General features: G+C 59.4%; 82 protein-coding genes and 1 tRNA gene. 41 read left to right on the top strand and 42 right to left on the bottom strand.

What is annotated here, in order from left to right; all coding sequences use genetic code 11:
• Positions 1–72: 72 nt before the first annotated feature.
• Positions 73–837: a TOBE domain-containing protein gene (locus ACCC96_RS20820; RefSeq protein ID WP_413696772.1), complete on the bottom strand. Its 765-nt coding sequence runs from the start codon at positions 835–837 to the stop codon at positions 73–75.
• Between the two features lie 63 nt (positions 838–900).
• Positions 901–1641: a ComF family protein gene (locus ACCC96_RS20815; protein WP_413696771.1), complete on the bottom strand. Its 741-nt coding sequence runs from the start codon at positions 1639–1641 to the stop codon at positions 901–903.
• Between the two features lie 90 nt (positions 1642–1731).
• Between ACCC96_RS20815 and bioB the strand changes: the two genes are divergently transcribed.
• The 10 genes from bioB (at position 1732) to ACCC96_RS20765 (ending at position 14182) form a co-directional block, all read left to right on the top strand.
• Positions 1732–2787: a biotin synthase BioB gene (gene bioB / locus ACCC96_RS20810; RefSeq protein ID WP_008008198.1), complete on the top strand. Its 1056-nt coding sequence runs from the start codon at positions 1732–1734 to the stop codon at positions 2785–2787.
• A gap of 140 nt (positions 2788–2927) precedes the next feature.
• Positions 2928–4106: an 8-amino-7-oxononanoate synthase gene (bioF, locus tag ACCC96_RS20805; RefSeq protein WP_413696770.1), complete on the top strand. Its 1179-nt coding sequence runs from the start codon at positions 2928–2930 to the stop codon at positions 4104–4106.
• Positions 4099–4830 carry an alpha/beta fold hydrolase gene (locus ACCC96_RS20800; RefSeq protein WP_258671353.1) on the top strand — a complete coding sequence of 244 codons (732 nt, stop codon included), beginning with the start codon at positions 4099–4101 and terminating at the stop codon, positions 4828–4830. Before bioF ends, ACCC96_RS20800 begins: the two co-directional genes overlap by 8 nt.
• Positions 4823–5635, top strand: a complete 813-nt coding sequence (bioC, locus tag ACCC96_RS20795; RefSeq protein WP_413696769.1) for a malonyl-ACP O-methyltransferase BioC — start codon at positions 4823–4825, stop codon at positions 5633–5635. Before ACCC96_RS20800 ends, bioC begins: the two co-directional genes overlap by 8 nt.
• The gene (bioD, locus tag ACCC96_RS20790) at positions 5632–6312 is read left to right on the top strand and encodes a dethiobiotin synthase (protein WP_413696768.1); all 681 of its coding nucleotides are present in this window, start codon (positions 5632–5634) and stop codon (positions 6310–6312) included. The genes bioC and bioD overlap by 4 nt, the downstream gene beginning before the upstream one ends.
• A 120-nt stretch (positions 6313–6432) precedes the next feature.
• Positions 6433–6729 (top strand): hypothetical protein, encoded by a 297-nt coding sequence (locus ACCC96_RS20785; protein WP_007936482.1) that lies wholly within the window; start codon positions 6433–6435, stop codon positions 6727–6729.
• Positions 6730–7006: 277 nt separating this feature from the next.
• Positions 7007–8812 carry a phenylacyl-CoA dehydrogenase gene (locus tag ACCC96_RS20780; RefSeq protein WP_007936490.1) on the top strand — a complete coding sequence of 602 codons (1806 nt, stop codon included), beginning with the start codon at positions 7007–7009 and terminating at the stop codon, positions 8810–8812.
• Positions 8813–9038: 226 nt separating this feature from the next.
• Positions 9039–10328, top strand: a complete 1290-nt coding sequence (locus tag ACCC96_RS20775; protein WP_018928822.1) for a GGDEF domain-containing protein — start codon at positions 9039–9041, stop codon at positions 10326–10328.
• 90 nt (positions 10329–10418) lie between these two features.
• A complete protein-coding gene (locus tag ACCC96_RS20770; RefSeq protein WP_413696767.1) occupies positions 10419–12215 on the top strand; it encodes an acyl-CoA dehydrogenase C-terminal domain-containing protein in 1797 nt (598 codons plus the stop codon).
• Between the two features lie 188 nt (positions 12216–12403).
• Positions 12404–14182, top strand: a complete 1779-nt coding sequence (locus ACCC96_RS20765) for an acyl-CoA dehydrogenase C-terminal domain-containing protein (RefSeq protein ID WP_413696766.1) — start codon at positions 12404–12406, stop codon at positions 14180–14182.
• A gap of 225 nt (positions 14183–14407) precedes the next feature.
• Here the strand turns inward: ACCC96_RS20765 and ACCC96_RS20760 are convergent, their stop codons facing one another.
• On the bottom strand, positions 14408–15328 hold the full coding sequence (locus ACCC96_RS20760; protein ID WP_028940266.1) for a LysR family transcriptional regulator: 921 nt from the start codon (positions 15326–15328) through the stop codon (positions 14408–14410).
• 169 nt (positions 15329–15497) lie between these two features.
• Between ACCC96_RS20760 and ACCC96_RS20755 the strand changes: the two genes are divergently transcribed.
• The 3 genes from ACCC96_RS20755 to ACCC96_RS20745 all read left to right on the top strand — a co-directional run bounded on the left by ACCC96_RS20755 (position 15498) and on the right by ACCC96_RS20745 (position 17704).
• Positions 15498–16781, top strand: a complete 1284-nt coding sequence (locus ACCC96_RS20755) for an aspartate aminotransferase family protein (protein ID WP_413696765.1) — start codon at positions 15498–15500, stop codon at positions 16779–16781.
• 253 nt (positions 16782–17034) lie between these two features.
• Positions 17035–17391: a type II toxin-antitoxin system RelE/ParE family toxin gene (locus tag ACCC96_RS20750; protein WP_258674223.1), complete on the top strand. Its 357-nt coding sequence runs from the start codon at positions 17035–17037 to the stop codon at positions 17389–17391.
• Positions 17384–17704 (top strand): helix-turn-helix domain-containing protein, encoded by a 321-nt coding sequence (locus ACCC96_RS20745; protein WP_019650317.1) that lies wholly within the window; start codon positions 17384–17386, stop codon positions 17702–17704. The genes ACCC96_RS20750 and ACCC96_RS20745 overlap by 8 nt, the downstream gene beginning before the upstream one ends.
• A gap of 66 nt (positions 17705–17770) precedes the next feature.
• Here ACCC96_RS20745 and ACCC96_RS20740 read toward each other — a convergent pair whose 3' ends face one another.
• From ACCC96_RS20740 to ACCC96_RS20695, 10 genes are all read right to left on the bottom strand, one after another.
• Positions 17771–19594: a S9 family peptidase gene (locus ACCC96_RS20740; RefSeq protein ID WP_413696764.1), complete on the bottom strand. Its 1824-nt coding sequence runs from the start codon at positions 19592–19594 to the stop codon at positions 17771–17773.
• On the bottom strand, positions 19560–20702 hold the full coding sequence (pqqE, locus tag ACCC96_RS20735; RefSeq protein ID WP_413696773.1) for a pyrroloquinoline quinone biosynthesis protein PqqE: 1143 nt from the start codon (positions 20700–20702) through the stop codon (positions 19560–19562). The genes ACCC96_RS20740 and pqqE overlap by 35 nt, the downstream gene beginning before the upstream one ends.
• A gap of 4 nt (positions 20703–20706) precedes the next feature.
• Positions 20707–20982, bottom strand: a complete 276-nt coding sequence (gene pqqD, locus ACCC96_RS20730; protein WP_019580716.1) for a pyrroloquinoline quinone biosynthesis peptide chaperone PqqD — start codon at positions 20980–20982, stop codon at positions 20707–20709.
• Positions 20979–21731 (bottom strand): pyrroloquinoline-quinone synthase PqqC, encoded by a 753-nt coding sequence (gene pqqC, locus ACCC96_RS20725; RefSeq protein ID WP_007936521.1) that lies wholly within the window; start codon positions 21729–21731, stop codon positions 20979–20981. The genes pqqD and pqqC overlap by 4 nt, the downstream gene beginning before the upstream one ends.
• A 132-nt stretch (positions 21732–21863) precedes the next feature.
• Positions 21864–22775, bottom strand: coding sequence for a pyrroloquinoline quinone biosynthesis protein PqqB (gene pqqB, locus ACCC96_RS20720; RefSeq protein WP_018928830.1), 912 nt, complete (start codon positions 22773–22775; stop codon positions 21864–21866).
• A gap of 84 nt (positions 22776–22859) precedes the next feature.
• Entirely contained in the window at positions 22860–22934 is a 75-nt protein-coding gene (gene pqqA / locus ACCC96_RS20715) for a pyrroloquinoline quinone precursor peptide PqqA (RefSeq protein WP_009045898.1), read from the bottom strand.
• A gap of 156 nt (positions 22935–23090) precedes the next feature.
• On the bottom strand, positions 23091–25529 hold the full coding sequence (pqqF, locus tag ACCC96_RS20710; protein WP_413696763.1) for a pyrroloquinoline quinone biosynthesis protein PqqF: 2439 nt from the start codon (positions 25527–25529) through the stop codon (positions 23091–23093).
• Between the two features lie 107 nt (positions 25530–25636).
• Positions 25637–26431, bottom strand: coding sequence for a carbon-nitrogen hydrolase family protein (locus ACCC96_RS20705; RefSeq protein WP_413696762.1), 795 nt, complete (start codon positions 26429–26431; stop codon positions 25637–25639).
• 12 nt (positions 26432–26443) lie between these two features.
• On the bottom strand, positions 26444–28126 hold the full coding sequence (locus tag ACCC96_RS20700; protein ID WP_018928833.1) for a flavin monoamine oxidase family protein: 1683 nt from the start codon (positions 28124–28126) through the stop codon (positions 26444–26446).
• A gap of 217 nt (positions 28127–28343) precedes the next feature.
• Positions 28344–28805 (bottom strand): Lrp/AsnC family transcriptional regulator, encoded by a 462-nt coding sequence (locus tag ACCC96_RS20695; RefSeq protein WP_007980298.1) that lies wholly within the window; start codon positions 28803–28805, stop codon positions 28344–28346.
• 137 nt (positions 28806–28942) lie between these two features.
• On the opposite strand from ACCC96_RS20695, the gene ACCC96_RS20690 reads away from it, so the two are divergent.
• Positions 28943–29587, top strand: a complete 645-nt coding sequence (locus tag ACCC96_RS20690; RefSeq protein ID WP_413696761.1) for a peptidase M41 — start codon at positions 28943–28945, stop codon at positions 29585–29587.
• 70 nt (positions 29588–29657) lie between these two features.
• On the opposite strand, the gene ACCC96_RS20685 is transcribed toward ACCC96_RS20690, so the two are convergent.
• Complete coding sequence (locus tag ACCC96_RS20685) at positions 29658–29966, bottom strand: DUF3077 domain-containing protein (protein WP_019580722.1); 309 nt, start codon at positions 29964–29966, stop codon at positions 29658–29660.
• Positions 29967–30415: 449 nt separating this feature from the next.
• Between ACCC96_RS20685 and ACCC96_RS20680 the strand changes: the two genes are divergently transcribed.
• Entirely contained in the window at positions 30416–30610 is a 195-nt protein-coding gene (locus ACCC96_RS20680; protein ID WP_018928835.1) for a hypothetical protein, read from the top strand.
• A gap of 125 nt (positions 30611–30735) precedes the next feature.
• Positions 30736–30921 (top strand): hypothetical protein, encoded by a 186-nt coding sequence (locus ACCC96_RS20675; RefSeq protein WP_007936539.1) that lies wholly within the window; start codon positions 30736–30738, stop codon positions 30919–30921.
• 65 nt (positions 30922–30986) lie between these two features.
• Here the strand turns inward: ACCC96_RS20675 and ACCC96_RS20670 are convergent.
• The 5 genes from ACCC96_RS20670 to rpsU form a co-directional block, all read right to left on the bottom strand.
• Positions 30987–31063 (bottom strand) — tRNA-Ile (locus ACCC96_RS20670).
• Between the two features lie 15 nt (positions 31064–31078).
• Positions 31079–34825, bottom strand: a complete 3747-nt coding sequence (locus tag ACCC96_RS20665) for a bifunctional diguanylate cyclase/phosphodiesterase (RefSeq protein ID WP_413696760.1) — start codon at positions 34823–34825, stop codon at positions 31079–31081.
• A 123-nt stretch (positions 34826–34948) separates the two neighbouring features.
• Entirely contained in the window at positions 34949–36796 is a 1848-nt protein-coding gene (rpoD, locus tag ACCC96_RS20660) for an RNA polymerase sigma factor RpoD (RefSeq protein ID WP_019580727.1), read from the bottom strand.
• A 67-nt stretch (positions 36797–36863) separates the two neighbouring features.
• Positions 36864–38831 (bottom strand): DNA primase, encoded by a 1968-nt coding sequence (gene dnaG, locus ACCC96_RS20655; RefSeq protein WP_019650328.1) that lies wholly within the window; start codon positions 38829–38831, stop codon positions 36864–36866.
• Positions 38832–39313: 482 nt separating this feature from the next.
• Positions 39314–39529, bottom strand: a complete 216-nt coding sequence (rpsU, locus tag ACCC96_RS20650) for a 30S ribosomal protein S21 (RefSeq protein WP_002551877.1) — start codon at positions 39527–39529, stop codon at positions 39314–39316.
• A gap of 199 nt (positions 39530–39728) precedes the next feature.
• Here rpsU and tsaD point away from each other — a divergent pair, with 199 nt between their 5' ends.
• A complete protein-coding gene (gene tsaD, locus ACCC96_RS20645; RefSeq protein ID WP_019650330.1) occupies positions 39729–40754 on the top strand; it encodes a tRNA (adenosine(37)-N6)-threonylcarbamoyltransferase complex transferase subunit TsaD in 1026 nt (341 codons plus the stop codon).
• A gap of 23 nt (positions 40755–40777) precedes the next feature.
• On the opposite strand, the gene plsY is transcribed toward tsaD, so the two are convergent.
• Positions 40778–41347 carry a glycerol-3-phosphate 1-O-acyltransferase PlsY gene (plsY, locus tag ACCC96_RS20640; protein WP_413696759.1) on the bottom strand — a complete coding sequence of 190 codons (570 nt, stop codon included), beginning with the start codon at positions 41345–41347 and terminating at the stop codon, positions 40778–40780.
• A gap of 74 nt (positions 41348–41421) precedes the next feature.
• Here plsY and folB point away from each other — a divergent pair, with 74 nt between their 5' ends.
• Both folB and folK read left to right on the top strand, forming a co-directional pair.
• Positions 41422–41775 (top strand): dihydroneopterin aldolase, encoded by a 354-nt coding sequence (gene folB / locus ACCC96_RS20635; protein ID WP_019650332.1) that lies wholly within the window; start codon positions 41422–41424, stop codon positions 41773–41775.
• Entirely contained in the window at positions 41766–42284 is a 519-nt protein-coding gene (gene folK / locus ACCC96_RS20630; RefSeq protein ID WP_018928844.1) for a 2-amino-4-hydroxy-6-hydroxymethyldihydropteridine diphosphokinase, read from the top strand. The genes folB and folK overlap by 10 nt, the downstream gene beginning before the upstream one ends.
• Positions 42285–42399: 115 nt before the next feature.
• Here folK and ACCC96_RS20625 read toward each other — a convergent pair whose 3' ends face one another.
• The 11 genes from ACCC96_RS20625 to ACCC96_RS20575 all read right to left on the bottom strand — a co-directional run bounded on the left by ACCC96_RS20625 (position 42400) and on the right by ACCC96_RS20575 (position 56591).
• Positions 42400–43623 (bottom strand): multifunctional CCA addition/repair protein, encoded by a 1224-nt coding sequence (locus tag ACCC96_RS20625; RefSeq protein ID WP_413696758.1) that lies wholly within the window; start codon positions 43621–43623, stop codon positions 42400–42402.
• A 63-nt stretch (positions 43624–43686) separates the two neighbouring features.
• On the bottom strand, positions 43687–45249 hold the full coding sequence (locus ACCC96_RS20620) for a SpoVR family protein (protein ID WP_018928846.1): 1563 nt from the start codon (positions 45247–45249) through the stop codon (positions 43687–43689).
• Positions 45246–46517, bottom strand: a complete 1272-nt coding sequence (locus ACCC96_RS20615; protein WP_018928847.1) for a YeaH/YhbH family protein — start codon at positions 46515–46517, stop codon at positions 45246–45248. Before ACCC96_RS20615 ends, ACCC96_RS20620 begins: the two co-directional genes overlap by 4 nt.
• 203 nt (positions 46518–46720) lie before the next feature.
• On the bottom strand, positions 46721–48643 hold the full coding sequence (locus ACCC96_RS20610; RefSeq protein WP_007904259.1) for a PrkA family serine protein kinase: 1923 nt from the start codon (positions 48641–48643) through the stop codon (positions 46721–46723).
• A gap of 296 nt (positions 48644–48939) precedes the next feature.
• Positions 48940–49269: a thiosulfate sulfurtransferase GlpE gene (gene glpE / locus ACCC96_RS20605; RefSeq protein ID WP_258671327.1), complete on the bottom strand. Its 330-nt coding sequence runs from the start codon at positions 49267–49269 to the stop codon at positions 48940–48942.
• Positions 49270–49302: 33 nt separating this feature from the next.
• The gene (locus ACCC96_RS20600; RefSeq protein ID WP_413696757.1) at positions 49303–50184 is read right to left on the bottom strand and encodes a symmetrical bis(5'-nucleosyl)-tetraphosphatase; all 882 of its coding nucleotides are present in this window, start codon (positions 50182–50184) and stop codon (positions 49303–49305) included.
• Positions 50184–50564: a Co2+/Mg2+ efflux protein ApaG gene (apaG, locus tag ACCC96_RS20595; protein ID WP_258671324.1), complete on the bottom strand. Its 381-nt coding sequence runs from the start codon at positions 50562–50564 to the stop codon at positions 50184–50186. The genes ACCC96_RS20600 and apaG overlap by 1 nt, the downstream gene beginning before the upstream one ends.
• Positions 50565–50679: 115 nt before the next feature.
• A complete protein-coding gene (gene rsmA / locus ACCC96_RS20590; protein WP_019650336.1) occupies positions 50680–51498 on the bottom strand; it encodes a 16S rRNA (adenine(1518)-N(6)/adenine(1519)-N(6))-dimethyltransferase RsmA in 819 nt (272 codons plus the stop codon).
• Positions 51495–52484, bottom strand: coding sequence for a 4-hydroxythreonine-4-phosphate dehydrogenase PdxA (pdxA, locus tag ACCC96_RS20585; RefSeq protein ID WP_258671321.1), 990 nt, complete (start codon positions 52482–52484; stop codon positions 51495–51497). The genes rsmA and pdxA overlap by 4 nt, the downstream gene beginning before the upstream one ends.
• Positions 52481–53797 (bottom strand): peptidylprolyl isomerase SurA, encoded by a 1317-nt coding sequence (gene surA, locus ACCC96_RS20580; RefSeq protein WP_019650338.1) that lies wholly within the window; start codon positions 53795–53797, stop codon positions 52481–52483. Before surA ends, pdxA begins: the two co-directional genes overlap by 4 nt.
• On the bottom strand, positions 53778–56591 hold the full coding sequence (locus ACCC96_RS20575) for an LPS-assembly protein LptD (protein ID WP_413696756.1): 2814 nt from the start codon (positions 56589–56591) through the stop codon (positions 53778–53780). The genes surA and ACCC96_RS20575 overlap by 20 nt, the downstream gene beginning before the upstream one ends.
• Before the next feature lie 130 nt (positions 56592–56721).
• Here ACCC96_RS20575 and ACCC96_RS20570 point away from each other — a divergent pair, with 130 nt between their 5' ends.
• The 3 genes from ACCC96_RS20570 to ACCC96_RS20560 are packed head-to-tail and all read left to right on the top strand — an operon-like array spanning position 56722 to position 59175.
• Positions 56722–57741: an aminoglycoside phosphotransferase family protein gene (locus tag ACCC96_RS20570; RefSeq protein WP_413696755.1), complete on the top strand. Its 1020-nt coding sequence runs from the start codon at positions 56722–56724 to the stop codon at positions 57739–57741.
• Positions 57738–58409: an N-acetylmuramate alpha-1-phosphate uridylyltransferase MurU gene (gene murU, locus ACCC96_RS20565; protein ID WP_258671311.1), complete on the top strand. Its 672-nt coding sequence runs from the start codon at positions 57738–57740 to the stop codon at positions 58407–58409. The genes ACCC96_RS20570 and murU overlap by 4 nt, the downstream gene beginning before the upstream one ends.
• 1 nt (position 58410) lies before the next feature.
• The gene (locus ACCC96_RS20560) at positions 58411–59175 is read left to right on the top strand and encodes a TerB family tellurite resistance protein (RefSeq protein ID WP_413696754.1); all 765 of its coding nucleotides are present in this window, start codon (positions 58411–58413) and stop codon (positions 59173–59175) included.
• 43 nt (positions 59176–59218) lie between these two features.
• Here ACCC96_RS20560 and ACCC96_RS20555 read toward each other — a convergent pair whose 3' ends face one another.
• Positions 59219–60211, bottom strand: a complete 993-nt coding sequence (locus ACCC96_RS20555; RefSeq protein ID WP_413696753.1) for an alpha/beta hydrolase family protein — start codon at positions 60209–60211, stop codon at positions 59219–59221.
• Between the two features lie 73 nt (positions 60212–60284).
• Here ACCC96_RS20555 and ACCC96_RS20550 point away from each other — a divergent pair, with 73 nt between their 5' ends.
• The 10 genes from ACCC96_RS20550 to trpE all read left to right on the top strand — a co-directional run bounded on the left by ACCC96_RS20550 (position 60285) and on the right by trpE (position 72701).
• Complete coding sequence (locus ACCC96_RS20550) at positions 60285–62681, top strand: PAS domain S-box protein (protein WP_413696752.1); 2397 nt, start codon at positions 60285–60287, stop codon at positions 62679–62681.
• A gap of 72 nt (positions 62682–62753) precedes the next feature.
• Positions 62754–63395, top strand: coding sequence for a response regulator transcription factor (locus ACCC96_RS20545; protein WP_258671307.1), 642 nt, complete (start codon positions 62754–62756; stop codon positions 63393–63395).
• A 354-nt stretch (positions 63396–63749) separates the two neighbouring features.
• A complete protein-coding gene (locus ACCC96_RS20540; RefSeq protein WP_018928861.1) occupies positions 63750–64874 on the top strand; it encodes an ABC transporter ATP-binding protein in 1125 nt (374 codons plus the stop codon).
• 49 nt (positions 64875–64923) lie between these two features.
• Positions 64924–65967 (top strand): ABC transporter substrate-binding protein, encoded by a 1044-nt coding sequence (locus ACCC96_RS20535; RefSeq protein WP_019650345.1) that lies wholly within the window; start codon positions 64924–64926, stop codon positions 65965–65967.
• 212 nt (positions 65968–66179) lie between these two features.
• Entirely contained in the window at positions 66180–67427 is a 1248-nt protein-coding gene (locus ACCC96_RS20530; protein WP_413696751.1) for an ABC transporter permease, read from the top strand.
• Between the two features lie 12 nt (positions 67428–67439).
• Positions 67440–68264: an ABC transporter permease gene (locus ACCC96_RS20525; RefSeq protein WP_018928864.1), complete on the top strand. Its 825-nt coding sequence runs from the start codon at positions 67440–67442 to the stop codon at positions 68262–68264.
• A 155-nt stretch (positions 68265–68419) separates the two neighbouring features.
• Positions 68420–69568, top strand: coding sequence for an iron-containing alcohol dehydrogenase (locus ACCC96_RS20520; RefSeq protein ID WP_258671304.1), 1149 nt, complete (start codon positions 68420–68422; stop codon positions 69566–69568).
• Positions 69569–69659: 91 nt separating this feature from the next.
• Positions 69660–70334, top strand: coding sequence for a ribulose-phosphate 3-epimerase (gene rpe, locus ACCC96_RS20515; protein ID WP_007941649.1), 675 nt, complete (start codon positions 69660–69662; stop codon positions 70332–70334).
• Positions 70331–71149 carry a phosphoglycolate phosphatase gene (locus tag ACCC96_RS20510; RefSeq protein WP_413696750.1) on the top strand — a complete coding sequence of 273 codons (819 nt, stop codon included), beginning with the start codon at positions 70331–70333 and terminating at the stop codon, positions 71147–71149. Before rpe ends, ACCC96_RS20510 begins: the two co-directional genes overlap by 4 nt.
• A 70-nt stretch (positions 71150–71219) precedes the next feature.
• On the top strand, positions 71220–72701 hold the full coding sequence (gene trpE, locus ACCC96_RS20505; RefSeq protein ID WP_413696749.1) for an anthranilate synthase component I: 1482 nt from the start codon (positions 71220–71222) through the stop codon (positions 72699–72701).
• 80 nt (positions 72702–72781) lie between these two features.
• On the opposite strand, the gene estP is transcribed toward trpE, so the two are convergent.
• Positions 72782–74692: an esterase EstP gene (gene estP / locus ACCC96_RS20500; protein ID WP_413696748.1), complete on the bottom strand. Its 1911-nt coding sequence runs from the start codon at positions 74690–74692 to the stop codon at positions 72782–72784.
• 414 nt (positions 74693–75106) lie between these two features.
• Between estP and ACCC96_RS20495 the strand changes: the two genes are divergently transcribed.
• The 4 genes from ACCC96_RS20495 (at position 75107) to ACCC96_RS20480 (ending at position 78392) form a co-directional block, all read left to right on the top strand.
• Entirely contained in the window at positions 75107–75700 is a 594-nt protein-coding gene (locus tag ACCC96_RS20495; RefSeq protein ID WP_019650349.1) for an aminodeoxychorismate/anthranilate synthase component II, read from the top strand.
• A 9-nt stretch (positions 75701–75709) separates the two neighbouring features.
• Positions 75710–76759 carry an anthranilate phosphoribosyltransferase gene (trpD, locus tag ACCC96_RS20490; protein ID WP_018928870.1) on the top strand — a complete coding sequence of 350 codons (1050 nt, stop codon included), beginning with the start codon at positions 75710–75712 and terminating at the stop codon, positions 76757–76759.
• Positions 76756–77592: an indole-3-glycerol phosphate synthase TrpC gene (gene trpC / locus ACCC96_RS20485; protein WP_019650350.1), complete on the top strand. Its 837-nt coding sequence runs from the start codon at positions 76756–76758 to the stop codon at positions 77590–77592. Before trpD ends, trpC begins: the two co-directional genes overlap by 4 nt.
• Positions 77593–77690: 98 nt before the next feature.
• Entirely contained in the window at positions 77691–78392 is a 702-nt protein-coding gene (locus ACCC96_RS20480) for a biotin/lipoate A/B protein ligase family protein (RefSeq protein ID WP_007941655.1), read from the top strand.
• A 26-nt stretch (positions 78393–78418) separates the two neighbouring features.
• Here the strand turns inward: ACCC96_RS20480 and crp are convergent, their stop codons facing one another.
• The gene (gene crp / locus ACCC96_RS20475; protein WP_018928873.1) at positions 78419–79063 is read right to left on the bottom strand and encodes a cAMP-activated global transcriptional regulator CRP; all 645 of its coding nucleotides are present in this window, start codon (positions 79061–79063) and stop codon (positions 78419–78421) included.
• A gap of 248 nt (positions 79064–79311) precedes the next feature.
• On the opposite strand from crp, the gene ACCC96_RS20470 reads away from it, so the two are divergent.
• Entirely contained in the window at positions 79312–79734 is a 423-nt protein-coding gene (locus ACCC96_RS20470) for an OsmC family protein (protein WP_007941657.1), read from the top strand.
• A gap of 238 nt (positions 79735–79972) precedes the next feature.
• Entirely contained in the window at positions 79973–80767 is a 795-nt protein-coding gene (gene speD, locus ACCC96_RS20465; RefSeq protein ID WP_018928874.1) for an adenosylmethionine decarboxylase, read from the top strand.
• A gap of 93 nt (positions 80768–80860) precedes the next feature.
• Here the strand turns inward: speD and coq7 are convergent, their stop codons facing one another.
• The 6 genes from coq7 to hemJ all read right to left on the bottom strand — a co-directional run bounded on the left by coq7 (position 80861) and on the right by hemJ (position 85487).
• The gene (coq7, locus tag ACCC96_RS20460) at positions 80861–81508 is read right to left on the bottom strand and encodes a 2-polyprenyl-3-methyl-6-methoxy-1,4-benzoquinone monooxygenase (RefSeq protein WP_019580750.1); all 648 of its coding nucleotides are present in this window, start codon (positions 81506–81508) and stop codon (positions 80861–80863) included.
• Between the two features lie 224 nt (positions 81509–81732).
• Positions 81733–82071 (bottom strand): histidine triad nucleotide-binding protein, encoded by a 339-nt coding sequence (locus ACCC96_RS20455; RefSeq protein ID WP_007906873.1) that lies wholly within the window; start codon positions 82069–82071, stop codon positions 81733–81735.
• Positions 82072–82151: 80 nt separating this feature from the next.
• Complete coding sequence (locus ACCC96_RS20450; RefSeq protein ID WP_018928876.1) at positions 82152–82940, bottom strand: SDR family NAD(P)-dependent oxidoreductase; 789 nt, start codon at positions 82938–82940, stop codon at positions 82152–82154.
• Between the two features lie 62 nt (positions 82941–83002).
• The gene (locus tag ACCC96_RS20445; RefSeq protein ID WP_019650352.1) at positions 83003–83962 is read right to left on the bottom strand and encodes a DUF805 domain-containing protein; all 960 of its coding nucleotides are present in this window, start codon (positions 83960–83962) and stop codon (positions 83003–83005) included.
• A 91-nt stretch (positions 83963–84053) separates the two neighbouring features.
• On the bottom strand, positions 84054–85022 hold the full coding sequence (locus ACCC96_RS20440) for an NAD(P)H-dependent flavin oxidoreductase (protein ID WP_019650353.1): 969 nt from the start codon (positions 85020–85022) through the stop codon (positions 84054–84056).
• A 33-nt stretch (positions 85023–85055) separates the two neighbouring features.
• Complete coding sequence (hemJ, locus tag ACCC96_RS20435; RefSeq protein WP_019650354.1) at positions 85056–85487, bottom strand: protoporphyrinogen oxidase HemJ; 432 nt, start codon at positions 85485–85487, stop codon at positions 85056–85058.
• Between the two features lie 135 nt (positions 85488–85622).
• On the opposite strand from hemJ, the gene argC reads away from it, so the two are divergent.
• Both argC and erpA read left to right on the top strand, forming a co-directional pair.
• Positions 85623–86657, top strand: a complete 1035-nt coding sequence (argC, locus tag ACCC96_RS20430) for an N-acetyl-gamma-glutamyl-phosphate reductase (protein ID WP_019580754.1) — start codon at positions 85623–85625, stop codon at positions 86655–86657.
• A gap of 167 nt (positions 86658–86824) precedes the next feature.
• On the top strand, positions 86825–87175 hold the full coding sequence (gene erpA, locus ACCC96_RS20425; protein ID WP_007906865.1) for an iron-sulfur cluster insertion protein ErpA: 351 nt from the start codon (positions 86825–86827) through the stop codon (positions 87173–87175).
• Positions 87176–87248: 73 nt separating this feature from the next.
• Here the strand turns inward: erpA and ACCC96_RS20420 are convergent, their stop codons facing one another.
• Together ACCC96_RS20420 and ACCC96_RS20415 are read right to left on the bottom strand one after the other, a co-directional pair.
• Positions 87249–88340 (bottom strand): anhydro-N-acetylmuramic acid kinase, encoded by a 1092-nt coding sequence (locus ACCC96_RS20420; protein WP_413696747.1) that lies wholly within the window; start codon positions 88338–88340, stop codon positions 87249–87251.
• Between the two features lie 3 nt (positions 88341–88343).
• Positions 88344–89762, bottom strand: a complete 1419-nt coding sequence (locus ACCC96_RS20415) for a peptidoglycan DD-metalloendopeptidase family protein (RefSeq protein ID WP_019650356.1) — start codon at positions 89760–89762, stop codon at positions 88344–88346.
• Between the two features lie 210 nt (positions 89763–89972).
• On the opposite strand from ACCC96_RS20415, the gene tyrS reads away from it, so the two are divergent.
• Positions 89973–91172 (top strand): tyrosine--tRNA ligase, encoded by a 1200-nt coding sequence (gene tyrS, locus ACCC96_RS20410; protein ID WP_007941670.1) that lies wholly within the window; start codon positions 89973–89975, stop codon positions 91170–91172.
• The last annotated feature ends 266 nt before the right edge of the window (positions 91173–91438 follow it).

Genomic DNA, 91438 nt, shown 5'->3' with positions numbered 1-91438 from the left:
TGCGCTCTCACGCTGGTGTTTTTTTTTTATCAGAATATAATAAATATTATGTCCTGCCCCTGCCGCCAGCTCCTACAGCGGTGTACCCAGCAGGATGTTCGATGGCGCGAACTGCACCTGCACCGGTTTACCGGCGGCAAGCCCGAGGTTTTTCAGGTGCAGCGGCTCGGCCAGGGCGCAAAGTGTCTGGCCATTGGGCAGGCCGATGCGCACTTCGCTGGGGTTGTCTTCGGCGTCGAGGATTTCTTCGATCGTGCCCTTCAGGCAATTGTTGCCATGTGTTGCAGCTTGATCGATGCCAAGCAGTTCCAGCCAACCGGCCTTGATCAGTGCGACCACTTCGGTACCCGTTTCCAGCTCCAGGCGCAGGGTGCTGTCGTGAGTGATCTGCGCGTCAATGAGCAAGCCTTCGGCCAGTTCAAGGCGGATCCGGTCGTTGCGCCCCTGTGCATCGATCGCCACGACCTTGCCGTGCAGTTGATTGCGCGCGCTGGTTCTGAGCATCAGCCGACCTAGCAAGTCCAGGTCGCTGGCCTCTTCGGCGGCTTCCAGAACCTGAGCCTGCAACGCTTGCAGCTTTTGATACAGGCGCAACACGCGCTCGCCTTCGCTGGACAATTTGGCGCCACCGCCGCCCTTGCCACCAACGCTGCGCTCCACCAGTGGTTTTTGCGCGAGGTTGTTCAGCTCGTCGATGGCGTCCCACGCGGCCTTGTAACTCAGGCCGGCGCTTTTTGCGGCGCGGGTGATCGAACCCTGTTCGGCGATGTGTTGCAGCAACGCGATGCGCTGCGGACGACGGACAATGTGCTGGGACAACAACGTAGGCAAGGACATGGCAAGGCGCTTTGGGCTGTGGCGATGGATGGGACGTTGGCGGCTTGGCGTGCGGGAGTCAAGTCAGGCCCCATCGCCAGGTTTTGGGGTACGGGCCAGGCAGTAGACGTCGACCCGCGTCGCACCCGCTGCCATCAACAGCCGGGCCAGGGCCTGTACGGTGGCGCCGGTGGTCAGCACATCGTCCACCAGTGCGAAGTGGCGACCTTTGACCGAAGCCTCGGGCGCCAGGGCGAAGGCGTGGCGCAGGTTCTTTTTACGTGCGTCGGCATTAAGGTCTTGTTGCGCGCTGGTGTCCTGAATCCTCACCAACAGCGTTTCATCACAAGGAATGTCGAGGCCGGCGCTGAGCCAGCGGGCGAGCATCGCCGCCTGGTTGAAACCCCGCTGGCGCAGCCGCTTGGGGGCCAGCGGTACCGGTATCAGCGCGTCGGGCCGATCCAGATCTTCATCGAAGCGATGTTGCAGGAACTGAGCAAGAAGTTCGGCGAGCAGGCGGCCAAACGGCCATTTTGCGCTGTGCTTGAAGCGGGTGATCAAACTGTCGACGGGAAAGCTGTAAGTCCAGGGAGCGGCGACTCGCTCGAAGGCTGGCGGTTGTTTCAGGCATTGGCCGCACGTCAGACCGGTGGCGGGCAAGGGCAGGGCGCAGGTATGGCATTGGTCGCCCAGCCAGGGCAGCTCGGTTTCGCAGGCCATGCAGATCGGTAGGGTGTCGTCCGCGATCTCTGAGCAGAGCAAACAGGATTGTTTGTTTTTTAACCAGATGTAAACCGGTCCTTCGTATCGTGGTTGACAGTGCATGAGTCTTCCTTAAATATGCCGAACATCCGTGTCGCGTCTGTGGGTATTCCATTCCCCAGTCGCTTGCCAAGCATAACCAAGGAATCGCCCATGAGCGCCAGCACCACTGCCACCCTGCGTCACGACTGGTCTTTGGCTGAAGTCAAAGCACTCTTCGTTCAGCCATTCAATGACCTGTTGTTCCAGGCGCAGACGGTGCACCGCGCGCATTTCGACGCCAATCGCGTCCAGGTTTCCACCCTGCTGTCGATCAAGACCGGCGCGTGCCCTGAAGATTGCAAATATTGTCCGCAGTCGGGTCACTACAACACTGGCCTGGAAAAAGAAAAACTGATGGAAGTGCAGAAGGTCCTCGAAGAGGCTGCTCGCGCCAAGGCTATCGGTTCGACCCGTTTCTGCATGGGCGCGGCGTGGAAACACCCGTCGGCCAAAGACATGCCTTACGTGCTGGAGATGGTCAAAGGCGTGAAAGCCATGGGCCTGGAAACCTGCATGACCCTTGGTCGTCTCGATCAGGACCAGACCGTCGCCCTGGCCGAAGCCGGCCTGGACTACTACAACCACAACCTCGACACCTCGCCTGAGTTCTACGGCAGCATCATCACCACCCGCACTTACAGCGAGCGCCTGCAAACCCTGGCCTACGTGCGTGATTCGGGGATGAAGATCTGCTCCGGCGGCATTCTCGGCATGGGCGAGTCCCTCGACGACCGCGCCAACCTGCTGATCCAGCTGGCCAACCTGCCGGAGCATCCAGAGTCGGTGCCGATCAACATGCTGGTGAAAGTCGCCGGCACGCCGCTGGAAAATGCCGACGACGTCGACCCGTTCGATTTCATCCGCATGCTCGCCGTTGCACGCATCCTGATGCCGAAATCCCACGTACGCCTGTCCGCCGGTCGCGAAGCGATGAACGAGCAGATGCAGGCCCTGGCGTTCTTTGCCGGCGCCAACTCGATTTTCTACGGCGAAAAACTGCTGACCACCGCCAACCCGCAGGCGGACAAGGACATGCAACTGTTCTCGCGTCTGGGCATCCTGCCGGAAGCTCGCGAGGAGCACGCCGACGAAGTGCATCAGGCCGCCATCGAACAGGCACTGGTGGAGCAGAAGAGCAGCGAGCAGTTCTATAACGCTGCTGTTTAACCACGTTCAGGCTTTTCTGTAGGAGCTGCCGAAAGCTGCGATCTTTTCTGGATCGAAGCTGATACGGGCAAGATCAAAAGATCGCAGCCTTCGGCAGCTCCTACAGATGTTCGTGCCTCTCTTCTACTCGCGAGGTCTGCATGTCTTTCGATCTCAGCGCGCGCCTTGCTGCCCGTCGTGCCGAAAACCTTTATCGCCAGCGCCCGCTGCTTGAAAGCCCTCAAGGCCCGGAAGTGGTGGTCGATGGTCAGCCATTGCTGGCGTTCTGTAACAACGATTACCTGGGCCTGGCCAATCACCCGCAAGTGATCGAAGCCTGGCGCGCCGGCGCGTCGCGTTGGGGCGTGGGCGGTGGTGCTTCGCATCTGGTGATTGGCCACAGCGGCCCGCATCACGCGCTGGAAGAAGCCCTTGCCGAATTCACCGGCCGCCCGCGCGCACTGCTGTTCACCACCGGCTACATGGCCAACCTCGGCGCGGTCACCGCATTGGTCGGGCAGGGCGATACGGTGCTGGAAGACCGGCTCAATCACGCGTCGTTGCTGGATGCCGGTTTGCTGTCCGGTGCGCGTTTCAATCGCTATCTGCATAACGACGCGGCCAGTCTGGCCAAACGCCTTGAGAAGGCCACCGGCAATACGCTGGTGGTCACCGACGGCGTGTTCAGCATGGACGGCGACATCGCCGATCTGCCGGCGCTGGCGCGGGAAGCCAAGGCCAAGGGTGCCTGGTTGATGGTCGATGACGCTCACGGCTTTGGTCCGCTGGGCGCCAATGGCGGTGGGGTCGTCGAGCATTTTGGCCTGAGTCAGGACGATGTGCCGGTACTGGTCGGCACTCTCGGCAAGGCGTTCGGTACGGCCGGTGCTTTTGTGGCTGGCAGTGAAGAATTGATCGAGAGCCTGATCCAGTTCGCTCGCCCTTACATCTACACCACTAGCCAACCGCCGGCGCTGGCCTGCGCGACGCTGAAAAGCCTTGAGCTGCTGCGCAGCGAACACTGGCGACGTGAGCATTTGCAGGCGCTGATTCGCCAGTTCCGCCAAGGCGCCGAGCAGATTGGCCTGGAATTGATGGACAGCTTCACGCCGATCCAGCCGATCATGATTGGCGACGCCGGGCGTGCGGTCCGGCTGTCGCAGATGCTGCGTGAGCGTGGCCTGATGGTGACCGCGATCCGTCCACCGACCGTGCCCGCCGGCAGCGCCCGCTTGCGCGTAACCCTGACCGCCGCCCACAGCGAGGCGCAGGTGCAGCTATTGTTAAATGGACTGGCCGATTGTTTTCAACAACTGGGACCGGAGCCAAGCCATGCGTGATCGTCTGATTCTGCTGCCGGGCTGGGGTCTCGGGATTTCTCCGCTGGAACCCTTGGCGGCTGCCTTGCAAGGCCTGGATGAGCATCTGCGCGTCGAAATCGAACCACTGCCGGAACTGGAATCGAGCGACCTTGAAGAATGGCTCGATGAACTGGATTCGACGCTGCCCCAGGATGCCTGGCTCGGTGGCTGGTCATTGGGCGGCATGCTGGCGTCCGAATTGGCGGCGAAGCGTGGTGACCGTTGCTGCGGTTTGGTGACCCTGGCGAGTAATCCTTCTTTTGTCGCCCATGAGCAGTGGTCGAGCGGGATGCCCGGCGAGACCTTCGACGCGTTTCTGGCCGGTTGCAAAGCCGACCCAGGCATGACTTTGAAACGTTTCTCGCTGCTGTGCACCCAAGGTGCCGCAGACCCGCGCGGGCTATCGCGGCTGTTGCTCGCTGGCGCACCGCTTTCGTCTCCATCGGTGCTGATGAGCGGCCTGGAGTTGCTTGCACAGCTGGATACCCGGCAAGCGTTGCAGGCGTTTCGCGGTCCGCAATTGCACTTGTTCGGTGGTCTCGACGGATTGGTCCCGGCCGAAGCGGCGGGGGATTTGCTGGCGCTGCTGCCGGATGTCGAAATCGGTCTGATTGAACAGGCCAGCCACGCGTTTCTTCTGGAGGACCCCCACGGTGTGGCGGGGGCGATTCAGGCCTTTTTGCATGAGTCCGGTGATGACTGATTTGTCCCTTCCCAACATGCCCGGCGGCTTGCCCGATAAACGCCAGGTCGCGGCGTCCTTTTCCCGAGCGGCGGCGAGCTACGACAGCGTGGCCGAATTGCAGCGCGACGTTGGCAATGAATTGTTGCGTCGCTTGCCGGAGGATTTTGTCCCGGGTCGATGGCTGGACATGGGTTGTGGCACCGGGTATTTCAGCCGTGCGCTCGGTGAGCGTTTTCCTGCCGGCAACGGGCTGGCCCTTGATATCGCAGAGGGGATGCTCAGTCACGCCCGTCCCTTGGGCGGCGCCAACCATTTCATCGCCGGTGATGCCGAACGCTTGCCGTTGCAGGATTCGACCTGCGACCTGGTCTTCTCCAGCCTGGCGGTGCAATGGTGCGCGGATTTCGCCTCGGTGCTCAACGAAGCGCATCGGGTGCTGAAACCGGGCGGTATTTTCGCGTTTGCTAGTCTGTGTGTAGGGACTCTGTACGAATTGCGCGACAGCTGGCGTCAGGTGGATGGCATGGTGCACGTCAACCGCTTCCGCGAGTTCGGTATTTACCAACAGCTTTGCGCGGGCAGTGGCTTGAAGGTCATCAGCCTTGAAACACATCCGCATGTGTTGCATTACCCCGATGTCCGCAGCCTGACCCATGAGCTCAAGGCACTGGGGGCGCATAACCTGAACCCCGGTCGGCCGGGCGGTTTGACCGGCAGGGCGCGAATCCTCGGCTTGATCGAGGCTTACGAGCAGTTTCGTCAGGCACAGGGACTGCCGGCGACTTATCAAGTGGTTTACGCCGTTCTGGAGAAACCCTTATGAGCGCAGCCTATTTCATCACCGGTACTGACACCGATGTCGGCAAGACCACCGTCGCCGCAGGTTTGCTGCATGCCGCGCGATTGGCGGGCTTGAGCACGGCGGCGGGTAAGCCGGTAGCCTCCGGGTGTGAGCTGACGCCCAAGGGATTACGCAACGCCGACGCACTGGCACTGCTGGCCGAATGCTCGATACCGTTGACCTACGATCAGGTCAATCCGGTCGCGTTCGAGCCGGCAATCGCACCGCATCTGGCGGCGCGGGAGGCTGGCGTGGCGTTGACTGTGCAATCGTTGTTGACGCCGATGCGGCAGATTCTCGATCTGCAGGCGGACTTCACTTTGATCGAAGGCGCTGGCGGCTGGCGAGTGCCGTTGGCGGATCAGGACAATCTGTCAGACCTGGCCATGGCGCTGGATCTGCCGGTGATCCTGGTGGTCGGCGTGCGTCTGGGCTGCATCAACCATGCGCTGCTGACGGCTGAGGCAATTGCTCGGGATGGTTTGCAGTTGGCGGGGTGGGTGGCGAACATCATCGATCCGAAGACCTCGCGGCTGGAAGAGAACCTGGCGACACTGGCCGAGCGCATTCCCGCGCCGTGCCTGGGGCGGGTGCCGAAACTCAAGTCGGTGACGGCCGAAGCAGTGGCCGAACATCTACAGCTGGATCTGCTGGACTGACGTTTCTGGCGTGGGTTTTACCTATGATAAGGCACTGTGCCATTAGTGTTTTTGTCGGGCCTTTTAGCGGCGTGTCTGGTTCAATGGCCGCTGTTGATCCTTTGTAGGACGAGTTCTCCCATGGAAATCTCAGGAAACACCGCTTTTTATGCCGGTCTGAGCACTATTCAGACAGGGCAGAACCGTGTCGATCAGGCTTCGGGGCAGATCGCCAACAACACCATCGAGCGTTCGGTCACCAGTCAGTCCTCCGAGGTTCAGGTCGATCGTCTGCGCTCGGTAGACCGCAGCCAGCAATCGGATCTGGCCAGCAATGTGGTCGAGATGTCTCAAGGCAAGTTCCAGGTGGAACTTGGCGTCAAAGTCGCCAAGGCCTCCGATGAAATGCTCGGCACGTTGATCGATACCTTCGCCTGATTCCTCACTGAATTCACTATCCCAGCGCCGCGCCTGTCCGCGGCGTTTTTCTGCGTAAGTCCTTCTCCCTCAACTAATCTCTCCTACATGACGTGTTGCTCAATCAACGACGTTGCGCCACTGCGCGCCCAAGATTTTCATAGATCGAAGACGAACGGCAAAAGATCGGCGCTTGACAAGATTTGGGCGTAAACGTATGTTTCAAACAACTGTTTGACCGTCACAACAAATCACCACGGTCGTTCATTCCCGGTTACATCAGCAGAGGTTTATCGCTATGCCTGACTACAAGGCCCCCTTGCGTGATATTCGCTTCGTTCGTGACGAACTGCTCGGCTACGAAGCGCACTATCAGAGCCTTCCGGCTTGCCAGGACGCAACTCCGGACATGGTTGACGCCATTCTCGAAGAAGGCGCCAAGTTTTGTGAGCAGGTGCTGGCGCCGCTGAACCGCGTGGGTGACACCGAAGGCTGCACCTGGAGCGAGTCCGGCGTTAAAACCCCGACCGGCTTCAAAGAAGCCTACAAGCAATTCGTTGAAGGCGGCTGGCCAAGTCTGGCCCACGACGTAGAGCACGGCGGCCAGGGCTTGCCGGAGTCTCTGGGCCTGGCTGTCAGCGAAATGGTGGGTGAAGCCAACTGGTCGTGGGGCATGTACCCAGGCCTGTCCCATGGCGCGATGAACACCATTTCCGAACACGGCACGCCTGAGCAGCAAGAGGCTTACCTGACCAAACTGGTTTCCGGCGAATGGACCGGCACCATGTGCCTGACCGAACCGCACTGCGGCACTGACTTGGGCATGTTGCGCACCAAGGCCGAACCTCAGGCCGACGGCTCCTACAAAGTGTCCGGCACCAAGATCTTCATCTCGGCCGGTGAGCACGACATGGCCGACAACATCGTCCACATCGTTCTGGCACGTCTGCCGGACGCACCTGCCGGCACCAAAGGCATCTCGCTGTTCATCGTGCCGAAATTCCTGCCGAACGCAGATGGCTCGATCGGCGCGCGCAACGCTGTGAGCTGTGGTTCCCTGGAACACAAGATGGGCATCCACGGCAACGCCACCTGCGTGATGAACTTCGACGCGGCCACCGGTTACCTGATCGGCCCGGCGAACAAAGGCCTGAACTGCATGTTCACCTTCATGAACACCGCACGTCTGGGTACCGCGCTGCAAGGTCTGGCACACGCCGAGATCGGCTTCCAGGGCGGCCTGAAATACGCTCGCGATCGTCTGCAAATGCGCTCCCTGACTGGCCCGAAAGCGCCGGACAAAGCCGCTGACCCGATCATCGTTCACCCTGATGTACGTCGCATGCTGTTGACCATGAAGGCGTTCGCCGAAGGCAACCGTGCGATGGTTTACTTCACCGCCAAGCAAGTCGACATCGTCAAATACGGCGTCGATGAAGAAGAGAAGAAGAAAGCCGACGCATTGCTGGCCTTCATGACGCCGATCGCCAAAGCCTTCATGACTGAAGTCGGTTTCGAATCCGCCAACCACGGCGTGCAGATCTACGGTGGCCACGGCTTCATCGCCGAGTGGGGCATGGAGCAGAACGTTCGCGACAGCCGTATTTCGATGCTGTACGAAGGCACCACCGGCATTCAGGCACTCGACCTGCTGGGCCGTAAAGTGCTGATGACTCAAGGCGAAGCGCTCAAGGGCTTCACCAAGATCGTCCACAAGTTCTGCCAGAGCAACGAAGGCAATGACGCGGTCAAAGAGTTCGTCGAGCCATTGGCTGCGCTGAACAAAGAATGGGGCGAGCTGACCATGAAGGTCGGTATGGCGGCCATGAAAGATCGCGAAGAAGTCGGCGCAGCATCCGTGGACTACCTGATGTACTCCGGTTACGCCTGCCTGGCCTACTTCTGGGCTGACATGGCGCGTCTGGCGGCCGAGAAACTGGCTGCCGGCACCACCGAAGAGGCGTTCTACACCGCCAAGCTGCAGACTGCGCGCTTCTACTTCCAGCGCATCCTGCCGCGTACCCGCACTCACGTTGCAACCATGCTGTCGGGCGCCAACAACCTGATGGACATGAAAGAAGAAGACTTCGCATTGGGTTACTAAGCCCTACGCAGTCTCTTCACAAAGCCGCTGCTTCTTCGGAAGCAGCGGCTTTTTTATGCCTGACGCAAACGATCACGTCTTTAAATATTCCTGACTAAAACGCTAAGAAGAACGACTTTGCTGCCGTTAAAGAGGCTGCGATGTGACACGTGTCACATTGCACGTGCTTAGCTGCTCCAAATGCAGGCACAATGCCATCTTTGTTTGCCGGGTCGGAGCTTTACCCTTGCCGCGTTCTTCCGCTGTACGTTTCAGCCATTTTTTGCCATCGCTGCTGTTGTTGCTCGCGGGGCTTGCGGCTGCCTACGTCAAGGATCTCAACGTCTTCTTCACTTCGCTGTTCAACGTGCTGCCCACTCTGGTGCTGTTGCTCGGCGGTGCGTATTGCGCGGTTTACCGACGTCAGCGTGAACTGTTTCTGATGGTCACGGTGTACATTGCCTACTTCCTGCTCGACACCCAGACCGACTATTACCGCGACAACGGCAAGGTTCGTGAAGACGCCGCCGTGGTGTTCCATCTGTGCTGTCTGTTGTTGCCATTGCTGTTTGGCTTGTTCGCCGCCTGGCAAGAGCGCACTCACCTGTTCCAGGACATGGTGGCGCGCTTCGCTGTGTTGCTGGCGTTCGGCAGTGTGGCGCTGGGGCTGGAGCAAAGTTACCCACAGGCGCTGCTGATGTGGCTGTCGGAGATCCGCTGGCCAGCATTGCATGGTGCGTGGATGAGCTTGATCCAATTGTCTTATCCCGTGTTCATCGCCTCGTTCCTGTTATTGGCCTGGCAATACTGGCGCAACCCAAGACCCTTGCACGCTGCGCAATTGGTGGGGCTGTTGGGATTGTTCTGGATGTTGCCGAAAACCTTCATCCTGCCCTTCACCCTGAACATCATGTGCAGCCAGGTGATGTTGATGATTGCCGCCGCGGTTGCGCATGAGGCCTATCAAATGGCCTTCCGCGACGAACTCACCGGCCTGCCGGGGCGCCGCGCCCTGAACGAACGCATGCAACGGCTGGGGCGCAATTACGTGCTGGCGATGAGCGACGTCGACCACTTCAAGAAATTCAACGACACCCACGGCCACGATGTCGGCGACCAAGTGTTGCGACTGGTGGCCAGCAAGCTGTCGAAAATCAGTGGTGGCGGTAGGGCATATCGCTACGGCGGTGAGGAATTTGCCTTGGTGTTCGCAGGCAAGACCCTCGAAGAGTGCATGCCGCACCTGGAAGTCATCCGCGAATCCATCGCCACTTACAATATCCAGCTGCGCAATCAGGACAGCCGTCCCCAGGATGACCAGCAGGGACGCCAGCGTCGCGCGGGTTCGGGCGCCTCGAGTGTTTCGGTCACCGTCAGCATCGGCGTCGCCGAACGGCTGGAACAACGCACCCCCGAAGAAGTGCTCAAATCCGCCGACCAGGCGCTCTACAGCGCCAAGGGCGCGGGGCGAAACTGTGTGATGGCCTTCGGTCAGAACCGCCGTGGCGCGGTGCGCATGGACGCTGCTGCGGGTTGAGTGATGATGGCGCATTCAGCGTCTGGACTGTGATTGTGAGGTCTGATGCACGGCAGTAGGTTTGAGCCATCTGCTGCCGGAGAAATGACCATGCCCGAGTACAAAGCTCCCCTGCGCGACATGCGCTTTCTGATCGATCACGTCTTCGATTTTCACAGCAACTACGCCGCGCTGGGGGCCACCGATGCCAGCCCGGACATGGTCAATGCGATCCTCGAAGAAGGCGCGAAATTCTGCGAGAACGTTCTCGCACCGCTGAACCGCAGCGGCGACGAAGAAGGCTGTCATTTCGACAACGGTGTAGTCACAACGCCTACAGGATTCAAGCAAGCATTCGCACAATACGTGGAAGGCGGCTGGCATGGTCTGGCGGCGGATCCGGCTTACGGCGGTCAGGGCTTGCCAAGTTCCTTGGGGCTGGTCATCAGCGAAATGGTCGGCTCCAGCAACACGTCCTGGGGCATGTACCCCGGCCTGACCCACGGTGCGATGTCGGCCATCCATGCGCATGGCACTGAAGAACAGAAACAGACCTATCTGAGCAAGCTCACCGCAGGCCAATGGACCGGCACCATGTGCCTGACCGAAGCCCATTGCGGCACCGATCTGGGCATCATCAAGACCCGCGCCGTACCGCAGGCCGACGGCAGTTACGCGATCTCCGGCAGCAAGATATTCATCTCCGCCGGCGAACACGACATGAGTGACAACATCATTCATCTGGTGCTGGCCAAACTGCCGGACGCGCCAGCGGGGACCAAAGGCATTTCGCTGTTTATCGTGCCCAAATTCCTACCCAATGCCGAGGGCGAGGCGGGCGAGCGCAATGGCGTTTCCTGTGGCTCGATCGAACACAAAATGGGCATCAAGGCCTCGGCCACCTGCGTGCTGAATTTCGATGACGCCAAGGGTTTCTTGATCGGTGAGCCGAACAAGGGCCTGAACTGCATGTTCACCATGATGAACCACGCGCGGCTCGGCACCGGCATGCAAGGTTTGTGTCTGGGGGAGGCGAGCTTCCAGGGCGCAATCAAATACGCCAACGACCGTCTGCAAATGCGCTCGCTGACCGGCCCGAAAGCGCCGGAAAAACCCGCCGACCCGATCATCGTTCATCCCGATGTGCGCAGGATGTTACTGACGATGAAGGCCTTCAACGAGGGCAACCGGGCACTGACTTACTTCACCGCACAGTTGTTGGACGCTGCGCATCTGAGCCCGGATGAAGCGGCGCGTCAGGACGCTGAGGATTTGCTGGCGTTCCTCACACCGATCTGCAAAGCCTTCATGACCGACACCGGGCTGGAGGTGACCAACCTTGGCATGCAGGTGTTTGGCGGCCACGGTTTCATTCGTGAGTGGGGCATGGAGCAGTTGGTTCGCGACTGCCGGATCGCGCCGATCTACGAAGGCACCAACGGCATTCAGGCGCTGGATCTGCTTGGGCGCAAAGTCCTTGGCAGTCAGGGAAAACTGCTGCGCGGCTTCACTAAAATCGTCCACAAGTTCTGTGCGGCAAACGCTGAGCATCCGCAACTCGGCAGTTATTTTGCGCAACTCAACGGACTGAACCAGCAGTGGGGCGAGTTGACTTCCAGGATCGGCATGGCCGCGATGAAAAATCCGGATGAAGTCGGCGCCGCCTCGGTGGATTACCTGATGTATAGCGGCTACATCATCCTCGGCTACCTGTGGCTACGCATGGCGCTGGTGGCTCAGGCGCAGTTGGAGTCGGGCAGCGGTGATGCCGATTACTGCCGAGGAAAACTGGCGACCAGCGAGTTTTACTTCAAGCGTTTACTGCCGCGTACGGCTGCTCATCGGGCGGCCATCGAGGCGGGTAGCGATTGTCTGATGAAGCTGCCGGCGGAGTTGTTTGCGCTTTAATCATTCGAATCAGCCATAAAGAAGCCCGCCTCGCTGCGGGCTTCTTTATGGGGGAGCAAGCAAGTGACTAAAAATAACAAAATGGTCATAGGCTGACCCTATGTGTCGTAAAAGTTGTTGAGGTACACTCGGACACAGCGAAATCACTATTCCTACGAACCACCTGTTTAGATCTTGCGAGGTTTGCCATGGCTGACTACAAAGCGCCCCTGCGCGATATGCGCTTCGTCCTCAATGAAGTTTTCGAGGTCGCCAAACTCTGGGCCGAACTGCCTGCGCTCGCCGAGACCGTCGATGCTGAAACTGTCGAAGCCATTCTGGAAGAAGCCGGCAAGGTCACCAGCAAAAGCATCGCGCCCCTGAGCCGTGCGGCTGACGAAGAAGGTTGCCACTGGGCCGACGGTGCCGTCAGCACCCCGGCTGGTTTCCCACAGGCGTATCAGACCTACGCTGAAGGCGGTTGGGTCGGTGTCGGTGGCGATCCGACCTACGGTGGCATGGGCATGCCCAAGGCTGTTTCGGCGCAGGTCGAAGAAATGGTCAACTCCGCCAGCCTGTCGTTCGGTCTGTACCCGATGCTGACCGCCGGCGCCTGCCTGTCGATCAACGCCCACGCCAGCGAAGAGCTGAAAGCCGCGTACCTGCCGAACATGTACGCCGGTGTCTGGGCCGGTTCCATGTGCTTGACCGAGCCGCACGCCGGTACTGATCTGGGGATTATCCGCACCAAGGCCGAACCTCAGGCTGACGGTTCCTACAAGGTCAGCGGCACCAAGATCTTCATCACCGGCGGTGAACACGACCTGACCGAGAACATCATCCACCTGGTACTGGCCAAGCTGCCGGACGCGCCAGCAGGGCCGAAAGGTATTTCGCTGTTCCTGGTGCCGAAGTTCATGGTCAATGCCGACGGCAGCCTCGGTGCGCGCAACCCGGCGACCTGTGGTTCGATCGAACACAAGATGGGTATCCAGGCATCCGCAACCTGTGTGATGAACTTCGACGAAGCCGTGGGTTACCTGGTCGGCGAGCCGAACAAAGGCCTGGCGGCGATGTTCACCATGATGAACTACGAGCGTCTGGGTGTCGGCATCCAGGGCCTGGCCTCGGGTGAACGTTCCTACCAGAACGCCATTGAATACGCTCGCGACCGCCTGCAGAGCCGTTCGCCGACCGGCGCGCAGAACAAGGACAAAGTGGCTGACCCGATCATCGTCCACCCTGACGTGCGTCGCATGCTGCTGACCATGAAAGCCTCGAACGAAGGCGGCCGTGCATTTTCCACTTACGTGGCTATGCAACTGGACACCGCCAAGTTCAGCGAAGACGCCACCACTCGCAAACGTGCAGAAGACCTGGTCGCACTGTTGACGCCTGTGGCCAAGGCATTCCTGACTGACCTGGGGCTGGAAACCACGGTTCACGGCCAGCAGATTTTTGGCGGCCACGGCTACATCCGTGAGTGGGGCCAGGAGCAGTTGGTTCGCGACGTGCGCATCACGCAGATCTACGAAGGCACCAACGGTATTCAGGCGCTGGACCTTGTCGGGCGCAAGATCGTCGGCAGCGGCGGGGCGTTCTACAAACTGTTCGCTGACGAGATTCGTCATTTCACCGCGACGGCCAGTGCTGATCTGGCGGAGTTCACCAAACCGCTGAACGATGCAGTGGACACCCTTGACGATCTGACCGCATGGCTGCTGGACCGGGCGAAAAACAACCCGAACGAAATCGGCGCTGCGTCGGTCGAGTATCTACAAGCTTTCGGTTACACAGCCTACGCCTACATGTGGGCACTGATGGCCAAGGCAGCCTTCGGTAAAGAAGCGCAGGACGATTTCTACGCGAGCAAACTCGGTACAGCGCGGTTCTATTTCGCCCGTTTGCTGCCGCGTATTCACTCGTTGAGTGCGTCGGTGAAGGCGGGGAGCGAATCGCTGTTCCTGTTGGATGCAGGACAATTCTGACCCTGTAGCGTTATGTAAGCATTCTCTTACGTGACGTGCTGCTGTTTTCCCATATGCGCAGATTGGATCCAGAGCTAATCTACTTCACATGGACGTCGCGCAGGAAGCGCAAAGCAACAACACGGACACGTAGGATTCTGCCAGGACGGCGGAGTGAAATGGATGTCAGGGAAACAGTCTGCAAAGCCCCGCTTCGGCGGGGTTTTCTTTTGGGCGCAAAAAAGTTCAGCTCAACCCATCCAGGGCCGTCGGGCTACGCAAGTGCTCATCCATCACCTCTTCCAGCAGCGTTCGCAACAACGCCAGCGAAGCCTGTTGCCGCTGCACATCCCGACACACCAACCCCACTTTCAGCGGCACCCGCGGCTCACTCAGTGGTTTCCACAGCAGCTCTTGGTCACCATGGGTCTTTTGTGAGCGCCCTGGCAGAACGGTCGCCAGCCGCGTGTGCGGCAGGCTGTCGAGAATCCCTGCCATATTGTTCAGCTCGGCCTGCACCTGCGGCCGGCGCCCAAGACTGGCCAATTGTGCCTGCCAGATCTGCCGCACCTGGAACTCTTCACCCAACAGCAACATGGGCAGCTCGGCGGCCTGACTCATGGAGACCTTCTTGAATTCGCGCAACGGATGGTCCGCCGGGATGACAAGGGTCAGCTCATCTTCGTACAACGGCACGCCGTGCAAACCCGGCTGACGGGGCGGCAGGTAACTGATGCCGATGTCCAGCGAACCATTGAGTAGTCGACGCTCGATTTCCAGGCCGGTCAGTTCATAGATCTGCACCACCAGATGCGGCTGTGCCTTGCGCACGCGCTCGAGCATTTGCGGCACCAGACTGGAGTGGACGGTCTGCAGCACGCCAATGGCCAAGGTTCGCAGCGCCTTGCCCTTGAAATTGCCCAAGGCTTCGCGCGCGCGTTGCAGGCCATCGAGCAAGGGCAGGGCATGGTTGTACAACGTGTGGGCCGCCAGGGTTGGCAGCAGACGTTTGCTGCTGCGTTCGAACAGGCTCACATCGAGGTTCTGTTCGAGTTGGCGGATCTGCTGGGACAACGCTGGCTGGGAGATAGAAAGCCGCTCGGCGGCCCGACCGACGTGGCCCTCTTCGTAGACCGCGACGAAATAACGCAGTTGTTTGAAATCCATAAGTAATACTTATCGAAAATGCTGAGAAATCGAAATGGCTCAGTGCCTTGCCTACGCCTAGTCTAACTGCATTCACAAGGCTTACAGGGCCATAAAGCACGATGAATACCGTTTACAGCGATGGTGTTTACATAGGCAAGGCAAAAAACCTCGGACGAGGTTTTATCCGATGAATCTGTTCAACCTGCGACGTAAGCCACCGAGCCTTGATGACCTGGCGATGGACACTTCCCTGCCGGCCAGAAGCGACAACTTTTCCAGCGAGTGCCTGATGCCCAGTGTCGAACGGCCGAAACAGATTTTCGTGCGTGGCCAAGGCTCCTGGCTGTGGGACAGCGATGACCGCGCTTACCTGGATTTCTCACAGGGTGGTGGCGCCAATAGCCTGGGACACAGCCCTTCAGCACTGGTCAAAGCGATTTCGGAACAGGCTCAGTCGCTGATCAATCCGGGTTTTGGATTGCACAACCGCGGCATGCTCAACCTTGCCGAACGGCTCTGCGCCAGTACCGGCAGTGACCAGGCGTACCTGCTCAACAGTGGCAGCGAAGCCTGTGAAGCGGCGATCAAACTGGCGCGCAAATGGGGCCAGCAATATCGTGGTGGCGCTTCGCGGATCATCGTGGCCAGTAAAGGCTGTCATGGCCGTAGTCTCGGGACGATTTCGGCGTCGGACAGTTCGAATCTGATCAACCGATTCGAGCCACAGCTGCCGGGCTTCAGTCCTGTTCCGTTCAATGACCTGCCAGCCTTGCATGCGGCCGTGGATGCCCAGACAGTCGCGATCATGCTCGAACCGATCCAGAGCGAGGCCGGTGTGATTCCCGCCACCGAGCACTACCTCAAGGGTGTCGAGCGCCTGTGTCGAGAGCTTGGCATTCTGCTGATACTCGACGAAGTGCAAACCGGCGTCGGTCGCTGCGGCGCCTTGCTCGTCGAACAGTCTTACGGCGTGCGGGCAGATATCGTGGTGCTCGGCAAAGGGCTCGGCGGTGGCGTGCCATTGGCGGCATTGTTGGCGCGAGGCAAGGCCTGTTGTTTCGAAGTCGGCGAAATGAGCGGCACTCATCATGGCAATGCGTTGATGAGTGCCGCCGGGCTTGTCGTGCTCGACAGCGTGCAGGACAAGGGCTTTCTCGACCATATGCGGGAAACCGCTCAGCATCTGGGCGAAGGCCTGAGTCGTCTGGCCCATCGCTATAGTCACGGCGAATTGCGCGGGCAAGGGCTGCTCTGGGGGCTCGATCTGTCCGACGATTCCGCCGACGCCGTAGTCAAGGCCGCGTTGTATGAAGGCTTGCTGCTCAACGCCCCGCAACCCGATTGCCTGCGCTTTACCCCGGCCCTCACCGTCAGCAAGGCCAACATCGACGAAATGCTCCTGCGCCTGGCCCGCGCCTTCTCCCGCGTACGCACCGCGCAACTGCAGTGCCGCAAAGGTATTGCGGTCTGATCAGACCCGCCCTACACGAATTTCCGAACCGTCTCGCGGTATAACGCATCGCCCCACGTTTGATTCTTTTCGCGTGGGGCGTTTTTTTGTCTCTGCGTTTTGCCGAAGGCATTTCAGTGCTTGAGCGATAGCGGGATCAATGGCTTTTTAGAGGGAGTCGGCAAGGAGTGCCGGTGCCAGCGAAACAACATGGTTGTGGCGATGGCTTTGAATTCTATACCACTGGGTGGTATGTTTTGTGGAAGGGATGCCGATGTCACCGAGGTTATTCAAGACAAAGCGTTTTGCGATGCAGGCCGGTAAGGCTTGGGTCGGCGATGAAGAACTTCGGGAGGCATTCACCGAAATGCTCGATGGTCAGGCGGACAATCTCGGCGGCGGGGTCTGGAAAAAACGTTTGAATGCCAACCGTCACCGCTCAATTGTTCTGGCAAAGGGTGGGCATTATTGGATCTATCAATTGCTGTTCGCCAAGAAGGATCGAAGCAATATCAGCCTTGCGGAGCTGACTCAACTGCGGGGATTAGCCAAGGTTTATGGCACATTGACCGAGATGCAGGTCCAGCACTTGCTGGACATTGAGGAGTTTGTGGAGATATCCCATGAGTAAGAAATTCAAAAGTGACGTGTTTGAGTCGGTACACGAGTCAGCCAGTGCTTTGTATGCCATCGGTGCCATCAGTAAGGCAACCATGCGCGAATTCGACGAGTCATGCCTTGCAACGGTTCCGGACGCGATCCCGGCTGAGCAGATCAAAGCGCTACGTGAACGCAACAACGTCAGCCAGCCAGTGTTTGCGCGTTATTTGAACACCAGCGCTTCGACAGTCAAGCAATGGGAGGCGGGAGCCAAACACCCCAGCGGTATGGCTCTGAAGTTGCTGAGTATCGTTCAGAAACACGGCCTGGAGATACTGGCCTGAAGCATCGCACTGAACCCTGACGAACACCGCAGGTTGATTAAATGAGGCGCTACGATTTCAGCCCACCTACTCCATCACCCGCCGATAAAACAACCATTCCTGCTCCAGCGCGTGGGCCTGATTGCCGGCCTTGCGAAAGCCATGGCGTTCGTCGGCGTAGTAATGCGCTTCGACCAGAATGCCATTGTCCTGTAGCGCCTTGACCATGTCGCGGGTCTGTTGCGGCACCACCACGGCGTCCAGCTCACCCTGAAAGAAGATCATCGGAACGCTGATGTTGTTCGCGTGCAGCAGCGGCGTGCGCGCGGCGTAGCGTTCAGCGTCCTCTACCGGGTCGCCGATCAACCAGTCCAGATAATCGCCTTCGAACTTGTGGGTGACACGACCCAGCGCAACAGGATCGCTGACGCCATACAGGCTGGCGCCCGCACGAAACACCTTGTGGAAGGCCAGTGCGCACAACGCGGTGTACCCACCGGCGCTGCCTCCGCGGATGAACGCGTTGTTACCATCGATCAGTCCGCGCTCGGCCAGGTAGCCGACCACTGCGCAGGCATCTTCCACGTCCACGTCGCCCCAGCTCAAATGCAGCGCCTGGCGATAAGCGCGGCCGTAACCACTGCTACCCCGGTAATTGAGGTCGGCCACGGCGAAGCCCCGTTGTGCCCAATACTGGATTCGCGGGTCGAACATCGGGTAGCAGGCTGACGTCGGTCCGCCATGAATGAACACCACCAAGGGCGGTTGCGTGTCGCCGGTCATCGCCGGGTAGAAGAACCCGTGGGCCTCGCCCGAACCGCTCGGATAACGCAGGGTTTGCGGGCGGCTGATTTGTTCGGCGGGCAGTGGTGCAACGCCACCGGCGAGGGTCTTCACCTGCCGGGTTTCGCGGTCAATGGCAATCACTGCCGCTGAACTGACCGGCGAAGCGGCGATGCAGTAGATGAACTGGTCATCCTGTGCGAGATGGCGGAAGCGGCTGTAGTCGCCCGTGAAATCCTCACGGGAGCCATCGCCATGACAAAGCCCAAGTCGCCCAAACCCACCTTCGGTCCAACTCGCCAGATAAGTGTCTTCGCTCAACGGTAACCAGGTGCAACCACCCAATTGCCAGGGCGCCGGTCCATGGTCGGCAGCAGCGCTCGGGAGTGGGCTCAGACCTTCTGTCGACTCCACCCACGGCTGCCAGAAACCGCCGCGATCGGTCAGACAATACAGACGGCCGCGGTCATCGAATCTCGGTTGTTGCAGTGACTCCTGAGCACCGTCACCGGCCACACAACGCGGCTGCGCAAAGGTGTGATCGCGCTGGCGTTCGGCAACCATCAGGCGAGTCGCGGTCCAGGGCTGATCCGGGCGATTCCACTCGATCCAGGCCAGACGTCGACCGTCAGGACTCAAGGTCGGTGCCGCGTAGAAATCAGCGCCTTCGGCCAGCAGATGGCGTTGGCCGTCAGCCAGATCGATCGCCACCATGCGATGCTGATCGCGGTTCTCTTCCACCGCCAGCACTTGCCCGTTGGCGAACTGCAGATCGCCGTACCGGCATTCACTTGAAGTCAGTACCTCAGGCGTCTCATCGCTCAGCGATTGCCGATACAGCTGCTGATCGGCCTCGTTGACGAACACCAGCCCGTCATCGGTCAGACAAAACGCGCCACCGCCATATTCGTACACCCGGCTGCGCGCACTGAAGGTGGGCGGCGTCAGACAATGCGCCTGACCGTCGCGCCACTGCCAGATCCGGCAGGCAGCATCTTCGGGGCGGTACTCGTTCCAGAACAGGCCATGTGGCCCGACCTGCAACTCGGCGAAGTCGATGCCGGCCGCGACGGCCCTGGCGGCGCTCAAGGGTTCAGCTTTTGGCGATGAGGCGTGAGTTTCGTTCATTGCGAAAGGCCAGTTGTTCGATGGTCTGGGTCGCGTGCTCGGCTTCTTCGCGGGCCTTGAGGATCACGCTGTGATGTTCCGACTTGCTGCACACCGGGTCGGCATTGCTCGCGTCACCCGTGAGCATGAACGCCTGGCAACGGCAGCCGCCGAAGTCCTTTTCTTTTTCGTCGCAGGAGCGGCACGGCTCGGGCATCCAGTCATAACCGCGAAAGCGGTTGAAGCCGAACGAGTCGTACCAGATGTGCTGCATGCTGTGGTCGCGCACGTTGGGAAACTGCACCGGCATCTGTCGGGCGCCGTGACAGGGCAGTGCGGTTCCGTCTGGTGTGACCGTCAGAAAAATACTGCCCCAGCCGTTCATGCAGGCTTTCGGACGTTCTTCGTAATAGTCCGGCGTCACGAAAATCAGCTTGCACGGATGCCCTTCGGCTTCCAGTTTGGCGCGGTATTCGTTGGTGATGCGTTCGGCGCGAACCAGTTGCTCTTTGGTCGGCAACAGGCCGACCCGATTGAGCTGCGCCCAGCCGTAGAACTGGCACGTCGCGAGTTCGACGAAGTCTGCCTCAAGGGCAATGCACAGCTCGATGATCCGGTCGATCTTGTCGATGTTGTGCCGATGGGTGACGAAGTTCAGCACCATCGGGTAGCCGTGAGCCTTCACCGCTCGGGCCATTTCGAGTTTTTGCGCGAAGGCTTTTTTCGAGCCGGCCAACAGGTTGTTCACCTGCTCGTCGCTGGCCTGAAAACTGATCTGGATATGGTCCAGACCGGCCTTCTTGAAGTCGCTGATTTTCTGCTCGGTGAGGCCGATGCCGGAAGTGATCAGGTTGGTGTAGAAGCCCAGTTTGCGCGCCTCAGCGATCAACTCGGCGAGGTCCTGGCGCACCAGCGGCTCACCACCGGAAAAGCCCAACTGCGCCGCGCCCATCTCCCGTGCTTCGCGAAAGACTTTGATCCACTGCTCGGTGGTCAATTCTTTGCCTTGCTCGGCGAAATCCAGTGGATTGGAGCAATACGGGCATTGCAGCGGGCAGCGGTAGGTCAATTCGGCCAGCAGCCACAGCGGCAGGCCGATGTCGGGCTTGGGCGGTAACTTGCCTGACACGGAATCAGGCAAGTTCGATCCAGTGCTGAGCACGGGCGACCTCCATGAATTGCTCGATGTCGTCACCGAGCTCGGGCACGCCGGGGAACTGTTTGTCGAGCTCGGCGATGATGGCCGCGACATCTCGCTGGCCATCGATCAAACCGCCGATCAGCGCGGCGCTATCGTTGAGTTTGATCATGCCTTCGGGGTAGAGCAACACATGGCCTTTTTGCGCCGGTTCGTACTGGAAACGGTAGCCGGGACGCCAGGTCGGGGTTTTGCTGCGATCAAAACTCATAAGGTGATTCCTTTATGCCAGACCCGCTGTTCGGTCACGCTGTGGTACGGCGGGCGGTTCAGTTCGTAGGCCATGCTCATGGCGTCGAGCATGCTCCAAAGAATGTCCAGTTTGAACTGGAGAATTTCCAGCATGCGCTCCTGGCCTTCCCGCGTGGTGTAGTGCTGCAACGTGATTGCCAGACCGTGCTCCACATCTCGGCGAGCCTGGCCCAGGCGCGTACGGAAATATTCGTAACCGGCCGGGTCGATCCACGGGTAATGCTGCGGCCAACTGTCGAGGCGCGATTGGTGGATCTGCGGCGCGAACAACTCGGTCAATGAGCTGCTGGCGGCTTCCTGCCAACGGGCCCGGCGGGCGAAGTTGACGTAGGCATCCACGGCGAAACGCACGCCGGGCAGCACCAGTTCCTGGGAGCGCAACTGATCCGGGTCGAGGCCGACCGCTTGCCCAAGACGCAACCAGGCTTCGATACCGCCGTCTTCACCGGGGGCGCCGTCATGGTCCAGCAGGCGCTGAATCCACTCGCGACGGATTTCGCGGTCCGGGCAGTTGGCCAGGATCGCGGCGTCCTTGAGCGGGATGTTCACCTGATAGTAAAAGCGGTTGGCGACCCAGCCCTGGATCTGCTCGCGAGTCGCCCGGCCTTCATACATCGCCACGTGATACGGGTGATAGATGTGGTAATAGGCGCCCTTGGCGCGCAGGGCCGCTTCGAATTCGGCGGGGGACATTGGGGTGTCAGTCATTGCGGTTCTCCGGGAACAACCGGTGGATTCTTTGGTGTCTGGTCGGACGCCTTCGCGGGTATACAGGGATAGCGCTATCCCTGTAGGAGCGAGCGGTGCGGCGATCCGACTTGCCCGCGAAGAGGCCATCCACTACAGCACAATACTCATGCCGTCATAAGCCACTTCAACTTCACGACGGGCCAGCTCCGCACGCTCTGGCGAATCCTCATCGAGAATCGGGTTGGTGTTGTTGATGTGGATAAGCACTTTGCGCTGCTTGGGCAGTTGTTCCAGCACTTCGAGCATGCCGCCGGGGCCGTTCTGCGCCAGGTGGCCCATTTCCCGGCCAGTGCGCGTGCCGACACCACGGCGCTGCATTTCGTCGTCGTCCCACATCGTACCGTCCACCAACAGGCAATCGCTGCTGGCCATGATTTTCAACAGCGGAGCATCGACCTTGCCCAAGCCCGGTGCATAGAACAGTTTACCGCCGGTGCTCAGGTCTTCGACGATCAGGCCGATGTTGTCGCCCGGGTGCGGGTCGAAGCGGTGCGGCGAGTAGGGTGGGGCGGCGCTACGCAGGGGCAGTGGGGTGAAACGCAGGTTCGGGCAGGCCGGGACGGTGAAGCTCTGATCGAGTTCGATACGGTTCCAGTTCAACCCGCCGTTCCAGTGGGTCAGCATGGTGAACAACGGGAACCCGGTACTCAGGTCTTCATGGACCATGTCAGTGCACCAGACCTGATGCGGGCAACCTTCGCGCAGGCTGAGCAGGCCGGTGGTGTGGTCGATCTGGCTGTCCATCAGGATGATTGCGCTGATGCCGGTATCACGCAGCGCGCGTCCCGGCTGCATCGGCGCGAAACTCTGGAGCTGGGCGCGGATGTCCGGCGAAGCATTGCACAGCACCCAGTTCACGCCATCATCGGAAATTGCGATGGACGACTGGGTACGCGCTTCGGCCCGCAGGCTGCCGTCGCGAAAACCTGCGCAGTTCGCGCAGTTGCAGTTCCACTGGGGGAAACCGCCGCCGGCGGCGGAACCTAGAATCTGGACAAACATGGCCGCTCCATCATTGAAAACTGAAAATAAAAACGCCCCGGCAAGCCGAGGCGTAGCACTGCATTCTCTACCAAACGGCAGAGCTTAGCGGCTTGCGAAGTACATGGTGACTTCGAAGCCGATACGCAGGTCGGTGTAAGCAGGTTTGGACCAGGACATAGGAGCGCTCCTTCAGGTGGATGGGACAGTTGAGGCCTATACATATAGTCCACCTCCAGTCGGAGATGTTCAGATAGTTAGGTGGCTATGTTACTCAAAATTACGGAGCGATTGGCTGCGAATCTTTGAGAAAGCTAATTGCAGCGCCGGTAATGATCATTTTGCCACTTGCCAACGCGTAGTCGGGCAAGGTCCGCTGGCCAGACAGCGCCAGCCACCTTCGGCCCTATTCAGTCGCTGTGCCGCGGCCAGCAAGGCTTTGCGGTCGATCATCAGAATCGCTTGAGGTAGAAGGCCCAGATAATCCGACGAGTGGCCGGCCAGTTTCCCTTGCCAGAGCAGTTCGGCGGCCTGGGCGTTGGGCAGGGTGGTGCTGTCGAATTGATCGGCCAGGGCTTGGCGTTGGGCGATGAAGGTCAGCTCATCGATGCTTTCGATCATCCCTTCCAGTTCGCCGAGGAATTGTTCGATGTGCTGCAACAAGTCCAGAGGTGCGACGCTTGGCGATTGCACGCCGAACAACAGCCCGGTCTGACCGTTGATCTGGCGCAGCCCGCTGAATACCGCGTAACCGAGTTGCAGCTCTACCCGCAAGCGTTGATAGAACGGTGTCTGGCACAGGTGTGCGAGCAAGCGCCAGGCAGCTTCGTCGGCGATGTCGTGGGTTGCCGTCGGACAAAAGAGTAACAGCGCGTGTTCGCTGGAGCCGGTATCGACGGCGTTCCAGAGATGCTGTGAGCCGATCGACAAAGGCAACGTCGATTGATGGTCAGGCGTTCCCGGCACACGACTCAACGCCAACCCCATCGCCGCTTGCGTCTGGGCCGACAGTCCGGTCGCCAGACCATCCCAACGCGCGCTCGACCAGAGTTGCTGCAAGTCATCCGAGGCTGCGGTGTGTTCAGTGCATAGATCGGGCAGCGCCTTGAGCAGCTGTCGAATCGGCATCAATGGGGTGGCCGTCGGTGCTTCCTGTAAGGAACGAGCATCAGGTTTTGTCAGCGCTTTCAGCACATGTTCAAGGACTGTTGGCATCGGTTCCTGCAGCCCCGTCAGTCTCAGCAGCCATTCATTGCCCGATGCGCTGAAGGAAACGTCGACACCGGCCTGACGTGCCTCTTCGCGCAACGGCAGCAGGTTGTTTTCCAGATGCGACTGTAGGCCGTTGTGAGGCGCGGACTCCAGGCGCCAGCGCAGATAAACCGCGCCTTCATCCGTGTTATCCGGCAACGCCTGACTGAACTGCATCGGCGAACGTTCGCGGCGACTGCGCGAGCGATCCTGGGCAAAGGTCCGCAGGCCACGGTGGGCGCTGGTCTGGCCGCGAATCAAGCCGGCATTCTGGGCTGGAGTCTCGGTACGCAAAAACGGGTTGGGGGTCGGTAGTTGCCACTGGCCGGTGAAGTTATCCACAGCGCCGATTTGTTGCAGGATTGCCTTGAGGGCGACAACGCCCTGTTCGGACAACCCCGGTTCAAGTTGCTCGCTGTCCCGTTGGGCCAGTTGCAAGGCGCTGCTGACATGCTGTTGGCGCTTCTGCAGGGCGGCATATTCTTCGCGTAATGGGGCCCAATCCTGACGGGAGGAAAAAAAGCCCAGCCAATCCAGAAGCCCTTCACGGATCACGCTGCCCGATTGCGTGGCGTTCGCGGGCAGCGTGAATTCGATGTGCAACAAGGCTTGCCCGGCGTAGCGGTAGAGCGGCGCGGCTTTCAGGTTGTCCGCCAGCCCGCTGTCTCGCAGCTGCGCTAACAGGCCGCCGGGTTTTGCGGCGGTCAGCCAATGGCACAGGAACGCCAGCGCTTCGGGCGATGAGTCGGGCAGCGCTTCGAAGGAGAACAGCAGGTCCAGTCGACGTTCTCCAGCCTGTTGATAACTATTGGCCGAAGAGTCCATCAACAGGGTGGGCTTTGCCTGAGGGACTTTTTCACCGGCGGGAATGGCAATGGCAAACGCCTGCGCCATCCCTTTCAATTCTTCGAGACTCTGCGGGCCGGCCAGGCTCAACGTCATTTGCCCGGTCTGATAAAACTGCTGATGGAAGTCCTTCAACGCTTGCTGAAACTCGGGCTGCGGAATCGGCAGGCTGTAACGGTTGCCAGCATGAAACGCCCGTAACGGGTGAGCCGCCGAGAGCCCGTCGAACAGCGCGAATTGCTGTTGGGCTGTGGCATCCCGCGACCAGGCGACAAATTCGGCGTGCAGCACTTCCCGTTCCCGCCGCTGATCGTCCGGATTCATACGCGGATGGGCGAGCATGTCTGACAGATGCTCCAGCCCAGCGCTGAACGCCTGGGGCGGCAGTTCGAAAAAGAAGTCCGTCGTCCGTTCGCTGGTGCGCGCATTCACCTGCCCGCCATGACCTTGCACATAGGCCATCAGCCCTTGTCCTGCGGGAAAGCGCTCTGTACCCAGGAACAGCAAATGCTCGAGAAAGTGCGCCAGCCCCGGCCAGGCCGATGGCACGTCGTGACTGCCGGCAGCGACCCGCAACGCAGCGGCGCCGCGCTTCAAACCGGGAGCATGACGCAGCGTCACCCGCAGACCGTTGGCCAGGGTTTCAGTGTGAAGGTGGGGGTGATTCAGCGCAGGCATGAGCACTTCCAGAACAGAGAAGCGCTAATGCTAGCGGATTAGGGGGCGTTCTCAATCAGTTTCCACACTGCGCCGGGGAAACTGATTGAGAACGCCCCCTAAGTGGATCAGCGCTTGTTCAGCGCGCCGTAAAGCTCGGGACGGCGATCGAGGAAGTAGCGGTTGGCGGCGCGGGAATCGATCATCAGTTGGCGATCCAGCTCACCGACAATCAGCGATTCATCAAGGCCGGCCTGGGCGATACGGCTGCCATCCGGCGCGGCGATGCTGCTCTGGCCGCAATACTGGATCTCGCCCTCGCTCCCACAGTAGTTGGCGTAAGCCACATAACACTGGTTTTCGAAGGCCCGGGCGCGGACGGTGACGTCGGCGATGAAATCGTAGGGAATCATGTTCGCCGTCGGCACCAGGATCAGCTCGGCACCGGCCAACGCCAGACGCCGGGCGTTCTCCGGGAACTCCAGGTCGTAGCAGATCAAAAAGCCAAGCTTCCAGCCATTGAGTTCAACCAACGGAAACTCATCCGGCCCGGGGCTGAACATCGAGTGATCGAGGTCACCGAACAGATGAGTCTTGCGGTAGTTGCAGAGCCGCTCGCCATTGGCGTCGATCAACTGCACGGCGTTGTAGATCTGCCCGTCCTCGGTACGCTCCGGGTAGCCATACAGAATGGCGATCCCGGCTGCCTTGGCGATGCGCGCGATTTGCTGCGCCGATTCACCGTTGTGCACCTCCGCCAGCACGCTGACGGCGTCTATGCCGATGTTGTAGCCGGTCAGGAACATCTCCGGCAGCACCAGCAAGTCCGCGCCCTTGGCCTCCAGCGCCAGTTGATGCAGGCGTTGCAGGTTGCCTGCGACATCCAGGGGCCGCGGTGGACATTGGTAAAGGGCTACGCGCATTTCGGATTCCTCTTACTCGGGCAGGGCGATCGGACCGATCTCGTTGAACACATCTCCTGGACCCGGGTTTTCGGCGTGAGTTTCACCGCCAAAGTGTTTCATGATGCCCCACACCGCGTTGAGCGACGTCTGCACCGCGCCTTCAACCCACGCCGGCGTCCACGAAACGTCATCGCCGGCGATGAAAATCCCGCGTTGCTCGGGCGGCATGTCGTCCTGCATGAAGTGCGCATACATGCGCTGGTTGTAGCGGTAGTGACCGGGCAGCGCGCCTTTGAAGGCCCCGAGGAAATGTGGGTCGGCTTCCCACGACACGGTGATCGGATCGCCGATGATCCGCGCGGCGATGTCGACTTTCGGGTAGATCTTCTTCAGCGCATCCAGCGCCAGCTTCACGCGCTTTTCCACTGGCTGTGGAAGCATTTTCAGGGCGTCGCTCATCCACGAGTACGACAGGCAAATCACCCCAGGCTTGTCGTCGCCGTTATCGAACAAGTACGTGCCACGGGTCAGGCGATCAGTGAGGGTCATGCTCATCAGGTCGCGGCCGGTTTCCGGGTCTTTGTCCTTCCAGAACGGACGGTCGACCATCACGAAAGTTTTCGACGACTGCATGTAGCGGGTGCGGTCCAGAGCCATCCACATTTTTTGCGAGAACAGGCTCTCGTCGCATTCGATCTGGGTGGTCAGCAGCCAGCTCTGGCAAGTGGTCAACACCGCTGCGTATTCGCGGGTGTCGCCCCAGTTGTCGGTGACCGCAAAACGGCCGCCTGCCGCGTGGGCAATTTTCTTCACGCCGGTACGTGGCGCGCCGTTGTGCAGCGAGCTGAGGCTGGTGCCTTCCGGCCAGTGCACGCAACGCTCCGGCACATGGCGCCAAATGCCCTGCGGTACTTGTTCCACGCCGCCGACCACCAGGTGCTGGTGATCGTCGCAGTTGGTCATCACCACGCGGAAAATTTCCAGCATCGAGTTGGGGAAGTCCGAGTCCCATCCGCCGGTGCCGAAACCAACCTGGCCGAACACTTCACGGTGATGGAAGGAGAGCTTGGCGAAGGCTTTGGAGGTGGCGACGAAATCGTAGAACGTGCGGTCGTCCCACAGCGGCACGAGGGTGTTCCACAACTCCTTGAGGCGTGGCACGTCGCGATCGCGGATCGCCTGCTGGATCTCGCCGAAGCGCGAACCGTCTTCCAGGGCATCGGCCCAGGCGTCAGCGACTTCCTGGAACAGTGCAGGAAGATCCGCCAGTTTCTGTGCGTAATGGGTTTTGCCTTCCAGATCGATCACCGTGCTGCCAGACGCGGGGGTCAGCGGGTTCGGGAAGGGCTTGGTCTCGAGGCCGAGCTTGTCGACGTAGTGATAAAACGCAGTGGACGACACCGGGAAACGCATGCCGCCGAGCTCGGCGATGATGCCTTCGGCACCGTTGAACGCCTGGGAGCGCAGACGACCGCCCATTTTCGAGGCTTCGTAGACGACCGGCTTGAGGCCCAGTTTCATCAGTTCATAGGCGGCCACCAGACCGGCAATGCCAGCCCCGACAATCGCCACCTCGGCGCCGTGATTGTGCGCCGGAATGCTCCCCAGGCCGGCCGGGTGCTCGATCCAGTCGTCGAAGGCGAAAGGAAAGTCCGGGCCGAAAATAGTGACTGGTTTTTTACCGTCTGCAGGATGGCGATTGTTCTTGTTCATGGATGACCTTGCTGGCGACCCGACGCAGGATGCGCGTCTGAGTATAGGAAAAGATGGCAGCCATTCTAGAGAGCGTAGAACACGTTAATAAGACGCAATGTGTCGTCGTTTTGCTAATTGTTTTATCAATATGACGATGTATCACTACATATTGTAGGTGTGAGCAGTGCGGCGATCCGACTTGCCCGCGAAGAGTTCCGACCAGACACCGAAGGCCTCAAACCGGCTGCCCCCGATCAATCTTGCTGCTCAGGATGATCGAAGTCGTCGTCTTCTCCACCCCATCTACACTGCCGATCTGATCCAGCAACTGATCCAGCTGCTCCGGCGAATCGGTGCGCAACCACGCCACATAGTCAAACTCGCCACTCACCGCACACAGCTGCTGCACCTGAGCCATGGCGCTAAGTCGTCGCAGCACTTCCTTGCCAGACCTCGGTTGCACCGTAATCCCGACGTAAGCCTGCAATCCGCCATCCACCACACGCTGACCCAGTCGCACGCCGTAACCGGTGATCACCTTGGCCTTTTCCAACCGGGCCAGGCGCGAAGTGACGGTGGTGCGGGCGATGCCCAGCTGCCGGGCGAGCATGGCCACACTTTCACGGGCATTGATCTGCAGGGCGGCGATCAATTGGCGGTCGATTTCGTCGAGAACAGGCGGGCGAGTGTCAGGCAAAGGGGTATCTCCAGCGGTACAGAGCAATGGGCAGGCATATTACAGGCAGTCCATGCCCTCAACGGGTTAATTGGATGGACACAAATTGTCACTCGTAGTCGAATGCGTAACCAGGAGCTGCGAAGCGAGGGGATGAAATGAAGGGTATGCCTGCGGCTCTGCGCGACTATGCATTGCAGATTGCCAATCACGAAATGGGGCATTACGTCGTAGCCCGAGCCCTGGGTTTTGAAACGGGTGATGTGACCCTGAAAGTGACCATGGGCCTGACGCACCATGGCGGGGCCTCCATTACCTTGACGCGGTCCATTTCGTCGCTCGAAGCCATGAAGGAACATTTGGAAGCCCGGATAATGGTCCTCTTCGCCGGCGCCATGGCGCAGACATTACCGCCAAAGCATTCGCCCGAGAAACGCGTCGATAAGTCGAAAGCGGCAGCCATCCTGAACGGAGAGTTTGGAGCGGAACAGGATCACGCAAAAATAAGAGAATTGCGGTACTTGCTTCGAAATATCGCCTGTCCCGATACGGATCCAGCGTCGTCCGACAGCATCATTGCTGAGCTGACAGAAATTAATGATCGCTTGTGGTTGCGCACCCAAGAAATCGTCGAGGTGTTGGCCGATACGATTACTGGATTGGCGGGGCTTTTGGTGGAGCGCATGGTCATTGTGGAGCAGTGGGGTAGGCCGGCGGATACGTATGAGGTTGTGTTGACGGGGGGAATGCTTGAACGGTTGGAGCCAGTGCAGGCCATTCCAATGTTGAGTGTTTGGGCTTAAGCATCCGAACTCCCGACCACGATCAGGAAGCCCCGAACAATCGGGGCGTGTTTCAAGAAATGAGCAGGCGCTATTCCTCGGACTCCGTCGCCGTCCGGGCAGGTCGCGGTGTCAGCACTTTCACCACATCATCAATCACCGCTTTGCTCATCGCCGTCAGGTAGTGTGCGGCCCAGGCGTGGCGGTCGGTGTCTTTTGCGTAGGCTGCGTCCTCGGCAAATGATTTGGCGAGGGATAGCAGATCGGAGGTTTGAGTCAATGCGTCGAGGATGGGGACGCCAGCGCTGACGTGGAACAGTGGCTGATCCGAGCAATAGGTGAAGGGCGTGAGGCCGATGGTTTTCAGTTCGGAAGCTGCGGGCGGAATTGTTTTGGTCATGGTTTTACTCCTGGGTTCGAGGAGCTGCCCTTCTCGTTACCACACGAAAAGGTGGCAGCTGTACGCAGGGTGGTAAACCGGGAACCAAGGAACCGGCACGCCCGAGGGCGTCCCACGCACAGCCGCCATATCAAGATCACAGGTATAAAAACTGCCTGTATTCGTTATGAGTGCACTGTTGCGCTGGTTTCACCGGGCTACCACACCCGATCGCTGCATTGGCAGCGACGTCCGGAGAGTATCCCGTCGAAGAAAAGCCCAACAAGGCGGCAAAGTGCCCAAATGCGCCCATTACGCAATTCTCGGAGTTTGCCTACAACCTTGGCGGACGTCATCTGATAACCCACCGTCCGCACAAAATATAACCTAGACGGCAGATAGGAATAATGATGCACGGCCCGCCTCGGAGCAGCGCATAAGGCGCGACCCGAGCTCCGACAGGATGACTGATGCTACAGAATGACCGCGATAATCTGGAACTCGATAAGCTCCAAGTCGAAATCCGGAAATTCATGGCCGAGACCCGCAAGTTTATGGCCGAAGAAAGTAAGCTCAGACAGGAAGCCTTTTGGTATCCGTTTGCGGTGGGCGCGGGTCTGGTCACCGCCTTCGTCGCAGCCGTTGGGCTGTGGTCCAAGCTCTAATACCGAGCCCGCCAGAGCGCAGCCAATCATCGGCGGCGCTTGAGTTTTGCCGCGGAGCAGCCCACCTTATCCAACTAGGGCTAGCGCATTAGGCGCGGCCCGTGATCCACACAGGAAGACGCAGTATGTCCACACCCCCCACGACTCAAGCCAGCATTGAACAGTTGCACCGAGACGTGGCCGCTTTGGCTGAAGACATGCGTAGCCCAGCACCCACTGCGACCCGAGCGATACTACTGCCGTTTGGGCTCGGCGCCGCGCTGGCCCTAGTGACCTTTGCCGTCGTCGCCTTGGTGGCTCGGCTGGTCTAAACCCCTAAGACCAAACGTCAATCTCAGAAAACGCAAAAGCCGCGCATTAGCGCGGCTTTCTTGTTTGGTGGGCCCACACGGACTTGAACCGTGGACCAAAGGATTATGAGTCCTCTGCTCTAACCAACTGAGCTATAGGCCCTCAGTAGGCCGCGGATTATAGCGATGGTTTCTCGGCTGTGCTATCCGAAAAATCCGATACGGTTATACGAAGAAACGTCGCGGCGAATTCGTCGGGGGGAAGTGGCAGGCTGACGATGTAGCCCTGGATCTGTTCGCAGCCTTCGGTGGTGAGGAATTGTTGCTGGGCATGGGTTTCGACGCCTTCGGCGATGACGGTGAATTGCATGCTGCGGCCCAGGGCAATGATTGCGCGGACAATCGCCGCGTCGTGCGGGTCGTCCGGCAAGCCGCGGACGAAGGATTGGTCGATCTTGAGGATGTCCAGCGGCAGGCGTTTGAGGTAGCTCAGGGACGAATAGCCGGTGCCGAAGTCATCGATCGCCAGTTGCACGCCCAGGCGTTTGAGTTGATGCAGGACCGCCAGCGCTTCTTCGGCCTGGCTCATGATGAAGTTTTCGGTAATCTCCAGTTGCAGAAAATCAGGTTTGAGGCGGTTGTCCTTGAGCAATTGCTCGATCCGGCCGAGCAGGTTCGGCTGGCGTAATTGAGCGCCTGCCAGGTTGACCGAGAGCGGGCCGAGGCACTCATAGACCTGATTCCACTCGTACATCTGCCGGCAGGCGGTTTCCAGTACCCAATCGCCGATTTGCAGGATCATGCCGTTTTCTTCGGCCAGGGGAATGAAGTGCTCGGGGGGCACATCGCCGAAGGTCGGGTGATGCCAGCGAATCAGCGCTTCGGCACCGACCAGCCGATGATCCTTGAGGCTGATTTTGGGCTGGTAGTACAAAAACAGCTCATTGCGCTCGATGGCACGTCGCAGTTCATGCTCCAGTGCCACGCGTTCGCTGGCCTGGGCGGTGAGGTCGCGGGTGTAGCTTTCAACCCGGTTACGGCCCTTGGCCTTGGAGCGATACATCGCGGCATCGGCGTTCTTGACCAGCGTGGCAACGTCGCAGCCGTCCTTGGGATACAGGCTGGTGCCGATACTGGCGCTGATAAAAAACTCGTGCTCGCCGGCCTGGAAAGGGGCGCTGAAGCAATTGAGCAGCTTGGTGGCAATGTTGTCGGCATCGCTGGCCTGTTGCAGGCCAGGGAGCAGGATGATGAATTCGTCGCCACCCAGCCGCGCCACGGTATCGATATCGCGCAACTGCTCCTTGAGGCGTACGGCGATGCCTTTGAGCAGCAGGTCGCCGACCGGGTGACCGAGGCTGTCGTTGATGTGTTTGAAACGGTCCAGGTCCAGGAATAGCACGGCGCCTTGTCCACCGTTTTCCTGCTGGTTGTTCAGCGCGGTCAGCAGGCGGCTTTCGAACAGTGTGCGATTCGGCAGGCCGGTCAGCGGATCGTGGTGCGCCTGGTAGTCGAGTTTGGCTTGCGCATGCTTGAGGCTGGAAATGTCCGCGAACACCGCGACAAAGTGGGTGATGAGTTTGTCCCGGTTGCGCACTGCGCTGATGGTCAGCCAGCTCGGGTAGAGCTCGCCGTTCTTGCGCCGGTTGGAAATCTCGCCTTGCCAATGACCTTCGGCGGTCAGTTGATGCCACATCGCAGCATAGAAGGCGCTGTCGTGCAGGCCCGAGGCGAGCAGGCGAGGGGTGTGGCCCAGTGCTTCGGTCTCGCTGTAGCCGGTGATTTCGGTGAAGGCCCGATTGACCGCGCTGATGTGCTGTTGGGTATCGGTGATCAAGACACCCTCGGCGGTGCTTTCGAACACGGTGGCGGCCTGTTGCAGTTTTTCCTGCATCAGGTGCCGTTCGGTAATGTCCCGGGCGATGGTCAGCATGCAGTCTTCATCGCCGATGGGCAGTGGCCGGCTTGAAACTTCGCAGAGCCGGATCTGCCCGTCCTTGCGGCGGATGTGGCAACTGAAGTCGCGGACGAAACCATCCCGGTGCAGCAATTCGAGCATCTGTTTGCGCTCGTTGAGATTGACCCAGATCCCCAGGTCCAGCGCCGACCGATCCACAGACATCGCACTGTTGAACCCGGTTATACGGCTGAAACCTTCGTTGACTTCCAATAGCAGGCCGTCGCTCTGCCGGGACAGCAGCAAGCCGTCGGGGGAGGCGTGGAAGGCCTTGGCGAATTTCTCTTCGGAGGTTTGCAGCTGTTGCTGGGTTTCCTTGAGCTGACTGATGTCTCGCACCACCACCACCAGGGCCGGGGTCGTGTCGAGGTCGAAAGGTTCGGCGGAAATCAGACCAGTGAACACCTGGCCATTGTTGCGGCGAAAGGGCATCTCCAGGTTGCGGATACTGCCGGCCTGCAACCGCTGCAGCAAGCCCGGTCCCACGCCAGGAACGCCCCAGATGTTCAGGTCGGTGGCCGTCTGGCCTATAACGTCTTCGGCCTTGAGGCCGATCTGTTCCTCGAACGCTTCGTTGACTTCCAGCAGGCAGCCGTCGGAAAGCCGTGCAATCACCAGAATATCCGGGCATTGCTGGAATACCGAGGCGAACTTCTGTTCCGACAGGCGCAGCGCCTCTTCGGTGCGTTTGGCTTCGCTGATGTCGATCATCAGCCCGCGCAGGACCGGTTCATGACCGTGTTCGATCAGGCTGACGATATCGCGGACCCACAGGCAGCGGCCGTCAGCGGTGATGACCCGGTAATCGACGCTGTGATCGCGCCCGGCCGCCACTTCACGGTCGCAGAAGGCCTGGGCCCGGGTGAGGTCCGCGGGGTGGATGATGTTGCGCCAGAAGCCCGGAATCAGCCAATGGGACAGGGGATAACCGAGGAGGTCCTGGGCGTGGGGCGACACGTAACTGTAGGTGTAATCGCTGATCTGCGCTTCCCAGGCGATGGCTGAAAGACTCTCCACCAGCCCGCGGTAATGGTATTCGCTGCTGCGCAGCTCCTGTTCCAGGTCGACCCTGCGGGCTATTTCCGAACTCAGTCGGCGATTGATCCGGATCACCACTGCCAGCACGATCATCAGAGCCAATAGCCCTGGCAGGCCGTAAATCAGCACGTCGGACCAGAAGGTCCGATGATCCAGGACGTTACCGACCCAATGTTCCTGGATGGCACTGATTTCACTCGGGCTCATGTCTGCCAGGACTTTGTCCAGGATACTGACCAGCAGCTTGTTGTTCGGGGGGACGGCCATCGCCAATTGGTAGCGGTAGGGCGTCTCACCGCTGACGTAGAGCCCTTCGAGCTTGAGCTGGCGCAGGCTCCAGACACTTGAGGCGAGATCGCCCACGACCGCGTCCACTTCGTCGGTAGCCAGCGCTTGCAATGCCGAGCTGACATTGGGCATCGCCACCAGATTCAGGTCGGGATGCTGGGTGCGCAACAGTTCATGGGGGGCGTAGTTTTCCACCACGGCGATCTTCAGCCCGTACAGATCTTTGAGTTTGCGCGGTTGGGGGCCTCCGACATGGGCCAGAATGACAATCGGAAAATCGAGGTAGGGGCGGGTGAACGACAGATAGGTCTGGCGCTCGGGGGTCGACATGATGCCCGGCAAGATGTCTAGCTTGCCTTGTTTGGCCTGCTGCAGCACTTCAGTCCAGCTGACCGGTTCGATGGGTGTGAGTTTGATGGCCAGCCGTTGCCGGATGACGTTGATATAGTCTGCTGCCAGGCCCTGATAACGCCCATGATCGTCGCGAAACTCAAACGGCGGCCAGGAGGCATCGACGCCCAGGCGCAATTCCGGGTGAGCCGCCAGCCAGCTACGTTCTTCGTCGGTCAGAGTCAGCGCGCCAGCCGTTGCGGTCCAGGTCATCAGCGACAGCAAAAAAAGCACGGTCGACCATCTGGGCATAACGGTCTCGTTATGGCTTTGGGGGAATGCTTCGAGTGTAGACGGGCTATTCGGCGGGTGGGACGTGCGGGGCATTTAATCTGTATAAAGCAAAACCCCCGGCCTGGGCCGGGGGTTCTGTGATCACTCGTCGAGGAAGGAGCGCAAATGCTCGCTTCTCGTCGGGTGGCGCAGCTTGCGCAGCGCCTTGGCTTCGATCTGACGAATCCGTTCACGGGTCACGTCGAACTGCTTACCAACCTCCTCGAGGGTGTGGTCGGTATTCATGTCGATACCGAAACGCATGCGCAAAACCTTGGCTTCACGGGCAGTGAGGCCGGACAGGACTTCGCGAGTCGCTTCTTTAAGGCTCTCAACGGTGGCGACATCGATTGGCGACTGCATGGTCGAGTCTTCGATGAAGTCACCCAGATGGGAGTCTTCGTCATCACCGATCGGGGTTTCCATGGAGATCGGCTCTTTAGCGATCTTCAATACCTTGCGAATCTTGTCCTCAGGCATTTCCATGCGTTCGCCCAGCTCTTCCGGGGTCGGTTCGCGACCCATTTCCTGCAACATCTGCCGGGAAATACGGTTGAGCTTGTTGATCGTCTCGATCATGTGCACCGGAATACGGATGGTGCGGGCCTGGTCGGCGATCGAGCGAGTGATCGCCTGACGGATCCACCAGGTGGCATAAGTCGAGAATTTGTAGCCACGGCGGTATTCGAACTTGTCTACCGCTTTCATCAAGCCAATGTTGCCTTCCTGGATCAGATCGAGGAACTGCAGGCCACGGTTGGTGTACTTCTTGGCGATGGAGATCACCAGACGCAAGTTCGCTTCGACCATCTCTTTCTTCGCGCGGCGGGCCTTGGCCTCACCGATCGACATGCGACGGTTGATGTCCTTGATCTCGGCGATCGTCAAACCGGTTTCGGTTTCCAGCGCGGTCAGCTTCTGCTGGCAACGAATGATGTCCGGTTGCAGGCGACCAATGGCTTCAGCGTATTTGCTTTTGCCTTTGGCCAGTGCATCGCTCCAGCTTTCGTCGACTTCATTGCCCGGGAACTGGCGCAGGAAGTCGGCACGCGGCATGCGGGCATCACGAACGCACAATTGCATGATCGCGCGCTCTTGCTGACGCAGACGATCCAGGGCGCTGCGAACACGCTCGACCAGGCCTTCGAATTGCTTCGGCACCAGTTTGATCGGCATGAACAGCTCAGCCAGGGCCAACAGCTCGGCAATCGCAGCCTTGTTGTAGCGACCGTGCTTTTTCAGCGCCTTGCGGGTGATTTCCATCTGGTCGGCGACAGCGCCAAAACGCTGTGCGGCGATGACCGGATCCGGACCGCTTTCGGCTTCTTCTTCGTCATCGCTTGCTTCGGCGTCATCGTCGTCGGTGTCGTCGGCAGCTGGAGCGGCTTTCGGGTCGACAGGCGGTGGCACTTCGGCTGCAGGCGGCGCAATGCCGTCGTCCGGGTCGATATAACCGCTCAGGACGTCGGACAGGCGGCCACCTTCGGTGGTGACGCGAGTGTACTCGGAGAGAATATGGTCAACCGTGCCAGGGAAGTGCGCGATTGCGCCCATCACTTCGCGGATGCCCTCTTCAATACGCTTGGCGATTTCGATTTCGCCTTCACGTGTGAGGAGCTCTACCGTACCCATTTCACGCATGTACATGCGCACTGGGTCGGTGGTGCGACCAATGTCGGTCTCGACCGCTGCCAACGCTGCAGCTGCCTCTTCGGCCGCGGCTTCGTCGGTATCGGCGTCGGCCAGCATAAGGGAATCCTTATCTGGCGCAACCTCGAATACGTTGATCCCCATGTCATTGATCATGCGGATGATGTCTTCCACCTGTTCCGGATCTGAAATATCCTCCGGCAGGTGGTCGTTGACCTCCGCGTAAGTCAGGTAGCCCTGCTCACGACCAAGTGTGATCAACTCTTTGATACGAGACTGCTGTTGCGCTTTTCCGGACATAACACCCTATCCACTGAAGGTCTTGGCGGGCAAAAAACAAGCCGAGGATTATACCTGAGCTATGACCTCACGCGCCAGTTGAGGTCGGGTTTGATGCGCAAACATTGCGGCTTAAAAGATCGCGCAGTTGATTTTTTTCTTCGGCACTCAACTCACTTTGACGCGCTTTTCGAAGAAGTTGTTCCAGATTTCGCTCGCGTTGGCGGGCTGACAAGCTAGTAATGGTGTCGAAAAACTGTTGTTCAAGGTTATCTCCATCAATCAGCCATTCCTTTTCTGCCAGCGCTTTCAGCAGTCGGCCCTGTTCAGTGCCGTGCCAACGCGCAATCAGTTGAAATGAGTTTAGCTTGGGATTCTTCTGTACGGCTTCGAGCAGGGCGACCAGCAGTTGCGTGTTAGTGTGGTCTTCGGCCGCAAAGTGCCCGGCATCCTCGACTTTTTCGGCCAGTTGCGGGTGATGCAGCAGCGTGCGCAAGGCGGCCAGGGTGGGTGGCTCTACAGCGGCCGGTACCCGTGGCGCGCGTGGTTGATCGCGATCGCCGCCGCGTTTGCCGTTCTTGTCCCACGGCTTCTTGTCCCATTTCTTGCCGCCGGCACCCGGTTTCTTCGGCGTCCACTCCTGCTGCGGCACATACATCTCTTGCGCCTGCGGTTGATGGTAGTCGCTGTAATCCGGCATGGCGTCGTAATCAATGCCCGGGTCGTACGCCGGTGGTGCTTCCTGAGGTGCGCTTTGCACCAGTTGGCTCACAGCTTCACCGCTGAGCCCGGTAATTTCGGTCAGGCGCTGGCGCATCAGAATGCGCAGGTTGGCGCCCGGGACTTTGTCGATCAGCGGCGCGGCGAGGGTGGCCATGTGGGCCTTGCCTTCAAGCGAGCGCGGGTCCGATTCCTCGGTCAGCTGTTGGAAAAAATAATCGGCCAATGGCTGTGCATGCTGATTGATCCGCGCGCGGAAGGCGTCAGTGCCTTCGGAGCGGACCAGGGTGTCCGGGTCTTCGCCTTCGGGCAGGAATAGAAAGCGTGCACGCCGTCCGTCCTGCAGGCTCGGCAGCGTCGCCTCCAGTGCGCGCCACGCAGCGTTGCGACCGGCCTGGTCGCCGTCGAAGCAGAACAGTACGTTGGGTACGACGCGAAACAGTCGCTTCAAGTGCTCTTCGCTGGTGGCGGTGCCCAGGGTCGCCACAGCATTGCGCAGGCCTTGCTGGGCGAGGGCGATGACGTCCATGTAGCCTTCGACGACGATGATTTCGTCGAGGTTGCGGTTGTTCTTGCGTGCTTCGTAAAGACCGTAGAGTTCCTGGCCCTTATGAAAAACCGGGGTTTCCGGTGAGTTCAGGTATTTCGGCTTGTCGTCGCCCAGCACCCGGCCGCCGAAGGCGATGATGCGCCCGCGGCTGTCGCGGATCGGGAACATCACGCGATCGCGGAAGCGGTCGTAGCGCTTGCCGGTTTCGGCGTTCTCCACCAGCAGGCCGGCATCGATCATGGCCTTTTGCTGCAGGGTGTCGCTGCTCAAGTGCTTGAACAGATTGTCCCAGCCGGGCGGGGCGAAACCGAGGCCAAAGTCCCGGGCGATTTCGCCGGTCAATCCACGACCTTTCAAGTAATCCACAGCCGCTTTGCGCGATGGATGGCTTTTCAGGGCCTGACGGTAAAAATCGGCGGCGGCAGTGAGCAGTGGATACAGAGGCGAGTCGGTGGGCTGCCGCGGTTTGTGCGGTCGGCCGCTTTCTTCGCGGGGGATTTCCATGCCGGCGGCTTTGGCCAGTTCTTCGACAGCCTGGGGGAAGTCCAGGTTGTCGTGGTCCATGATGAAGCCGAGGGCGTTACCGCCAGCGCCGCAGCCGAAGCAGTAATAGAACTGTTTGTCGGGGCTGACGCTGAAAGAGGGGGTTTTTTCTTTGTGAAACGGGCAGCAGGCAGTGTAGTTCTTGCCGGCCTTTTTCATTTGCAGGCGCGAGCTGACCACATCGACGATGTCGGTGCGGTTCAGAAGGTCGTCAATGAAGCTCTGGGGAATTAGCCCGGCCATGGCGTTCTCGTCATCTGCGCTGAAATGGACCCGAAACGAAGTGCGGCCGAACGCGGGTCATTGTTTGAGGCGCGCAGGGTGTGCGGCTCGACCGGTGTCGTCTGCGTAATCGCTGTCAGGAAGTGTATCTGCCGAAAATCCGCTGACGTTAGTACCGATCAGCATTCGACTATATGAAAGTGTTTCGCTGAGTCCGGCGACGGCCAGTCAATGGCCTCGGATAGCTCATAAGCGGGCACGCAAGAAGGTGCCTTGGGCTGATCGTCGTGAGAGGAATCAGTGGGTGTGCTCGTCAGTAGCCTTGAAAGGCTCGTCAGAAAAGACGTGCACCGCTGGCAAAAGAGCCAGGTCTGACGCTGTGAAGCAGGTTTGTCTCGGTCGCGTCTGCGGCTTTGACGGTGAAGCATCAAGCGTTGTCCGCAAATGCCATTAGCCCGGCTGAGGGCCGGGCTTGGCAGAAGCTTGCTACGATCGTCTGCGTATTAGTACAGACGAACGGCGCGGCGCTGTTCGCGCTGTACTTTCTTGGCGTGACGCTTAACAGCGGCTGCTGCTTTACGCTTACGCTCAGAAGTAGGCTTCTCGTAAAATTCGCGGCTACGAACTTCAGCCAGTACACCGGCTTTTTCGCAGGAGCGCTTGAAACGACGCAGAGCTACGTCGAAGGGTTCGTTCTCTTTAACTTTGACGGCTGGCATCCAGAGCTACCTTCATTCATTACCGGGGTCAACATCCTCGCGGCAAAAGAGCACTTGAAGACGTCGGTTTTTAAGGGTTGCGGATGTTAACCCCTCATCGCTCGGAATGCAAAGCCTCTGATCGAAAACCGCTGGTCGGGGCATCACGCGACGACTATTATGCGCGCCTTCGAATTCAGCCTCTACAAGGCGCAAACCCATGCTAGTACTGGGATTAGAAACCTCTTGCGACGAAACCGGTGTCGCACTTTACGACAGTGAACGCGGGTTGTTGGCCGATGCGCTGTTCAGTCAGATCGACCTGCATCGCGCCTATGGCGGCGTTGTGCCGGAGCTGGCTTCGCGCGATCACGTCAAACGCATGCTGCCCTTGATCCGTCAGGTGCTGGCGGAGGCCGACTGCGTGCCGACCGAGATCGATGCCATCGCTTATACCGCCGGCCCCGGCCTGGTCGGAGCCTTGCTGGTAGGGGCTTCCTGCGCGCAGGCGCTGGCCTTTGCCTGGGGTATCCCGGCGCTGGGCGTGCACCACATGGAAGGTCACTTGCTGGCGCCGATGCTGGAGCCGCAGCCACCGGAGTTCCCGTTCGTCGCTTTGTTGGTCTCGGGCGGTCATACACAGCTGGTTCAGGTCGACGGGATCGGTCAGTACACGCTCTTGGGCGAGACCCTCGATGATGCCGCCGGCGAAGCGTTCGACAAAACTGCAAAAATGATGGGCCTCAATTATCCGGGGGGGCCGGAGATCGCTCGTCTGGCGGCGCAAGGCGTTGACGGACGTTTCGTCTTCCCGCGTCCGATGTGTGATCGTCCGGGCCTGGCGTTTAGCTTCAGCGGTTTGAAAACCTTCGCCTTGAACACCTGGCAGCAATGCGTCAGCGCCGGGGACGACGGCGAGCAAGCCCGTTGCGACATCTCGCTGGCGTTCCAGCAGGCCGTGGTGGAGACTTTGACCATCAAGTGCAAGCGTGCCCTGAAACAGGCCGGCATGAAGCGTCTGGTGATCGCTGGCGGCGTCAGCGCCAACAAGGCGTTGCGCACGTCACTGGAAAAAATGCTCGGCGACATGAAGGGCGATGTGTTTTATGCCCGTCCGGAGTTCTGCACCGACAACGGTGCGATGATTGCGTTTGCCGGCTGCCAGCGCTTGCAGGCTGGTCAGCACGAAAGCCTGGCGATCAGCGTGCAGGCGCGTTGGCCGATGGAGCAGCTGTCGGCGCTGTGATGAGCGGTGCTCACGTGTGGCATTTAAAAATGCCGTTCGCGCCCGGCAAACAGGTCGCGTAGATTGCCGCGATGACGCCAGACGATCAGCCCCGTGAGCGCGCTCATGGGCAGCAGTGCCGCCGGCTCTTGCCAGGCGAGCAGCGGCAGGGTCAGGGGTGTGGCAATCAGGGCGGCGAGTGAGCTGGTGCGGGTCAGGTAGAACGTCAACAGCCAGGCGCAGACTGCCAGCAGCGCAGCGGGTGGATAGAGCCCCAGCAGCATGCCGGCCGCGGTGGCGACACCTTTGCCGCCGCGAAAACGGAAGTACAGTGGGAACAGATGACCGATGACGGCGAAGACGCCGATCCAGGCTTGTTCCTGTAGTGAAAGGCCCATTGCACCTGCGACCAGCACTGGCAGCAGGCCTTTGCAGAGGTCGCCGAGCAAGGTCAGGACGGCGAGTTTTTTGCCGGCCAGACGCAACATGTTGGTGGCACCGGCATTGCCCGAGCCACTCATTCGCGGATCGGGGTTACCGGTCAGGCGGCTGAGCAAAATGGCGAAGGACAGAGAGCCGAGCAGGTAGGCGAAAATCGCCAGTGACCAAAACATGCTAACTATTCCGGGCGAGGACGCCCTGATTCTAACGGCGCATTGCGCCCTTGTCGTGCAGCGGAGAGAAGTGCTTGGACAGAGTGTTTATCGAGGGCCTGGAAGTCGACACCGTGATTGGTGCCTACGACTGGGAACGAGGCATCCGACAGTGTCTGCGACTTGATCTGAGCTTCGCCTGGGACAATCGTCCGGCCGCCGCCGGTGATGACCTGACCCTGGCGCTTGACTACGCGAGCGTTTCGTCACGCATCCAGGCTTTTGCCGAGCAGGCGCAGTTCCAGCTGGTCGAGACCTTTGCCGAACGTCTGGCTGAAGTGCTGATGAGTGAATTCAAGATCACCTGGATGCACCTCAGGCTGACCAAGCCAGGTGCCGTTCCGGCGGCCAAGGGCGTGGGCGTGGAGATCGAGCGCGGATGTCGCTGACTCAGGTGTATCTCGGGCTCGGTAGCAATATCGAGCGCGAATCCCATTTGCAGGCTGGCCTGGACGCCCTGGCGGGTTTCCTGGTGGATATGCGCTGCTCGGCGGTGTTCGAAAGCCAGCCGGTGGGGATCAAGAGCGGGCCGTTTTTCAACTTTGTGGTCTCGGCCTATACCGATCTGCCGCTGATGGAACTGGATCGACGGCTGAAATTCATCGAAGCGGATAACGGCCGCTACGCGCCGGACCGCAAGGGCTTGCCGCTGGATATCGACGTGCTGCTGTTCGGCGATCTGGTGGGTAATTTCGATGGTTTGGTCTTGCCGCGGGCAGAGATTCTGAAAAACGCCTTCGTGTTGTGGCCGTTGTCGCTGATTGCGCCGGACAGAGTGCATCCGGGTGTAGGCAAAAGCTTTGCGACCTTGTGGAGCGAGGCGCGGATCGATCAGGTGTTGGCGCCGGTGGCTTTTGAGTGGCGCGGTGAGCAGTTGACCCCCTCCGATATGCTGTAAAGCAAAAGATCGCAGCCTTCGGCAGCTCCTACGTCGAACCGGTTCACCCCGCGACATCGCGAGTGTATGCCAGGCCCTGTAGGAGCTGCCGCAGGCTGCGATCTTTTGCCCTTGCTTACGCTTGTTCTTTGTAAGCCTTCAACGCCTTGAGCCGCTCGCGCTTGATCGCCTCGCCCAGCTCCGGTCCCTTGAATCCCTTCTCCAGCAACGGCTGAACCGCCACGCTTCGCGCTGCAGTCGCCGCTCCGCGCAAATAATCCGCCTGTGGATAACTTCGCTGTTCCAGGCCTTTGCGCCCTCGAGCGTCCATCTCGCACGCCGCAATAAACTCCTCAAAGCGCTGAGGTCGACGGTAGACGTCGAAACTCTGCAGCAACTCCAGCAAGGTCGACGGTTTCAGCTCCAGAGCTCGGTGGCCATGGGTGTGATACTCGCCCACCAGCAGTGCCAATTCCTGACAATCCTTCGGTGCCTTGAAGCGCTCGTTGACTGCTTTGATCAGCTTCAGGCCTTTGTGCTCGTGAGCGATGTGGCGAGGCCATTCCTCCTCGGGCGTCAGTCCTTTGCCCAAGTCATGCAGCAGGCAGGCCCAGCGTACGGTCAGCGGTTGTTTGTGCTGTGCCGCTTGCTCCAGCACGCTCAGGGTATGCACGCCTGTGTCTATTTCCGGGTGATGGGCTTCGGGTTGCGGTACACCGAACAGGGCATCGACTTCCGGCATCAGCACTTTGAGCGCACCGCACTCGCGCAGCACCTGGATGAACACCTGGGGTTGGTCTTCCATCAGCGCGCGGGCGATTTCTTTCCAGCTGCGTTCCGCGGTCAGTGCCTCCAGTTCACCCGATTCGCTGAGTTGCCGCATCAGCGCCAGTGTCTCGGGGGCGACGGTGAAACCCAGCCCTGCATAACGCGCGGCGAAGCGGGCAACGCGCAGAACGCGGAGCGGATCTTCGGTGAACGCGGGGGAAACGTGACGAAGCAGGCGAGCCTCGAGATCCCGCTGGCCATGGTAGGGGTCGGTCAGGTTCTGCTGATCGTCTTCGGCCATGGCGTTGATCGTCAGGTCACGACGTATCAGGTCTTCTTCGAGCGTGACTTCGGGGCTGGCGTGAAAGGTGAAGCCGCCGTAACCGCGCCCGCTTTTGCGCTCGGTGCGGGCGAGGGCGTATTCCTCACCGCTTTTGGGGTGAAGAAACACCGGAAAATCCGCACCCACCGGGCGAAAGCCCTTGGCGAGCATTTCTTCGGTGGTGGCGCCTACCACGACCCAGTCGATATCGGTGACAGGCCTGCCCAGCAGGCGATCGCGTACCGCACCACCGACTTTATAAATCTGCATAAAAAACCTCCGTTAGCCCGACAGAATAACCTTTGCGTCGAACTTCCGGAGGCCGAAACAGGATCAAAGATGAATGACAGCCAGGTCTAGCCGGCCGTAGTCCCCCTCGCCGTGTTCGCTTCTGGGTGGAACATGGTGGGTTTTCACCACCTGATCCCCTTGCAGGGTTTCCAGGTGAATGTCGAAGCCCCACAGCCGGTGCAGGTGCTTGAGCACTTCCTCGGTGGAATCGCCCAGTGGCTTGCGGTCGTGCTGCTGGTGACGCAAGGTCAGCGAGCGGTCGCCGCGCCGGTCGATGCTATAGATCTGGATGTTGGGTTCACGATTGCCCAGATTGTATTGCGCCGCCAGGGTTTCGCGGATGGTTCGATAGCCCTCTTCATCGTGGATCGCCGGAACCAGCAGATCGTCCTTCTGATCGTCATCGAGAATGCTGAACAGCTTCAGGTCGCGGATTACCTTCGGTGACAGGTACTGCAGGATGAAGCTCTCGTCCTTGAAGCTGCTCATGGCGAATTTGATGCTGGACAGCCAGTCTGTGCCGGCGATTTCCGGGAACCAGCGGTAGTCCTCTTCGGTAGGCTGTTCGCATATCCGCCGGATATCGCGATACATGGCAAAACCGAGGGTGTAGGGGTTGATTCCGCTGTAGTAGGGGCTGTCGAAGCCCGGCTGGAACACCACGCTGGTATGGGACGTCAGGAACTCCATCATGAAGCCATCGGTGACCAGGCCTTCGTCATACAAGTCGTTCATCAAGGTGTAGTGCCAGAAGGTGGCCCAGCCTTCGTTCATCACCTGCGTCTGGCGCTGTGGATAAAAATACTGGGCGATCTTGCGCACGATCCGCACGATTTCACGTTGCCATGGCTCCAGCAGCGGGGCGTGTTTTTCGATGAAATACAGGATGTTTTCCTGGGGCTCGGCGGGGAAGCGTGCGTTGTCCTTGTCGCTGAATTTGTCCGCGCCTTTTGGAATGGTTCGCCACAAATCGTTGATCTGCTTTTGCAGATGTTCTTCCCGATCCTTCTGCCGACGGCGTTCTTCTTCGGCGGAAATCGGATAAGGGCGTTTGTAACGGTCGACCCCGTAATTCATCAGCGCATGGCAGGAATCGAGCAAGTCCTCTACCGCGTCGATACCGTGGCGTTCTTCGCACTGCATGATGTACTGCTTGGCGAACACCAGGTAATCGATGATCGAGCTGGCGTCGGTCCAGGTGCGGAACAGGTAATTACCCTTGAAGAAGCTGTTATGGCCATAGCAGGCGTGAGCCACCACCAGGGCCTGCATGCAGATGGTGTTTTCTTCCATCAGATAGGCGATGCAAGGGTCCGAGTTGATCACAATCTCGTAGGCCAGCCCCATCTGGCCGCGGCTGTAGGATTTTTCGGTACTTAGGAAGTGTTTGCCATAGGACCAATGGTGATAACCCAGGGGCATGCCCACAGAGGCGTAGGCGTCCATCATCTGTTCGGCAGTGATCACTTCGATCTGGTTGGGGTAGGTATCGAGCGCATAGCGGGCCGCAAGACGACTGATTTCGCGGTCGTAGGCCTGGATCAGCTCGAACGTCCATTCAGAGCCGGTGGAAATGGGTTGGCGCTTCTGCTCTTTGGCGGTCATGTCACTAACCTGCGCTGGAAGAGTTCACGGAAGACCGGATAGATATCCCCGGCCGAGACCAGTTGCTGCTGGGCAAAAGTGTCAGAGAAGGCTTCGGCGATGCGTTCGTACTCGAACCATAGGGCCTGGTGTTCGCGCGGGGTAATCTCTACATAAGTGTAGTACTGCACGAACGGCATGATCTGGTTGATCAGGATGTCGCGGCAGATCGGCGAGTCATCGTTCCAGTTGTCACCGTCGGACGCCTGGGCAGCATAGATATTCCACTCATTGCTTGGATAACGCTCGGCCATGATCTCCTGCATCAGTTTCAGGGCACTGGAGACGATGGTGCCGCCGGTTTCCCGGGAGTAGAAAAACTCCTCCTCATCCACTTCGCGGGCACTGGTGTGGTGGCGGATGAACACGACGTCGATTTTGTCGTAGTTCCGCTTGAGGAACAGGTACAGCAGGATGAAGAAGCGCTTGGCGATGTCCTTGGTCGCCTGGGTCATGGAGCCGGACACGTCCATCAGGCAGAACATCACTGCTTTGGAGCTCGGGTTCGGCTGTTTGATCAACAGGTTGTACTTGAGGTCAAAGGTGTCGAGAAATGGCACTCGGTGAATGCGCGCACTGAGTTTCTCGATTTCCGCTTCGAGTTCCTGGATGTCGCCGAAGTTGTCCGGCTCCTCCCGTCTAAGCCGGGCGAGTTCCTCTTTGACTTCGCGCAGTTTTGCCCGGCTGCTGCCGGACAGGGCGATTCGCCGGGCATGGGCCGAACGCAGCGTGCGGATAATGTTGATCCGTGACGGGTTGCCCTCGTTGCTGATGCCCGCGCGTACGGTCTTGAAGGTGTCGGTGCCAGTCAGGTGACGTTTGACCAGGTTAGGCAGTTCAAGGTCCTCGAACATGAATTCGAGGAATTCTTCCTGGGTGATCTGGAATACGAACTCGTCCATCCCTTCACCCGAGTTACCGGCCTTACCGGGGCCTCTGCCGCCGCCACCTCCGGGCGGACGGGCAATGTGCTCGCCGCTGGTGAACTCCTTGTTGCCCGGGTGCACGATGGTCTGCTTGCCGCCCCGGCCATGGTGAAGCACCGGCTCGTCGATGTCGCGGCCGGGAATGCTGATTTGCTCGCCGTGTTCCATATCGGTAATGGAACGCCGGCCTACCGCCTCTTCGACGGCCTTTTTGATGTGATCACGGTAGCGCCGCAGAAACCGCTGACGGTTTACCGTGCTCTTGTTCTTGCCATTGAGACGTCGGTCGATCACATAGCTCATGACTGCTCCTTAGAAGCTGTCCTGAAAGGGGCGAGCGGTTACGCAGCATCGACCTGTGCCGAGGGATGTTCACGCTCCCCCAAGCGCTTCTGGATGCTGCCTTAACCTCGTTACCGACTTTCGAACACCTCCCAGAGGTCTGTGTAACAGAAAAAGCGTACACAGGCCTCTGGCTAACGACAACCGGTCTGACCGGCAGCGGGTTACTGTGATTTTCTGACCCGCAAGTACCACTCGGACAGCAGTCGTACCTGTTTGTCGGTGTAACCCCGCTCCACCATCCGTGTGACGAAGTCGTTGTGTTTCTGCTGGTCCTCTTTGCTGGCCTTGGCATTGAAGCTGATGACCGGCAGCAGGTCCTCGGTGTTGGAGAACATTTTCTTCTCGATGACCACCCGCAGTTTTTCGTAGCTGAGCCAGGTTGGGTTCTTGCCGTTGTTGTTGGCACGGGCGCGCAGTACGAAGTTGACGATTTCGTTGCGGAAATCCTTCGGATTGCTGATGCCGGCCGGTTTCTCGATTTTCTCCAGTTCCTCGTTCAGGGCTACGCGGTTGAGGATCTCGCCGGTTTCCGGATCGCGGTATTCCTGATCCTGAATCCAGAAGTCGGCGTACAGCACATAGCGATCGAAGATGTTCTGGCCGTACTCGCTGTAAGACTCGAGGTAGGCAGTCTGGATCTCCTTGCCGATGAATTCGATGTAACGCGGCGCCAGGTACTCTTTCAGGAAGCGCAGATAGCGTTCGCGGGTCTCGGCCTGGAATTGTTCCTGTTCGATCTGCTGTTCCAGCACGTAGAGCAGATGCACCGGGTTGGCGGCGATTTCGTGCGGATCGAAGTTGAAGACCTTCGACAGGATCTTGAAGGCGAAGCGGGTCGACAGACCGTTCATGCCTTCGTCGACACCTGCTGCATCGCGGTATTCCTGGATCGACTTGGCCTTCGGATCGGTGTCCTTGAGGTTTTCGCCGTCATACACGCGCATCTTGGAGTAGATGTTGGAGTTTTCCGGCTCTTTAAGGCGCGAGAGCACGGTGAACTGAGCGAGCATTTTCAGCGTGTCGGGTGCGCAATGGGCTTTGGCCAGCGAGCTGTTGAACAGCAGCTTGTCGTAGATCTTCACCTCGTCGCTGACGCGCAGGCAATACGGCACTTTGACGATATAGATCCGGTCGATGAAGGCTTCGTTGTTCTTGTTGTTCCGGAAAGTGTGCCATTCCGATTCGTTGGAGTGGGCCAGCAGAATCCCGGTGAACGGAATTGCCCCCAAGCCTTCGGTGCTGTTGTAGTTGCCTTCCTGAGTGGCCGTCAGCAATGGGTGCAGCACCTTGATCGGTGCCTTGAACATTTCGACGAATTCCATCAGGCCCTGGTTGGCCCGGCACAGCGCGCCCGAATAGCTGTAGGCATCGGCGTCGTTCTGCGGGAACTCTTCCAGTTTGCGAATATCGACCTTGCCCACCAGTGCCGAGATGTCCTGGTTGTTTTCATCGCCCGGCTCGGTTTTCGCAACTGCAATCTGGTTGAGGATCGACGGGTAGAGTTTCACCACGCGGAACTGGCTGATGTCGCCGCCGAATTCGGCCAGGCGCTTGGTGGCCCATGGCGACATGATGGTGTTGAGGTAGCGCCGGGGAATGCCGAAGTCTTCCTCGAGGATCGCGCCATCTTCAGTGGCGTTGAACAGACCCAGGGGGGACTCGAAAACCGGCGAGCCCTTGATTGCGTAAAAGGGCACTTTCTCGATCAGCTGTTTGAGCTTTTCGGCCAAAGATGACTTACCGCCACCGACTGGGCCCAGCAGGTAGAGGATCTGTTTCTTTTCTTCCAGACCCTGAGCGGCATGGCGGAAATACGACACAATCTGGTCGATGCATTCTTCCATCCCGTGGAAGTCTTCAAAGGCCGGATAGCGGCGGATCACCTTGTTGGAAAAGATGCGCGACAGCCTCGAGTTGGTTGAGGTGTCGAGCAGTTCCGGTTCGCCGATGGCCAGCAAGAGACGCTCGGCCGCGGAAACGTAGGCGCTGCGGTCCTTTTTGCACAGTTCCAGATACTCTTGCAGCGAGAGTTCTTCCTGGCGCGTGGACTCGAAGCGTTGTTGGAAGTGGCTAAAGATACTCATGACGTCACCTCGCTCGATACGTGGAGCCGACGCCGGATCACTCAGTCGATGCTGGCAGCAACCGAACAGGCAGTTGCTGTTTACCCCCCAGAACTCTTCCGGAGCTGACTACTCCGAAAGCTACTCCCGATGACCCGTGCGCCGGTGTACCGGCTCTCCCCTGTTTTGGATGGCCTGCGCTTAAGGATAGTTGGGAATTTGGGAGGTAAAGGCAAGATACGTAATTAGTTGTGGCAGACCGTTCGTCTGTAATCGCGCGAGCCCACGGGGGCCGGGGCTTGCGCATTACAAAATAATTATTCGGAAGTGCCTTGCGCCGTTTCCGAAGGGTAGGTCGTACGCCACAGCTCAAAACCGCCGTCCATGCTGTAGACGTCGGAAAAGCCCTGGCTGATCAGATAAGCAGCTGCGCCCTGGCTGGAATTTCCGTGATAGCAGACCACTACCGTCGGCGCATCCAGATCGGCGCCCTGGATGAAAGCATGCAGAGAATGGTTATCCAGATGCTTCGAGCCTTTGATGTGCAGCGCGGCAAACGTTGCCGGGTCGCGGACATCGACCACCACCGCGCCTTGTTCGCGCAGGGCCTGGGCCTGTTCTGGGGGGATACGTTTGAATTCGCTCATGGCGGGCTCCTGTGGCTCGGCTGAAAGCGCAGTCTAGCGCGGGGCGCTGGCTGACGTTTGTTCGGGAATAGAGGTGGCGACTGCCGGTCGAACGTGGCCATGGGCGTCGCATTTGCATCGCAGGTGCTCGAAGGTGTCGACGTTCATCAGGGTCATGGCGCCACCCCAGACACAACCGGTGTCGAGGGCAAAGAGCCCGGGTTCGTTGCACTGGCCTTCGAGCGCCGCCCAATGGCCGAAGATGATCTTCAGGCCTTTGGTCTTGCGTTCCTTGTGCGCGAACCATGGCGCATAACCCGGCGGTGCGGTGTCGATGCCTTCCTTGCCCTTGAGGTCGAGTTTGCCGTCGCTGGTGCAGAAACGCATCCGGGTGAAATAGTTGGTGATGACTCGCAGGCGAGCCGCGCCTTTGAGGTCGTTGTCCCATTTCACCGGCTCGTTACCGTACATGCCGTCAAGGTAAGGCGCGAAGCGGTTGTCATCGCGCAGGGCTTCTTCGACTTCGGCGGAGCATTTCAAGGATTTGCGCAGCGACCATTGTGGGGGGATGCCGGCATGGACCAGGGCGATATCGCGTTGTTCGTCGTAGTGCATGAGCTTTTGCTGGCGAACCCACTCCAGCAGCTCCGCACGATCGGGTGCTTCAAGAATCTCGCGCAAGGTATCGGCTTTCTTCAGGCGCTCGATGTTTTGCCCGACGGCCAGCAAGTGCAGGTCATGGTTACCGAGTACGCACACCAGCGACTCGCGGATGCTATAGAGGAAGCGCAAGGTTTCCAGCGACTGTGGGCCACGGTTGATGAGATCACCCACCAGCCACAGACGGTCCCGTGCAGGGTCGAAGGCCACTTGCTTGAGCAGGCATTTGAGCGGTTCAAGGCAACCTTGCACATCACCGACGGCATACGTCGCCATTAGTGCAACGCTCCAGGTACCGCCAGGCGGAACGGCGCGATGATGGCGTCGAAGTGCTTACCGTCTTCGGCGAGCATCTGGTAGGTGCCCTGCATCGTGCCGACCTTGGACGTCATGACGGTGCCGCTGCTGTAAGTGTGGCTCTTGCCCACTTCGATCAACGGCTGCTGGCCGACGACGCCCGCACCGCGAACCTCCTCGACATGGCCGTCACCGTCGGTGATGACCCAATGCCGTGAAAGCAGCCTGGCGGGTAGCAGGCCATTGTTTTGCACGGTGATGGTGTAGGCGAAGGCAAAGCGGTCGTGCTCGGGTTGCGATTGTTCTGCCAGATAGCGGGTGACGACGCTGACGTCGACCTGATAACGAGGATCGGACATGCAAAAGGCCTTAGAAACGAAGCGGAACGCGGGGCGTAGCTGATAGAACTCAGTCTAGGCCAAGTATCGGGTAGTAAACCAGAGTGGCGTCCTACCCGATAGCGCTCATCGCCTGTCAGTCGGTGGCAGGCTTTTGTAGGACTTGTTCGCTGAGCTTGTCGGCCAGGCGTACGAAGGCGGCCAGGTCGAGCTGCTCGGGGCGCAGGCTGCCATCGACGCCGGCGGCTTCGATTTCAGCATTGCTCAGCAATAGTTTCAGTGTGTTGCGCAGGGTCTTGCGGCGCTGGTTGAAAGCTTCGCGCACGACGCGCTCCAGCAGGCGATGATCCTTGGCCGGGTGCGGCAGTACCGCGTGGGGCACCAGGCGTACGATCGCGGAGTCGACTTTCGGCGGAGGATTGAACGCGCCCGGGCCGACGTTGAACAGATGCTCGACCCGGCAATGGTACTGAACCATGATCGACAGCCGACCCCAGTCACCGCCACCAGGACCCGCCGCCAGACGCTCGACCACTTCTTTTTGCAGCATGAAGTGCATGTCGCGAATCAGATTGGCGTTGTGCAACAGGTGAAAAATCAGCGGCGTAGAGATGTTGTACGGCAGGTTGCCGACCACTCGCAGGCTGTTTGGCGCGGCGTTCAGGCTGTTGAAGTCAAACTTCAGCGCGTCGCCCTGATGCAGGTTGAAGTTGCTCTTGCCAGCGAACTGCTGGTTGAGGATCGGGATCAGGTCCTTGTCCAGCTCCACGACGTCGAGTTGGGCGCCGCTGTTGAGCAGGCCCGCGGTCAATGCACCCTGGCCCGGACCGATTTCCAGCAGGCGGTCTTCAGGTTTGGCGTGAATGGAGCGCAGGATGCGGTCGATAACGCCGGCATCGTGCAGGAAGTTCTGGCCGAAGCGCTTGCGCGCCCGGTGTTGGTAATGCTCGGTCATAAACGGGTCTCGGCCATCTGGTAGGCGGTTTCCAGGGCGACTTGCAGGCTGCCGGTATCGATGTTGCCGCTGCCGGCCAGGTCCAGGGCGGTGCCGTGGTCGACCGATGTGCGGATGATCGGCAAGCCGAGGGTCACGTTGACTGCCGCGCCGAAGCCTTTGTATTTCAGCACGGGCAAGCCCTGGTCGTGGTACATCGCCAGCACCGCGTCGCAGTGCTCCAGATATTTGGGGGTAAACAGAGTGTCGGCGGGCAGGGGGCCGCGAAGGTCCATGCCCTCGCCGCGCAGGCGCTCTAATGTAGGTTCGATGATGTCGATTTCTTCGTGGCCCAGATGACCGCCTTCGCCGGCGTGCGGGTTAAGCCCGCAAACCAGGATGCGTGGCTGGGTGATGCCGAACTTTTCTTTCAGGTCGGTGTGCAGAATCCGTGTGACCCGCTCCAGCCGCTCCGGCGTGATTGCGTCGGCAATTTCGCGAAGGGGCAGGTGAGTGGTGACCAGCGCCACGCGCAAGCCGCGGGTGGCGAGCATCATCACCACTTGTGCGGTGTGGGTCAGGTCAGCGAGAAATTCCGTGTGCCCGGAAAAGGCGATCCCGGATTCATTGATCACGCCCTTGTGCACCGGGGCGGTGATCATGCCGGCGAAATGCCCGTCAAGGCAGCCTTGCCCGGCGCGGGTCAGGGTTTCCAGAACGAAGGCCGCATTGGCCTTGTCCAGTTGCCCGGCGGTGACCTTGGCGTTGAGAGGCGTATCCCACACATACAGGCTGTTGGCCGGTGCAGGAACATCCGGCCAACTGTCCGGTGTGACCGGCAGCAGATCGACAACCACGCCCAGCTGCGCGGCCCGCTCGATGAGCAGGTCGCGGCTGGTGATGGCAATCAAGGGATGTGGCTGGGCTTGCGAGGCGAGCAGCAGGCACAGGTCGGGACCTATGCCGGCTGGTTCGCCGGGGGTCAGCGCGAAACGCTTGGGTTTCACTGCGCTGCCTGGTCTGCACCAGGGAGTTTGATTTCTACGTACGCTTCGTCACGGATCTGACGCAGCCAGGTTTGCAGCTCTTCGTCGTATTTGCGGTTACGCAGTACGGTCATCGCTTGCTGCTCACGGGCCTGGACGGTGCTGTCGGTGGCGCGGCGGCCAAGGACTTCCAGTACGTGCCAGCCATATTGGGTCTTGAACGGCTTGGACAGCTGACCTTGCGGGGTCTTGGCCATCACTTCGCGGAATTCAGGCACCAGCGCGTTCGGGTCGATCCAGTTCAGGTCACCACCGTTGAGGGCGGAACCCGGATCTTCGGAGAAGCTTTTCGCCAGCTCGCCGAAATCTTCGCCCGCTTCGATACGGGTATAGAGCGACTGAGCCAGGGCCTTGGTTTTTTCTTCGTCGCGGATCGGGCTCGGTTTGACCAGAATGTGCCGTACGTGTACTTCGTCACGCACCTGGGCTTCGCCGCCACGCTTGTCGAGGATCTTCAGGATAATGAAGCCGCCCGGGGTGCGCATTGGCTGGGTCACGTCGCCAACGGCCATGGTTCCGAGCAAACGATCGAACGGAGGTGGCAGTTGAGCGGCTTTACGCCAGCCCATGTCGCCGCCTTCCAGTGCGGTTTCGCTGGCGGATTTGGCGATTGCCAACTGACCGAAGTCAGCGCCTTGCTTGAGCTGTTGGTAAACCGCGTCGGCTTGTTTGGCCGCATTCTGAATTGCGTCGGAGTTGGCGCTTTCCGGCGTAGGAATCAGGATGTTGGCCAGACGGAACTCTTCGGACAGCTGCATCTTGCCCAGGTCGGATGCCAGGAAGTTCTTCACTTCCTGCTCGGACACCTGGATGCGCTCCGCCACACGGCGCTGACGCACACGGCTGATGATCATTTCGCGGCGGATCTGGTCACGGGCATCGTCATAAGACAGGCCGTCGCGAGCCAAAGCGGCGCGGAATTGTTCGATCGACATGTTGTTGCGCTGGGCAATGGTGCCGACAGCCTGGTTCAGTTCTTCATCGGTAATGCGAATGCCGGAACGTTCGCCGATCTGCAATTGCAGGTTTTCGACGATCAGACGCTCGAGCACTTGCTGATCCAGTACGCCGGTAGGCGGTACGGCAGCACCGCGTTTGGCGATGGTTTGCTGAACCTCGTGAACGCGCCGGTCCAGTTGGCTCTGCATGACCACGTCATTGTCGACGATAGCCACCACTTTATCGATGGACTGTACCGCGGCGTTGGCCGCGGTACCCAGGAACAGCGCGCCCAGCATCAGCGGGCGCAGACAATCAGAAAGCTTGGTCTTCACGTTCACGATAACCTTGGATGCCTTTGTCGAGGAAACTCTCTACTTTGGCGCCGGTGAGGCCGCCGAGTCCCTTCAGAACAATTTGGAGGAAGACGCCGTGGTCGCCTTTTTCGTTTTGTGGAGCTTCCTGACTGAATTCGTCATAGGAAACCCAGTAACGGTTGATCAGGCGTAGTTTCCAGCAGCAGTTGTCGTACTCGAAACCACCAAAGGCTTCCAGGGTACGGTTGCGGTTGTAGTCATACTGCCAGCGGCTGATGGCGTTCCATTGCGGCACGATCGGCCAGATCACCGAGAAGTCGTGCTGTTTGATCTTGTAGTAGTCCTTCACGTAGCCAGGTTGGCCCGGGGTGCCGTAATCGCCACCGCCCACCGACCATTTACCAGTGTTCTGGTCATAACGGATCTGGTCATTGCGATAGCGATAACCGGCGTTGATGACCTTGTTCGGGTTGTCTTCAGGCTGGTAGTGGAACATCGCGCTGCCCGAGCGAGGGCTGCGGCTGTCCGGGTCCCAGTTGTAGTCTGCCGTGGTGCGCCAGTCGCGGTTCCAGCGGTATTCGTATTCCAGTGCATATGGCGAAACGTTGGCTTGAGCATCAGCGCGGGTTTTTGCATCGATACCCGGCAACTGGACTTCGCGGTCCTTGAAGTACAAGGCTTGGCCAACGCTGATGCGTTGACGTTCGAAACCATTGTCTTCGATCCAGCGGTTGGTCACGCCCAGCGACAGTTTGTTCTCGTCGCCGACGCGGTCGGAGCCGGAGAAGCGGTTGTCGCGGAACAGCGAGGCATAGTTGAAGGTGTACTCGCCGGTGTCGAATACTGGAATATCCTTCTGGTCTTCCTCAGGTACATAGAGGTAGAACAGGCGCGGTTCGAGGGTCTGGCGATAATTCTTGCCAAACCATTGGGTGTCGCGATCGAAATACAGGCCGCTGTCGATACTGACAATCGGCACGCCACGGTTCTGGTTGCTGCCGAAATGACCATTGAGGTTTTCAGTCCCGGCTGCAGCTGCGGCTTGATCCTGGGCCACGATTTGGCTTTTGCCAGTACCGTCCAGATCCAGTTGGTACTGGGTGTATTGGTACTTGAGCGAAGGCTTCAGGAAGCCATAGGTCCAGTTCAACGGCAGGCTGACAGCCGGTTTGAGATTCAAGCGGTCGCCGTTGGCACGTGCCAGGCCGGTCACGTTGTTATCAAGACGTGATGCAACCGTGCCGTCTTGGTTTACGAAGTCACCGCTCTTTAAATCACGCTCAAACCGCACGGCCTCTGTCTCGTAATCGAAATTCAGCCCTTCCGGATGATAAGGCAGCTGACCATTGAAGGTGATCTGCGGCAAACGATCATACGGCGTGATGTTCGAAACGGTCGCCAGCTGATAGGCCTGGGCGTTCAAACGAGCGGTGTAGCTGTCGCCACGATAGGTGACAGAGCCCTGCTGGTTCACGTAGTCAGCGCTTTTCACGCCAATCTGGTCAGTCTGCAGATCCTGGAAGTAATACGGATCGCTGATCTTGGTGTAGTCGACTTGCGTAAAGACGCGCGAGTCGAGGCCACCCTTGTGCTGCCAGTTGTACATGTAGCGGGTTTTTTCGTAGTCGGTCTGCTTGCTGCGCTCAGTATCTTCGTCGTTGAGGTACGCGGCGCCGAACTGACCTTCGCTGGACTTGGTCAGGTAACGGAATTCGCCTTCCATCAACAGGCCGCGCTTGCTCATGTAGCGCGGGTACAACGTGGCGTCGTAGTTTGGCGCCAGGTTGAAGTAGTACGGGGTGACCAGCATGAAGCCGGTATCGCTGCCTGTGCCGATGGTCGGCGGCAGGAAGCCGGACTGGCGACGGTCATCGATCGGGAAATAGATGTACGGCGTGTATAGAACCGGAATGTCCTTGACTCGCAGCGTCACGTTGGTCGCGGTACCGAAACCGGTGGCCGGGTTCAAGGTGATGTTGTTGCCCTTGAGCTGCCAGGCATTGCTGTTCGGTTCGCACGTGGTGTACGTACCGTCCTTGAGACGGATGATCGCGTTCTCGGCACGTTTGGCGTACAGCGCGTTACCGCGGATGCGCGACTTGTGCATCACGTATTCGGCGTTGTCGACCTTGGCTTCACCGGTGTCGAGCTGTACGTCGGCGTGATCGCCCACGATCAGTGCGCCATTGTCGCGAATGCGCACGTTGCCGGCCAGTTCGCCACGGCTCTCGGCCTGGTACAGGTTCGCTTCGTCGGCTTCGACCTGCATGCTGCCCTGACGCATGACCACGTCACCGGCCAGGGTCGCGACCTGCTCTTCCTGCTTATAGCGGGAGGCCTTGGCGCCGATAAAGGTTGGAGCGTCGCTTTTATTCGTCTTGTCATTCATGCCAGGACGAATCGGTTCGATATAGGAACCAGAGCAGTAAGGACCGGTTTCGGCCAATTGCGCTGCAGTGAGCTTCTCGCGCGGAACCCAGTCGAGGTGGCTGTAGTCTTCACTACGCGACTTCAGACCGCGGCCCTTGGACTCGGTAACCAGCACAGGCTTGGCGCCGGTGTCTTCGCTGGAGGCGGTGCCTGCCGGGGCTTCGCCAGTGGCGGAGACTGCGCTGCCTTCGTGCACGGGGCGCGGCGGCAATGCAGCGGCTGGTGCCTTTGGCGCACAGTCCCAGGCACCCGAAGCAGAGACTGAGCAGTCATACTGTTCTGCGGCGACCACGAACGACGTGGCCAGGGGTTGCAGGGCCAGCAGACTGCCGGTAACCAACAACGGAAATTTTTTACGAAACGCGGGGGATTTCAATGCCATCTTATTAGTCCGGGCTTCCTGCGTGCCATCTGCCCGCGGTGTGGGCCGCACGCCTCTCGATGGTCTGAAAAAGATGCTGGATAATAAAGCATGACCCGCTTGACGGCTAGCGCCGTCGGAGACCCTTGCAATGCCTGACCAAGATGTACGCTTGCAACACCTGAAAGTTTGGCTCGATGAACAGTTGGCTATCCTCTTTGCAGAACAAGGTTGGGGCGCCGTGCCCCCGGCCACGTTGACCGCGGCCAGTAGCGACGCGAGTTTTCGGCGCTATTTCCGCTGGGAAGGCGCAGGCAGAAGTTTCGTCGTGATGGACGCGCCACCGCCGCAGGAAAACTGCAAACCCTTTGTGGATATCGCTTTTCTGCTGGCGAAATCCGGCATAAACGTGCCGAAAATTTATGCCGAGGACCTCGAGCGCGGTTTCCTTTTGCTCAATGACTTGGGCAACAAGACTTATCTGGACGTGATCGACAGCGAAAATGCCGACGATTTGTTCAAGGATGCCCTGCAAGCGCTGCTGGCTTTCCAGCAATTGCCGATGGTGGCGCCGCTGCCGAGTTATGACGTCGCGCTGCTGCGTCGCGAGCTCGAACTGTTCCCCGAGTGGTACGTGAAGCGCGAACTGGGTATCGAGTTCGATGCTGCGCAGCAGGTGCTCTGGCAGCAGGTCAGTGACCTGCTGATCGACAGCGCTCTGGCTCAGCCTAAAGTCCTGGTGCATCGCGACTATATGCCGCGCAACCTGATGATCAGCGAGCCGAATCCCGGCGTGCTGGATTTCCAGGACGCGGTCTACGGGCCGGTGACCTATGACGTGACCTGCCTGTTCAAGGACGCCTTCCTCAGCTGGCCTGAAGAACGCGTGCGCGGCTGGCTGGAAGATTACTGGCAGCAAGCCGCTGCGCTCGACATCCCGGTTCAGCCGGACTTTGAAGACTTTCTGCGCGCCAGCGACCTGATGGGCGTGCAGCGTCACTTGAAAGTCATCGGTATCTTCGCCCGCATCTGCCATCGCGACGGCAAGCCACGCTATCTCGGCGATGTGCCGCGTTTCTTTGCTTATATAGACGCGGTCATTGCCCGTCGTCCTGAACTGGCTGAGCTGGATGTGTTGCTGGCCAGTCTGCGTGCTGGAGTGAAGGCATGAAGGCAATGATTCTGGCGGCGGGTAAAGGCGAGCGCATGCGTCCGCTGACCCTGACCACGCCAAAACCGCTGGTTCGCGCCGGCGGAGCACCCTTGATCGAGTATCACCTGCACGCGCTGGCGGCGGCAGGGTTTACCGAGATCGTGATCAACCATGCCTGGCTCGGTCAGCAGATCGAAGATTATCTGGGCGATGGCTCGAAATATGGCGTGAGCATTCAGTATTCGCCGGAAGGTGAACCGCTGGAAACCGGTGGTGGTATTTTCCGCGCGTTGCCGTTGTTGGGTGATGAGGCTTTTGTGGTGGTCAATGGCGACATCTGGACCGACTACGACTTCAGCGTGTTGCACCAGCCCATCGTCGGGCTCGCCCATTTGATCCTGGCGGACAACCCGGTACATCACCCGAACGGGGATTTCACCCTGGTCGATGGCCATGTGCAGGACGGTCAGCCGGATACCTCAACCCTGACCTACAGCGGCATCGCCGTGCTGCACCCGCAGCTGTTTGACGGTTGCTCGGCCGGGGCCTTCAAGCTTGCGCCATTGTTGCGCAAAGCCATGGCCGATGGACAAGTGACGGGCGAGCGCCTGAATGGACATTGGGTGGATGTCGGCACTCACGAGCGCCTGGCTGAAGTAGAAACCTTGATAGAAGCGAGACGCTGACATGTTGTGGCCAGGGACTCTGATTGGAGCCGGAGTGGGCTTTGCCATAGCCAGCATTCCGGGGGCCATGCTCGGTGCTTTATTGGGACAGGCGCTGGATCGGCGCTTGCACCTGCAGAGCTGGGCGCATTTATGGGAAAAATTCGGTGGCCGCTCGGTGCTGCGCAACGATGAACTGCTGTTCGTGTTGCTGGGCCGATTGGCCAAGAGTGATGGGCGGGTAGTGGATGGCCACATTCAGCAGGCGCGACAGGAAATGCGTGCGCTGGAGATGACCGAGTCGGCGCAACGTCGGGCGATAGCGGCGTTCAACCGCGGCAAGTCGGGGCGTGATCGGTTGCGTGGCTATCTGCGACGCTTGAGTGCTCAGCCCCATGCCGCGGAAGGCGTGTTGCGTGCCTGTTGGCGGATGGTCTGGGCCGATGGCCGCGCCGGTAGCAGCGAGCGCGAACTGATTGCCCAGTGGGGCAAATGGTTGGGCTGGACGCCGCAACAGGTACAGGCACTGGCGAGTGACTACGAGCCGAAGCGACCATTGGTCAGCAGCGCGATTACGTATCAGGACGCCTTGCGGCTATTGGGCGTGTCGGCGACCAGCGAGCCAGCACAGATCAAACGCGCCTATCGACGCCTGCTCAGTCGCCATCATCCGGACAAGATTGCCGGCAGCGGTGCGACGGCGTTGCAGGTTCGTGAGGCGACGGACAAGACTCGTGAATTGCACAACGCCTACACGTTGATTCGTGAACGGCGGGACTTTCGATAGCAGGGCAGAGTTGTGTCGCCCGCGAATGGGGCGACGCGATCCATCAGTCCGCCGCAGGCTGCGGATTCAACCATCCCCGCACCCGGCGAACCAACTGCTCTTGCTCAGCCTTGGCATTGCCCGGCAGTGCCTTGAGCGAGACCTGGCTGAACGCCGATGTCTTCAAGCGTTTATTGGCCTGCAAGCGTTCCAGTGCCGCGTTGCGATCCAGTGGTTTGTCCATATAGAAGATGTCGGCAGTCGGCAGCTTGATCGTCGGCGTCAACTCGGCAAGCTCAGGCTTCGCCGTAACAGGCGTCTGGGCGGCGACCATCACGAACTTCTCGACTTGCGATGGCTGCTTCTCGCTCAGATAGCGCGCGGCCCAGTAAGCGCCGGTGCCATGCCCCAGCACGACGACTTTGCGAGCGCTTTGCTGTTCGGCATAAGCGATGGCCGCGTCGATGCGGGCGAAAATTCGCTCGGCGTCGGCTTTGGCGTGTTCTTCGGTGGTTTCGGCGATAGCCTTGTCGGCCACCTCCGCTTCGCCGCCAGCAGCCTGTTCGATGGGCGCCGCGGTGGTCGAGTCTTTGCTGCCGGCATCAGGGGCTTTGGGGGCGGGCGCCACTTCGACGATACGTGGCGCAATGGCTTCGCTTTGCAAGTCCGGCAAGGTGATACTCAGGCTGCTCCACTCGGCGTCCGGCAATTGACGGCGCAATGGGCTGATCGCTTGCGGCCAGTCAACGGTTTCACCGGCGCCCGGGATAATAATCACCGCGCCTTTGGGCTCGGCGGTATTGGCCGGTTTCCACAAGGCGAGAAAGCTGTCGGTGCCGGCTTGCAGTTGTTGCTGTTCCTGCGCCGGGACTTTTCGCTCAAGTGCCGTCGCTTCTTCCTGACTACGCTCAAGCAGCGGCTGGCGTTCGACCGGTTTTTCTTCGGCGGGTTTTTCCGCAGTGGCAGATGCCGGGTCGGCCGCCTCGACGGAAAAGGCGCACGGCAGGATCAGCGACAGGCACAATGCTGGCAGTGCCAGGCGGTAGACAGGGGGCATCGGATATTCCAGGCCAGAAGTTATTCCGGCAGCCTAATGGGTTGGTCAGTATTTGTCAGTGTGTGAGACTTCGATGATGCATTTTCGCTGCCTGTGGGTTATCGGCTGTTTGTGGTTTCCCTTGATGGGCTGGGCGGCTCCCGCGCCACCGGCGCACGTCGTGTCATTGTCTTCGGCGCAACAGCAATGGCTGGCGCAGCATGAAGAGTTGCGGGTCGGGGTGGTGTTGCAAGCGCCCTATGCCCAATACGATCGCCGCTTGCAGCGCCTGTCCGGGGTCAACATCGAGTTGATGAAGTGGCTGGCCAAGTCGCTCAAGGTCGAGCTGAGCTGGCGTAATTATCCTGATCTTGCGCAACTGGAAGCCGCCGCGCGCGAAGGCGATATCGATATCGCGCCGGGACTGACCCAGACTCCCGCCGGTTTACGACTCTGGCAATTTTCCGATCCGTACATGCGGGTGCCGCAACTGGTGGTCAGCGACCAGAAGAGCACCGGTGTGGTGGAGCTGGAAAAACTCGACAGTCAGACCCGCGTCGCCGTGCGCATGCCCAGCGTCACCGCGGATTTTTTGCGTAGCACCTATCCGCATCTGAACCTGCAAGGCGTGCCTTTGGAGCGCCAGGCGCTGCAACTGTTGTTGAGTCAGCAAGCCGGTTACGCGGTGGTCGATGAAGCGCAATTCGGGCGTCTGGCTGCAGAGCCTGAGTTCGCCGGGCTGGCCGTGGTGGGCGACATCGGTTTCCCGCAACTGTTGCGAGTGGCCACGCGTCGGGACTGGCCGGAGTTGGCCGGCATCGTCGAAAACGCGCTGCGCGCGATACCGGCCAAAGACCTCGAGCGACTGCACGATCAATGGCTGCAACCCAAGTACCCGCGGCTGTCCGATTCACCGGTTTTCTGGAAAAACCTCTGTCTGCTGTTGCTGGTGTTATTGCTGAGCAGCATGGCCATTGTGTACTGGCAGCGTCGTCAGCAACACAGTCTGGAGCAACGTTTGCTGGCGGCGCGCGAAGACATTGCCCTGCGCGAGGCCAGCGAAGAAGCCTTGCGCCTCACGCAGTTCTCCATCGATCAAAGCACCGTCGGCATCCTTTGGGTCAACTGGGACAGCCATGTGCGCTACGCCAACCGTGCCGCCGAAAGCATGCTCGGCTATCCGGCGGGCGGGATCATTGATCGACCCTTGATCGATTTCGAGCCCGGTTTGCACATGGACCGCTGGCTGAGCCTGTGGAAACGCGCCCGGGCCAGTGAGGAAGGGCCGCTAAGTTTCGAAACCAATTGTGTGCGGGCCGATGGCAGTATTCTGCCGGCGGATGTCTCGTTGAGCTTCCTGCGTTTTCGCGAGGGCGAATACCTGGTGGTTTACCTCAATGATGTCACCGAGCGTCGTCGCGCCCTGGCCGCCTTGCAGGAAAGCGAAGCGCGGCTGCAGGGGATCGCCGCCAACGTTCCCGGACTGGTCTTTCGTCTGGAGCGCGCACCAGTAACCGGGCAGATCGACTTTGCCTACATCAGTGAAGGCAGCGAGAGCCTGGTGGGGTACTCGCCGGCCACCCTGGCCCATCGGGACAAAGGCCTGCGCAGCCTGGTGCATCCGGATGACAAGGCCAGTTATCACCAGACTCAGGACCATGCGCTGGACACCGACAGCGACTGGTCGTGGCAGGGGCGGATTCTGACTCGTCAGGGCGAACAGCGCTGGGCCGAGATCAAGGCCATTACCCGCCGACTGGAAGACGGCGCCTATGTCTGGGACGGGATTGTCTGGGACATCACCGAGAGCAAGCGCATCGAGCTGGAGCTGGCCAGCTCCCGTGAGCAGTTGCGCGAGTTGTCTGCGCACCTGGAGAGCGTGAGGGAAGAGGAGAAGGCGCGGATTGCCCGGGAAGTTCACGACGAGCTGGGGCAGATGTTGACTGTGTTGAAGCTGGAAACGTCCATGTGCGAACTGGCTTATGCGCAGCTCGACCCTGGCCTGCACGAGCGCTTGAACAGCATGAAGCGTTTGATCGCGCAGCTGTTTCAACTGGTGCGTGATGTGGCCACGGCGCTGCGGCCACCGATTCTCGATGCCGGGATCGCCTCGGCCATCGAGTGGCAGGCCCGACGGTTCGAGGCACGCACGCATATTCCGTGTCTGGTACAAGTGCCGGATAACTTGCCGGTGCTCAGCGATGCCAAGGCCATTGGCCTGTTCCGCATCCTTCAGGAAGCGCTGACCAATGTCATGCGTCACGCCCAGGCGCATACTGTTGAACTGACGCTGGCCCTTGAGGGCGATGAGCTTTGTCTGACTGTCAGCGATGATGGCGTAGGATTTGTCGCCGCGCCTGGCAGGCCGACATCCTTTGGCGTGGTCGGCATGCGTGAGCGGGTGTTGATCATGGGCGGGCAATTGTCGCTTGAGAGTGAGCCGGGGGAGGGCACGACCCTGACGGTGCGAGTGCCGCTGGATGAAGCCTGATGGTTTTGTGTTGTTTGAGCTGGCGCCTTTGCAGGCAAGCCCGCGATAGATCCTGGTTCTGACATAAGAAGAATGGAGAAGAACGTGATCCGTGTATTGGTAGCCGAAGACCACACCATCGTTCGCGAAGGCATCAAGCAATTGATCGGCCTGGCCAAGGACTTGCTGGTGGTCGGGGAGGCGAGCAATGGCGAGCAGTTGCTCGATACCTTGCGCCATGTTCCCTGCGAAGTGGTGTTGCTGGACATCTCCATGCCCGGGGTCAACGGTCTTGAGGCAATTCCACGGATTCGCGCCTTGAACAATCCCCCCGCGATCCTGGTGCTGTCGATGCACGACGAAGCGCAGATGGCCGCTCGGGCGTTGAAGGTTGGCGCCGCGGGTTACGCGACCAAGGACAGCGATCCGGCATTGTTGCTGACGGCGATTCGCAAGGTCGCGGCGGGCGGGCGCTACATCGATCCAGACCTGGCCGACCGCATGGTTTTCGAGGTTGGCCTGACCGATACACGGCCGTTGCATTCGTTGCTGTCGGAGCGTGAATTCTCGGTATTCGAACGCCTGGCCCAGGGCGCCAACGTCAACGACATCGCCCAGCAACTGGCCTTGAGCAGCAAAACCATCAGTACCCACAAGGCGCGGCTGATGCAGAAGCTCAACATCACCTCCCTGGCCGAACTGGTGAAGTACGCGATGGAACACAAACTCCTCTGAAGCAGTACGCGATCACCCGTAGGAGCTGCCGCAGGCTGCGATCTTTTGATCTTGATCTTCGGCTATCTTGAAGCCGCCAAAAGATCGCAGCCTGCGGCAGCTCCTACAGGGACCGTAACGGCATGCCCAATTGCGACATGCCTTAAACACTGTTTTCGCCGGTTCTTGCGGCTTGCAGCTTACCGCCCGTCGCCATCAAGAATCGACATATCCATCCCCGCCATCCTTGTAGGGCAATCCCTACCCCCAACCTTCCATCCGGCTGAGGCGATTCTCTCCTGCGCCCCGATTTGCGCGGCTCCCAGCGTCCACTAGGCTTAGTCCACAGCAGTCATCAATAACAAAGGTGTGGGTATGAGCCAGGTTGATTCAAGTGCAGGGGCCAGCGATATTCTGGTCAGCTTTCGTGGAGTGCAAAAGAGCTACGACGGCGAGAACCTGATTGTCAAAGACCTCAACCTGGAAATTCGCAAAGGCGAATTCCTGACCTTGCTCGGGCCGTCCGGTTCCGGCAAAACCACCAGTCTGATGATGCTCGCCGGCTTCGAAACGCCGACCGCCGGGGAGATTCAACTGGCCGGGCGTTCCATCAACAACGTGCCACCGCACAAGCGCGACATCGGCATGGTGTTCCAGAACTACGCGTTGTTTCCGCACATGACCGTGTCCGAGAACCTGGCGTTCCCGCTGACCGTGCGCGGCTTGAACAAAAGTGACGTCAGTGACCGGGTCAAGCGTGTGCTGAGCATGGTTCAGCTCGACACCTTCGCCCAGCGCTATCCGGCGCAACTGTCCGGCGGTCAGCAGCAGCGTGTGGCCCTGGCTCGCGCCCTGGTGTTCGAACCGCAACTGGTGTTGATGGATGAACCGCTCGGCGCACTGGACAAACAACTGCGTGAACACATGCAGATGGAAATCAAACACCTGCACCAGCGCCTCGGCGTGACCGTGGTCTACGTGACCCACGACCAGGGCGAAGCCCTGACCATGTCCGACCGTGTCGCCGTGTTCCACCAGGGCGAGATCCAGCAGATCGCGCCACCGCGCACGCTCTATGAAGAGCCGAAAAATACTTTCGTCGCCAACTTCATCGGCGAGAACAACCGCCTCAACGGCCGCTTGCACAGCCATACCGGTGATCGCTGCGTGGTCGAGCTCGGTCGCGGTGAAAAGGTTGAAGCTCTGGCGGTCAACGTCGGCAAGACCGGCGAACCCGTCACGCTGTCGATTCGTCCGGAGCGCGTGAGCCTCAATGGCTCGAGCGAGTCCTGTGTCAACCGCTTCTCGGGAAGGGTGGCGGAATTCATCTATCTGGGCGACCACGTCCGGGTTCGCCTGGAAGTCTGCGGCAAGACCGACTTCTTCGTGAAACAACCGATTGCCGAGCTCGATCCTGCTCTGGCTGTCGGCGACGTGGTACCGCTTGGCTGGCAGGTCGAACACGTTCGCGCGCTCGACCCACTTCTAGAGGCGCATTGATCGCCCCCTGCTTCACCAACACCAACCCTGCACGTGGAGAGAACAATAAATGTTGAGATCCCTGAAATTCACCGCCCTGGTCGTCGGCATGATCGGCGCGGCGCACGCGATGGCGGCTGGCCCGGACCTGACCGTGGTGTCCTTTGGCGGGGCGAACAAGGCGGCGCAGGTCAAAGCCTTCTACGCACCATGGGAAGCGGCGGGCCACGGCAAAATCGTCGCTGGCGAATACAACGGCGAAATGGCCAAGGTCAAAGCCATGGTCGACACCAAGAGCGTGTCCTGGGACCTGGTGGAAGTTGAATCGCCGGAACTGTCCCGTGGTTGCGACGAAGACATGTTCGAGCAACTCGATCCGAAGCTGTTCGGCAAGTCTGAAGACTACGTCAAAGGCGCTATCCAGCCTTGCGGCGTGGGCTTCTTCGTGTGGTCGACCGTGCTGGCCTACAACGCTGACAAGCTGAAAACCGCTCCGACCAGTTGGGCTGATTTCTGGGACACCAAGAAATTCCCGGGCAAGCGCGGCCTGCGCAAAGGCGCCAAGTACACCCTGGAATTCGCACTGATGGCTGACGGCGTTGCGCCGAAAGACGTCTACAAAGTGCTGGCCGGCAAAGATGGCCAGGACCGCGCGTTCAAGAAGCTCGATGAGCTCAAGCCAAGCATTCAGTGGTGGGAAGCCGGCGCACAACCGCCGCAATACCTCGCCTCCGGTGACGTGGTCATGAGCTCGGCCTATAACGGCCGGATCGCCGCGGTACAAAAAGAAAGCAACCTGAAAGTGGTGTGGAACGGCGGCATCTACGACTTCGACGCATGGGCCATTCCAAAAGGTCTGGACAAGACCCGTGCCGAAGCTGCGAAGAAATTCATCGCCTTCTCGGTGCAGCCGCAACAGCAGAAGACCTACTCGGAAAACATCGCCTACGGCCCGGCCAACACCCAGGCTGTGCCGTTGCTGGCCAAGGATGTCCTGAAAGACATGCCGACCACCCCGGAAAACATCGCCAACCAGGTGCAGATCGACGTCAGCTTCTGGGCTGACAACGGCGAGCAACTGGAGCAGCGCTTCAATTCCTGGGCTGCGAAGTAACCAGAGGGCTAGCCCTCTTGTGAGGGCGAGCCTTTGTGGTGAGGGGGCTTGCCCCCGTTGGGTCGCGAAGCGCCCCTAAAACCTGCAACCGCGATGTATCAGGTACACCGGATGCATGGTTTCACGGCTGCTTCGCAGCCGAACGGGGGCAAGCCCCCTCGCCACAATTTCGCTCCCCCTTATCGATTGATCAAAGATTTCCGGAGTACGCCATGGCTATCGCCGTTCCCGTGAACGCGGGCACCGACCCCACCTTGAAGCAGCGACTAAAGCACGCCGAGCGAATCAACCGCTGGAAAGCACAAGCCTTGATCGCGCCGTTGGTGCTGTTTCTGTTGCTGGTGTTCCTGGTGCCGATCGTGGCGCTGCTCTACAAAAGCGTCGGTAACCCGGAAGTGATCGGCGTGATGCCGCGCACTGTGGCTGCCATCGCCAGTTGGGATGGCCGAGGCCTGCCGGCAGAGCCTGTGTACAAGGCCGCCAGCGAAGACCTCGCCGAAGCCCGCAAGAATCAGACCTTGGGTGATTTGTCCAAGCGCTTGAACATGGAGTTGGCCGGCTACCGCAGCCTGCTGACCAAAACCGCGCGCGCCTTGCCGTTCGCCACGGAGCCTGCTTCTTATAAAGAAGCGCTGGAAGGACTCGACGAACGCTGGGGCGATCCGGCCTATTGGCAGGTGGTGCGCCGCAACACCAGTGGTGTGACGCCTTATTACCTGCTGGCCGCCGTCGATCACCGTATCGACGACCTAGGCGAACTGGCCCGGGCCACTCCCGATCAGGCGATCTACCTCGACATCTTTGCCCGTACGTTCTGGATGGGCCTGATCATCACCATGATCTGCCTGGTGCTTGCTTATCCGCTGGCCTACCTGCTGGCGAACCTACCCTCGCGCCAAAGCAACCTGCTGATGATTCTGGTGCTGTTGCCGTTCTGGACCTCGATTCTGGTGCGGGTCGCGGCGTGGATCGTGTTGCTGCAATCGGGCGGCTTGATCAACAGCGGCCTGATGGCCATGGGCGTCATCGATAAGCCGCTGGAGCTGGTGTTCAACCGCACCGGGGTCTACATCTCGATGGTGCACATCCTGCTGCCGTTCATGATTCTGCCGATCTACAGCGTGATGAAAGGTATCTCGCCGACTTACATGCGTGCGGCGATTTCCCTGGGCTGCCACCCGTTCGCCAGTTTCTGGCGGGTGTACTTCCCGCAGACCTATGCCGGTGTTGGCGCCGGTTGCCTGTTGGTGTTCATCCTCGCCATCGGCTACTACATCACCCCGGCGTTGCTGGGCAGCCCGAACGATCAGATGGTCAGTTACTTCGTCGCCTTCTACACCAACACCAGCATCAACTGGGGCATGGCGACCGCGCTCGGTGGACTGTTGCTGCTGGCGACCGTGGTGCTTTATCTGATTTACAGCTGGCTGGTGGGCGCCAGTCGCCTGCGCCTGAGCTAAGGGGAGAGTGAAATGCTGAGTCCTTATATGTCGCCCATCGAACGGGTGTGGTTCTACAGCTTGCGGATTCTCTGCGGCTTGATTTTGTTGTTCCTGATCTTGCCGGTGCTGGTGATCATTCCGCTGTCGTTCAACTCAGGGAGTTTTCTGGTCTACCCGCTGCAAGGCTTCTCGCTGCACTGGTATCAGGATTTTTTTGCCTCGGCGGAATGGATGCGTTCGTTGAAGAACAGCATGATCGTGGCTCCGGCAGCGACCGTGCTGGCGATGATCTTCGGTACGCTGGCGGCGATCGGCCTGACCCGTGGCGACTTCCCGGGCAAGGCGCTGGTGATGGCGCTGGTGATTTCGCCGATGGTGGTGCCGGTGGTGATCATTGGTGTGGCCAGTTACCTGACCTTCGCGCCACTGGGGTTCGGCAACAGCTATACCTCGTTGATCGTGGTGCACGCCGTGCTGGGCGTGCCGTTCGTGATCATCACGGTATCGGCGACCTTGCAGGGTTTCAACCAGAACCTGGTGCGGGCCGCGGCCAGCCTGGGCGCTTCGCCGCTGACGACATTCCGCCGGGTGACCTTGCCGTTGATTGCACCGGGGGTGATTTCCGGTGCGCTGTTTGCCTTCGCTACCTCGTTCGATGAAGTGGTGGTGACGTTGTTCCTCGCCGGTCCCGAACAAGCGACCTTGCCTCGGCAGATGTTCAGCGGCATCCGCGAAAACCTCAGCCCGACGATCGCCGCTGCCGCGACGCTGCTGATCGCATTCTCGGTGATTCTGTTGCTGACCCTGGAATGGCTGCGTGGGCGCAGCGAAAAACTGCGCACCGCCCAAGCCTGATGCGGCCCTCTGTAGGAGCTGCCGAAGGCTGCGATCTTTTGATTTTCCAAAAGCAAAGTCAAAAGATCGCAGCCTTCGGCAGCTCCTACTGCAGACAAACCCCAATCCCCAGCTACTATTGTGCCCAGCTCCCCTATCTATAAGAGGCTGCGCACATGAGTCTTTCCTCTTTCAAAATCGCTCACAAACTAATCACCGGCGCAGGTGCCATCGAGCAACTGGCGGCCGAGCTCACACGTCTGGACATCGACAACCCGCTGATCGTCACCGATGCCGCGCTGGTCAAGTCCGGCACGGTGGAGCTGGCGCTGGCGCAGCTGGGCGAGCGCAGTTATGAGATTTTCGACCGGGTGTTGCCGGACCCGGAAATCGCCATCGTCGAAGATTGCATGCGGGTTTACCGTGAGGGTGGGCATGATGGGCTGATCGGCCTCGGCGGCGGCAGTGCCATCGACATCGCCAAGAGTGTTGCCGCCTATGCCGGTTATCACGGCGCGCTGGAGGATTTGTTCGGCATCGATCAGGTGCCGCGCAAAGGCCCGCCGCTGATCGCCATCCCGACCACCGCCGGCACCGGTTCGGAAGTGACCAACGTGGCGATCCTCTCAGACAAGGTCGCGCAGCTGAAGATGGGCATTATCAGCGATTACCTGTTGCCGGATGTGGCACTGGTCAGCCCGCAAATGACCCTGACCTGCCCACGCAGTGTCACCGCCGCCAGTGGCGTCGATGCGCTGGTGCACGCCATCGAGTCCTACCTGTCGCTCAACGCCTCGCCCATCACCGATGCCTTGGCCATTGGCGCGATCAAGCTGATTAGCAAGGCGCTGCCCAAGGCCTACGCCAATCCCTCCCACCTGCAAGCCCGCGAAGACATGGCCACCGCCAGCCTGATGGCCGGCATGGCGTTCGGCAATGCCGGGGTCGGCGCGGTGCATGCGTTGGCGTATCCGCTGGGTGGGCGTTTCAACATTGCCCATGGTGTCAGCAATGCCTTGCTGCTGCCGTATGTCATGACCTGGAACAAGATGGCTTGTGTGGAGCGCATGCAGGATATTGCCGAGGCCATGGGGGTGAAGACCGCTCATCTGAGCGCCTATGAAGCGGCGGATAAAGCCGTGGAGGCGATGACCGAGCTGTGCGCCGCCGTGGAGATCCCGCGAGGTCTGCGCAGTTTCGGGGTACCCGAGGAGGCGATCCCGGCCATGGCCGTGGAAGCCGCTGGCACCGAACGCCTGATGCGCAACAATCCGCGTAAGTTGAGCGCCACCGATATCGAGAAGATCTACCGGGCGGCCTATTAGGACTTGCCCCAATCATCGCAGCACGGTGCGCGCGTCAAAGCATGAGGTATACAATGCGCGCCATCGTGATTCTGCTCAAAAAAGGTGCGTCATGCAGCCCTTCGTTATTGCTCCGTCGATTCTCTCCGCCGACTTCGCCCGCCTGGGCGAGGAAGTGGACAACGTCCTGGCCGCCGGCGCCGACTTCGTGCACTTCGATGTCATGGACAACCACTACGTGCCGAACCTGACCATCGGCCCGATGGTCTGCTCTGCGCTGCGCAAGTACGGTGTGACCGCGCCGATCGACGCGCACCTGATGGTCAGCCCGGTGGACCGCATCGTCGGTGACTTCATCGAAGCCGGTGCGACCTACATCACCTTCCACCCGGAAGCCACGCTGCACGTCGACCGTTCCCTGCAACTGATCCGCGAAGGCGGCTGCAAGGCGGGCCTGGTGTTCAACCCGGCGACCCCGCTGGACGTGCTCAAGTACGTGATGGACAAGGTCGACATGATCCTGCTGATGAGCGTCAACCCGGGCTTCGGCGGGCAGAAGTTCATTCCAGCCACCCTCGACAAGCTGCGTGAGGCGCGGGCACTGATCGATGCCTCCGGTCGTGACATTCGCCTGGAAATCGACGGTGGGGTGAACGTGAACAACATTCGCGAAATCGCCGCTGCCGGTGCCGATACTTTCGTGGCCGGCTCGGCGATCTTCAATGCACCGAACTACCAGGAAGTGATTGAAAAAATGCGCTCCGAACTGGCGCTGGCTCGCCCATGAGCGGATTTGAGCAGCTGTTCCCGGGGCGTCTGCCGCGGCTGGTGATGTTCGATCTGGATGGCACGCTGGTCGATTCGGTCCCTGACCTCGCAGCGGCTGTGGATAACATGCTGCTCAAACTCGGGCGTGCCCCGGTCGGCATCGAACCGGTGCGTGAGTGGGTCGGCAACGGCGCTCCGGTGCTGGTGCGCCGTGCACTGGCCGGCGGCATCGATCATTCGTCGGTCGATGACGGCGAAGCCGAAGGTGCACTGCAGATTTTCATGGAGGCCTACGGTGAGGGGCATGAGCTGACCGTGGTCTATCCCGGTGTGCGCGACACCCTGAAATGGCTGAACAAGCAGGGCGTGGCGATGGCGCTGATCACCAACAAGCCGGAGCGCTTCGTCGCGCCGCTGCTGGATCAGATGAAAATCGGCCGTTACTTCAAATGGATTATCGGCGGCGACACCCTGCCACAACAGAAACCCGACCCGGCCGCGCTGTTTTTCGTGATGAAAATGGCCAACATTCCGGCGTCGCAATCGTTGTTCGTCGGCGACTCGCGCAGCGATGTGCTGGCGGCGAAAGCGGCGGGGGTCAAATGCGTGGCCCTCAGTTACGGTTATAACCACGGTCGGCCGATTGCCGAAGAGTCGCCGGCGCTGGTGATCGATGATCTGCGCAAACTAATTCCCGGTTGCCTGGATCCGGCCGCTGAGATAACGTTGCCCGACGCTGTTCAACCCCCTGCTGGAAACGCCATCGTGGTGGTCACTCGCAAACTCTGGATGAAAGTCATCAAGGCCCTGGCCCGCTGGCGTTGGCGCGCCTGACTTGTTCCTGGCCGGCGTACCGGCGCGTTTGCATACCTGACCGTTAGACCCTCAAGCCACGAGGCACCTCATGATCCGCGAAGAATTCCTGCGTTTGGCCGCTGCCGGCTACAACCGCATCCCGCTTGCCTGCGAAACCCTGGCCGACTTCGACACGCCGCTGTCGATCTACCTGAAACTGGCCGACGAGCCGAACTCCTATTTGCTGGAGTCGGTGCAGGGCGGCGAGAAGTGGGGCCGTTACTCGATCATCGGCCTGCCGTGCCGCACCGTGTTGCGGGTTCACGACCACCACGTCAGCGTGACCCACGACGGCGTCGAGATCGAAAGCCACGACGTTGAAGACCCGCTGGCTTTCGTCGAAGCCTTCAAGGCGCGCTACAACGTGCCAACCATTGCCGGTCTGCCGCGCTTCAACGGCGGTCTGGTGGGTTACTTCGGTTACGACTGCGTGCGTTATGTGGAGAAGCGTCTGGGTAAATGCCCGAACCCGGATCCGCTGGGCGTGCCGGACATTCTGCTGATGGTGTCCGATGCGGTGGTGGTGTTCGACAACCTCGCCGGCAAGATGCATGCGATTGTCCTGGCCGATCCGTCGCAGGAAGATGCCTTCGAACAAGGTCAGGCGCGTCTGCAAGCGCTGCTGGAACAACTCCGTCAGCCAATCACGCCGCGCCGTGGCCTGGACTTCAGCAAGCAGCAATCGGCCGATCCGGTGTTCCGTTCGAGTTTCACCCAGGACGATTACGAAAAAGCCGTCGACACCATCAAGGAATACATCCTGGCCGGTGACTGCATGCAGGTCGTGCCGTCCCAGCGCATGTCGATCGACTTCAAGGCTGCGCCTATCGACCTGTACCGGGCGCTGCGTTGCTTCAACCCGACGCCGTATATGTACTTCTTCAACTTCGGCGACTTCCACGTCGTCGGCAGTTCGCCGGAAGTGCTGGTGCGGGTCGAAGACAACCTGATCACCGTGCGCCCGATTGCCGGCACTCGCCCACGCGGGGCCAACGAAGAGGCAGACCTGGCGCTGGAAAAAGACCTGCTGTCGGACGACAAGGAAATCGCCGAACACTTGATGCTGATCGATCTGGGCCGCAACGACACTGGTCGTGTCTCGGAAATCGGTTCGGTGAAGCTCACCGAGAAGATGGTCATCGAGCGTTATTCCAACGTGATGCACATCGTGTCCAACGTTACCGGCCAATTGAAGGCCGGGCTGACAGCGATGGACGCACTGCGGGCGATCCTGCCGGCCGGCACCTTGTCCGGTGCACCGAAGATTCGCGCGATGGAAATCATCGACGAGCTGGAACCGGTCAAGCGAGGTGTCTACGGCGGCGCGGTCGGTTACTTCGCCTGGAATGGCAACATGGACACCGCGATTGCGATTCGCACCGCCGTGATCAAGAACGGTGAACTGCACGTACAGGCCGGTGGCGGCATCGTCGCCGACTCGGTGCCGGCGCTGGAATGGGAAGAAACCCTGAACAAGCGTCGCGCGATGTTCCGCGCCGTGGCCCTGGCCGAGCAGACTCCGGACGCCTGAGCTCCCGCAGGTATCTCATCAGCATAAAAAAAACGCGGCGCCAGTGAGGCACCGCGTTTTTTTGCCTGACTTTTGCTGGATCAGAAGTCCAACACAACCCCAACATTAATGCCTTGCTGGGTGAAGTCATCATCCTTGCGAATGTCGTAGCTGGCGCGTAATGCCAGGTCCTTGGTGAGGTTGTGGCTCACGCCGAGGTTCAAGCGGTTCAGATTGGTCTGTGGGGTGTAGCCGGCCAGGGTGTAGCGGTTGTTCGGCAGGCTGTTGAGGTTCATGGTCACATTCTGGGTGTCGTCGTTGTACTCGCGCTCGTGGGCCAGTTCGCCAAACACTTGGGTTTGCGAGGTGATCCGGTATTTACCCTGGATCCCGAGGCCAAGACGCCGGGAAATGCGTGACTGGTCGTCAAATGTCAGCGCGGTGGAGTCGGCGCTGTTTTCCGAGTAACCGTCGACTTCTACCTTGGCGAAATCAGCGCTCACAAATGGCGACAAGTGCCACGGGCTGCTCGCCTCTGGCGCGATGTCATAACCCAAGCGGCCGCTGATGGCGACCAGGTAACCGTCGGTGTCGCCTTTCTCCCCGCGTTCATTGACCCCCAACTGGAATTTGCGTTTGAGACTGTCGTAGTCCAGATGCCCGGCCGTCAGTGCCGCGTCACCCCAAAAGCGATTCTGCTGGTATTGGGCGAAAGCGGTGCCCATGTAGGTGTTGAGTTTGTAATCCGAATCGTTATCGCCGGCTTCGAGTTTCTGGTTATAGAAGCCCGCCGCCAAGCCAACGCGCCATGCATCATTGAGCCGATAGCTGCCACCGATGTTCAGGTTGGCGCCATTGCCGTCAGCACTGGCGCCGCTGCGCTGGCTGTCGAAGTCCTGATGCTGGACACCACCGGCGACAATTGCCCGCCATTGGCCCACGCCCTGCCAGCTCTCCCAATCGGCCAGCCACTGGTTGCGCAGCTCATCCTGATGAGAGCGCAAAGTACCCTGGGCCATTTGTGGTAGCAGGGTTGCTTCCCATGGTGCGGACAGCAGCGAGTATGCGTAATCGGCAATCAGGCGCTGCCCGGCTTCGGTTGGGTGCACCGAGTCGTTATAGATCAGCTTGGTCGGGTCGGGGGTGGCGCTGTTGATGCCGTATCGAGCGTTCTCGGTGCAACTGTTGCCGCTGAAACAGGTGGCGCTCAGGTTCTGGTCGGTGGCGAGGCCGAACTGGCCAGGGTTGGCGAACGTCTCTTTGAGCAATACCGGAATGTTCAGCGGGATGATGTTGGCGTTAATGCTCTGCAGTTGGCTGACCAGTTCGCTGTTGAACTGAGAGCTGAGCTGGGATGTGAAGGTCTGCAATGGTGTGCCGTTGAAAGCCGGGGTAAAGCCGATGTCCGGCAGCAGCCAGACCATGATGTAGCGGGCACCGGCCTGTTGCAGGGTCTGCGCGCTACTGGCCAGGCGATCGGCGGCGGCGCTGGCCTCGGTAAGGCTGGTCACGCGCCCCTGAAGGAAGTCATTGCCGCCTCCCGAGAGGTAATACAGTGCATTCGGGTCGGCGCGGAAATTGTTCGAAGGCAGATAACCTGCACGGGTGCGTTCGCCTGTGGCGGAGGTATTGGTGATCGAATCGAGGATCTGGTCGGTACGATAACCGCCTACAGCCCAGTTGTTGCCATCGGGAAGGCCTTCGCTGGCGCGCACCGCCGAGGATGATGAAGCTGTCTGGTCCGGCGAGAACCCCAGTTTCCCGCCCAGTATCTGTGTGGAGTTGAGCGAGCGGACTTCACCGCTGCCGTCCAGGTAGATCGGGCCGGTGCGGTTGGTATAACGCTGGGTCGCCCCGGTGGGGCCACCCGCGTCACTAAACGTCCCGGCATCGCTGAGGCTGTCGCCGAAAACAATAAAACTCGAATAAGGGTTGGGCGCGGCGATCGCTTGGGCGCAGGCCATGGTGAGCAGGCATCCGGCGAGCGGTACAAACAACGTCTGTTTGATCATGAGCAAAGTCCGTTTTATTGATTGTTGTACTTAACGAAACGACAGTACCAAAAAAAACCTCCGGTCTTTTGCCATCCATCGCGAAGCCCTCGATAGTTTCGCAAGCTGTTGCTCCGGCCATATTGCACGCTCTGCCCAGCTAAGTTACTGTGCCCAGACGTATGAATGAGACCTTCCCCGTGTTGATCGTCAGCAAACTCCTGGATCAAGTCATCAAGGCACACGCCCGTTGGCGTTGGCGCGCCTGAATCTTTTCTGCCGGCCTGGCCGGACCTGTACCGCTTTGCCTTCTTTACCTGTATGAAATGCCGCTTTGCTGGCGCCACTCCAGCACCTGTCAAAGCGCAGTGCACTGCGGGTAAATCATTCGAAGGCCGTATTAAAAGTCAGTGAATTCAAGAGGTTCTTAACGCCATGTTGCTGATGATCGATAACTACGACTCTTTTACCTACAACGTTGTGCAATACCTCGGCGAGCTGGGCTCCGAGGTCAAAGTGGTGCGCAACGATGAACTCACCATTGCCGAAATCGAAGCCCTCAAACCTGAGCGCATCGTCGTGTCTCCCGGTCCTTGCACCCCGACCGAAGCCGGTATTTCCATAGAAGCGATCAAGCACTTCGCCGGCAAGCTGCCGATTCTGGGCGTTTGCCTGGGTCACCAATCCATCGGCCAGGCGTTTGGCGGCGATGTGGTCCGTGCCCGTCAGGTCATGCACGGAAAGACCAGCCCGGTATTTCACGAGGACAAGGGCGTATTCGAAGGTCTGAATCGCCCGTTGACGGTCACCCGCTACCATTCGCTGATCGTCAAGCGCGAAACCCTGCCCGATTGCCTGGAGCTGACTGCCTGGACCCAGCTCGAAGACGGCTCGGTGGATGAGATCATGGGCCTGCGTCACAAGACGCTGAACATCGAGGGTGTGCAATTCCACCCCGAGTCTATCCTCACCGAACAGGGGCACGAGCTGTTCGCCAACTTCCTCAAACAAACTGGCGGCACGCGCTAAGGACTTTCCATGGATATCAAGACAGCCCTGAGCCGTATCGTCGGCCACCTCGACCTCAGCACCGATGAAATGCGTGATGTCATGCGCGAAATCATGACCGGGCAATGCACGGACGCGCAGATTGGCGCGTTCATGATGGCCATGCGCATGAAGAGCGAAAGCATCGACGAGATCGTCGGCGCCGTGACGGCGATGCGCGAGTTAGCGGACAAGGTCGAACTCAACACCCTTGATGGCGTGGTCGATGTGGTCGGCACCGGCGGCGACGGTGCGAACATTTTCAACGTTTCGACCGCTTCTTCGTTTGTGGTCGCGGCGGCCGGTTGCACCGTGGCCAAGCACGGTAACCGTGCGGTGTCGGGCAAAAGCGGCAGCGCCGATTTGCTGGAAGCAGCGGGTATCTACCTGAACCTGACCCCGGTTCAGGTTGCACGCTGCATCGACAACGTCGGTATCGGTTTCATGTTTGCCCAGACCCATCACAGCGCCATGAAGCACGCCGCCGGCCCGCGCCGCGAGCTGGGCTTGCGCACCTTGTTCAACATGCTCGGCCCGCTTACGAATCCGGCCGGCGTGAAACACCAGGTGGTGGGTGTGTTCAGTCAGGCGTTGTGCCGGCCATTGGCCGAAGTCTTGCAGCGCCTGGGCAGCAAACACGTGCTGGTGGTGCACTCCAAGGATGGTCTGGACGAATTCAGCCTGGCGGCCCCGACCTTTGTCGCGGAGTTGAAGAATGACCAGATCACCGAGTATTGGGTCGAGCCCGAAGACCTCGGCATGAAGAGCCAGAGCCTGCACGGTCTGTCGGTGGAAAGCCCGGCGGCTTCCCTGGAACTGATTCGCGATGCCTTGGGCAAGCGCAAGACCGAGAACGGTCAGAAAGCCGCCGAGATGATCGTGCTCAATGCCGGCGCCGCGCTGTACGCCGCCGACCATGCCAGCAGTTTGAAAGAAGGCGTTGCCCTGGCGCACGATGCGCTGCACACAGGCCTCGCTCGGGAAAAACTTGAGGAGTTGGGTGCATTTACCGCGGTATTCAAAGTGGAGAATGAGGGATGAGTGTACCGACGGTTCTGGAAAAAATTCTGGCCCGCAAAGTCCAGGAAGTCGCCGAGCGTAGCGCTCGTGTGAGCCTGGCAGAGCTGGAAAACCTGGCCAAGGCGGCCGATGCACCCCGTGGTTTCGCCAAGGCATTGATCGATCAGGCCAAGAAGAAACAGCCGGCGGTGATTGCTGAAATCAAGAAAGCTTCGCCAAGCAAGGGCGTGATTCGCGAGAACTTCGTGCCTGCGGACATTGCCAGGAGTTACGAGAAGGGCGGGGCTACTTGCCTGTCGGTGCTCACCGACATCGACTATTTCCAGGGTGCGGATGCGTATCTGCAACAAGCCCGGGGGGCGTGCAAGCTGCCGGTGATCCGTAAAGACTTCATGATCGATCCGTACCAGATCATCGAGTCCCGCGCCCTGGGCGCTGATTGCGTGCTGTTGATCGTCTCCGCACTGGATGACGTGAAAATGGCCGAGCTGGCGGCCGTGGCCAAAAGTGTCGGCCTCGATGTGCTGGTGGAAGTCCACGATGGCGACGAGCTGGAGCGGGCCTTGAAAACCCTCGACACGCCGCTGGTGGGCGTGAACAACCGCAACCTGCACACCTTCGAGGTCAGCCTGGAAACCACCCTCGACCTGTTGCCGCGTATTCCGCGTAATCGTCTGGTGGTCACCGAGAGTGGCATTCTTAACCGCGCCGATGTCGAGTTGATGGAAATCAGCGACGTGTATGCGTTTCTGGTCGGCGAAGCGTTCATGCGCGCCGAAAGCCCGGGTACTGAACTGCAGCGCCTGTTCTTTCCTGAACGCGGTGTTCCAGTGAGCGGCTCTACGCTCGACTGAACACATTTTCGCAGGCAACCCGATCCCCTCTGGGAGCGGGCTTGCCCGCGAGTAGGTCATCAAGCCCCCCAAAGACTTCATGTCTTACGGAGTCCTCCATGTCCCAGCCAACCTCTCTGACCATCGAAGCCGGCCTGCTCGCCGAACAGGACCTGTTGGCCCATGTGTGCACCGGTGATTCGGAGTTCGGCTTGCTATTCTGGCAACCCACAGACCGGGCATTGGTCATGCCGCGCCGCTTGAATCGCTTGCCGGGTTTCGAGGCGGCGTGCGAGATATCAGCCGCTGCCGGTTGGCCGGTACTGCTGCGCGAAACTGGCGGCGAGCCGGTGCCGCAATCGGCATCGACCCTCAACATCGCGCTGGTCTACGCGCCACCGCGCAGCGAGGGTGACCAGAATCGGATCGAAACCGCCTATCGCCGGCTCTGCGACCCGATTTGCCAGCTTCTTGACGAGTTGGGCGGCGTGTCGTCCCTGGGCGAAATTGAGGGCGCGTTCTGCGACGGCCGTTTCAACGTCAACCTCGATGGTCGCAAGATGGTCGGAACCGCTCAGCGCTGGCGGCAGAGCAAGGGTGGTCAGCGTCCGGTCGGGCTGGTGCACGGGGCGATGCTGATCGATAACGAGCGAGAGTCAATGGTCGCGGCGGTCAATCGTTTCAACGAAGCCTGCGGTCTGGAACAGCGGGTTCGCGCAGAAAGCCACATTGCCCTGCATGAAAAATTTGCCGCTCCTGATGCACTGGAACGGCTCGATGCGTTGTATCGCCAAATGCTGGCAGAAGTGCTCGGGGCTTAAGTGTTCCAGGCTTCGGTTTTCAGAGCCTAGCGCGTACCGAAGACCACCATGGTCTTGCCTTTGACGTCGACCAGGTTGCGTTCTTCCAGATCCTTGAGCACGCGGCCGACCATCTCACGGGAACAACCGACAATCCGGCCGATCTCCTGGCGGGTCACCTTGATCTGCATGCCGTCCGGGTGGGTCATGGCATCTGGCTGCTTGCACAGTTCCAGCAGGCAGCGCGCCACGCGGCCGGTTACGTCGAAGAACGCCAAGTCGCCGACCTTGCGCGTGGTATTGCGCAGGCGTTGTGCGATTTGTCCGCTGAGCACGTAAAGAATGTCTGGATCCTGTTGAGACAACTCGCGGAATTTCGCGTAGCTGATTTCCGCGACTTCGCATTCGACTTTGGCGCGAACCCAGGCGCTGCGCTCCTGTTCCAGCCCGGCTTGCTCGAACAGACCCAGTTCACCGAAGAAGTCGCCGGAGTTGAGGTAGGCAATGATCATTTCACGGCCGTCGTCATCCTCGATCAGGATGGTCACCGAACCCTTGATGATGAAGAACAACGTGTCCGAGCGGTCGCCGGCACAAATGATGTTGCTCTTGGCGGCATAGCGACGGCGCTGGCAGTGCATCAACAGTTTGTCGAGGTTCTTGATTTTGGATATGGGGGTAATAGCAACCATGGTTGTATCCCGAAAAGACTGCACGGTGTGTTTGTTTTTTGTAGGGGGCTGGTGAAGCCTGGTTTTTTTTGTTTGCTACAAAGCTGGCTAAGCGCCAGTGAATTGGCGTCAGCTTAACAGACACATTCCTTCAAGATTCGAGAATTTACCTACGACGCATACGGTTATGTCCTAGGAAGGCGAAGCGCTGCCAATCAAGGGCCCTGTGCTAAGCTGGCGACCCTTTTTTATACAGTGGAGTCTTGGCGATGAAGGCACGCATCCAATGGGCAGGCGAAGCCATGTTCCTCGGTGAATCCGGCAGCGGTCATGTCGTGGTCATGGACGGTCCGCCCGATGCCGGCGGTCGTAACCTGGGTGTCCGGCCGATGGAAATGCTCCTGCTGGGTGTTGGCGGTTGCAGCAATTTCGATGTGGTCAGCATCCTCAAGAAGTCGCGTCAGGCCGTCGAAAGCTGCGAAGCCTTCCTCGAAGCCGAGCGTGCGACCGAAGATCCGAAGGTGTTTACCAAGATCCACATGCACTTCGTGGTCAAGGGCCGCGGGCTGAAAGAAGCCCAGGTCAAGCGCGCCATCGAGCTGTCGGCCGAGAAGTACTGCTCGGCCTCGATCATGCTCGGCGCGGCTGGCGTGGCGATTACCCACGACTACGAGATTATCGAGCTCGGTTGAATCGACATTCAACTATCATAAAAGCGGTGCAGACTCTGGTGATCCATAGCTGACGTCTGCATAATGCGCCACTTTTTTCAGGGCAGTGATCGGTCACCCGACAGGTCGCTTGCCTGAACAGACAACCAAAATCGCCATCGCGAAGAGGTGTTAACCGTCCTACGCAGGTGCGTCGTTCGCATCTGACGGGCATGCTTGATCACGCGGCCAGCCCGCAATACATAGAGAGTTTTTAACGGTGAAAAGCAAACTCAAGCTCCACGGGTTCAATAACCTGACAAAGACCTTGAGCTTCAACATCTATGACATCTGCTACGCGGAAACCCCGCAAGACCAGCAGGCTTACGTCGAGTACATTAATAAAGAGTACAACGCCAAGCGCCTGACGCAGATCCTCACAGAAGTTGTCGATATCATTGGTGCCAATATCCTGAACATCGCCAGTCAGGACTATGAACCCCAGGGCGCCAGCGTCACGATTCTGATCTCTGAAGAGCCGGTAACCCCCACCGACAGTCAGATTGAAGAGTCTCCGGGCCCGTTGCCCGAAATCATCCTGGCCCACCTCGACAAGAGCCACATCACGGTGCACACCTACCCGGAAATCCATCCGGTGGACGGTATCGCGACGTTCCGTGTGGACATCGACGTGTCGACCTGTGGCGTCATTTCACCGCTCAAGGCGCTCAACTTTCTGATTCACCAGTTCGATTCGGATATCGTGACTGTGGATTACCGCGTGCGCGGCTTCACCCGTGACGTTGAAGGCAAGAAGCACTTCATCGACCACGAGATCAACTCGATCCAGAACTATCTCTCCGAAGACACCCGCGACGCGTACCAGATGACCGACGTGAACGTGTACCAGGAAAACCTGTTCCACACCAAAATGCTGTTGAAGAACTTCGAACTGGATAACTACCTGTTCGGCGACGCCACCAGCAACCTGTCCTCTGAGCAGCGTGCCCAGGTGACTGAGCGTGTGAAACACGAAATGCTCGAAATCTTCTACGCGCGCAACATGCCGAGCTGAGAGTTCCGAGTACAAAAAAAGGCGACTACCGCAAGGTAGTCGCCTTTTTCATTGCTGTTGTCCGCGAAGAGGCCCGATCAAACAACGCAACCGTCAGATCCGATAAGTGCTCTTGGTCATCACCTTGGCCAGTAGACTCATCCCGAACTTCACCGGCGCAGGAAAACGGAACCCTCCAGCATCCAGCGCACTTTCGGCGTGATGTTCTTCATCAATGCGCATCTGCTCAAGGATCGCCCGGGATTTTTCGTCCTCGGCGGGCAGTTGTTCAAGGTGTTCGTTCAGGTGTTTGCAAACCTGATGCTCGGTGGCGGCAACGAAACCCAGGCTGACTTTGTCGCTGATCAACCCGGCCACCGCGCCAATCCCGAACGACATTCCGTAGAACAGCGGATTGAGAATGCTGGTGTGGCTGCCCAACTGGTGGATGCGCTGTTCGCACCAGACCAGATGATCGATTTCTTCTTCGGCGGCATGTTCCATGGCAGCGCGCACTTGCGGCAACTTGGCGGTCAGGGCTTGACCTTGATACAGCGCCTGGGCACAGACTTCGCCGGTATGGTTGATGCGCATCAAACCGGCGACGTGCCGGGTGTCCTCGTCGCTCATTTGCGCATCCGGCTGCACGATGGCAGGCGACGGACGATAGGGCTGACCACTGAAGGGCAGCAAAGTACGCATCGCGGCATCGGCTTGCAGCAGAAGACGGTCAATTGGCGAGTAGTGACGTTGGGTAGTCATGCTGACCTCCGGGAAGAATCTCGGCGGCCAGTTTAACCCAATCGGCCGGGGAGGGTTTGCGCTGGGTCATCTGTGGCGAGGGAGCTTGCTCCCGCTCGACCGCGAAGCGATCGTAAATTCAGCCCATCGGTTCTGTCTGGAAAAACTCGATGCGTGGATTTGGGGCTGCTTCGCAACCCAGCGGGAGCAAGCTCCCTCGCCACATAAACCGGTACCGCTTGCAATCAGCCCGGAGGCCAGTGCATCTGGCGTTGACCCAGAACGTGCATATGTATGTGATAAACGGTCTGCCCGCCCAATTCATTGCAGTTCATGACCACCCGGAAACCTTCTTCACAGCCCAGTTCCAGAGCCAGACGCTGCGCGGTGAACAGAATATGCCCGGCCAGAGCCTTATCGTCCTCGGTGAGGTCGTTAAGGGTGCGTACCGGTTTCTTCGGGACCACCAGGAAATGCACGGGGGCCTGTGGCGCGATGTCGTGGAAGGCCAGTACCTGGTCGTCCTCGTATATGATCTTCGCCGGGATTTCCCGGTTGATGATCTTGGTGAACAGAGTATCCACAGCTGTTTTCTCCGTTGTTTGGCTGGCTTGAGTGTACGCATGGGCCCTGCCTGAGCCCAGTTTTTTACCTTGAAGTCTGGTCAGCGCGGGCAGTACGCCTTATTGACCATGCCCGCGATTGTCCGGGTCAGCCAGCGCGAGCCGAGCCGTGGCAGGAAGGCGAACCAGCGATTCAGGCGACCGGGGATGATAATGGCGCGATTTTTCTCCAGGGCGCGCACGGTATAGAGCGCGACTTCCTCTGGGCTCATCAGCAGTTTGCTCTCGCCCAGCTTATCGGTGTTCAGTTGCGCGGTGCGGAAAAACGCCGTGCGGGTCGGGCCGGGGCAGAGCACTGACACCTTGACCGCGCATTTTTTCAGTTCGACGCGCAAGCCTTCGGAAAAATTCAGCACATAAGCCTTGCTGGCGTAATAAGTGCTCATCCAGGGGCCGGGATGGAACGCTGCAACCGAGGCGACGTTCAGAATCTGCCCGCCGCCCTGCAAGGCCATGCTGTTACCGATGGCATGACACAAGCGAGTGAGGGCCAGGATGTTCACTTCGATCAGATCCTGCTCGGTCATCCAGTCCTGGGCCAGGAATGGTCCACAGGTACCGATGCCGGCGCAGTTGACCAGCAGATCGATTTGCCGCTCACCTTCCTCCAGCTCCAGTAGAAAACCGGACAGGCGCAACGGTTCTCCCAGGTCACAGGCACGAAACAACACTTCCACGCCGAAACGTTGAGTCAGTTCAATCGCAATACTTTCCAGCTGATCACGCTGTCGGGCCACCAGTAACAGGCTGCGGCCGCGCCGGGCCAGCGCTTCGGCCATCGCCAGGCCGATGCCGCTGGAAGCGCCAGTGATCAGAGCGTAACGGGTCATGCAGTTCTCCATCGCAACAGCTCCGCGCCAACGACGCAGGTGTCACGGGCGGGGAGCGCTGTTCATTCTTTTGCAGAGTCTACAGGGGGCTGGGCCGCTTCGGCTGCATCGTCGGTTGAATCTGCTGCCGAGTCGACTTCGACAGGCGCAGCTTCGACTTCATCGGTGGTCACAGAGCTACTTTGATAGGCGCTATCAGTGGCGCTTTCATACTCATCCTGAATTGCCGTGAGACCTCCGGTCAGCCCGCCAACGAACATGATCGCAATAAACACCAGCCACAATGAAGCCAGTACCCTGACTGCGTTGCTATTGGGCGGCGGCGGTGCGCCATATCGATTGGCAGTGTTGTTACCCGGCACGATCATTATCACGAACGGGAAAGCGCCCCCCACGAACGGCACAAGGTTCAACAGCCAGAGCCAGCCAGACCAGCCGATATCGTGCAGGCGCTGCACACTGAACTGAATGCTGATGAACGCGAGTATCACGATCAGAATAACGGCCAGCAGGCCCGCGACAATCAGGCCGGCAGTCGAGTTGGTGCTGATGAGGCCGAAGCCGAAAATGGCCAGCACCGAGCCAATGCCCAACGTCACCAGCGTCAGAGCCATTGTCCAGGCCAGAAAGCGCAGTCGGCCGATGCGGCCACTGAAACTGAATGCCTTGAGTGTGGCGAACTCCGGCAGCGCTTCGCCGACGGTGGCGCGCGGTGGAGCGTAGGGGGACTCAGGCTCTGCCGATGGCGATGGGCTGGTGTGAACGTCGGACAGGTTCAGCTCGATCGAGGGTTCGGCTTCAATTCGGGCATCGATGCCGGTTTTCGTCAGCGCCTGAAGATAAGTTTGCGCATCGGCATGTGACAGGTCGCGTTTGAGGGCAACCGTCCGGCCACTGAACAGGCGTTCAATAGCTGCGACATCGCTTTTGAACAGCTCGGCGAGATTGAGCTTGGCGGTGGTGGCATCAACACCGGGCAGCAAAGCACCATCGAAGACGATCTTGAAACGGTTTTCGCTCATGGCCGAGGCATCCTTGTCGCGAGAGTTGTAATGGAAAGTGTAACAAGAGGGAGTGTAAGGCTGGCCGGGTTGGGCTGGCCAAACTTTCCTGTCAGCGCGGCCAGCGTTTGGGCAGTGCTGCCGCCAGTTCCAGCGCCTTGCGGTATTCGGTGCCGAGACGTTCGACCAGTTGGTCGACACTCGGCAGATCCTCGATCTCCCCGACACCCTGGCCCGCAGACCACACGGTTTTCCAGGCTTTGGCTTCATCGTTTAACGGCTTGAGCTTGGAGCCGAAGTCCACCTCGCCCTTGCTTTGCAGCGCCGCCATGTCGAAACCGGCGGCCTCCAGGCTCTGACGCATGAAGCTTGCCGGAACCCCGGACACCGCTGGAGTATGGACGATGTCCGCGGCTCTGGCAGTCAGGAGCATCTCCTTGTAGGCGTCAGGCGCATGACTTTCGGTGGTGCCGATAAATCGCGTACCGAAGTAGGCCAGATCCGCACCGAGCAATTGCGCGGCAAGAATCTCGTGGCCATGGTTCAGGCAGCCAGCCAGCAGCAGGGTCTTGTCGAAAAACTGGCGAATCTCGGCGATCAGCGAAAACGGGCTCCAGGTCCCGGCGTGACCACCGGCCCCTGCGGCAACGGCAATCAAACCGTCGACACCGGCTTCGGCGGCTTTTTCTGCGTGGCGACGGGTCGTCACGTCGTGAAACACCAGGCCGCCGTAGCTGTGCACGGCATCGACCACTTCCTTCACGGCGCCGAGGCTGGTGATCACGATCGGTACTTTGTGTTCGATGCAGATCGCCAGATCCGCCTGCAATCGCGGATTGCTGTGGTGGACGATCAGGTTCACCGCGTAAGGCGCGGGGTTTTCCAGTGTCGCCAGCCCTGCTTCGATTTCCTCCAGCCAGGCCTTGAAACCGCTGCTCTCACGCTGGTTCAGCGCAGGGAAACTGCCCACCACGCCATTACGGCAGCAGGCGAGCACCAGCTCAGGGTTGGAAATCAGGAACATCGGCGCCGCCACCACGGGCAGACGCAAGCGTTGTTCGAGCAGAGCGGGCAGCGACATTGGAAGTACCCCGGGTGAGTGTGCCTGTCGGATTTAAAACGGCCGGACGACGACCAGAATTACGATAGCCAGCAATATCAGAACCGGCACTTCATTGAACCAGCGATAAAAGACATGGCTGCGGGTGTTTTCGCCACGGGCAAAACGTTTTACCTGTGCGCCGCACATGTGGTGGTAGCCGATCAGGATCACCACCAGGGTCAGCTTGGCGTGCATCCACGCGCCCTGGCCGAAATAGGCGCTCGGGTTGAGGCTGATCAGCCAGATACCGAACACCAGGGTGGCGATCATCGCTGGCCCCATGATCCCCCGGTACAGCTTGCGCTCCATGATGCTGAAGCGTTCCTTGCTGACGGCGTCTTCGCTTTGCGCGTGATAGACGAACAGGCGCGGCAGGTAAAACAGGCCGGCAAACCAGCAGACCATGCTGATGATGTGAAGCGCTTTGAGCCACAGATAAAGCATTTTTGGTTATTCCCAGGTTCACGGTAGTGAAGATAGTAGGGGGTAGAGCGCCCGCACGTCACCTTGACGGTTGTCGCAGGGCCGCGCGGCCCCTATTATCGACGGCTTTCCAGTGGGTTCGTTGAGGGCAGGTTTATGGTCAAGGTCGGTATCGTCGGCGGCACGGGTTACACCGGTGTCGAACTGCTGCGTCTGTTGGCACAGCATCCGCAGGCAGAAGTGGTGGTGATCACTTCCCGATCCGAGGCCGGCCTGGCCGTGGCCGACATGTACCCGAACCTGCGAGGCCATTACGACGGCCTGGCGTTCAGCGTTCCGGACATCAAGACCCTCGGGGCTTGCGATGTAGTGTTCTTCGCCACGCCGCACGGTGTCGCCCATGCCCTGGCGGGTGAATTGCTGGCTGCCGGCACCAAGGTTATCGACCTGTCGGCAGACTTCCGTTTGCAAGACGCCGATGAATGGGCCAAGTGGTACGGCCAGCCGCACGGTGCGCCGGAACTGCTGGATGAGGCGGTCTACGGCTTGCCGGAAGTCAATCGCGAGCAGATCAAGCAGGCACGCCTGATTGCTGTACCGGGTTGCTACCCGACCGCGACGCAATTGGGTTTCCTGCCATTGCTCGAAGCCGGTCTGGCCGATACCACGCGTTTGATCGCTGACTGCAAGTCCGGTGTCAGCGGTGCTGGTCGTGGCGCTTCCGTAGGTTCGCTGTACTCCGAGACGTCGGAAAGCATGAAGGCTTACGCCGTAAAAGGTCACCGTCACTTACCGGAAATCCGTCAGGGGCTGCGTCGTGCCGCGGGCAAGGACGTTGGCCTGACGTTCGTTCCGCACCTGACGCCAATGATTCGCGGTATTCACTCGACGCTCTACGCGACGGTCGTGGACCGCTCGGTGGATCTGCAGGCGCTGTTCGAAAAGCGTTATGCCAACGAACCGTTCGTCGACGTAATGCCAGCCGGCAGCCATCCGGAAACCCGCAGCGTGCGTGGTGCCAACGTTTGCCGTATCGCCGTGCATCGTCCGCAGGATGGTGATCTGGTGGTGGTGTTGTCGGTCATCGACAATCTGGTCAAAGGCGCGTCGGGTCAGGCTGTGCAGAACCTGAATATCCTCTTCGGTCTGGATGAGCGCCTGGGCCTTTCCCATGCGGGCATGCTGCCGTAAGGCTTTATCCGCAATGCAAAAAGGCCCGTTGAACGGGCCTTTTTGCATTCTGGTCTGACAATTGGGTTGATTGATATACCGTAACAATAGTTGACCGATTTTCTGGGAGAAGCGGATAATGCGCGTCATCACGCATTATGGCGGCGTAACGCCGGGAGATAGTCAGCATGAGCGTCGAATCCTTCACCCCCACGGCTTTGCAATTCACCCACGGTGCTGCGCACAAGGTGAAGAGCCTGGTCGATGAAGAGGGGAATGATCGCTTGAAGCTGCGCGTATTCGTTACGGGCGGCGGTTGTTCAGGGTTTCAGTACGGCTTCACCTTCGATGAAGAAGTGGCCGATGACGACACCATTGTCGAGCGCGAAGGCGTCAGTCTGGTGGTCGATCCGATGAGCTTCCAGTACCTGGCAGGTGCCGAGGTGGATTACCAGGAAGGTCTGGAAGGTTCGCGTTTCGTGATCAAAAACCCGAACGCCACCACCACGTGTGGCTGCGGCTCTTCGTTCTCGATCTGATCGCAACTCACCGCATCAACAAGCGCCGCAGGGTCTCGGGACTCTGCGGCGTTTTGCTGTCTGGGGTTAAGGTTCAGGCGGGGTAGATGGCGCCGAGAATGCGCAGGCCACGCGCGCCGGTGACGCTTGGGCGGTTGGTCGCGATACCTTCCAGGCAGCAATGAGCCAGCCAGGCAAAGGCCATGGCTTCAACCCAGTCCGGGTCTACACCATAAGCGGCAGTGCTGCTGACTTTCGCGTTCGGCAACAGGCTGGCCAACCGTTTCATCAACGTGGCGTTGTGTGCGCCACCGCCGCAGACCAGCAGCTCCCGGGTATCCGATTGAGCGCTTTGCAATGACTCGACGATGGTCAGGGCGGTCAGCTCAAGCAGTGTGGCCTGTACGTTTTCGGCTGCGAAGGTTGGCAGCTGTGACAGATGCTGCATCAGCCATGGCAGATTGAACACTTCGCGGCCAGTGCTCTTCGGGCCTTGAGTTACAAAGAACGGATCACTGAGCAGCTCATTCAACAGAGCCGGTTCAACCTTGCCGCTGGCGGCCCATTGGCCATCGCGATCGAAGTTGTCGCCGCGTTGCCGGTGAATCCAGGCATCCAGCAGGACGTTCCCCGGGCCGCAGTCAAAACCCGCGACAGGCTTGCCGGGTTCGATCAGGCTGAGGTTACTGAACCCGCCGACGTTCAGCACCGCGCGGTTACCGGGCTGCTGTTCAAACAAGGCTTCGTGAAAGGCTGGAACCAATGGGGCGCCTTGTCCGCCAGCGGCTACGTCGCGGCTGCGGAAATCGCTGACCACGGTGATGCCGGTCAGCTCGGTGAGCAGCGCAGGGTTGCCGATCTGCACCGTGAACCCGCGTGCCGGTTCGTGGCGAATGGTCTGGCCGTGGCTGCCAATCGCGCGAATGTCGTCGGGCTTGAGGTTTTGTTGGTCGAGGAGGGTGTGAATGCCCTGTGCGGCCAGTTTCACCCAGTTTTGCTGGGCAATGGCGGAGCGGGCAATCTCGTCCGGACCGCTGGCGCACAAGCCAAGCAGCTCGGCGCGCAGCGATTCGGGCATGGGGATGTAATGCGTGGCGATCAGCTTGATCGTCGGGGCTTGCTCGATCAGCGCAATGTCCAGGCCATCAAGGCTGGTCCCGGACATCACACCTATATAGAGCGCCATGGCTTAGCGTTTGCTCGAAGCCAGCAGGGTGGCTTTCTCTTGGTCCATACGCGCCATCAGCGGTTGGCTTTGCGCAAGGAAGCGTGAGCGTTCAGCTTTGGAGATCGGATCGGCCATCGCTACCTTCTGACCCAGTGGATCGACGTGCACACCATTGACCTGGAACTCGTAGTGCAGGTGCGGGCCGGTGGAGAGGCCGGTGGTGCCGATGTAGCCGATCACCTGACCTTGCTTGACGCTGCCGCCAGTCTTGATGCCTTTGGCGAAGCCCTGCATGTGGCCGTACAGCGTACGGTAAGTACTGCCGTGCTGGATAATCACGGTATTGCCGTAACCGCCACGGCGACCGGCCAACAATACCTGGCCGTCGCCGGCAGCCTTGATCGGTGTGCCGCGCGGTGCTGCGTAATCGACACCCTTGTGGGCGCGGATCTTGTTCAGGATCGGGTGCTTGCGGCCCATGGAGAATTTCGAGCTGATGCGGGCGAAGTCTACCGGAGTACGGATGAACGCCTTGCGCATACTGTTGCCGTCAGCCGTGTAGTAGCTGCTGTTGCCTTGTTTGTTGGTGTAGCGCACAGCGGTGTAAGTCTTGCCACGGTTGGTGAAGCGTGCGGAAAGAATCGGACCGTTACCGACCGCTTTACCGTTGACGACTTTCTGTTCATAGATCACATCGAACTCGTCACCCTGGCGAATATCCTGGGCGAAGTCGACGTCATAGCCAAACACGCTGGCCATATCCATGGTCAGGCTATGGGACAAACCGGCACGGGCTGCGGATTGCGACAGCGAACTGTTGATCACGCCATGTACGTAGGCGGTGCGAACAGTGGGCTTGGCGGTAATGCGGTTGAATGTATAACCCTTATCGTTCTTGGTCAGGCTGATGCTTTCCGTGTCGCTGACTTTGCTGTGCAAATTGGTCAGTTGGCCGTTCGGGCCGAGTTCGAACTCGAGCTTCTGGCCATGTTTGAGCTGGCTGAACTGCTTGGCCTGCTTGTCGCTGGCCAGCACTTCATGCACCGAAGTGGCCGGAAGGCCGACTTTCTCAAACAATGTCGAGAGAGTGTCGCCTTTGGCAACGATCACTTCCCTGTGGCCTGGCGCCTTCTTTTCTTCGACGACTGGCGCGGGGGCGGCCTGGGCGGCTTCCTGAGTGTTTTCGGCGCTGTTTTCGATCTGCGCGAAAGGGGAGGCTGCCGGCTCATTTGTGGCTTGGACGACGTCGGCGGCGTCTTGATCTTGTGTCAGTTGTTCTACAGGGCTTTCCAGTTCAAGACTCAGGGTCGTCTTTTTGGCTTCAACATCACTGGAAGGAAATACCAGAAGCGCCAGGCTCAGAAGGGCGGCGATACCGCTTGCTGCGAGCAGGTGGGTCTTCGGGTAAAGCGGTGGCGCTTTAGACGATTCTTTGGTCATAAGTAATTTTGACTTTGAAAAAATGAATTGGAAAAGATGAATGACATGATGAAGACGAAATAACTGTATAAAATATAACCAAATCATCTCTGAAGCAAGCCTGCGGACGCTCTGTCCGTGGATTGGCGTCCGTGCGCCGGGCAAAACTTGTATTTGACGCCCGATCTTGTATGGTTGGTCCCCTTTGAATTCGAGTCTTGCAGGTCTGTTATGAAGTCGGTTGAAGAGCAGCTAGCGCTGATCAAGCGTGGTGCAGAAGAACTGTTGGTCGAGTCCGAGCTGATCGAAAAGCTCAAGCGTGGCCAGCCGCTACGTATTAAGGCAGGCTTCGATCCGACCGCGCCGGATTTGCACCTGGGTCACACCGTGCTCATTAATAAGCTGCGCCAGTTCCAGGATCTGGGGCATCAGGTGATCTTCCTTATCGGTGACTTCACCGGGATGATCGGTGATCCGAGTGGCAAGAGCGCGACACGTCCACCGCTCACTCGTGAACAGGTTCTCGAGAATGCCGAGACCTACAAGACTCAGGTCTTCAAGATTCTTGATCCGGCCAAAACCGAAGTGGCGTTCAACTCCACCTGGATGGATCAGATGGGGCCGGCTGACTTCATTCGCCTGACTTCGCAATACACTGTGGCACGCATGCTCGAGCGCGACGACTTCGACAAGCGCTACACGACCAATCAGCCAATCGCCATTCACGAATTCCTCTATCCGCTGGTTCAGGGTTACGACTCGGTCGCTTTGCGCGCGGATGTCGAGCTGGGCGGTACCGATCAGAAGTTCAACCTGCTGATGGGGCGTGAGCTGCAGCGTAGTTATGGTCAAGAGGCTCAATGCATTCTGACCATGCCGTTGCTCGAAGGGCTGGATGGCGTGAAGAAGATGTCCAAGTCGTTGGGCAACTATGTCGGTATCCAGGAGGCGCCGGGTGTCATGTACGGCAAGCTGGTCTCTATTCCTGATGTGCTGATGTGGCGCTACTTCGAACTGCTCAGCTTCCGCTCCATGGAAGAGATCGATGCTTTGCGGGCTGACGTCGAGGCGGGTGCGAATCCGCGTGACATCAAGATCAAGTTGGCCGAAGAGATCGTTGCGCGTTTCCATGGTGAGGAGGCTGCGGCCAATGCTCACCGTGCAGCAGGCAACCGTATGAAAGATGGCGAGCTGCCGGATGATTTGCCAGAGATCGAATTGACCGCTGCCGAAGATATGCCGATCGCCGCTGTTCTTAATAAGGCGGGTCTGGTGAAGAACTCTGCCGTGGCGCGTGACCTTCTGGGTTCCGGTGGTGTGCGTATAGATGGTGAAGTTGTCGATCGCACCTTTATATACGCACTGGGCGCGACCCACGTTTGCCAGGCCGGGAAGAAGGCATTTGCGCGTATTACGCTCAAATCCGAATAAAGCTGAAATCAGGGGTTGACGGCAGATTCTGGACGTCTATAATTGGCCCCACTTCCGGCGCAGTCGAAACGGAAAACTCCTTGATAAACAATGAGTTACGCAGTTTTCGACAGCGGTTACGCTTCAGTTCATCGAAGCCAGAAGGAGTTGATAAGGCAGGGTGTTGTCGCCTTATTGACGGTTCGATCGTCTCGGTCGAAAGCGGAGAAAAAGAGGTGTTGACAGCAGCGACTAACGCTGTAGAATTCGCCTCCCGCTAACGAGAG

This window comes from Pseudomonas sp. Pseusp11 (assembly GCF_047304405.1).
Lineage (GTDB): Bacteria > Pseudomonadota > Gammaproteobacteria > Pseudomonadales > Pseudomonadaceae > Aquipseudomonas.
Note: the sequence above shows the minus strand (reverse complement) of the source record. Positions and strands in the feature narration are given on the sequence as shown.

Excerpts from the sequence above, each read along its gene's own strand:
- ACCC96_RS20820 (WP_413696772.1), bottom strand. The coding sequence starts at position 837 with ATGTCCTTGCCTACGTTGTTGTCCCAGCACATTGTCCGTCGTCCGCAG.
- ACCC96_RS20815 (WP_413696771.1), bottom strand. The coding sequence starts at position 1,641 with ATGCACTGTCAACCACGATACGAAGGACCGGTTTACATCTGGTTAAAA.
- bioB (WP_008008198.1), top strand. The coding sequence starts at position 1,732 with ATGAGCGCCAGCACCACTGCCACCCTGCGTCACGACTGGTCTTTGGCT.
- bioF (WP_413696770.1), top strand. The coding sequence starts at position 2,928 with ATGTCTTTCGATCTCAGCGCGCGCCTTGCTGCCCGTCGTGCCGAAAAC.
- ACCC96_RS20800 (WP_258671353.1), top strand. The coding sequence starts at position 4,099 with ATGCGTGATCGTCTGATTCTGCTGCCGGGCTGGGGTCTCGGGATTTCT.
- bioC (WP_413696769.1), top strand. The coding sequence starts at position 4,823 with ATGACTGATTTGTCCCTTCCCAACATGCCCGGCGGCTTGCCCGATAAA.
- bioD (WP_413696768.1), top strand. The coding sequence starts at position 5,632 with ATGAGCGCAGCCTATTTCATCACCGGTACTGACACCGATGTCGGCAAG.
- ACCC96_RS20785 (WP_007936482.1), top strand. The coding sequence starts at position 6,433 with ATGGAAATCTCAGGAAACACCGCTTTTTATGCCGGTCTGAGCACTATT.
- ACCC96_RS20780 (WP_007936490.1), top strand. The coding sequence starts at position 7,007 with ATGCCTGACTACAAGGCCCCCTTGCGTGATATTCGCTTCGTTCGTGAC.
- ACCC96_RS20770 (WP_413696767.1), top strand. The coding sequence starts at position 10,419 with ATGCCCGAGTACAAAGCTCCCCTGCGCGACATGCGCTTTCTGATCGAT.
- ACCC96_RS20765 (WP_413696766.1), top strand. The coding sequence starts at position 12,404 with ATGGCTGACTACAAAGCGCCCCTGCGCGATATGCGCTTCGTCCTCAAT.
- ACCC96_RS20760 (WP_028940266.1), bottom strand. The coding sequence starts at position 15,328 with ATGGATTTCAAACAACTGCGTTATTTCGTCGCGGTCTACGAAGAGGGC.
- ACCC96_RS20755 (WP_413696765.1), top strand. The coding sequence starts at position 15,498 with ATGAATCTGTTCAACCTGCGACGTAAGCCACCGAGCCTTGATGACCTG.
- ACCC96_RS20750 (WP_258674223.1), top strand. The coding sequence starts at position 17,035 with ATGTCACCGAGGTTATTCAAGACAAAGCGTTTTGCGATGCAGGCCGGT.
- ACCC96_RS20745 (WP_019650317.1), top strand. The coding sequence starts at position 17,384 with ATGAGTAAGAAATTCAAAAGTGACGTGTTTGAGTCGGTACACGAGTCA.
- ACCC96_RS20740 (WP_413696764.1), bottom strand. The coding sequence starts at position 19,594 with ATGAACGAAACTCACGCCTCATCGCCAAAAGCTGAACCCTTGAGCGCC.
- pqqD (WP_019580716.1), bottom strand. The coding sequence starts at position 20,982 with ATGAGTTTTGATCGCAGCAAAACCCCGACCTGGCGTCCCGGCTACCGT.
- pqqC (WP_007936521.1), bottom strand. The coding sequence starts at position 21,731 with ATGACTGACACCCCAATGTCCCCCGCCGAATTCGAAGCGGCCCTGCGC.
- pqqB (WP_018928830.1), bottom strand. The coding sequence starts at position 22,775 with ATGTTTGTCCAGATTCTAGGTTCCGCCGCCGGCGGCGGTTTCCCCCAG.
- pqqF (WP_413696763.1), bottom strand. The coding sequence starts at position 25,529 with ATGCCTGCGCTGAATCACCCCCACCTTCACACTGAAACCCTGGCCAAC.
- ACCC96_RS20705 (WP_413696762.1), bottom strand. The coding sequence starts at position 26,431 with ATGCGCGTAGCCCTTTACCAATGTCCACCGCGGCCCCTGGATGTCGCA.
- ACCC96_RS20700 (WP_018928833.1), bottom strand. The coding sequence starts at position 28,126 with ATGAACAAGAACAATCGCCATCCTGCAGACGGTAAAAAACCAGTCACT.
- ACCC96_RS20690 (WP_413696761.1), top strand. The coding sequence starts at position 28,943 with ATGAAGGGTATGCCTGCGGCTCTGCGCGACTATGCATTGCAGATTGCC.
- ACCC96_RS20685 (WP_019580722.1), bottom strand. The coding sequence starts at position 29,966 with ATGACCAAAACAATTCCGCCCGCAGCTTCCGAACTGAAAACCATCGGC.
- ACCC96_RS20680 (WP_018928835.1), top strand. The coding sequence starts at position 30,416 with ATGCTACAGAATGACCGCGATAATCTGGAACTCGATAAGCTCCAAGTC.
- ACCC96_RS20675 (WP_007936539.1), top strand. The coding sequence starts at position 30,736 with ATGTCCACACCCCCCACGACTCAAGCCAGCATTGAACAGTTGCACCGA.
- ACCC96_RS20665 (WP_413696760.1), bottom strand. The coding sequence starts at position 34,825 with ATGCCCAGATGGTCGACCGTGCTTTTTTTGCTGTCGCTGATGACCTGG.
- rpoD (WP_019580727.1), bottom strand. The coding sequence starts at position 36,796 with ATGTCCGGAAAAGCGCAACAGCAGTCTCGTATCAAAGAGTTGATCACA.
- dnaG (WP_019650328.1), bottom strand. The coding sequence starts at position 38,831 with ATGGCCGGGCTAATTCCCCAGAGCTTCATTGACGACCTTCTGAACCGC.
- rpsU (WP_002551877.1), bottom strand. The coding sequence starts at position 39,529 with ATGCCAGCCGTCAAAGTTAAAGAGAACGAACCCTTCGACGTAGCTCTG.
- tsaD (WP_019650330.1), top strand. The coding sequence starts at position 39,729 with ATGCTAGTACTGGGATTAGAAACCTCTTGCGACGAAACCGGTGTCGCA.
- plsY (WP_413696759.1), bottom strand. The coding sequence starts at position 41,347 with ATGTTTTGGTCACTGGCGATTTTCGCCTACCTGCTCGGCTCTCTGTCC.
- folK (WP_018928844.1), top strand. The coding sequence starts at position 41,766 with ATGTCGCTGACTCAGGTGTATCTCGGGCTCGGTAGCAATATCGAGCGC.
- ACCC96_RS20625 (WP_413696758.1), bottom strand. The coding sequence starts at position 43,623 with ATGCAGATTTATAAAGTCGGTGGTGCGGTACGCGATCGCCTGCTGGGC.
- ACCC96_RS20620 (WP_018928846.1), bottom strand. The coding sequence starts at position 45,249 with ATGACCGCCAAAGAGCAGAAGCGCCAACCCATTTCCACCGGCTCTGAA.
- ACCC96_RS20615 (WP_018928847.1), bottom strand. The coding sequence starts at position 46,517 with ATGAGCTATGTGATCGACCGACGTCTCAATGGCAAGAACAAGAGCACG.
- ACCC96_RS20610 (WP_007904259.1), bottom strand. The coding sequence starts at position 48,643 with ATGAGTATCTTTAGCCACTTCCAACAACGCTTCGAGTCCACGCGCCAG.
- glpE (WP_258671327.1), bottom strand. The coding sequence starts at position 49,269 with ATGAGCGAATTCAAACGTATCCCCCCAGAACAGGCCCAGGCCCTGCGC.
- ACCC96_RS20600 (WP_413696757.1), bottom strand. The coding sequence starts at position 50,184 with ATGGCGACGTATGCCGTCGGTGATGTGCAAGGTTGCCTTGAACCGCTC.
- apaG (WP_258671324.1), bottom strand. The coding sequence starts at position 50,564 with ATGTCCGATCCTCGTTATCAGGTCGACGTCAGCGTCGTCACCCGCTAT.
- rsmA (WP_019650336.1), bottom strand. The coding sequence starts at position 51,498 with ATGACCGAGCATTACCAACACCGGGCGCGCAAGCGCTTCGGCCAGAAC.
- ACCC96_RS20575 (WP_413696756.1), bottom strand. The coding sequence starts at position 56,591 with ATGGCATTGAAATCCCCCGCGTTTCGTAAAAAATTTCCGTTGTTGGTT.
- ACCC96_RS20570 (WP_413696755.1), top strand. The coding sequence starts at position 56,722 with ATGCCTGACCAAGATGTACGCTTGCAACACCTGAAAGTTTGGCTCGAT.
- murU (WP_258671311.1), top strand. The coding sequence starts at position 57,738 with ATGAAGGCAATGATTCTGGCGGCGGGTAAAGGCGAGCGCATGCGTCCG.
- ACCC96_RS20560 (WP_413696754.1), top strand. The coding sequence starts at position 58,411 with ATGTTGTGGCCAGGGACTCTGATTGGAGCCGGAGTGGGCTTTGCCATA.
- ACCC96_RS20555 (WP_413696753.1), bottom strand. The coding sequence starts at position 60,211 with ATGCCCCCTGTCTACCGCCTGGCACTGCCAGCATTGTGCCTGTCGCTG.
- ACCC96_RS20550 (WP_413696752.1), top strand. The coding sequence starts at position 60,285 with ATGATGCATTTTCGCTGCCTGTGGGTTATCGGCTGTTTGTGGTTTCCC.
- ACCC96_RS20545 (WP_258671307.1), top strand. The coding sequence starts at position 62,754 with ATGGAGAAGAACGTGATCCGTGTATTGGTAGCCGAAGACCACACCATC.
- ACCC96_RS20540 (WP_018928861.1), top strand. The coding sequence starts at position 63,750 with ATGAGCCAGGTTGATTCAAGTGCAGGGGCCAGCGATATTCTGGTCAGC.
- ACCC96_RS20535 (WP_019650345.1), top strand. The coding sequence starts at position 64,924 with ATGTTGAGATCCCTGAAATTCACCGCCCTGGTCGTCGGCATGATCGGC.
- ACCC96_RS20530 (WP_413696751.1), top strand. The coding sequence starts at position 66,180 with ATGGCTATCGCCGTTCCCGTGAACGCGGGCACCGACCCCACCTTGAAG.
- ACCC96_RS20525 (WP_018928864.1), top strand. The coding sequence starts at position 67,440 with ATGCTGAGTCCTTATATGTCGCCCATCGAACGGGTGTGGTTCTACAGC.
- ACCC96_RS20520 (WP_258671304.1), top strand. The coding sequence starts at position 68,420 with ATGAGTCTTTCCTCTTTCAAAATCGCTCACAAACTAATCACCGGCGCA.
- rpe (WP_007941649.1), top strand. The coding sequence starts at position 69,660 with ATGCAGCCCTTCGTTATTGCTCCGTCGATTCTCTCCGCCGACTTCGCC.
- ACCC96_RS20510 (WP_413696750.1), top strand. The coding sequence starts at position 70,331 with ATGAGCGGATTTGAGCAGCTGTTCCCGGGGCGTCTGCCGCGGCTGGTG.
- trpE (WP_413696749.1), top strand. The coding sequence starts at position 71,220 with ATGATCCGCGAAGAATTCCTGCGTTTGGCCGCTGCCGGCTACAACCGC.
- estP (WP_413696748.1), bottom strand. The coding sequence starts at position 74,692 with ATGATCAAACAGACGTTGTTTGTACCGCTCGCCGGATGCCTGCTCACC.
- ACCC96_RS20495 (WP_019650349.1), top strand. The coding sequence starts at position 75,107 with ATGTTGCTGATGATCGATAACTACGACTCTTTTACCTACAACGTTGTG.
- trpD (WP_018928870.1), top strand. The coding sequence starts at position 75,710 with ATGGATATCAAGACAGCCCTGAGCCGTATCGTCGGCCACCTCGACCTC.
- trpC (WP_019650350.1), top strand. The coding sequence starts at position 76,756 with ATGAGTGTACCGACGGTTCTGGAAAAAATTCTGGCCCGCAAAGTCCAG.
- ACCC96_RS20480 (WP_007941655.1), top strand. The coding sequence starts at position 77,691 with ATGTCCCAGCCAACCTCTCTGACCATCGAAGCCGGCCTGCTCGCCGAA.
- crp (WP_018928873.1), bottom strand. The coding sequence starts at position 79,063 with ATGGTTGCTATTACCCCCATATCCAAAATCAAGAACCTCGACAAACTG.
- ACCC96_RS20470 (WP_007941657.1), top strand. The coding sequence starts at position 79,312 with ATGAAGGCACGCATCCAATGGGCAGGCGAAGCCATGTTCCTCGGTGAA.
- coq7 (WP_019580750.1), bottom strand. The coding sequence starts at position 81,508 with ATGACTACCCAACGTCACTACTCGCCAATTGACCGTCTTCTGCTGCAA.
- ACCC96_RS20450 (WP_018928876.1), bottom strand. The coding sequence starts at position 82,940 with ATGACCCGTTACGCTCTGATCACTGGCGCTTCCAGCGGCATCGGCCTG.
- ACCC96_RS20445 (WP_019650352.1), bottom strand. The coding sequence starts at position 83,962 with ATGAGCGAAAACCGTTTCAAGATCGTCTTCGATGGTGCTTTGCTGCCC.
- ACCC96_RS20440 (WP_019650353.1), bottom strand. The coding sequence starts at position 85,022 with ATGTCGCTGCCCGCTCTGCTCGAACAACGCTTGCGTCTGCCCGTGGTG.
- hemJ (WP_019650354.1), bottom strand. The coding sequence starts at position 85,487 with ATGCTTTATCTGTGGCTCAAAGCGCTTCACATCATCAGCATGGTCTGC.
- argC (WP_019580754.1), top strand. The coding sequence starts at position 85,623 with ATGGTCAAGGTCGGTATCGTCGGCGGCACGGGTTACACCGGTGTCGAA.
- erpA (WP_007906865.1), top strand. The coding sequence starts at position 86,825 with ATGAGCGTCGAATCCTTCACCCCCACGGCTTTGCAATTCACCCACGGT.
- ACCC96_RS20420 (WP_413696747.1), bottom strand. The coding sequence starts at position 88,340 with ATGGCGCTCTATATAGGTGTGATGTCCGGGACCAGCCTTGATGGCCTG.
- ACCC96_RS20415 (WP_019650356.1), bottom strand. The coding sequence starts at position 89,762 with ATGACCAAAGAATCGTCTAAAGCGCCACCGCTTTACCCGAAGACCCAC.
- tyrS (WP_007941670.1), top strand. The coding sequence starts at position 89,973 with ATGAAGTCGGTTGAAGAGCAGCTAGCGCTGATCAAGCGTGGTGCAGAA.